We start from the raw sequence: 114445 nt of genomic DNA on the forward strand, positions 1-114445 counted from the left end.
TTGCGGTTGAAATCGCCCTCCAGGCCGTGTCCGACCGCCTCGTGCAGCAACACGCCGGGCCAGCCCGGCCCGAGCACGACGGTCATCGCGCCGGCCGGAGCAGGGCGCGCTTCGAGATTGACGAGCGCGGCATGCACGGCATCGTCGACGTACTTCTGGAGGATCGCGTCGGTGAAATAGCCGTAGTCGAAACGTCCGCCGCCGCCGCCGGTGCCGATTTCGCGCCGGCCGTTCTGCTCGGCGATCACCGTCACGGAGACGCGCACGAGCGGGCGCACATCCGCCGCGAGCGCGCCGTCGCTGCGCGCGACCAGCACGACATCGTATTCGCCGGCCATGCCGGCCATCACTTGCGTAATGCGCGGATCTTTCGCCCGCGCCATTTGCTCGACGCGTTCCAGCAATTTCACCTTGGCGGTGGCGTCGAGCGAATGCAGCGGATCGGCGGCGAGATAAAGATCGCGGCCCGACACGCCCGTAAGCGTGCTCGCCGGCTTGATCTTGTGCTTGCCGCCGCCCGCCTTGGCGATCGCGCGCGTGGCGATCGCGGCCTGACGGATGGATTCGGGCGAGAGGTCATCGGAATACGCGAACGCGGTGCGCTCGCCCGACACGGCGCGCACGCCGACGCCCTGATCGATGCTGAAACTGCCCGATTTGACGATGCCTTCTTCGAGACTCCACGCTTCGCTGCGCGTGGACTGGAAATAGAGATCCGCGTAATCGACGCGATGCGTGAAGATTTCCGCCAGCGTGCGGGTGATCAGGCCTTCGTCGAGGCCGTAGGGCGTGAGCAAAACGTCCTTCGCCGTGACCAGGTTACGAATGCCGGGTTCGATGATATTCATGCGGTGCCTATTGCGTGTTCTGTGACGAGTTCGATGATATTTGCAGACGATTTGCAGCCTATTCTACGTTCCGATTCGCTCACATCATGTGCGGGGAGAAACCCGCGTCTTCAAGTTCGCGCGCGCTTCAACGGAGCACGCGATGCCGGTAAGCCGGCAAACTCTGTCGCACGGCGGCGATGCGCTTCAGATCGATGCCGCCGATCACGACGCCCGGTCCTTCATCCTTCACATCGACGATTTCGCCCCACGGATCGATCAGCATGCTGTGACCCCACGTGCGCCGTCCGTTCTCGTGATTGCCGCCTTGCGCCGCCGCGAGCACATAACACTGATTCTCGACGGCGCGCGCCGTGAGCAGCGTCTGCCAGTGCGCGCGGCCGGTCGTGTAAGTGAACGCGGATGGCACGACCATCAGCGCGCAATCGCCGAGCTTTCGATACAACTCCGGAAAGCGCAGGTCGTAGCACACCGACAATCCCACGCGTCCGAACGGCGCGTCGAATGAGCGTCCTTCGTTCCCCGGAAAGATCGTGCGCGCTTCGTCGAACGATTCCTCGCCCTTTTCGAAATTGAACAGATGAATCTTGTCGTAGCGCGCGACCTGCTGTCCGCGCGGATCGAAGACGAGCGTCGTGTTCATCACGCGATCCGGTTCCGGCGACTGCAACGGCAACGTCCCGCCGATGATCCATACGCCGTGTTCGCGCGCCGCGTCGGAAAGGAACCGCTGGATCGGCCCGTCGCCCGGCGTTTCGCGGATCGCGAGCTTATCGGTGTCCTTGAAGCCCATGTAGCAGAAATATTCGGGCAGGAGCACCAGTTGCGCGCCGCTTCGCGCAGCCTGGGCGATAAGCCGTCCGGCGTCCGCGAGATTCCGGTCGCGATCCGGCGCGCTGACCATCTGCAGCGCGGCGACCTGAAACGGGGCCGCGCTTTCGCTCGATCTTTCGCTCATGTCTTGGGTGCGCTGTCTAAAAAGGGGACGAAAACCGCGCCGCCGAACGCCCGTTTTCAGCGGGCAGCGGCCGGAGCCACGGCGGCGGGGGGTGTTTCGATCTTACCCTGATCGCCAGTGAGCCGCTTAACGACGGGTTTGCTCCACGAGCCGGTGATCGAATAGTCGAGCGCGAACGCTTTCTGAATCGACGCCGACAGCGCGAGATCGGCGGCGAGCGCGCCGAGGCCGAGCAGCGGATTGATGACCGCCGCGCCCAGTGCGACCGCGCCGGCGCCGACGGTCGGAATCACCTTGACGTGGAGGTCTTGCGTCTGCTTCGGCATATCGACGATGCCCTGCATCTGCACGCGCGCCGGCGACGTGACCATCAGGAAGTCGTCCGTGCGGCTGATGCCATCGACGATCGTCGCGTTGCCGGTGATCTTCTCGAACGGCAGGCCCTTGCCGACGACATCCTCGAAATGCAGCGTCAACAGGCTCGCGAGACTGCGCAGGCTGAAGACGCCGAGCCACTTCGCCGAGCCCGGCGCACGCAGAATCTGCCCGTGACGCAGATCGACGGCGACGTTGCCATCGAGCGTGTTCACGTCGACGGCAGTCGGCCCGCCGTTCCACGCCGCGTGACCCGACACGGTTCCGCTGCCCGAACCGACCACGTGCGGCGCGCCGAAACGGTCGATCAACTGGCCGCCGTTCTTCACGTCGAGCTTGAAGTTGAGCGACGTGCGGCGCGGAGTGACGTCATCGGCCTGACTGCGCATCGCGTCCGGTTGCGCGGCGGCCTGCACGACGCCGCCCGGCAGCGTGCGCCACGTCGCGTTCGCGGTGAGCGTCGCGTCGGGGTTCGCGAGTTCGAGTTTGTCGAGCGTCCAGATCGGCTCATCGGCGATGACTTCGTTATGTGCGTCGACTTCGAGCCGGCCGAGGTCGTGGTCGCGCAACACGATCTCGTTCACGATGAGATCGATCGTCGGCATGTTGCGCGGCGGCTTCATCACGAGCTTGCCGGCGGCATCGTGCTCCTTCTTCTCCGGAATCACGATCTTCGCGAAGCGCGCCTGCAACGCGCCCGGGCTTTCCTTCTTCGCGCCGGGCGTCCACGAGACATCGCCCGACATCTGATTCGACGCGATGTTCGCTTGCCATGTGCGACCGGTCTCGCTTTCACTCGCGGCAATCGCGACGTTCTCCCAGCGCCGGTCGAGCAGATTGAGCGTCGTGAAATGGATGGCGGCGCGCGTTGGGATGAATTGCTTCACGTTCTCGCTCATCGGTGCGCGCGGCGCGTTCGCGTCGGCGGGCGAGTCGGCGGGCGAGTCAGGCATCGCGGCGCTGAGTTCGGCGAAAGTCTTGCGCCAGGCATCGGCATCGAATTCGTTCAGATCGGCGGTCGCGCTCACGCCTTCGGCCGGCAAATCCGCCGGCTTGTTCAGGCCGATCGCGCCGCGCACGACCTTCACGCGCGCGCGCATGTTCATCGGCTCGGCGACGTTCTGCGGATCGATCTTGACCTGAGCCTTGCCGATCTGCTGAAACACGTAATGCGCGGCCACCGGGCCGACGTTCAACTGCGCGTCATGCAGATCCGGCGCGCCGCCCGATGATGGCTGGAAGCTGAAGGTGAGCGGCATCGGCGCGCCTTTCGCCTTGCCGAACGGCGCGGGCAGATCGATGCCGAGTCCGGTCAGATCCGAACTCGCCTGCACGACCGGCAGCGCGTTCTTGGCGCCGTGAACGTGCATCTCGTAAGGCGCGGCGCCGTCGATGCGCTTCATGAAAGCCGCGACTTGCGGCGTCATCGGCTTGTTGAGGCGGCCCGCGGCATCCGCGCCGATGCGTCCGTTCACGTCGAACGCATAGCTGCCGTCCGCCTGCACGCCGCCCTTGGCGCGCACATCGCCGCCGAGCAATTGCGCCGAGAGGCCATTGAGCGTGACGGTTTTCGCGGCGAAATCGGCACGGCCGCGCAGATGCGAGAGCGGCGGCAGATTGGCGTACCTGACTTCGTTGTCGGCGAAGGTGAGCGAGCCTTTGTACTCCGGCTTGATCGGCGGCTGCGGCGCGGGCGGCCGATAGCGCGGAATGCCGAGCGTGAGCGCGAGATCCGCGTTGCCTTTTGCGTCGATCTTGCGGGTCGCGTGCTTCGCCATCAGGCCGAGCGAGCTGTCGTCGACGTACTTCAGCATGTCGGCGAGCGGGCCGCGCGCCTTGCCGTCGATCCACAGCTTGGTTTCGCGATTGCCCGTATCGTCGATGCGCCCGACGACCTTCGAGACCTTCACGCCACGATAATGCCCGCGGCCGATATCGAAGCCGAGCTTGTTCTGCGCGAGCGTGAACGTCCCGTCGATACCCTCGAACGCCGGCCAGAAGTTCGGCAGGCCGTTGGCCATCTTGCGCGGCGGGAAGGGCGTGGGATCGAACTTGCCGCCGGTGAACGGCGCCTCGATGCGGAAGATGCCCGCATCGGGAAATTTCGCGTACGGAAAGCGCGTGAGATCGCCGTGCACTTCGATCGTCCCGTTCTTCGCGACGCCCGCCTGCAGCGCATGGCCGAGATAGACGCGCACGCGCTCGTTGAGGCTCGTCGGCAGATAGCGCACGAGACTCGTCACTTTCAGATGCGAGACCTTCGCCTTCAGATCGAGATTGCCGCGCCCGTGGCCCTGATTCCAGTAGTCCGCGGTGGCCTCGCCTTCGGCATCCGCGTTCTTCACGCGCAGCGTCTCCAGATGCAGCGTGAACGCGCGGCGCAGTTCGCCGGGCGCGATCGCATCGGCGACGGTCCAGCGCGCGCGGCCTTGCAGCGAATCGAAGACGAGGCGCGGATCGTCGAACGCGCCGGGAACGGTGACGGCGACGTTCTTCGTGTCGATCGTGATGTGGCCGCCTTTCTCGTTCGCGTCGACGCTGCCCCACAGATTCTCGACGCCCGGAATGCCCGCGCGCGGATGGTTGTTGATCGTGAGCCCGGGCGGCGGCTCCTGCGCCTGCACGCTCAGGCCGTTGAGATCGCCCTTGAACGCGTAGTGCAGAAGCGGCGCGTCGCCTTTCTTGCGCTGCTGCTGCGCTTCTTCCTCGGTCTTCGGCGCGGCGCGCTCGGTGTAGATCGTGTAATCGGACACCTGGCCGCGCGGATTGAAGCGCACGAGCTCGTTGAGGATCTTCGCCGGCAGCGGCAGCGCACGCGCGAATTCCGCGAGGATGCCGATATCGACGCTATCGCCCGTCAGCCGCAGCAATTGCCCCTTGCCGACCGAAGGCAGCCGGTACGTGGCCGTCAGCGCGCGCGACACGAGCAGACGCGCGACCGGCGTGCCGTCGTCGAGCGGCAACTGGCCGAACTCCGCGTGCAGGTCGCGCAGATCGAGCGTGTACGCGTTGTCGCTTTTGTCGATGTTCCAGTTGAAGCTGGCGATCGGAAGATCGAGGCGCGGCTGCGTCGGGCGCGTGCGCAGCGCGACGTTCGCGCCGGTCAGGTCGCCGGTCGCGTTCTGCAATTGGCCGCCCGCGAAGTTCAGCCAGATCTGGTTGTTGATGCGGCCGCTGTACATCTGGAACGGCAGCTTCACGTAGCGCGCGAGCGTCGGCAGATCGACGGGACCGGTCGAAACGTAGAGACGGCCGGTCCAGTTCGCGGGCGCGCCCATCGCCGAGAAGGGTTGATGACGGAAGTCCGCGCGGAAATCGAGCGGGCCGTGCAGCACGTCGCCATCGGCGGGCGCCTTGAGCGCAAGCCGATGACGCGCGCCGTCGTTGACGATCGCGAGGTGCAGGCGCTTGAACGCGATCTCGGGCGCGGCGCGCTGCGCGTCGCGCCAGCGCAGCGTGCCATCGCGCAGAAGAATGCGGTCCTGGCCGAGCAGCCAGGTCGTGAATGCGTTCGAACCGGTGCGATGCGTGGGAATCGGCACGCCCGCGACAGTAACCGCGCCATCGGCGTTGCGCGCGATGATGACATCGGGTCCGTCGACGGTCAGATCGGCGAGCTTGGGCCGCAGATGCAGCAGCGATCCCCACGCGATGCTCGCGCTCGCGTGCGGCACGGCGAGGCCCGGCGAGCCATCGGCGGCGTCGATGCGCAGGTTGTCGATATCGATCGTCGGCGAGAGCCCGGACCATCGCGCGGAAATCCTGCCGATGCGCAACTGGGCGTGAATCTGCGATGAGACGAGTTGCTCGATCCGCGGCCGGAACGAATCGACCTGCGGCATGACGATATAGCGCAGGCCGACATACACGCCCGCCACCGCGAAATACGCGATGGCCGCAATGACGAGAAGGAATTTGAAGACGCGCGCAAGCACGCGCTCGGCGTTGCCGCTGGGCCTGGCTTGTCCAACTTCGGTCGGGTCGACGGATCGTCTGCTGTCGGACATGCTGCTGCTGTTCGGCGATATGGTAGTTTTGCGTGTTTGACGCTGAAATGTAACACGGGCATTGCGGCGACGGCCGCTGCCTGCGCACTCGTGGAGGCTCGCTGAGCCGCGCCCGGCAAGACTTGCGGCGCGGTGTTATACCGCGATGCCTTTCCGGAAGCAATGAGCGAACCTAACCTTTCATGACCGACGCAACTCTTCTCAGTTCCGATTATTCCAACTATGCGGCGCGCGCGTACTCGGCGCGTCCCGAACTGGCGTCGAATGTCGCGCAATGGGCGCAGACGCGCATCACGCGTGGGTGGATCGAAGCGCGGCTGGACGCGCACTGCACGCCTTGCACCGAAAGCGGCGTGCTCGATGAAGCCGCGCTCAAGACCGCGTTGCGCCGCTTGCGGACCGAAGTCTTCTGCACGGTGATGGAGCGCGATCTCGCGGGCACCGCCGATGTCGCCGAAGTCACCGGCGCGATGACCGATCTCGCCGAAGTCACGGTGCAGCGCGCGCTGGCGGTGCTGTCGGCCGATCTCGAAGCGCTCTTCGGCGAGCCGCGCGGACCGGACGGCGAGCGGCTCACGCTCGGCGTCGTCGGCATGGGCAAGCTGGGCGGGCGCGAGCTGAACGCATCGTCGGATATCGATCTGATCTTCGTCTACGAAGAGGACGGCGAAACCTCGGGCGGCACGCGCTCGGCACTCCCGACGCAGGAATTCTTCACACGGCTCGGCCGGCGGCTGATCGGCGCGCTCGCGGAAATGACGCAAGACGGCTACGTCTTTCGCGTCGACATGCGGCTGCGTCCCAACGGCGACTCCGGCCCGCTCGTGTGCAGTCTCGGCATGCTCGAAGAGTATTTCTACGTGCAGGGCCGCGAATGGGAGCGCTACGCGTGGATCAAGGGCCGGCTCATCTCGGAGACGAAGAGCGATTCGGCGAAGCGTCTCGCGAAGCAGCTCGAAGCCATCGCGACGCCCTTCATCTACCGGCGCTATCTCGATTACGGCGTGATCGCCGCGATCCGCTCGCTGCATCAGCAGATTCGGCAGGAAGCGCGGCGGCGCGCGTCGATGCGCCCCGACAAGGCCGACGACATCAAGCTCGGACGCGGCGGCATTCGTGAGATCGAATTCAGCGCGCAAGTATTTCAGTTGATTCGAGGCGGACAGGCAGCGGATTTCCGCATTCGTCCGACGCTCGCGGTGCTCGAACGCGCCGCTGCGCATGGCCTGCTCGCGCCGCAGGTGTGCAAGGCGCTGTCCGACGCTTATCTCTTTTTGCGCACGGTCGAGCACCGGCTGCAATACCGCAACGATGCACAGACGCACGCGATGCCCGTCGCCGACGACGAGCGCGCGTTGCTCGCGAAATCGCTCGGCTTCGCGGACTACGCCGCGCTGATGGAAACACTCGACGCGCATCGCGAGCTCGTCGAGCAGCAGTTCGACGCGATCTTCGCCGACAAGGTGAGCGGGCAGGGCGGCTGCGGCGTCGCGGAGGATTCGGTGGCGTCGTGGATCTGGAGCGGCGCGCTCGCCGACGATTCCGCGCAGGAAGAGCTCGCCGCGCGCCTCATGGAACTCGGCTTCGCGGACCCGGCGCCGGTGCTCGCACGTCTGACGGGCGTGTGGAATTCGGCGCGTTACGCCGGCTTGCCGTCGCAGAGCCGCGAACGCTTCGATATCGTCGCTCAACGCTCGATAGAAGCCGTGCAGTCGATCGATGCGCCGCGCCGCGCCGACACCATCATGCGGCTTTTCGATCTGCTCGAAGCGACGGCCAAGCGCGGCGCGTATCTCGCGCTGCTGACCGAATATCCGGCGGCGCTCGCGCGCGTGCTCTCGGTGCTGTCGGGGTCGCGCTGGGCGGCGGGCTATCTGATCCGCCATCCGCAATTGCTCGATGAATTGCTCGACGACGAAGCCATCGCCAGCCCGTTCGACTGGGCCGCGTTCAAACGCTCGCTGATCGCACGGCTCGATGCCGCCGAGGACGCGGAACATCAAATGGATCTGCTGCGTCACGCGCATCAGGCCGAAGTATTTCGCATTCTGCTGATCGATCTCGCCGGGCATCTGAGCGTCGAGCACGTGAGCGACCGTCTCTCCGAACTCGCCGACGCCGTGCTCGACGTCACCGTGCAGACCGTGTGGAAGCAGTTCCCGAAGCGGCATCGCGAGACGCCGCGCTTTGCGGTCATCGCGTACGGAAAGCTCGGCGGCAAGGAACTGGGCTACGCGTCGGACCTCGACCTCATCTTTCTGTACGACGATCCCGACGACGCGGCCTCCGACATCTACGCGATGTTCACGCGCCGCCTCATTACGTGGCTCACGTCGGCGACGGGCGCGGGCACGCTCTTCGACGTCGACTTGCGTCTGCGGCCGAATGGCGAATCGGGCCTGCTCGTGACCGACCTCGCATCGTTTCGCCGCTATCAGATTCGCGAGGGCGACGCGGCGAACACGGCGTGGGTCTGGGAGCATCAGGCGCTTTCGCGCGCACGCTACAGCGCGGGCGATGCCGAAATCGGCGCGGAGTTCGAGCAGATTCGCGCCGACGTGCTCGTCATGGAACGCGACGCGGCCGCGCTTGCGCGCGAGATCGTGTCGATGCGCCAGCGCGTCGCCGATGGCCATCCGAATCGCAGCGACCTGTTCGATCTGAAGCACGATCGCGGCGGCATGGTCGATATCGAGTTCATCGTTCAGTACTGGGTGTTGCTGCACGCGCGCGAGCATCGCGAGTTTCTGCGCAACGCGGGGAATATCACGCTGTTGAAGATCGCCGCGAAAAGCGGATTGATCGCCGAAGCAGAAGCCGATGCGATCGGCGCGGCGTATCGCCATTACCGCAAGCTGCAGCACACGCTGCGGCTCGACGGTATGGAAAAGGCGCGCGTCGATCCGGCCACGGTTCAGACCGAACGCGACGCGGTGACGGCGCTGTGGGACCGCGTGTTCGCAGTGGCGTCGGCGGGCTGACGCGGATGCTTAAGCCGCCAGCATTTCCTTCGCGTGCTTGCGGGTGGTCGCGGTGATTTCGAGACCGCCGAGCATGCGCGCGACTTCTTCCACGCGTTTTGCGCGATCGAGTTGCTTTACCGTGCTCACCGTGCCGCCCGCATCGTCCGACGATTTCGCGACCTGGAAATGCTGATCGCCACGCGCGGCCACTTGCGGCAAGTGCGTGACGCACAGCACCTGACGGTCGCGGCCGAGCTGATGCAACAGACGCCCGACCACTTCCGCGACGCCGCCGCCGATGCCCGTGTCCACTTCGTCGAAGATGAGCGTGGGCGTCGGACTCGCCGTGCTCGCGATGACGGCGAGCGCAAGACTGATGCGCGCCAGTTCGCCGCCCGACGCGACTTTCGCGAGCGGCCGCAGCGCGACGCCCGCGTGTCCCGCGACGCGGAATTCGATCTGCTCCAGCCCGTTCGCGCCGCCTTCGGCGAGCGGCACGAGCGCGACCTCGAAGCTGCCGCCTGCCATCGACAGCTCCTGCATGCCTTCCGTGACCGCTTTCGACAGATTTTTCGCGGCCTTCGCGCGCGCCTTGGACAGCACCTTGGCTTGCGCGAGATATTCGCTCTTCGCTTTCTCGGCGGCGGCGTTGAGCGCATCGAGATCGGCGGCGGCATCGAGTTCGGCGAGCTGGCGGCGGCGCGCGTCGTGTTCTTCCGGCAGCGTTTCGGGTTGAAGGCGGAACTTGCGCGCGGTCGAGTGCAGTTGCTCCATGCGTCTTTCGACTTGCGCGAGCCGGTCAGGATCGAGCTCCAGCCGCTGCGCATAGTGCGATAGCGAATACGACGCTTCCTGCAACTGGATTTCCGCCGGTTCGAGCGACGCGAGCACGTCGTTCAACGCGGGATCGATATCGGACAGGCCGCGCAGCTTCGAGATGATAGCGCCGAGCTGCGAGATCATCGCTTCGTCGGATTCGGAGAGCGCGCCGAGCGCACCCTGCACGCCGTCGATGAGACTCGCCGAATGCGACAGCCGATGATGCTCCGCGCTCACTTCTTCCCATTCGCCGGGCTGCGGCGCGAGCTTGTCGAACTCGCTCAGTTGCCACGCGAGACGCTCGCGTTCCAGTTGCAGCTCGCGGTCGCGATTCTGGGCGGTCTCGACGGCTTGCTGCGCGTCGCGCATCGCGCGCCAGGCACGATTCACCGCGCCGGCCGTGTCGAGCAACTGCGCGTGCGTGTCGAAGAGTTCGCGTTGCGCGTCCGGTCGCATCAACAATTGATGCGCGTGCTGGCCGTGGATATCGACGAGCATTTCGCCGACTTCGCGCAACTGCGCGAGCGTCGCGGGCGTGCCATTGATGAACGCTCGCGAGCGGCCGCCCGAATCGATCACCCGCCGCAGCATGACCGAATCGGCATCCTGCGTGAGCGCGTGTTCGTCCAGCCAGCGCACGACGAGCGGATGCGTCGAAAATTCGGCGGTGATGTCGGCGCGCGCCTGACCGGCGCGCACGACGCTCGCGTCGCCGCGCGCGCCGAGCGTTAGCGCGAGGGCGTCGATGAGGATCGACTTGCCCGCGCCGGTTTCACCCGAAAAGACCGTGAAGCCTGGATCGAAATCGATATCCAGCGTGGCGACGATGACGAAATCTCGAATGGAAAGATGACGGAGCATGGACGCTTCGGGGAAGGAAGTTCTGGCAGATCAGAGAGCGGACGAATCCTGCGACGGATGCTCGTTCCAGTGCAGCTTCTTGCGCAGCGTGGCGTACGTGCTGTAGCCGACCGGATGCAGCACCGGCACCGTATGCTTCGAGCGCCGCACTTCAATCGCGTCGTTCAGTTCGACGGCGGTGAACGACTGCATGTCGAAGTTCACGTTGACGTCGCGACCGCCGATGATCTGAATGGTCACTTTCGAATCGTCGGGCAGCACGATCGGCCGGTTCGACAGCGAATGCGGCGCGATCGGCACGAGCACGAAGCCCTGCAATTGCGGATGCAGGATCGGCCCCGCCGACGACAGCGCGTAGGCGGTCGAGCCGGTCGGCGTCGCGACGATCAGTCCGTCGGAACGCTGGTTGTACATGAAGTGGCCGTCCACCGACACGCGCAGCTCCGCCATGCCGGAGAAGCCGCTGCGATTCACCACGACGTCGTTGAACGCGAGCGCGTGGTAGATCGGCTTGTCGTTGCGCACGATGCGCGCTTCGAGCAGGCTGCGTTCCTCGCGCTCGAACTGGCCGGCGAGCATTTGCGGGACGATTTCCTGCATCGCCTTGAGCGGAATGTCGGTGATGAAGCCGAGCCGGCCATGATTCACGCCGATGAGCGGTGTTTTATACGGCGCGAGCTGCCGTCCGATGCCGAGCATCGTGCCGTCGCCGCCGAGCACGATTGCAACGTCCGCGCGCGCGCCCATCTCCGCGATGGAGAGCGCCGGGAACTCCGTCACGCCGACGTCCTTCGCGGTGCCCGCCTCGAAGACGACCTCGAAGCCCTGGCTCCTGAGGAGATCGGCGAGCGATCTCAGCGGCGCCTCGATGCCCGGCGTGTTGGTGCGCCCCACGAGGGCGACGGTCTTGAATTGGCCAATTTCCATGCCGGCATTACACCATAGTCAGAGAGCGAAAAGAACCGTGGGCGATGGCCGCCGGGCGCGCCGCGACGAGACCGTGCGGCATGACGCGGGCAGGCTCGCCGTTTGTCGCTAGAATGGAGCGGACGTTGAATGCCGACCACCCGGCGCGGCTCGCCGCTATCCGACACGTTGAGCTAAAATTTCCCCATGCTAGACCCACGTGCACAAACCCTCCTCAAAACGTTGATCGAGCGCTACATCGCCGAAGGTCAGCCGGTCGGTTCGCGCACGTTATCACGTCATTCCGGCCTCGAACTGAGCCCCGCGACCATCCGCAACGTCATGTCGGATCTCGAAGACCTCGGGCTGGTCGCGAGCCCGCATACGTCGGCGGGACGCATTCCCACGCCGCGCGGCTACCGGCTCTTCGTCGACACGATGCTGACTGTAGAAGCACCGCAAGACGAGGCCATGACCACCGCGGTCAAGACTCGCCTGCAAGGCGAGGAGCCGCAGAAGATCGTCGCGGCGGCGGCGAGCGTGCTGTCCAATCTGTCTTCGTTCGCGGGCGTCGTGCTCACGCCGCGCCGGAGCCACATGTTCAAGCAGATCGAGTTCATGCGGCTGTCGGACAAGCGCATTCTGCTCATCATCGTGACGCCCGAAGGCGACGTGCAGAACCGCATGATGGCCACGCAACGCGACTATTCGCCTTCGCAACTCGTAGAAGCCTCCAATTACATCAACGCGCATTTCGCGGGCCTGTCCTTCGACGAAGTACGCCGCCGTTTGCGCGAGGAAATCGACCAGTTGCGCGGCGACATGACCGCGCTCATGCAGGCGGCCGTGGTCGCGAGCACCGCCGAGACGGACCCCACTGACACCGTGCTGATTTCCGGCGAGCGCAACCTGCTCGAAGTGGCGGACCTTTCGTCCGACATGGCGCGGCTGCGCAAGCTTTTCGATTTGTTCGACCAAAAGACGAGCCTCCTGCAATTGCTGGATGTATCGAGTCACGCGCAAGGCGTGCAGATTTTCATCGGCGGAGAAAGCAATCTCGTGCCGATCGAGGAAATGAGCGTCGTGACGGCGCCATACGAGGTCAACGGGAAGATCGTCGGCACGCTCGGCGTGATCGGCCCGACGCGCATGGCGTACAACCGCGTGATTCCGATCGTCGATATCACCGCGCGTTTGCTGTCGATGTCGCTCAGTCATCAGTGACGCCATCTTGGCGCGCCGCGAAAGAGCGCGCCACTAGGCCGTTCGGCCAATGATGCGTCCGGAAACGCGCCGCTATAATGGTCCTCAACTTTTCCGACGACCATCTTCAGGCTCGCTTCCCTTATGCGTTTCGACCTCGAGTTGCCCTCGCAGCCCAGCGCTTCGCATCGCGTCGCGGTGCTGCTGATCAATCTCGGCACGCCGGACGCGCCCACGCCGCGGGCGGTGCGCAAGTATCTGGCGCAATTCCTGTCCGATCCGCGCGTCGTCGAAATTCCGTCATTCGTGTGGCAATTCATTCTGCGCGGCCTGATCCTGCCGTTTCGCGGGCGCGCATCGGCGAAGAAGTACGCGCAAGTGTGGATGCCCGAAGGCTCGCCGCTGCGCGTGCATACGGAAAAGCAGGTCGACGGCTTGCGGCGGCTCTTCGCGGCGAACGACTATCACGTCATCGTCGACTATGCGATGCGCTACGGCACGCCGGGCATCGGCGCGATGCTCAATCAGCTGAAGCTCGAAGGCGCCGACCGCATTCTCCTGTTGCCGATGTATCCGCAATACTCGTCGTCCACGACGGCCACCGCGTTCGACGACGCGTTCGCCGCGCTCAAGCGCGTGCGCAATCAGCCGGAAATCCGCACGATCCGCCATTACGCCGATCATCCGGCGTATATCGCGGCGCTCGCGGAGCAGGTGCGCGACTATTGGCGGCATCACGGCCAGCCGGATTTCGCCGCGGGCGACAAGCTTGTGCTGAGCTTCCACGGCGTGCCGAAGCGCACGATGGATCTCGGCGATCCGTATCACGACCAGTGCCAGCTGACCGGTTCGTTGCTCATGGCCGCGCTCGGGCTTACGCCGGTCGAATGCCGCGTGACGTTCCAGTCGCGCTTTGGGCGGGCGGAGTGGCTTCAGCCGTACACCGCGCCGACGGTCGCGGAGCTCGGCGCGGGCGGCGTTTCTCGTGTGGACGTGTTCTGTCCCGGCTTCACGGCGGATTGTCTCGAGACGATCGAGGAAATCGGCATCGAGGTGCGCGACGAATTTCTGAAGGCGGGCGGCAAGCATTTTCACCGGATTGCCTGCCTGAACTCAGCGCCCGCGTGGATCAAGGCACTGGGCGAGATCGCCGCGCAACATCTTCAGGGATGGCCCGTGCAGACTGTGCAGCCGCTCAGCGCAGTGGCCTGAGCGCGGCTTTTTCAGGCATTCACCCATGAACTACAAGATTTCGACGGAACCTGGCGCGCGTTTGCGCATCGATAAGTGGCTTTGGGCAGCGCGTTTCTTCAAGACGCGTTCGCTCGCGAGCGATGCGGTCGAGAAAGGCCGCGTGAAGATCGGCGGGGCGAATGTGAAGCCGTCTAAGGACGTGCGCGTCGGCGATATCGTCGAGATCGATATCGAACGGCTGGTGTGGCAGGTCGAAGTGCTCGGGATATGCGATGTGCGCGGCCCGGCGCCGGTCGCCCAGACGCTCTATGCCGAAACCGGGGAAGGCCGTGCGAAACGCATGGCCGAGGCCGAGCGCCGCAAGAATTTCCGCGAGCCCGCAGCGGAACTGCAGGGAAGGCCGACGAAGCGCGACCGGCGCACTATCGACAAATTTTCTCGTTCGGATTGAAGTAGCTTTCGATGGTCGCGTGAACGCCGCCGTACTCGGTGGTACGTTCGGTCACGACGCCGGACATGCAGATGGTGGTCGTTCCCGCGACGAGTACCAGGGCGACCACCGCGATAGCAAAGGTCAGTTTCATGGTATCCCCGGGAAGCGGGTTGCCCGGTCAGAAGGCGGCCGGATCAGGAAACGGGCAAGGGCTGAAAGCGGTTTGAAGCAATTCGTAGGATTAGGGTTAACGTGCGTCCTGCGCTGCTTTTTTGAAGTGTAGGCGACTCAGGGCTTTCCCTCAATCCGAAAATCGCGCGCCGCGGCGAAGTCTGTATTACGAGCCATTGCGGCGCCACCTTGCTGTCGAGATTTGTCCGAAAAACCGTTTCGAAGGCTTGAAAAAGCTTTCGGCGCCCTCATTTCGGCCGTTAGTGCGAAAAATGCGTCCGACTTTCGGTCTGGCCGCTTTCGCAGCCGATTCAACTCACTGCAATACATATTCAGCGACATGGAAAACACGCAAGAGAATCCAGCGAGCCAGAACGCAACGCCCGCCGACGATAACGCGCGCCAGTCCGCCGACCCGACCAGCGCGGCGGCTCCCGCGTCCCAAGGCGCACCGGCTGATGCCGCCGCCGCGCCGCAAGCCGCGCCGAATGAGGCCGAAGCTGCGCTCGCCGAAGCGCAGGCCACCATCGCCGCGCTCAAGGAAGACTTCCTGCGCGCGAAGGCCGAAACCGAGAACGTGCGCCGCCGCAGTCAGGAAGATGTCGCGAAGGCGCATAAATTCGCCATCGAAAATTTTGCGGAGAACCTGCTTCCGGTGCTCGACAGCCTGGAAGCCGCGCTCGCCGACCAGTCGACGGATGTCGCCAAGGTTCGCGAAGGCGTCGAACTGACGCTGCGTCAACTGACGGGCGCGTTGGAGAAAGGCCGCGTGATCGCGGTGAACCCGGTCGGCGAAAAATTCGATCCGCATCGCCATCAGGCCATCTCGATGGTTCCGGCGGAACAAGACCCGAATACTGTCGTCACGGTGCTGCAGAAGGGCTACGTCATCGCCGACCGCGTGCTGCGTCCGGCGCTCGTGACCGTCGCCGCGCCGAAGTAATCGGTCTCGCGGCGTACGTGCCGGCCGTGTCGGTCGCCGCACAAAAAAACTTATAGACCGTATCGTTTGCAGGGTCTTGAAATCGAAACTGACGCTCTTATCTTGCGTACAGGTATGAATTTTGGGCGTTCGGCCCGGTAAATCGGCAAAAGCCGGCATCGAAAGGCCGGCCGCAACGCCACTGCGATCAAAGCTAGGAGAGGATAAAAAATGGGCAGAATCATCGGTATCGACCTCGGCACCACGAACTCGTGCGTGGCGCTGATGGAAGGCAATCAGGTCAAGGTCATCGAGAACTCGGAAGGCGCGCGCACCACGCCGTCGATCATCGCGTACATGGATGACAACGAGATCCTCGTCGGCGCGCCTGCGAAGCGCCAGTCGGTCACCAATCCGAAGAACACGCTGTACGCGGTCAAGCGCCTGATCGGCCGCCGCTTCGACGAGAAGGAAGTGCAGAAGGACATCAACCTGATGCCCTACAAGATCGTCAAGCACGACAACGGCGATGCATGGGTCGAAGCGCACGGCAAGAACCTCGCGCCGTCGCAGGTTTCGGCTGAAGTCCTGCGCAAGATGAAGAAGACCGCTGAAGACTACCTCGGCGAGCCGGTGACGGAAGCCGTCATCACGGTTCCGGCGTACTTCAACGACAGCCAGCGTCAGGCAACGAAGGACGCGGGCCGCATCGCCGGTCTGGAAGTGAAGCGCATCATCAACGAGCCGACCGCGGCCGCGCTCGCGTTCGGTCTCGACAAGGCCGAAAAGGGCGACCGCAAGATCGCCGTGTTCGACTTGGGCGGCGGCACGTTCGACATCTCGATCATCGAGATCGCGGACGTGGACGGCGAAATGCAGTTCGAAGTGCTGTCGACGAACGGCGATACGTTCCTCGGCGGTGAAGACTTCGACCAGCGCATCATCGATTACATCATCGGCGAGTTCAAGAAGGAGCAGGGCGTCGACCTGTCCAAGGACGTGCTCGCGCTGCAACGCCTGAAGGAAGCCGCTGAAAAGGCGAAGATCGAACTGTCGTCGACGGCTCAGACCGACATCAACCTGCCGTACATCACGGCGGACGCGTCCGGTCCGAAGCACCTGAACCTCAAGTTCACGCGTGCCAAGCTCGAAGCGCTCGTCGAAGAGCTGATCGAGCGCACGATCGAACCGTGCCGCATCGCGATCAAGGATGCGGGCGTGAAGGTCGGCGACATCGACGACGTGATTCTCGTCGGCGGCATGACGCGTATGCCGAAGGTGCAGGAGAAGGTGAAGGAATTCTTCGGCAAGGATCCGCGCCGTGACGTGAACCCGGACGAAGCCGTCGCCGTGGGCGCCGCGATTCAAGGCCAGGTTCTGTCGGGCGACCGCAAGGACGTGCTGCTGCTCGACGTGACGCCGCTGTCGCTCGGTATCGAGACGCTCGGCGGTGTGATGACGAAGATGATCAACAAGAACACGACCATCCCGACGAAGCACTCGCAAGTGTATTCGACGGCGGACGACAACCAGGGCGCCGTGACGATCAAGGTGTTCCAGGGCGAGCGCGAAATGGCCGTCGGCAACAAGCTGCTCGGCGAGTTCAACCTCGAAGGCATTCCGCCCGCACCGCGCGGCGTGCCGCAGATCGAAGTGACCTTCGACATCGACGCGAACGGCATTCTGCACGTTGGCGCGAAGGACAAGGCGACGGGCAAGGAAAACAAGATCACCATCAAGGCGAACTCGGGTCTGACGGACGCGGAAATCGACAAGATGGTGAAGGACGCCGAAGCCAACGCCGAGGAAGATCACAAGCTGCGTGAGCTGGCCGACGCGCGCAACCAGGGCGATGCGCTGGTTCACAGCACGAAGAAGGCGGTCGCGGAGTACGGTGACAAGGTCGACGCTTCGGAGAAGGAAAAGATCGAAGCGGCGCTGAAGGACCTCGAAGAGGCGCTGAAGAGCAGCTCGAGCGACAAGGCCACGATCGAAGCAAAGGTCGAGGCGCTGGCTCAGGCTTCGCAGAAGCTCGGCGAAAAGATGTACGCCGACATGCAGGCGCAGCAAGGCGCGGCGAGCGCGGCCGCGGGTGCGGCAGGCGCGGGCGCGTCGGCGGATGCGGGCGCGAGCCAGCATCACGATGACGTCGTCGACGCCGACTTCAAGGAAGTGAAGAAGGACTAACGCCGAATCGGGCGCGTGAGTGGCGACATTCACGCGCTTTTCGGTGGTATCACCGGGACGCGTTGGCGTCTGACGTGGAGCGCGCCTGGCGAGCCTTTCGGCTCTCCGGGCACGTTGTTTTTAGAGGCGCGTTGCTTCTGGCGAGGCGCAAAAAGTTTTACGCGCGGGTTGCGAGCGACATCCGCAGCATCTCGCAGCATCTGACAGGAACCGCGGCGCTCAAGCGCGGCGGCATCGAACCGACATGGCGAAACGGGATTACTACGACGTTCTGGGCGTCGCGAAAAATGCGAGCGACGACGAGATCAAGAAGGCGTATCGCAAGCTCGCGATGAAGTATCACCCTGACCGCAACCCGGACAACAAGAAGGCGGAAGAGAATTTCAAGGAGGCGAAGGAAGCCTACGAAATGCTCTCCGACCAGCAGAAGCGGGCCGCCTACGATCAGTACGGCCACGCGGGCGTGGATCCGAACATGGCGGGCGCGGGCGCGCAAGGTTTCGGCGGTTTCGCCGATGCCTTCGGCGATATCTTCGGCGACATCTTCGGACAGACGGCGGGTGGCGCCGGCGCGCGCGGCCGCAGCGGTCCGCAGGTGTATCGCGGCGCGGACTTGCGCTACAGCATGGAAATCACGCTGGAGCAGGCGGCGCACGGCTACGACACGCAGATTCGCGTGCCGAGCTGGGTGAACTGCAACGTCTGCCACGGCTCCGGTGCGAAGCCGGGCACGAAGCCCGAAACCTGCCCGACCTGTCATGGTCAGGGCCAGGTACGCATGTCGCAAGGGTTTTTCAGCATCCAGCAGACGTGCCCGAAGTGTCACGGCAGCGGCAGCTACATCCCCGATCCGTGCGCGAACTGCCACGGCGCGGGCAAGGTGAAGGAAACGAAGACGCTGGAAGTGAAGATTCCGGCGGGCATCGACGACGGAATGCGAATCCGCTCGGCGGGCAATGGCGAGCCGGGCATCAACGGTGGTCCGGCCGGCGACTTGTATGTGGAAATCCACATCAAGCAGCATTCGGTGTTCGAGCGTGACGGCGACGACCTGCATTGCCAGATGCCGATTCCGTTCACGACGGCGGCGCTCGGCGGCGAGATCGAAGTGCCGACGCTCGCGGGCCGCGCGAGCTTCACGGTGCCGGAAGGCACGCAGTCGGGCAAGACGTTCCGTTTGCGCGGCAAGGGCATCAAGGGCTTGCGTTCGAGCATCGCCGGCGATCTGTATGTGCATGTCCAGGTGGAAACGCCGGTCAAGCTCACCGACGCGCAGCGCGATTTGCTCAAGCAGTTCGAGAAGTCGCTCGTCGAGGGTGGCGCGCGGCATAGTCCGCAAAGCAAGAGCTGGTTCGACCGCGTGAAGAGCTTCTTCGATTGATGCGGTCGAGTGCGTCGTACGTCGGGCAGGTATGACGATGAAAACCGAAGAGCGCAGCGCGGTGTTCGCGCTGCTCGACGATTGCGATGCGACCGCCGAAAGGCGGTCGAGTCGTTTGTACACAGACTTCGTGCGCGAACGCGTGTGCGTGAACGCGCGCGATCTCGATGCCGTTTGCGCCGAAATCGAGCGCGATCTGCAGAGCGGCCTGCATGCGCTTGTCGTCGCGGATTACGAGTTCGGACGCAATCTCCAGTTCGGTGAAATCGGGCGTGGTGAAGATCACGCGCTTCGCGTGCTGATGTTTCGCTCGTGCGTGTTTCTGTCGCGTAAGGAAGTGAGCGCCTGGCTCGCCGATGACGACGTTGCAGGCGTCGCGGGCATTGCGCCGAGCGTCACCCGCGACGAGTTCGACAAGGCCATCGCCACGGTTCAGGAGGCGTTGAAGGAAGGCGAGTCGTATCAGATCAACTACACGTATCGGCTGAATTTCGATGTATTCGGCACGCCGCTCGCGCTGTATCGGCGATTGCGCGAGCGGCAAGCCGTGCATTTCGGCGCGTTCATCGCGTTGCCGGACGGCAGGTCGGTCGTGTCGTGCTCGCCGGAATTGTTCGTCGAGAAACATGGCGATCTGTTGCGCGCGCGGCCGATGAAAGGCACCGCGCCGCGGGATGCCGATCCCGAATCGCTGCGCCTCGACCCGAAGAATCGCGCCGAGAACGTGATGATCGTCGACTTGTTGCGCAACGACATGTCGCGCGTGGCGGTCACGGGTTCGGTCAACGTACCCGCGCTGTTCTCGGTCGAGCCGTACGCATCGGTGTGGCAGATGACGTCGACGATCGAAGCGCGCGTCATACCCGGCACGTCGTTCGCGGACATCGTGCGCGCGCTCTTTCCGTGCGGCTCGATTACCGGCGCGCCGAAGTATCGGACGATGCAACTGATCGACGAAATCGAGAGCACGCCGCGCGGGCTTTACACCGGCGCGATCGGCTGGCTCGATGCGAGCGGCGACTTCTGCATGTCGGTGGCGATTCGTACGCTCGTCATCGATGCGGCCGCGCGGCGCGGCGTGCTCGGCATCGGCGCGGGCATCGTGCTCGATAGTGTCGCCGCCGACGAATACGAGGAGTGTCTGTTGAAAGCGCGTTTTCTGACGGGCGCGGATCCCGGCTTCGAACTGTTCGAGACGACATACGCGACACGCGATGAAGGCGTGCGCCATTACGCGCGCCACGTCGCGCGGTTGAAGGCGAGCGCGGCGTATCTCGGTTTCACGTTCGACGAAGCTTCGTTGCACGAGCAGACCGCGCAACATATCGCGGACTTCGAAGGCCAGAAACCGTATCGAATGCGTATCGCGCTGGCCAAGAGCGGGCGCATCACGATGACGAGCGCGCCGCTTGCGCCGTTGCCATCGGATACGGTGAACGTGCTGCTCGCTTCGGAGCGCGGATTCGCGCCGCAAAGCTCGGCCGATCCGCTGCTCAGACACAAGACGACGCGTCGCGCGGATTACGATCGTGCGTGGAAAGCCGCCGAAGCCGAAGGCGCGTTCGACATGTTGTTCGTCAACGAGCGCGGCGAGTTGACCGAGGGCGGCCGCTCGAGCGTGTTCGTGAAGCTCGACGGCGAGTGGTTCACGCCGCCCATCGATGCCGGCGTGCTGCCGGGCGTGATGCGCGCGGTGTTGATGGAAGAACTCGGCGCGCGCGAACGCGCGCTTACGCCGAACGAACTCGACAACGCGCAGAGCCTGCTGATCAGCAACGCCCTGCGCGGCGCGGTCGAAGCGCGCCTCAAGCGTTAGCCAGAATCACCACTCGGCGACGCTGCCATCCGCGTGACGCCACACCGGATTGCGCCAGCGATGGCCGACCTTCGCCATTTCGCGCACTTTCTCCTCGTTCACCTCGATTCCCAAGCCCGGCCCTTGCGGAATCGACACCATCCCGTCTTCGTACTTGAAGACTTCCGGATTCCTGATGTAATCGAGCAGGTCATTGCCCTTGTTGTAGTGAATGCCGAGGCTCTGTTCCTGGATGAACGCGTTATAGCTGACCGCATCGATCTGCAGACAGGTTGCGAGCGCGATCGGACCGAGCGGGCAGTGCAGCGCGAGCGCGACATCGTAGGCTTCGGCCATCGTCGCGATCTTGCGGCATTCGGTGAGACCGCCCGCGTGCGACGCGTCCGGCTGAATGATGTCGACGTAACCGCCCGCCAGAATGTGCTTGAAATCCCAGCGCGAGTAGAGCCGCTCGCCGAGCGCGATCGGCGTGCTTGTCTGGTTGACGATATCGCGCAGCGCCTCGACGTTTTCCGAAAGCACCGGCTCTTCGATGAACATCAGCTTGAACGGATCGAGCTCCTTCGCGAGCACTTTCGCCATCGGCTTGTGCACGCGTCCGTGAAAGTCGACGCCGATGCCCACGTTCGGCCCGACCGCTTCGCGCACCGCTTGCACGTTGTCGATCACGCCCTGAACCTTGTCGAAGGTATCGATGATCTGCAGCTCTTCCGAGCCGTTCATCTTCACGGCCTTGAAGCCGCGCTCGACCACCGCCCGCGCGTTGTTCGCGACGTCGCTCGGACGGTCGCCGCCGATCCACGAATACACCTTGATCTTGTCGCGCACCTGGCCGCCGAGCAGCGCGTGCACCGGCACGCCGTGATGCTTGCCGAGAATGTCCCACAATGCCTGATCGACGCCCGCGATCGCGCTCATGCCGATCGGCCCGCCGCGATAGAAGCCCGCGCGGTACATGACCTGCCACAAGTCTTCGATATGGCGCGGGTCCTTGCCGACGAGATAGTCGGCGAGTTCATCGACGGCTGCGGCGACCGTATGCGCGCGGCCTTCCACAACCGGCTCGCCCCAGCCCGTGATGCCCTCGTCGGTTTCGATCTTGAGGAAGCACCAGCGCGGCGGAACGATGAAGGTCTCGAGTTTCGTGATTTTCATTGAGCGTCTCCTGAAGGGTTTTACATGGTAGCAAAAAGGCGATGTCTGGGCATATTAATAGTATTATTCGCGTAAAGATTAAGACTTACGAAACATCAGTCGAATGCCCGATAATCGTGCTCAAAATATGAAGGGAGACCATCATTTACCGCGATCTGCATGGCCGTGTGACGCATGAACTGGGCATGGCGATCCTGCGCGGCGACTTTGCGCCGGGTTCGCCATTGCCGCGCGAAGCGGAACTGATGGAGCGCTTTGGCGTGAGCCGCACGGTGTTGCGCGAGTCGTTGCGCACGCTGACATCGAAAGGATTGATCGAGTCGCGGCCGAAAGTCGGTACGCGCGTGCGCGCGCAAGACGCGTGGAATCTGCTCGATGCCGACATGCTCGACTGGTACTCGCGCGTCGCGCCGCCGCTGCAATTCGCACTCAAGCTTCAGGAAATGCGCGAGATGATCGAGCCGTACGCCGCCGCGCTCGCCGCCGACAACCACGAAGAACGCACGCGCGAACGACTCACGCGCGCGCATCAGGCGATGGCGGACGCGCAGAACGTCGATGAATGGGTGCGCGCCGATCTCGACTTCCATCTGGGCGTGCTCGCCGCGTGCAGCAACGAATTGCTGATTCCGCTCGGCGCGCTGATCGAGCGCACGCTCGAAGGCCAGTTGCGCCTGAACGCGAAGCGCGCCGACGTCTACAACGCGTCGCTCGCGGAACATACGGCGGTTTTCGAAGCGATCATCGCGCGCGATTCGAACGGCGCGCGCCGCGCGATGGCCGGTCTGCTTGGTGTGACACGCGGCCGGATTGAGGGCTAGAACGCGTTCAGCGGAATCTTCAGATAGGTCGTGCCGTTGCTCGCCGCGTCGGGAAAGTGGCCCGCGCGGATATTGACCTGAATGGCGGGCAAGATGAGCGTCGGCATGCCGAGCGTCGCGTCGCGCGCCTCGCGCATCGCGACGAACTCGTCCTCGGTCTTGCCGCCGCCGACGTGGATGTTCTTCTCACGCTGCTCGCGCACCGTGGCTTGCCATTGCGGAGCGCGCGTCTCCGGCGGATAGTCGTGACACACGAAAAGCCGCGTGTCGGGATCGAGCGCGAGCAGGCGCTGAATCGATCGATACATCGCGCGGGCGTCGCCGCCCGGGAAATCGCAGCGCGCGGTGCCCAGATCCGGCATGAAGAGCGTGTCGCCGACGAACACCGCATCGCCGACGCGATACGCCATGTCGGCGGGCGTATGTCCCGGCACGAAGAGCGCGGTTGCTTCGAGCGCGCCGATCATGAACCGCTCGCCGTCGGCGAACAGATGATCGAACTGCGAGCCGTCGAGCTGGAACTCGGGCTCGAGATCGAAGATCTTCTTGAACACGCCCTGCACCGTGCGTATCGACTCGCCAATTCCGATCTTCCCGCCGAGCGTGCGTTTCAGATACGGCGCCGCCGAGAGATGATCGGCGTGCGCGTGCGTCTCCAGAATCCATTCGACGGAAAGCCGCTGGTCCCGCACGAACGCGACGACCGCATCGGCGGATTTCGTCGATGTGCGGGCGGCTTTGGGATCGTAGTCGAGCACCGGATCGACGATAGCCGCGGCGGAGCCGGGCGCTTCGTAGACGACGTACGTCATCGTGCCGGTGTTGATGTCGAAGAAGGGCTGAATGATCGCTTGCACGTTGATTCCCCCGGTGCGTCACGCGATCCTGTGCTTTTGCGGCCCGGATGGATTGGGCGTGTTTGTCAGGATCGCGATACAGTGTAACCCTTTGCGCCGGGCATCGATGCGCCGGCCGTCGTCTTCGCGAAAGCTCCATCGAGAGGTTTGAATGCCGCACGTCCCGACCGCGCTCGCGTCGTCCTGGGGCGCGTGGGCCGTGTTCGTCAGCGTCCTCGCGACGCAGCTCGGCGTGCCGGTCCCCGCCGCGCCGATGCTCATTCTCGCCGGCACGCTCGTCGCCGCCGGCAACGTGCCGTTCTGGCAAATGCTGGTGGCCGCAGTGCTCGCGGTGCTCATCGCCGATTCCTTGTGGTTCACCGCGGGCCGTCTCTACGGCCGAACCTTTCTCAATTCGCTCGTGCGCTTCTCACTGTCGATCGATACCACGCTGCGCACCGCGCGCCGATGGTTCGAGCGCTTCGGCGTGCCGCTGCTCGCGCTGTCGAAGTTCGTGCCGGGGCTCGGGCTCGTGTCGGCGCCGCTGCTCGGCACCACGCAGATCGAAGTGCGCGTCTTCGTGTTGTGGGATCTGATCGGCGCGACGGCGTGGGCGAGCTTCTGGATGCTCGGCGGCGCGGCGCTCGAGGCGCAGATCGGCCGGCTCATCGAACTGGTGCGCGCGAACGGCACGACGCTGATCGACGTGCTCGTGATCATCGCGCTCGGCTTCGTGCTGTATCGATGGATCCGGCGCGAGCAGTTTCGTCAGTGGCTCGCGAAGTATCACATCACGCCCGATCAGCTCGACGCGATGATGCACTCCGACACGCCACCCGTGATCTACGACGCGCGTCCGGCGGACATTCGCCGTCGCGAGCCGTATCGCATCGCGGGCGCGATCGCGCTCGATCTCGATTCGCCGGATCGCGTCGATCAGTTGTATGCGGAGCACGAGGTCGTCGTGTATTGCGTGTGTCCGAACGAGGCGACGGCGAAGACCATCGCGCGTCAATTGCGGGCGAAGGGCTTCAGACACGTGCGGCCGCTGAAGGGCGGGCTCGATGCGTGGGAAAAGCACGGCTATCCGACCGAGCCGATTCCGCCCGAGCACTTGCGCGCGCCCGCCGATCACGACGACATCGATCACGATATGGTGACGATCCGCGCGACCGCGCCGGAATGAGCCGACCCTAGCTGCGGCGCGCCGGCCGGTTCACGAGCGCGATGCCCGCGAGGACCATCGCGGCGGCGACCATGAAGCGCGCGGTGAAATGCTCGCCGAGCAAGAGCACGCCGAAGGTGACGCCGAAGATCGGCGTGAGAAACGAGAACACGGAAAGCCGCGACGCCATGTAGCGCGTGAGCAGCCAGAACCACGTCAGATAGCTGATGAACGCGACGACGATCGCCTGATACGCGAGACTCGCGATCGCTATGGGCGACACGGCTTCGACGTGCGTCTGCCCGATGCCCGCCGCGAGCACGAGCAGCAGAACCGCCGATACCGCCAGCTGATAGAACAGCGTCTTGCTCGCACTCGCATGGGAGAGCGCGGACGCGCGCACGACGACCGTCGTCGCGGCCCAGAAGATGCCGGCCATGATGCCGAGCGCATCGCCAGCGATGCCTTGCAACGTCGATGCGCTATTCGGATTGCCGTGCAGAAAGCCGTCCGCGAACGCGAGCGCGATGCCGCAGAACGCGAGCACGATGCCGCTCCACTGCGTGCGCGAAAGCCGCTCGCCCGCGACGAACCAGTGCAGCCCGAGCGCGGTGAAACAGGGCGCGGTGTAGAGAAACACGGCCATGCGTGTGGCCGTCGTGAGACTCAGGCCGAAGAAGATGCAGACGAATTCGCCGCCGAACAGCACGCCCGCGAGCAGTCCGGCGGGCAGCGTGTCGTCGCGCTGAAAGAGCGGCACGCCGCGCGTGCGCGTCCAGACCCATACGAGCAATGTCGCGATCAGCGAGCGGATGCCGGCCTGCAGCATCGGCGGAATCGAGGCGTTGGCTTCCTTGATCGCGACTTGCTGGAATCCCCACGCGCCGCAGAGGGCGATCATCACGATGACGGCGGTGGCGTCGGGGGCGCGGCGCAGGGAGAGGGATGGCGAGCTCATCGGCTGTCGGTTAAGCGTGCACTGATCTGGAGCGTCGATTGTGCCAGCGAACCGCTGCGATGAACGAAAGGTCGGGACGAGCCCGTGGAGATTGCGCGCCGCGACGAGCGTGCGGCGCGCGCTTTGAAAGCGTGGATTGAGCGCGGTTCAGGAATGCTTTTCGATCAGTTCGACCTTGTAGCCGTCCGGATCTTCGACGAACGCGATCACCGTCGTGCCGCCCTTCACCGGACCGGCTTCGCGCGTCACCTTGCCGCCCGCCTGACGGATGCGCTCGCACGCATCGGCGGCGTTATCGACTTCGAGCGCGATATGACCGTAAGCCGTGCCGAGATCGTACTTGTCGGTGCCCCAGTTGTAGGTCAGTTCGAGCACGCTGTTCTCGCTTTCCGGGCCGTAGCCGACGAACGCGAGCGTGTACTTGTACTCGGTGTTTTCGCTTTGACGCAGCACATGCATGCCGAGAATGCGCGTGTAGAAATCGATGGAACGCTGCAGGTCGCCGACGCGCAGCATCGTGTGGAGGAGTCGCATGGTGGGATTCCTGTTTGTAGGTTTGCGGGGACAGGAATGAAATTGTACCGTCGGCGCCTTTTACGCGCTGACCGCGCTCACAGTGCCGGCAGCAAGTCCGGCGGATGATGCTTGAGCGTATGCCGCGCCTCGCGGAACTCGGGGAAGATCGATTCCACCGTCTGCCAGAAACGCGGGCTGTGATTCATCTCGCGCAGATGCGCGAGCTCGTGCGCGACGACGTAATCGATGATCGACATCGGAAAATGGATGAGCCGCCAGTTGAGGCGAATCTTGCCGTCGCTGGAGCAACTGCCCCAGCGCGTCGCCGCCGACGACAGCGCATACGCGCGGTACTCGACGCCGAGCTTCGCCGCATAGACCGCGAGCCGCGCACCGAAGATGCGCTTCGCTTCGCTTTGCAGCCAGCCTTGCACGCGATCCTTGATCTGCTGCGCGTCGGCGGATGCTGGCAGCGGAAGCGTGAGCACGCTGGTTTCGTCATCGAACGAAAGCGCGCTCGCAGAGTTGAGCGACACGCTGATCGTCTTGCCGAGAAACGGAAACTGCGCGCCGTCCTTCCATTCGATGCGCGGCAGCGCGCGCTGCTCCACGCGCGTCTGCCATTCGGTGAGCTTCCTGACGATCCAGTTCTGCTTGTCGAGAATCGCGCTTTCGATATCGGCGATCGTCACCCAGCGCGGCGCGGTGATCGCGAGCCCGGTTCCGTCGATGCAAAAGCCGATCGTGCGCCGCGACGAACGACGCAACCGGTATTCGAGCGCGCCCGCTTTGAGCACGATGCGACGCAGGCGCACGCCATCGGGCAGCGGTGCGGTGGGCGCGTTCGGTGCGGCGGGCGTGAGGACGGGAACGGGATCGGCGGGGGGAACATCGCCGCGCAGCGGAGCCGGTCCGTTCGCGGGCGGCGCGCCGGAGTAAGCCGGCGCATGCTCGAACGGCAGATCGAGTTGCAGGGTATCGAGCGCGACGGCGGGGCGCTGTCGCGAAGGGGCTTTCTGCATCGGCTCCGCTTTGCGCTCACGGCGCAGGAATGACGAGAAGAAAGAGTAGGGCACGCCTCGGCTCGAATCGAACGCCGCCGCGTCAGCGGCCCGCGCCCGCAGCGCCGGCTTTGGCCGGCTGCGCGTTCGGCACGGCGTAAGCGTGCGGATCGATGCGGCGCATTTCCGTCTCGATCCAGCTTTCGACGCGCGCGTTCACTTCCTCAGGCGTGAGACCGGCCGTATCGATCGGCTTGCCGACCGACACCGTGACTATACCCGGATATTTGATGAACGAATTGCGTGGCCACACGTGACCGGCGTTGTGCGCGATGGGCACGACCGGCGCGCCGGTTGCAACCGCGAAGCGTGCGCCGCCGGTCTTGTACTTGCCCTGGCTGCCGACGCGTGTGCGCGTGCCTTCGGGGAACATGATGATCCACGCGCCTTCGTCCATGCGCGCGCGGCCTTGCCTGGTGACGGAGACGAAGGCGTCGCGGCCCTGCTTGCGATCGATGTGCACCATCTTCAGGAGTCCGAGCGCCCAGCCGAAGAACGGCACATAGAGCAGCTCGCGCTTGAACACGTAGCAGAGCGGCCGCGGCATCAGCGCGGGAAACGCGAGCGTCTCCCATGCGGACTGATGCTTCGACAGCAGCACGGCCGGACCATTCGGCAGGTTCTCCATGCCTTCGATCGTGTAGCGAATGCCGATCAGATGCCGCAGCACGACGATCGTCGACTTGCACCAGCCGGCGGCCATCCAGTAACGCTTGTCTGCGCGCATGAACGGAAACGCGATGAAGCAGGCGATCGCGTACGGCACCGTGTACACGACGAAGTAAAGCATCAACAGCAACGAACGGATGAAGCGCATGGAATATCTGTTACTGAGCCGCGGCGCGATCCTGATGCCGCGCGAGGAAATCGAGCGCGAATGCGCGCAAGTCCTTGTGAACGAGGGTGCCTTCGGGCAACTGGCCTTCCTTGAGCGTCTTTTCGCCTTTGCCGGTCAGCACGAGATGCGTGGGAAAGCCGAGCGCCGCGCCCGCCTGGAGATCGCGCAAAGAATCGCCGACGACCGGCGTATCTTCCGGATCGATCTCGAAGCGGTCGATGATCTGTTGCAGCATGCCGGGCCGGGGCTTTCTGCAATCGCACTGATCTTCGGCCGTGTGCGGGCAGAAAAACACCGCGTCGATGCGCCCGCCGACGGCCGCGACCGCGCGATTCATCTTCTGATGCATTGCGTTGAGTGCGGCCATGTCGAATAGACCGCGCCCGATGCCCGACTGATTCGACGCGATCGCCACGCGATAGCCCGACTGGTTCAGCCGCGCGATCGCTTCGAGACTGCCGGGAATGGCGACCCATTCGTCCGGCGACTTGATGAAGGCATCCGAATCGACGTTGATGACGCCGTCGCGATCGAGGATGACCAGTTTGCGGTTCATGACCATGGGCGGCGTTTCTTAAGCAGCGAGCTTCGAGATGTCGGCGACGCAGTTCATCTGCTGATGCAGCGCGTTGAGCAGCGCAAGACGATTGTTGCGCAGCGCCGGGTCTTCCGCGTTCACCATCACGTCGTTGAAGAACGTATCGACGGATTCGCGCAACGCGGCGAGCGCGGTGAGCGCCTCCGTATAGTTGCGCGCGGCGAGCTGGCTTTGCACGCGCGGCGTCACTTGCTCGATCTGCGCGTACAGATCCTTCTCGGCCGCTTCGACGAGCAGTTCCTTGTCGACCACCGAAGGCGCGCCTTGCTCCGACTTCTTCAGAATGTTCGAGATGCGCTTGTTGGCCGCCGCGAGCGCCGCGGCTTCCGGCAGCGCCGCGAATTCGCGCACGGCGTCGAGGCGCGCGACGATGTCGTCGAGGCGCGTCGGGTTCAGGCTCAGGACCGCTTCGATATCGTTCGCTTCGAAGCCGCGCTCGCGCAACAGTCCGCGCAGACGATCGAGGAAGAAGGCGTAGACCGCTTCGGTCGAATCGGCGACTTGCGGCATGCCCGCGAACTGACGTTGCGCCGCGCCGACGAGATCGCGCAGATCGACCGGCAGCTTCTTTTCGAGCAGGATGCGCAGCACGCCCAGCGCGTGACGGCGCAGCGCGAACGGATCTTTCTCGCCCGTCGGCGCGAGCCCGATGCCCCAGATGCCGACGATCGTTTCGAGCTTGTCCGCGAGCGCGACCGCGGCACCGACGCCCGTCGACGGCGTTTCGTCGCCCGAAAAGCGCGGCTGATAGTGCTCCGAGCACGCGAGCGCGACTTCTTCCGGCTCGCCGTCGTGACGCGCGTAGTACGTGCCCATCGTGCCTTGCAGCTCGGGGAATTCACCGACCATGTCGGTCAGCAGATCCGCCTTCGCGAGACGCGCGGCGCGGCGCGTCAGCGCGGGATCGACCCCGACCATCGGCGCGATTTCGCCCGCGAGCGCTTCGAGACGCTCGACGCGCTGCAGCGTCGAGCCGAGCTTGTTGTGATAGACGACGTTCGCGAGCAGCGGCACGCGATCTTCGAGGCGCTTCTTCTTGTCCTGCGTAAAGAAGAACTTTGCGTCGGCGAGGCGCGGGCGCACGACGCGCTCGTTGCCTTCGACGATCTCGCCGGGCGTCTTCGTATCGATATTCGACACGATCAGAAAACGCGAGCGCAGCTTGCCGTTCTGGTCCGTGAGCGCGAAGTATTTCTGGTTCGTCTGCATCGTGAGGATCAGGCATTCCTGCGGCACCTGCAGGAATTCCTCGTCGAAGCGGCATTCGTAGACGACCGGCCATTCGACGAGCGCGTTCACTTCGTCGAGCAGCGCTTCGGGCATCACGACGCGATCTTCGCCCGCAAACGCCTGCAGTTGCGTGCGGATCGATTCGCGGCGATCGTCGAAGTTCGCGACGACGCGGCCTTTGTCGAGCAGGGTGTCGGCGTAGTCGTCGGCATGAGCGATCGCGACGAAGCCTTCCGACATGAAGCGATGCCCGATGGTCGTATCGCCCGCATCGACGCCAAGCGCGCTGACCGGCACGACGTCGCGGCCGTGCATCGCGATCAGGCGCTGCACCGGACGCACGAACTGCACGCTGGTGCCGTCCGGACGCTGATACGTCATGACCTTCGGAATGGGCAGCTTGCCGAGGGTTTCGTCGAGCGCGGCTTGCAGGCCGTCGGCGAGCGTCGCGCCGGGCGCGGCGTAGCGCAGGAAGAAGGCTTCGGCCTTGCCGTCCTGCGCGCGTTCGAGTTCGGCGATGGGAAAGTCGGGGAAGCCGAGCGCCGCGAGTTTCTTCGCGAGCGGCGGCGTGGGGTTGCCTTCCTTATCGAGCGCGACCGTTACCGGCAAGACTTTCTCGCGCACCTGCTTTTCCGGCGCGACATCGCGCACATTGCGGATGAGCACGGCGAGGCGGCGCGGCGTCGCGTACTTTTCGAACGAAGGCGCGCCGTCGATGAGATCGCGCGCGGCGAGACGCTCGACGATGCCATCGGCGAAAGCGGTGCCGAGACGCGCAAGCGCTTTCGGCGGCAGTTCTTCGGTGAGCAGCTCGACGAGGAGCGAAGCGTGGTTGGATTGCGTCATTGTTCTAGCGAGCCTCGTCAAGCCTGTTCGTTGTTGCTGGGTTCGCCCGGCGGCGTGCTTTCCACCTTGAGCGGCGGCGCCCATGCCGGACGCTGCGCTTCCTGCTCGTCGCTGACGAGATCGCGATCGCCCTTGACCGGATTGCCGAGCATCGGGAAGCCGAGGGCTTCGCGCGAATCGTAATAAGCCTGCGCCACGAGGCGCGACAACGCACGGATGCGGCCGATATACGCCGCGCGCTCAGTCACGGAAATGGCGCCGCGCGCATCGAGCAGATTGAACGTATGGCCGGCCTTCAGCACGAGCTCATACGCGGGTAGCGCGAGCTTCGCATCGATCATCTTCTTCGCTTCTTCTTCGTAGCTCTTGAAGAACGTGAACAGCAGATCGACGTTCGCGTGCTCGAAGTTGTACGTGGACTGCTCGACCTCGTTCTGGTGATACACGTCGCCGTAGGTGAGGCGGCGCAGTTCGCGGCCGTTCGGGCCGTCTTCTTCCCATTCGGTCCAGATGAGGTCGTACACGTTCTCGACCTTCTGCAGGTACATGGCGAGGCGTTCGAGACCGTAGGTGATTTCGCCGAGCACGGGCTTGCAGTCGATGCCGCCCGCTTGCTGGAAGTACGTGAACTGCGTCACTTCCATGCCGTTGAGCCACACTTCCCAGCCGAGTCCCCAGGCGCCGAGCGTCGGGTTCTCCCAGTCGTCCTCGACGAAGCGCACGTCGTTCTGCTTCAGATCGAAGCCGAGCGCTTCGAGCGAGCCGAGGTACAAATCGAGGATGTTTTCCGGCGCGGGCTTCAGCACGACCTGATACTGATAGTAGTGCTGCAGGCGGTTGGGATTCTCGCCATAGCGGCCGTCCTTCGGGCGGCGCGACGGTTGAACGTAGGCCGCGCGCCACGGCTCCGGGCCGATCGCGCGCAGGAACGTGTGGACGTGCGAGGTGCCTGCGCCGACTTCCATGTCGATCGGCTGGAGGAGCGCGCAGCCCTTTTCGTTCCAGTAGGACTGCAGCGTCAGAATGATTTGCTGGAAAGTGAGCATGATTGCCTTTTGCGGGCGAACGCGGCGCGGCCATCGTCGTGACGACGCGACTCGGAGGCTCGGCCGAAGTACTTAAACGGAGAATTTTAGCCGAACGGACGGGCGGGTGCGGCTTTTTGGGAGAAGGCGGGCCGCGTCGCATCGCGCGACGCGGCTTTGTTTCAGCCGATGTTCAACGCTCGCCCGAACGTTTCCGATTCGGCGCGAATGCAAACGCGAACGCCAGCAGAATCAGCGATACCGCGATCACCGTCATGTTCCCGCTCGTCACATACGGCGTGCTGCCCGACGTGCCTTGCACGCGCGCTTCGAGCACGCCCGTGGCGAACGTCGGCAGCTTCGAGATGACATCGCCGTTGGCCGCGATCGCCGCCGTCATGCCGGTGTTGGTCGCGCGCAGCATCGGCCGGCCGGTTTCCATCGACCGCATCCGTGCGATCTGCAAGTGCTGATCGAGCGCGATGGTATTGCCGAACCACGCGAGATTCGTCGAGTTGATGAGAATGCCCGCGGGCGTTTCCTGCTCGCGGATCGTGCGCGCGATCTCTTCGCCGAAGATGTCCTCGTAGCAGATATCGACGGCGACCGGCTGGTTGTGCACGACGAATGCCTTCTGCGCGATCGGCCCGCGCGCGAGATCGCCGAGCGGAATGCCCATCATGCGCACGAACCAGTGAAAGCCGGGCGGCACGAATTCGCCGAAGGGCACGAGATGATGCTTGTCGTAGCGATACACGCCGTTCACATGCGGCGTGACGCCGAAGAGACTGTTGGTGAAATCGGTTGCGCGGCCATCGGGCAGAATCGTGACGCCGATCGCGCCGAAGAGAATCGACGAGTTCGTGTCGTCGGCGAAATTGCGGATCGCGACGGCGAAATCCTGCGGAATCTGCACCGACAGCACCGGCAGCGCGGTTTCCGGCGTGACGATCAGATCAGCGGGCTTCTCGGTGATGAGGCGCTTGTAGAGCGCGAGCGAGTCATCGACGCCCGACTGCTCGAACTTCATTTCCTGCTTCACGTTGCCTTGCAAGAGACGCACGTCGAGCGGTGCGTTGGCGGGCGTCGTCCATTGGACGAGCGACAGCAGCATGCCCGCGACGATCAGCGCAACCGCGACGACGCCCGGCGCGAACGCGAGCCGCCGCGTCTTGCGCAAGTGATAGACGGCCTGCACGATCAGCGCGGCGACGAGCGCGAGCACCCAGCCGACGCCGTACACGCCGACGATCGCGCTGAAGCCCTTGAGCGGACCGTCGACTTGCGCATAACCGCTCGCGAGCCAGGGAAAGCCGGTGAACACGAGGCCGCGCAGCCATTCGCCGAGCGCCCAGGCGCTCGCGAACGCGAACGCGCCGTGCCATGTCGGCGCATAGCGCGGCGATGCTTCGATGTCGCGTGCGGTGGCGGCGTCTTCATCGCCGAAGCGCGCGCGCCCCGCGACGAACGACCAGACCACGCTCGACAACGCCGGATAGATCGCGAGATACAGCGAGAACAGTGCGACGGCGGCGGCGGCGAGCGGCGCGGCCATGCCGCCGTAGACATGCATGCTGATGTAGAGCCACCACACGCCCGTCACGAAGTTGCCGAAGCCGAATGCCCAGCCTGTCGCGGCGGCGCTTTTCCAGCCGTTCGTGCGCGAGAGCCACGAGAAGAACAACGCGAACACGGCGAGCTCGATCCATCCGCCGTGCGGCGTCGGCGCGAAGGAGAGCGTATTGATCGCGCCGAGCACGGCGGCGACGAGGTAATGCCAGAACGGCAATGCGCGACGCGTATCGGGTGTCACGGAGACGTCGCGTTGACGGGAGAGAAAGCGAAACGATGAATCGGCCATTGATGACGGTCGAGATGAAACGGCAAAAGCGAGTGTAGGACTGACAGCGGGCGCCGTTCGGCTGCGGCGCCCGCGAAGCGCTTAGTCGCGCAGTTCGTCTTCGTCGTCGCCCGCGTGGTGATGTTGCTGCGCGAGATTCGGCACGCGCCGCACGAGAAGAACGTGAATCTGGCGGGCGTCGCCGCGCAGGATCTCGAACACGAAATCGTCGATGCGTACTTTTTCGCCGCGATGCGGCACGCGCCCGAAGCGATGCGTGACGAGTCCGCCGATGGTGTCGACTTCTTCGTCGGAGAAATCGGTGCCGAATTCCTCGTTGAATTGCTCGATGCCGGTGAGCGCGCGCACGCGATACTTGCCGTCGGGCGTCGCGATGATATTGCCGGCTTCCTCGTCGAAGTCGTATTCGTCCTCGATGTCGCCGACGATCTGTTCGAGCACGTCCTCGATCGTGATGAGGCCGGCGACGCCGCCGTATTCATCGACGACGATCGCGATGTGATTGCGGTTCACGCGAAAGTCGTGCAGCAGTACGTTCAGACGCTTCGATTCGGGGATGAAGACGGCGGGGCGCAGCATGCCGCGCACGTCGAATTCTTCTTCGGCGTAGTAGCGCAGCAGGTCTTTCGCGAGCAGCACGCCGATGACGTTGTCGCGATTGCCTTCGTACACCGGATAGCGCGAGTGTGCTTTTTCGAGCACGAAGGGGATGAATTCCGCGGGCGTTTCCGCGATGTTGATGGCGTCCATCTGGGCGCGCGGCACCATGATGTCGCGCGCGCAGAGGTCGGACACCTGAAAGACGCCTTCGATCATCGAGAGCGAGTCGGCGTCGAGCAGGTTGCGCTCGTGCGCGTCCTGAAGCACTTCGAGAAGTTCGTCGCGCGATTCCGGCTCGTGCGAGATGAAATCGGTCAGGCGTTCGAGGAGCGAGCGCTTTTCTTGCGGTTTGTCGGTGTGGCGTCGACTGGGATAGGGATCGTTCATAGCGGAGCGCCCGGGAGTTCCCGGGCGCAGGTTAGCGGAAAGTTAAGCATACACCAAGGCAAAAAGCGGGCTGCGTGGCGCGGCGCGCATGACTTCAGCCATGCTAGCCGATAAATGTGCGAGAAGTATGTCCAGCGGAAAGCGTTGGCCGAATGGACGATATCAGGCGCGAAAATCATATGGAGGCAAAAAGCGCCAACGTCAGCGTCCGCCCTGCGCCTGGCAACGCTTCAACAACGCCTCCAGCGCCCGATCCGGCATGCCGCTCTCGCGCAGCGCCTCCACCGTCCGGCTGACGTAATCCAGCGTCGTCCCATATCGGCCGCTCGCGCAGCCGAGCACCGTTCGCACGACCGGATCGGCGAGCTTGCCGGTATAAGACGCCGCATCGCGCCGCATGACGAACGCGAGCGCATCGACGCGCCGTCCGTCCGCGAGCGTACAGGGCAGCCACGCGGGGCGGTACGAACCCATCGCCATTTCGCGGCGCCACAGCACGTCGAGATGCTCGATCGCACCGACGCCCGCGAGCCGGAACGCCATGCCGGTGCACGAGCCGCCGCGATCGAGTGCAAGCACGAGACCCGGCTGCTGCGGCGTGCCCCGATTCACGCGCGACCACAGATAAAGCCCGCGATGATAGCCATGCACTTTGCCGCGCACCGCTTCGACTGTCGGCAGCCCGGGGTTCCAGATCAGCGAACCGTAGCCGAAGAGCCACACGTCCGACTCGCCGTCCCAATGCGCGAACGCCGCCTCGCGCGATGCCGCAAGTTCGGCATCCGTCCACAATGCGGATTCGCCGAGCGCGGGCGGATAGCCGGCGCACGGCTCGGGCGCGATGTCAGGAAGTGACTCGGGATGCGTGGGTTCGGGCAGCTTGTCGTTCACGGCGCGTTGGGAACATCGGGGACATCGGACCGGCTTCAGGTCGAAGGCACGTAAGGATCGGAAAATCCCAGAGACTGCATGATATCCGTCTCGATGGATTCCATCTCTTGCGCTTCGCTCTCGACTTCATGGTCGTAGCCCTGCGCATGGAGCGTGCCGTGGACGATCAGATGCGCGTAATGCGCGGCGAGCGGCTTGCCCTGTGCGGCCGCCTCGCGCTCGACGACCGGGCAGCACAGAATCAGATCGCCCGCGACCGGATCGTCCTCCGATTCTGCATACGCGAAAGTCAGCACGTTCGTCGCGTAATCCTTCTGCCGATACGTGCGGTTGAGCATCCGGCCTTCTTCTTCGTCGACGAAGCGCACGGTCAGTTCGGCGTCCGCGAACAGCGACGCCTTGATCCAGCGCGCGACCGTCGCGCGCGGCAGGATCGCCTTGTGCGACGGATACGCCTTCGCCGCTGGAAACTGCAGGGTCAACGTGAGGCGCGGCATTATTCGGGCTTCTGCGCTTGCTGTTGCGCAGCGCGCGCGGCCTCGGCGAGCGCGGCGTCTTTCTGCGATTGCGCGTCGTAAGCCTCGACGATGCGCGCGACGAGCGGATGCCGCACCACGTCCGCCGACGTGAAATGCGTGATCGCGATGCCGCGCACTTCCGACAGCACATGCTGCGCCTCGATCAGGCCGCTCTTGTGGCCGCGCGGCAAGTCGACCTGCGTCGTATCGCCGGTGACGACCGCCTTCGAGCCGAAGCCGATCCGCGTCAGGAACATCTTCATCTGCTCGGGCGTGGTGTTCTGCGCTTCGTCGAGGATGATGAACGCGTGATTCAGCGTGCGCCCGCGCATGTACGCGAGCGGCGCGATTTCGATCATCTGGCGCTCGAACATCTTCGCGGTCTTGTCGAAGCCGAGCAGATCGTAAAGCGCGTCGTAAAGCGGACGCAGATACGGATCGACCTTCTGCGCGAGATCGCCCGGCAGAAAACCGAGCCGCTCGCCCGCTTCGACGGCAGGGCGCGTCAGCACGATGCGCTTGACCTGATCGCGCTCGAGCGCATCGACCGCGCACGCGACCGCGAGATACGTCTTGCCCGTGCCCGCCGGCCCGATGCCGAAGGTCACGTCGTGCGCGATGATCTGCTTCAGATACTCGCGCTGCGCGGGCGTGCGTCCGCGCAGATCGGCGCGTCGCGTGTAGAGCTTCGGACCGTGGTCTTCGTCTTCGCCGAGATCGATCGTCGCGCTCGGTTCATCGAACGGATGATCGGGATCGCCACGAAAACGCGGATCGATTTCGCCTTCTTCGCCGTTAGCTTCGCGCGCATCCTTCGCGCGACGCGTCGCATGACGCGCTTCGACGAGCGCGAGCTGAATGTCGTCGACGGAAATCGGATCCCGCGCGCGGTTGTAGAAGTTTTCGAGCGCCGCGAGCGCGACTTTGGCGCCGCGTCCGCGAATCGCGATCTTGTGGCCGCGTCGCGAAAGCGTCACATCGAGCGCCTGCTCGATCTGCCGCAGGTTTTCGTCGAGCGGGCCGCAGAGGTTGGCGAGCCGCGCGTTGTCGTCGCGCGGAGCGGTGAATTCCAGATGCTGCGTGGGAGCGTTCTTCAAAGTGAACTTGAGTTCCTGTCTTTAGTGCGCAAGCTCGGGCGCCATGACCAGTTCGCCGCGCAGCGAGTGCGGATAGGCATGCACGATCTTCACGTCGATCATCTGGCCGATGAGCCGCGCGTGCGATTCTGCCGGCGCCGGGAAATTGACGACGCGATTGTTCTGCGTGCGTCCCGCGAGTTCGTTCGGATCCTTGCGCGCCGGGCGTTCGACCAGAATGCGCTCGACCTTGCCGACCATCGATTCGCTGATGCGCTGCACGTTTTCCTCGATCGTCGCCTGCAAATGCTGCAGACGCTTCAGCTTGACTTCGCGCGGCGTGTCGTCGTGCAGATTCGCTGCCGGCGTGCCGGGGCGCGGGCTGTAGATGAACGAGAAGCTCGTGTCGTAGCTCATCTCGTCGACGAGCGCCATCATCTTGTTGAAATCGTCTTCGGTCTCGCCGGGAAAGCCGACGATGAAATCCGTCGACAGCGACAGATCCGGGCGGATCGCGCGCAACTTGCGGATGACCGACTTGTATTCGAGCACGCTGTAGCCGCGCTTCATCGCCATCAGAATGCGATCCGAGCCGTGCTGCACCGGCAAATGCAGATGCGAGACGAGCTTCGGCACTTTCGCGTAAGTGTCGATCAGGCGCTGCGTGAATTCCTTCGGATGCGACGTCGTATAGCGGATGCGTTCGATGCCCGGAATGTCCGCGACGTATTCGATGAGCGTCGCGAAATCCGCGATCTCGCTCGAACCGAGCGTCAGCGCGCCGCGATAAGCGTTCACGTTCTGGCCGAGCAGCGTGACTTCGCGCACGCCCTGGTCCGCGAGACCGGCGACTTCGGTGAGCACGTCGTCGAGCGGGCGAGACACTTCCTCGCCGCGCGTGTACGGCACGACGCAGTAGCTGCAGTATTTCGAGCAGCCTTCCATGATCGACACGAACGCGCTCGGGCCATCGACGCGCGCCGGCGGCAGATGATCGAACTTCTCGATTTCCGGAAACGTGATGTCGACCTGCGCGCGGCCGGTCGCGCGGCGCTGATCGATCATCGCGGGCAGACGATGCAGCGTCTGCGGACCGAACACGAGATCGACATACGGCGCACGCGCGACGATCGACGCGCCTTCCTGACTCGCGACGCAACCGCCGACGCCGATCAGCAGATTCGGGTTCGCTTCCTTCAGCTCGCGCACACGGCCGAGATCGGAGAACACCTTCTCCTGGGCTTTTTCGCGCACCGAGCACGTATTGAACAGAATGACGTCCGCGTCTTCGGGCGTATCCGTCTTGATGAGTCCTTCCGCCGCGCCGAGCACGTCGACCATCTTGTCGGAGTCGTACTCGTTCATCTGGCAGCCGAAGGTCTTTACATAAACTTTCTTGGTCATGAATCGTCGCCGGTCGCAGTGGTTAACCTGGGGGCGCTGTAAAAGAGATTAAAGAGGGAATTTGCGGCGCAATTACACTGATCTGCACCGCTTTTTACTGTATTTGACCCAATATTATAGCTCTGGCCGCCATTCCCGACGCTTCCCGCGCGCGTCGGGCGGATACGCCAGGTCGCCGAGCAGGTCGTTCGTCGTTTTTTCGAAACGCTCGACGAGAAAGTCCAGCAGCACCCGCACGCGCGGCGCCATGTAGCGATTGGCGTGAAAAAGCGCGTGCACGGCGGCTTCGTGCGTACACCAGTCGGGCAACACCATCTGCAGCGTGCCGGCGCGCACGTCGGCGGCGATATCCCAGATCGATTTATGCGCGATGCCGTGGCCCGCGAGCGCCCATTCGCGCAGCAGCGCGCCGTCGTTGGTTTCCCAGGCGTCGGCGAGCGGAATCGTGTACGCGTAACGCTCGTCGCCGCGCACGAAGACGAGCTCGTTGAGCGGCCCGTTCGCCGTAACGACGACGAGGAAGTCATGCCCGGTCAGATCGGCGGGCGTTTCGGGCACGCCCATGCACGCGAGATACGCGGGCGACGCGCACAGCACGCGGCGATTCGGCGCGAGCGCGCGGGCGGCGAGGCCGCTGTCGGGCGGGGCGCCGAAGCGGATCGCGAGATCGATCTCTTCCAGCAAAAGATTCGACACCGAATCCGATAGTGTGAGCGCGAATTTCACGTCCGGATGCAGCGCGCTGAATTCGTCGAGCCAGCCGTTCAGCATGGAGCGACCGAAATTCGATGTCGCCGAAATGCGAACCTTGCCGCGCACGACGTTCTGGCCGGCCTGCAGCGCGGCTTCGGCATCGTCGATCGCCTGCAGCGCGATCCGGCAATGCTGCAAATACACGCGGCCTTCGTCGGTTACGCGCAATTGGCGCGTCGTGCGCTCGAAGAGCCGCGTGTGCAGCGCTTTTTCCAGCTTGATGAGCCGCGCGCTCGCCGCCGCCGGCGACAGGCCCAGCTTGCGGCCCGCCGCCGACAGGCTTCCCGCCGACGCAGCTTCCACGAACAGGCGCATGTCGCCGAGCCGATCCATCGTCATTTTCAAATCCGGTTTGAGAATAATTCAAAGGGTAGGCCAATTCTCAAATCGCTGCGTGGCTTGCACAATGCGCTACGTGTAAACCCTTCCATCTCATCATGCCTCTTCCACTTCTCGCGCTTGCGATCAGCGCATTCGCCATCGGCACGACGGAGTTCGTCATCATGGGCCTCTTGCCCAACGTCGCGCACGATCTCTCCGTGACGATTCCATCGGCGGGGCTGCTCGTCACGGGCTACGCGCTCGGTGTCGCGGTCGGCGCACCGCTGCTCGCCGTGCTGACGAGCAAGCTGCCGCGCAAGCTCGCGCTGCAGTTGCTGATGCTCGTGTTCATCGTCGGCAACGTGCTGTGCGCGCTCGCGCCGGGCTATGGCCTGCTGATGGTCGCGCGCGTCGTGACGTCGTTCGCGCACGGCTCGTTCTTCGGCATCGGCGCGGTCGTGGCCGCGTCGCTCGTTCCGGCGGAAAAGCGCGCGAGCGCCATCGCGCTGATGTTCACCGGGCTCACGCTCGCGAACGTGCTGGGCGTGCCGTTCGGGACGTTCATCGGGCAGGAGCTCGGCTGGCGCGCGACGTTCTGGATCGTCGCGGGCTTGGGCGTATTGTCCGCGCTCGGCGTGACCGCGCTCGTGCCGAACCGCCACGACGCCGCGCCGAGCACGCTCGGCCGGGAAGTGCGCGTGCTGCGCGACGGCCAGGTCTGGCTCGCGCTCACGATGACGGTGCTCGGTTTCGGCGGCGTGTTCGTCGTGTTCACGTACATCGCGCCGATTCTCGAACAGGTGGGCGGCTTCTCGCCGCGCGCCGTCACGCTGATCCTGGTGCTGTTCGGCGTCGGGCTGACGATCGGCAACACGATCGGCGGCAAGCTCGCGGACCGCGCGCTGATGCCGTCGCTGATGGGCATTCTGTTCGCGCTCGCCGTCGTGATGGCGGTGTTCGCGAAGACGAGCCACAGCCAGACCGGCGCGATCCTGACGATTTTCGTCTGGGGCATCGCGGCGTTCGCGACGGTGCCGCCGTTGCAGACGCGCGTCGTCGAGAAAGCGAAGGACGCGCCGAATCTCGCTTCGACGCTCAATATCGGCGCGTTCAACGTCGGCAATGCGGGCGGCGCGTGGCTCGGCGGCGCGGTGCTGACGCACGGTCACGGTCTCGACGCGCTTCCGTGGGCCGCGGCGGCGGTCGCGCTGGCCGCGCTCGCGGTGACGTGGTTCGCCGCGCGCCTGGATGTCCCGCGCGTTACCTCGGACATAAAAGCAGCCGACGCTTGCTGAGCGCTTATCATGTTGGCTCAACGTAATTCGAGCCAACATGATCGATCATCTCATCTGCGATTGCGACGGCGTGCTCGTCGATAGCGAAGTCATCGCGGATCGCGTGATGCTGGACGTGCTCACCGAGACGTTTCCCGGCATCGACTTCAGACCGGTCGTCAAGACGGCTTTCGGACAGCAGACCTCGCGCTTCCTGACTCATCTGGAGACGAAGTTCGGCATCGTGATGCCGCCCGATTTCGTCGATACGATCGAGGCGCGCGTCTCGGTGGAACTCGCGCGCTCGGTCGGACCGATCGCCGGCGTGCGCGCCGCGCTGGAAGGCTGCGGCCTGCCGGTGGCGGTCGTGTCGAACAGCCGCATGGAGCGCGTGCGCGCGTCGGTGCGGCGGGCGGGGCTTTCCGAGATCGTCGGCGCGCGCGTGTTCAGCGCGCAGCAAGTCGAGCGGCCGAAGCCTTATCCCGACGTGTATCTGCTCGCGGCGCGCACGCTCGATGTCGCGCCCGAGCGCTGCCTCGTCGTCGAGGACAGCGTCGCCGGACTGACGGCGGCGCGCGCGGCGGGCATGAAGACCATCGCGTTCGTCGGCGCGAGTCATATTCCGTCCGGCTACGCGCAAGTGCTGCGCGAAACCGGCATCACGCGAATCATGGAGCACATGGACGAGCTGCCCGCGCTCGTCGCGGCGGGCGTGCGCGGGGATTTCGGCGACGTGCTCTCCTGATCCTTACGCCGCTTCCTCGACGGATTCACGCGCGGCCGCCAGCGCCGCGCGGAATTCCACCAGTTCCGCGATGGTCAGCATCGGCAGGCCGCGCTCCTGCGCGAAACGCTCGACTTGCGCGCCGCGCGTCATGGTGCCGTCGGCGTTCATCAGTTCGCAGAGTACGCCGGCAGGCTTGAGGCCGGCGAGGATCGCCAGGTCGACCGTGCCTTCGGTGTGACCACGCCGCGCGAGCACGCCGCCGGGCATCGCGCGCAGCGGAAAGACGTGGCCGGGCCGCACGATGTCCGCCGGGTTCGCGTTTTCGGCGATCGCCGCGCGGATCGTCGTCACGCGATCCGCCGCCGATACGCCCGTCGTCACGCCTTCCCGCGCTTCGATCGACACGGTGAACGCCGTGCCGTAGCGGCTGCCGTTCGCGGCGGCCATCGGCGGGAGTTCGAGCGCGCGTACTTTGTCGTCGGGCAGACACAGGCACACGATGCCGCTGCATTCGCGGATCAGAAGGGCCATGGTGGCGTCGGTGAGTTTTTCGGCGGCGACGATCAGATCGGCTTCGTTCTCGCGATCGTCGTCGTCCTGAAGCACGACCGGACGGCCTTCGCGCATGGCGTCGAGCGCGGCGGCGATGCGCGGCGGAACGTCGAACGAAGCGAGCTGGGGAAGGTCGGCAGAAGCGTCATCGGCGATGACGGCCGGTGTGGCGAACGACAGGCTGGCAGCTTGGGACTGGGACATGTGAAACGCTCTCGCAGGAAATGTAAGCGAAAAACGTTTCAGGGCATTGCAAACAGACAGAACGGCACCCCACGGCGACGCGCCAAGAGGCGCGGCGGCGTCCGGTTCGGCACGATGCGGAAATCGCCAAGGGGACGGACATGACCATCTGCACATCTTCTCTCATCCGGACTATGACCGTCGGCTCTGGCATCTCACCAGATCTGCTGACCCCGCGCGTGAATCCTGCGCGGGCGCTCGCGGGCTCGTGGTCCGGCCGCGAAGCCTCGCCACATACCGCCGGTGGGGAATTGCACCCCGCCCTGAAGACGTACTCGATGCCGCAAGCCGCAAGGCTCGCGAGCTTTTTTAGGATACCGCACGCCGGCGGTTTTTGCACCGCCGCATGACGCGAAAGGGTGCGATACGCCATGCATAGCCGTTAGCTGTCCGCCCATGCCTTCGCGGCGTTGACCGCGCGGCGCCACCCGGCGAGGCAGGAATCGATCTCCGGTTTCGGCATCGACGGCGTGAAGCGGCGCTCCAGTTGCCATTGCGCCTTGAGTTCGTCGACGTCCTTCCAGTAGCCGACCGCGAGCCCCGCCAGATAAGCCGCGCCGAGCGCCGTCGTCTCGGCGATGCGCGGACGCGCGACATCGACGCCGAGAATGTCGGCCTGGAATTGCATCAGCAGATCGTTCGCGCAGGCGCCGCCATCGACACGCAATTCGCCGATGCGGATGCCCGAGTCCGCTTCCATGGCTTTCAAGACGTCGAGGGACTGATAGGCGATCGAATCGAGCGCCGCCCGCGCGACATGACTCGATGTCGTTCCGCGCGTGACGCCGAAGAGCGTGCCGCGTGCGCGCGCGTTCCAGTGCGGCGCGCCGAGCCCGGCGAACGCAGGCACGAGATAGACGCCGTCGCCGTGCGGCACGCCGCGCGCGAGCGTCTCGATTTCGCTCGCGCGCCGGATGAGGCCGAGGCCGTCGCGCAGCCATTGAACGACCGCGCCCGCGATGAAGATGCTGCCTTCGAGCGCATAGCTGGCGTGATCGCCGATCTGCCAGGCAATCGTGGTGACGAGGTTGTTGCGCGACTCGATGGGCTTGTCGCCCGTGTTCATGACGAGAAAGCAGCCGGTGCCGTAGGTGTTCTTCACCATGCCGGAATCCGTGCACATCTGGCCGAAGAGCGCGGCGTGCTGATCGCCGGCAAGCGCTGCAAGCGGGACATCGGCGTTGAACACGGTGCCTCGCGCCGTGCCATAACGTTCCGACGACGTCCGCACTTCGGGAAGCATGCTGCGGGGAATGTCGAGCGCGTCGAGCAGTTCGTCGTCCCAGCGGCGTTCGTGAATGTTGAAGAGCATCGTGCGCGAGGCGTTCGTGACGTCGGTGACATGCAAGCCGTGACGCGTGAAATTCCACACGAGCCAGCTATCGACGGTGCCGAACGCGAGCCGCCCTTGCTTCGCCTTGTCGCGCGCACCTTCTATGTTATCGAGAATCCAGCGGATTTTCGTCGCCGAAAAGTATGCGTCGATAGGCAAACCGGTTTTCGCGCGAACCATCGCTTCGAGGCCGCGCGACTTGAGCTCGTCACAGAAGCCGGCCGTGCGGCGGTCCTGCCAGACGATCGCGTTATAGATCGGCGCGCCCGTCTCGCGATCCCAGACGATCGTAGTCTCGCGCTGGTTCGCTATGCCGACTGCCGCGATCGAAGCAGCGCTCGCGCCGGCGCGCGTGACGGCTTCCGCGGCGACGCCTGCCTGCGTCGACCAGATTTCGCGCGGATCATGTTCGACCCAGCCCGCCTCGGGATAAATCTGCTGGAATTCCTTCTGCGCCAAGGACACGATGTTGCCGTTCCGGTCGAACAGCATGGCCCGTGAGCTGGTGGTGCCCTGATCGAGCGCGAGAGCGTACTGATCCTGCATGGTCTCCTCCGGTTCGAACGGACATCGACGTTTCGGGCAGCAAAGCCGCTGTCCGTTTGCGCAATCTATCGGAGCGAGGCGACGCGGACAAGCTGGCCGAACGGCATAAGCCGCGCGACATCGACCGCTCGAATGCGGATTTGGCCTATGCCATTCGGCCGAGTGGCGCGGCGTTCGTGTTCGTCCGATACTGGCGGCACGAAACCGATTGAAGGGTGAGTGCGATGCGTATGCTGTTGATTTCCGGCGTGCTGGGCGCGGCGCTTCTGACGGGCTGCGTGGGCACGCCCAGCCTGGACGGCTCATTGGGCGCGCCGTCGTTCAGCGCGCTGCAGGACATGTGCGGGACCTCGCCCGTCGACTACGGCGCGGACGCGCAATCGGTCTATTCAGCCTTCTACGATGCCTATGTGGCCGAACGGCGCGGCGGGTTGCAGAAGGAGCGCTTCTGCGCGTTCCAGGCGGCGATTGCAGAACGGTATCGTGCTTATCGCGCGAATCCCGGCCCCGAAGCGCAAAGCGCGTGGGCGAAGTTCTTCCTGGAGCAGCGCGCGCAGGCGCTGAGCTGGCGCGCGGCAGTGGACCCGACACTGCGGGCCGGCTGACGCGACTTGACGCTAGGTGAAGGGAGAGTGAAGCGGACGCGGCCTTGCACCGCGTCCCGAGTCCTGCCGCGTGCTACGAGTAACGCTTGAAAGCCTTGACTGTGGAGTCGCCGGTGGCGGTGAGGCGCCATTGCTGACGTCCCGATGCGAGATTTTCGAGTTGGACGAGCTGACGTTCGAGCAGGGCGTCGAGCTCTTCGCGTTCCATGTCGACCTGATTAGGCGCTTCCTGAACCAATAGCAGCGTGGCGAATTCGTGCGGACTCAGCATTGTGTTCTCCATGACGACCGAACGGCATAAGCAACCGGCCTTGTAAGCCGGGTCTTTTTGCTTCGAAACGTTGTACGGGAAAACTGAAAAATTGCCGGGCAAACGCGTCGATTTTGTGCTGCGGATGCCGGGAATTGGGATTGTAGGCAAGCGTCTGACAAGTGCCAAATTTGCCGAGAAAATTTTGGCTTTGACTTTTTATCAATGCAGAAGCGGTTCATCGCTCACGCGAATTCGAAGAATCCACTTGAGGTTCGTGCGGCGGCGCACACAAGGATCGGCATGCGAGCACACGCAATCAGCGACGCCTGATCGCCCGGTTAATGCGCAATGCGCATTAATTTATACGATAAATGAATTTGTTTTGGATTAAGCGGACAATGCAATATTCCCCCTTTGCCCGGATCGGCCACAAGGTCGGCCGGCACGTTCTGCCCGCTGGAATTTCGGACTTCATTCAATGACTCGCTTCAACTGGCAAAACCCGTATCCCACCCCGCGCCTTCCGGTGTTCGCCCGCAATATCGTTTCGACATCTCATCCGCTCGCCGCGCAGGCCGGTCTGCGCATGCTATGGAAGGGGGGCAATGCGGTCGATGCAGCCATCGCGGCCGCGGCGGCCATTACCGTGGTGGAACCCGTGTCATGCGGGCTGGGCGGCGACGCTTTCGCGCTCGTCTGGGACGGTCGGAAGCTGCACGGGCTGAATGCTTCGGGCGTATCGCCGGCGGCGTGGAACGTCGATTATTTCCGGCGCAAGTACGGCGAGGAAAACGGTCTCGCGCGCCAGCCCAAGCGCGGCTGGGACGCCGTGACGGTGCCGGGTGTCATCGCCGGGTGGGAAGCGTTGCACGCGAAGTTCGGCACGCTGCCCTTCGCGGATCTGATGGAGCCAGCCATCGAAATCGCCGAGCGCGGTCATGCGGTGGCGAGCATCGTCGCCTACAAGTGGGCGGCGGCGGTGCCGGAGCTCAAGGACATGCCGGGTTTCGCCGATGTATTCATGCCGCACGGCCGCGCGCCTGACGTGAGCGAACTCGTGCGCTTCCCCGGCCACGCAAAAACGCTGCGCCTGCTCGCGCAGCAAGGTCCGCGCGCGTTCTACGAAGGCGAGATCGCCGAGCGCATCGCCGCGTTCGCGCGCGCGGGCGGCGCGGCGTTGACGATGGACGACCTGCGCAACTATCGCGCGGACTGGGTCGAGCCGATCAGCAAGGATTATCGCGGCTACACGGTGCACGAGATTCCGCCGAACGGACAGGGCATCGCGGCGCTCATCGCGCTCGGCATTCTCGACAAGTTCGACGTGAGCGCTTTGAACGTCGATCGCATCGAGTCGCAGCATCTGCAAATCGAGGCGATGAAGCTCGCCTTCGCGGATGTCTATCGCTACGTCGCCGATCCGCGCTCGATGGAAGTCACGCCGGAACACATGCTCGACGACGCCTATCTGACCGAACGCGCGAAGCTCATCGATCCGAAAAAGGCGACGCACTTCGACTTCGGCATGCCCAAGGCGGGCGGCACCATCTATATGTCCGTCGCCGATGAGCGCGGCATGATGGTGAGCTTCATCCAGTCGAATTACATGGGCTTCGGTTCGGGCGTGGTCGTTCCCGACACCGGTATCGCGCTGCAGAACCGCGGTTGCGGCTTTTCGATGGATCCGAAGTCCGCGAACGTCGTGGAAGGCGGCAAGCGTCCGTTCCATACCATCATTCCGGCTTTTCTCACTCAGCAGGTCGATGGCAGGCAGGAAGCCGTCATGAGCTTCGGCGTGATGGGCGGCGACATGCAGCCGCAAGGCCATCTGCAATCCATCGTACGCATGCTCGACTACGGCCAGCAGCCGCAGGCCGCGTGCGACGCGCCGCGCTGGAAGGTGAACCGCGACTTCACGATCGACATCGAAGCCACGCTCGATCTCGAAACCGCGCGCGCGCTCGAGGGTCTCGGCCACACGATCAAGTCCATCGACGATCCCTACATGGACTTCGGCTCCGGCCAGTACATCTGGAAGCTGGATCGCAATGATCCGGAGCGCGGCTATGTCGCGGCGAGCGACAGCCGGCGCGACGGACTCGCCGCAGGCTTCTGAGGCTGCCATCGGAGGCCGCGCCGTCGGCCGGTCTCCGTCGATAAAAAACCACGCATCCGATCGCCGCAATTGTGCAGGCGAGGGGGCCGCGCGCCCGCGCCTCGTGGCCTCGGTCGGACATCACGACATGGAAGCGGGATAGGAGAAATCATGAACGAACGCGTGTATCAAGGCGCTGCTCCGACGCAGGCGCAAACGCCCGCGCCGCACCCGGCGCCATCCAAGGCGATGATCCGCCGCATCGTGTTCTCGTCGTCGATCGGCAACGCGCTCGAGTGGTTCGACTTTCTCGTCTATGGCTATTTCGCGACGGTCATCGCGAAGGCGTTCTTCCCGTCGAATGACGAATGGCTCTCGACGATGCTTGCCATCGGCACGTTCGGCATCTCGTTCCTGATGCGCCCGCTCGGCGCGATCGTGCTCGGCATCTACGGCGACCGCAAAGGGCGCAAGGCCGCGCTCACGCTCGCCATTCTGCTGATGATGGTCGGCACGCTCACCATGGCCGTGATGCCTTCGTATCAGCACATCGGAATCGCCGCGCCGCTTTTGATCTTGCTCGCGCGTCTCGTGCAGGGCTTCGCGGTCGGCGGCGAGTTCGGCAGCGCGACCGCGTTCATGGTCGAGCACAGCGAAGCGCGGCGCGGCTACTACGCGAGCTGGCAGTTCGCGAGCCAAGGGCTTGCCGCGATCATGGCCGCGGCGTTCGGCTCGGTACTCAGCGCCTGGCTGCCGCAGCCGCAACTCGAAAGCTGGGGCTGGCGCATTCCGTTTGTCTTCGGTCTGCTCGTCGGGCCGGTTGGCTATTACATCCGCTCGCATCTGGACGAAACGCCGGAGTTTCTCGCGACGCGCTCCGCGCAGAAGGCGAGCGCGCCAGGCGTGTCGTTCGCGAATCAATGGCTGAATCTTTTGCTGGCCGTGGGCATCGTCGCGCAATCGACGGTCGGCGTGTACGTCCTGCAACTCTATATGCCGCTGTACGCAGTCAAGCAGTTGCACCTGCCGGCGACCGCATCGTTCGCCGTCGTGGTGCTCAATGGCGGACTTCAGTTCATCTTCTCTCCGTTGATGGGCGCGCTCTCCGACCGGCTCGGGCGCATCCACATCATGCTCGGTACATCGATTTTCATGGGCGTCACGATTTATCCGATGTTTGCGTGGCTGCAAGCGCATCCGACAGTCGCGTCGCTGGTCGTTCTCCAATCGGTCGCGGGCATTCTCAAGGCCGCGTATTCCGGTCCAATGCCCGCGCTTATGTCCGAAATCTTCCCGACTCGCGTGCGTTCGACGGGTCTTTCCATCGGCTATGCGCTCGGCGTCACGCTGTTTGGCGGTTTTGCGCCGACCATCGTGGAAGCCTTCATCCATGTCACGGGGGACAAGCTCGCGCCGAGTTACTACGTGTTGCTGGCTGCCGTCTTGTCGGGAATCTCGCTGGCGATCGTCGCCTGGCGCATGCGCGCGGCACGACGCGCAACGTAACGGCGCGCTGCGCGACGGCATCGCGCGAAACAATCGAGGCGGCTTCGGCCGCCTTTTGCATTTCGAACACGACGCAACCATATACAGAGCCAACCGGCATGAATAATGCTGCAGCGCACCGACGACTCGACCGCGCCGGATCGTAAGAATTTGGAACGCATGGAACTGGCGGGCCGCGGGTGAGTCTGTCCCCATGTCTGCAAACTCATTGCAGGGCGGCTAAGATGAAAACAAGCCGCTGACACTTGAAGTCAACAGCGCCGGGGTCGATCCAATCACGGCGTCGCCTGAACCTCGGCCGTTTCTCATCGGCCGATGGCGCGTTCAGTCCAGCCAGGGAGCGCGATATATGCATACGGACAGTACACATGTGATGCCTTGGCGCATCGAAGACATCGATCTCACGCGAATCGATCGTCAGAAGGCGGCATCCAACGAGCACCTTCTCTTGTTGTTGTGCGCCTGCTCGTTCATCGAGAGCGGGACGGACCTCTATACGAGCAATCTCAGCAAGTATTTTCACGACGATCCCGAAATCTCGGCGTGGCTCAACAACGAATGGGAGCCCGAAGAGATGCAGCACGGCAGGGCGCTCAAGACCTACATCAACCACGTTTGGCCCGAGTTCGACTGGGACACTGCGTTCAGGAATTTCTTCGACGAATACTCGCTCACTTGTTCATACGAGGAGTTCGAGAAGAAGCGCGCGCTCGAGATGGTTGCGCGCTGCGTCGTCGAGACGGGAACGGCCACGCTTTATCGCGCGATCAACGATTGTTCGGATGAACCGGTGCTGAAGGAAATCACCGACAACATCCGCACGGACGAAGTGCGGCATTACAAGCACTTTTTCCATTTCTTCAAGAAGTGGAACAAGATCGAGGGCAATGGCCGCATGGCCGTGCTCGGCGCGCTCGTGCGGCGCGTCGTGGAACTGAAAAGCGAGGATTCGGAGATCGCGCTGCGGCACGTCTTCGCGATTCGTTACCCGGAGCGCGCGCAGGATGTCGAGTACAACCGCGAGCTCTCCGCGCGAGTGAATGCGCTCGTGCGGCGCAATCTGTCGGCGGATCAGGCCATCAAGATGCTGCTCAAGCCGCTCGATCTGCCCGCGCGCATTCAACCCGGCGTGCACTATCCGCTGTCGAAGATGACGCAGTTATTCTTCCGCTAACCTTGTTCGACGATGCCGGCGCAAAGCCGGCATCTTTTCATGACCGATCACAACACGCCCCGACCGTCGCTTTCGTCGCAATCCGTTTTCGATGAATGGCCGCCCGAGCTGCGCGCGCGCTTCGACGGCGCGCTCGCTCGCGCCGACGACGGCTTCACCGTTTCGCTATGCGCGGCGGATGAGGCTCATCGCGTGCGAACCGCTTTGTTGAGCGCCGGTGAGCTGTACGCGCCGGATGCGCGCAGACTCGCGTTCGCGTTGTGGCCGTCGTCGCGGACGGCGCAGGCTGTCACCGCGAGCGGACGCGCGACACTCGCCTTCGTATCCGATGAGGCGTTTTATCAAGTGCATCTGGACGTGCGTCGCGTGCCGCTCGACGATGTGCCGCTCGCGTGCTTCGTCGGCACGATCGAGAGCGGTGAGGTTCAACGGGTGGGATATGCGCGACTCACGAACGGAATTGCCTTCGAACTGACCGAAGCGCAATCGGCGCTCGCGCGCTGGCGCGAGCAACTCGACTGGCTGAAGCGGGCGGCGAGCGTCGCCGCCTGAATCACGACAGATGCATCAACGGCTGCGATCGCCCGATCGCAATGCGTCGCGCCGTCCGCCGAGCAATGCGCCGGGATTGCCGCCAGGCTTGCGCGAGTTCGCGACCTGACCGGCCTGAACCGGCTCCTGACGACGCGGCGCGGAACCCGCGTTCACGTTCGGCTTGCTGTGAGTGCGCGCATCGCGCGAAGGCTGCGCGCCGCCGTTGTTCGGCTTCGCCGGACGCGCGCCGCGTGCATCGCCGTTCGGACGGCCGCCTTCGCGGCGTGCTTCGCCACTCGAACGTCCCTCGCCGTTACGCGGATTCTGGCGTCCCTGACCTTGACCTTGTCCCTGGCCGCGTCCTTGACTGCGGCGCTGGATCGGCTCCGGCTTCGCGTTCGGATCCGGCTCGAAGCCGGGAATCACTTCGCGCGGAATCGGCCGCTTGATGAGGCGCTCGATGTCCTTCAGCAGTTGATGCTCGTCCACGCACACCAGCGACACCGCTTCGCCTTCCGCGCCCGCGCGACCCGTGCGGCCGATGCGATGCACATAGTCTTCCGGCACGTTCGGCAAATCGAAGTTGACGACGTGAGGCAACTGATCGATGTCGATGCCGCGCGCCGCGATATCGGTGGCGACGAGCACCTGCAGCGTCTCGGCCTTGAATTCGCTGAGCGCGCGCGTGCGGGCCGACTGGCTCTTGTTGCCGTGAATCGCGAGCGCGCTGATGCCGTCTTTCGTGAGCTGCTCGGCGAGCCGGTTCGCGCCGTGCTTCGTGCGCGTGAACACGAGCACCTGGAACCAGTTGTTGCCGCGGATCAGATGCGTGAGCAACTCGCGCTTGCGATCGCGATCGACCGGATGGATCTTCTGATCGACGGTCTCAGCCGTCGTATTGCGGCGCGCGACTTCGATCAGCGCGGGCGAATCGAGCAGGCTGTCGGCGAGCGCCTTGATCTCGTCGGAGAAAGTCGCCGAGAACAGCAGGTTCTGGCGCTTCGCCGGCAGGCGCGCGAGCACGCGCTTGATGTCGTGGATGAAGCCCATGTCGAGCATGCGGTCGGCTTCATCGAGCACGAGAATTTCGAGCTGCGAAACGTCGATCGTCTTTTGCTGCATGTGATCGAGCAGACGTCCCGGCGTCGCCACGACGATATCGACGCCGCGCTTCAACGCGTCGATCTGCGGATTGATGCCGACGCCGCCGAACATCACCGTCGACTTGAGCTTCAGATATTTGCCGTACGCGCGCACGCTTTCTTCGACCTGCGCGGCGAGTTCGCGCGTGGGCGTGAGGATGAGCGCGCGCACCGGACGCTTGGCGCCACCCGTGACGGGCGCGAGTTGCGACAGGCGCTGCAGGATAGGCAGCGTGAAGCCGGCGGTCTTGCCGGTGCCGGTCTGCGCGCCCGCGAGCAGATCGCCGCCTTTCAGAACGGCAGGAATCGCCTGAAGCTGGATCGGAGTGGGACTGGAATAGCCGAGTTCGTTGACGGCGCGAAGCAGAGGTTCGGACAGGCCGAGTGAATCAAAGGACATAAATTGGATGCTTATTCGTTGTGTCGAACGGCGCGCATGCGAATGGGCCACGGCGAAAAGTTTCGGCCGGCAGAGCGCATGTGCATCGCTCGAAGGAAAATCGGGCGGCGGGCCAGTTGGCGATCAGCGATCGCCGGGCGTTGCCGCGAGGTTCGACGTGCTATCAAGACACGTCATCTGGCGCTTAGTTGCATCGATGGACACTTCGACGCTGCGGCACCCGTTCCAGCCGGCGCTCACGCGACATAGCGCGCGACGCTCACGAACTGGCACAGGCTGCCTGCGAGCACGAACAGATGCCAGATGCCATGTCCGTGCCGGATGCGCTCGTCGTTGATGAAAAACCAGATGCCCGCGGTGTACACGACGCCGCCCGCCACCAGCCACGCGGTTCCCGCGGGCGGCAGCGCCGTCACGAGCGGATGAATGGCTACGAGCGCGAGCCATCCCATCAACACGTACAGCACCATCGAAACGCTGCGGGTTCGCCGCCCGAGCGTGAGTTCCTGCACGATCCCGAGCGCGGCGAGCCCCCAGCTCACGCCGAAGAGCGACCAGCCCCAGGGACCGCGCAAGGTCACTAGTGTATACGGCGTGTAGCTGCCGGCTATCAACAAGTAGATGGCCGAGTGATCGCACTTCTGCAGTATCGCTTTCATGCGCGGCGAGCGCGCGCAGTGATACAGCGTGGAGATCACGTAGAGCGCGCAGAGCATCGCGCCGTACACCGCGAAGCTCACGACCTTGTACGCGTCACCGTCGAGCGCGCCCATCGTGACGAGCGCAGCCAGACCCGCAACCGACAGCAGCGCGCCGATCAAATGGCTGATGCTGTTGAAACGCTCGCCGACATGCATATCGAATTCACCAAAAGACAAGGGGCGCGGCCACGAAGGCTGCGCCCCATATGCGTATTGTACGCTGTCCCGGCGAAGGACCTATGAAGCCATCAGTCGAGCGGCGCCGAACGCAGGTTGCTCACCTGCTGCGGCGACACCGGCGTGCCGTGGTTGCCCCACGACATACGGATGTACGTCACGACTGCGGCGACTTCCGTATCCGACAGCGACTGTGCGAACGGCGGCATACCGTGCGGCATCGGGTTGCCTTCCGTACTCGGCGGATAACCGCCGTTCAGCGTCATACGGATCGGGTTGACGGCCGATTGCATCTGGATCGACTGGTTGTTCGCGAGCGGCGGGTATGCAGGCGGCTTGCCGAGACCGTTCTCCGCGTGGCACTTCGCGCAGTTTTCGGTGTAGACCTTCTTGCCGAGCGTGAGCAGTTCGCCGCCGAACTTCTCGGACGTCTCCAGCTGCATGACTTCCGGCGCTTCCTTCTTTTGCGGAATCGACTTGAGATACGTCGAGATCGCGTTGATGTCCGCGTCGGTCATGTACTGCAGGCTGTTGTGAACCACTTCCGCCATCGGGCCGAACACCGCGCCGCGCTGCGACACGCCGGTCTTCAGCAGATCGTTGATGTCCTTCAGGTCCCAGTCGCCCAGACCGGCTTCCTTGTTCGACGTCAGCGACGGCGCGTACCAGTTCTGCAGCGGGATGAGGCCGCCGGCGAAGGCCGCCGAGCTGACCGGGCCGCCCATCGCGTTGATCGACGTGTGGCACATGCCGCAGTGACCGAGGCCTTCGACGAGATACGCGCCGCGGTTCCATTCGACCGACTTGGTCGGATCCGGCTTGTACTCGCCTTCCGAGAAGAACAGCGTGCGCCAGCCGATCAGCAGGTTGCGGTTGTTGAACGGGAAGCGCAGTTCATGCGGACGGCTCGGTTCGGAAACCGGCGGCACCGAGCGCAGATACGCGTAGATCGCGTCCGAGTCCGCGCGCGTGACCTTCGTGTAGCTCGTGAACGGGAAGCCCGGATAGAGCAGCGAACCGTCTTTCGAGCGGCCCGTGTGCATCGCGCGATAGAAGTCGTCGGAGGTCCACTTGCCGATGCCGTATTGATCGTCCGGCGTGATGTTCGGCGTGAACATCGTGCCGAACGGCGTGGCCATCGGCAGGCCGCCGCCGAATTCCTTGCCGCCGCGAACCGTGTGGCACGCGATACAGTCGCCGGCGCGGGCGAGGTACTCACCTTGTTTGATGAGCGCGGCTTTGTCGGCAGGCGTCGCCGCGATGGCGCCGCCCGAATGCAGGTTGTCGCCGCCCGACCAGAGGACGGCGCCGGCTGCGACGGCTGCCACCACGACAGCCGAGGAAAGTGCGAACAGGGACTTGCGTTTCATTGTGTTGTCGCTCCAGACGCCTTATTGCGGTTCGCTGCCGCACTTGAGCGGCATCTTCAACGAGCCAGCGGGCGCGGGCACCGGGTTGGCGGGTGCGGTTTGCGTAGAGAGCCATGCGGCGACGGCGGTCACGTCGTCGTCCGTCAGGCGCGAGGCGATCTGCTGCATGCAATCGGGCGCCTTCGCGTGACGCGTGCCCGACTTCCATGCGCCGACTTGCGCGCTGATGTAGTCCGAATGCAGGCCGACGAGACCCGGGATGGCCGGCTGCATGCCGGTCAGACCCTTGCCGTGGCAGGCCGCGCACGCGGGAATGTTCTTCGATGCATCGCCGTTCAGCACGAGCTGCTGGCCGCGCGCGAGCGTCGTGGCCGACACGTTCGACTTCACGGGCGTCGGATACGGCGGGCGCTGGTTCGAGAAGTACGTCGCGATCTGATGAAGGTAATCGTCCGAGAGATACGTGACGAGGTAGTTCATCGGCGGGTACTTGCGCCGCCCTTCGCGGAAATTCTGGAGCTGGTTGTACAGATAGTCGGCAGGCTTGCCGGCAAGACGCGGGAAGTAATCGTTGTCCGTGCCTTCACCGTGAACGCCGTGGCACGCGGTACAGCCTTGCACGCGCGCGGCCATCGTGTCCGGTGCGATCGGCTGGTTCTGCGCCTGCGCGGCGGAGCTGAAAACGCCAGCGCTGCCTACCAGAGCCGAGGCAAAAGCCATAGCGAGCAGCGGACGAAAAATGCGTCTTGAAAACACGCGACACTCCATGAAATTCGGGGACCTGCCGAGCTTCGTGCGGCTCGGTGCGAAGGTGGCGAACCACGGCCACGCAGGGGGCGGTGGGTGGCGGACCACGGCCACAGCGGCTCGACGAGCCTCTGATGCGACGCGGCATTCTATCATCGATGCATGATGATGACTATTTGACACAATCTCGCTCTAAGTCCCGCTGCAGCGCATTCGCGACAATATGCCGCGCGGCTATTGACCACCCGCGACGAACTTCATAGGCGCGTGTGGTTCATTGCCTCTCGACAAATATTCGACTCGATGCGAGACGCCCGATCGACGTGCTTCATGCAGTTTCGGAAGCGTCCGGCAAAAATTCAAGGCGTTTCGCTCGTGTTCGATGCTGTGCTGCACCGTGGACCTTCATTCAGACTCCGCAAAATTCCTTCGATGACCTTCCCTTTAGCAATGCGCGTTCACGCCGCGCCGGGTTCCGCATGATGAACGACGATCCTCTCTCGCTCGCGCAGACGGCCTTCGCCGCGCTCGCCGATCTGGCCTTCGCCTGCGTACTCGGCGCGCTGCTGCTGAACGTGTGGCTGTCGCGCGAACAGGCGTTCGCGACCGTATCGCCCGCGCGGCGCGGCTGGCTGCGGGCGGCGCGCGGCGGTCCGATCGCAGCCATCGCGCTCGTTCTGTGCAACTTCGCTTCGTTGTGGCTGCAGGCGGCGGCGATGAGCGGCGCGCCGATCGTGCAGGCGGGCGGCGCGTTGTGGCTCGTCGCGACGGGCACGCACGCGGGCATCGGCTGGTCGGTGGCACTGGCGGGCAGCGTGCTGTTGCTGCTCGCGTCGGCGGGCGGCGGCGCGCTTTCCGGTACGCGGATCGGCATGGCGCTCGTTGCCGCGCTGATCGTCGCGGCGGGCAAATCGGCGATCGGCCATGCCGCCGATGCCGGCGCGTTCTCGCTCGCCGAAGCGGTTCAGACGCTGCATCTGCTCGCGACGGCGGCGTGGGGCGGCATTGTGATCGCGGGTGCGTTCGTGTTGCCGGCGCTCGATACATCGCTTGCGCGCGCATATCTGATCCGCACGGTCGCGCGCATGTCGCGAGCGGCGTCGGTCGCGGTCGCGTTCGTCGTGCTGACGGGCGTGTTCAACGCGTGGCGCGGCATCGGCGGATCGGCCGCGGTGCTGACCGCGAGCGCGTGGGGTCATGCGTTGATCGTGAAGATGCTGCTGGTTGCGGCGGCGCTCGCGTTCGGCGCGCTCAACCGCTGGTCGGCGTTGCCGCGCCTGTCGCGCTCGGCATCGACGATGGACGCGCATACGGTCATCAACGTGATGCGCGTCGAAGCGCTGATGATGGCGGGTGTCTTCGTGGCGGCGGCGGTGCTGTCGCACAGCGTGCCGGGTTCGTCGCTCGCGGGATGAAAACGGCGACGCGCGGCGTTACTCGTAGCCGAGCCTGTGACTGACGATCGGCGCGCAAAACAGCGCGACCGCGCAGCCGATGATCTTGCCCTGCAACTCGACGAACGCCGTATGCGAACCGCCGACGAAGATCACTTCGACCAGTTGCGGCAGGCAGAACACGACCGCCGCACCGATGAACCAGCGCGTCACGGCCGCGATGCGCCAGCCGCGCTGCGCCCCGATTCCCGCGGCCACCACGCGCGCCACGCCCAGCGCGACGAGCGAGCCGACCGCGAGCTGGGCACGGACGTATTCATCGGGAAGGACCTGCCACATGATTGTTCTCGCTTTTTTGGTGACTATCGGCAGCGTATGCGCAAGAAGCTCGCCAGTATGTACGAGAAAACGCAGATCGTGAAGCGCGGCCCGCGCGGGGCCGCATTCGCTCAGAACGTGTGCTCCGGCCCGGGAAAACTGCCGTCCTTCACCGCGCGCACATAGGCTTCGACGGCGGCGAAAATGTTCGGCTGACCCTGCATGAAATCCTTGACGAAGCGCGGCCGCTTGCCGTGAAAGATGCCGAGCATGTCGTGCAGCACGAGCACTTGTCCGGAACAGTCGACGCCCGCGCCGATGCCGATCGTCGGAATCGCGAGCGCTGCGGTCACTTCGCGCGCGAGCAACGTCGGCACGGCTTCGATCACGAGCAGTTGCGCGCCGGCTTCCTGCAGCGCGATGGCGTCGCGCTTCATCTGCTCGGCCGCCGCTTCGGACTTGCCCTGCACCTTGAAGCCGCCGAATGCGTGCACCGATTGCGGCGTGAGACCGACGTGCCCGCACACCGGAATCGAGCGCTCGACGAGAAAGCGCACGGTATCCGCGAGCCATTCGCCGCCTTCGATCTTCACCATCTGCGCGCCCGCGCGCATCAGTTGCACGGCGTTCGCATAGGCGTCTTCCTTCGAGCCGATGGTGCCGAACGGCATGTCCGCGACGATCAGCGCGCTGCGATTGCCGCGCGCGACCGACGCCGTGTGATACGCGATGTCCGCGAGCGTCACTGGCAGTGTCGTGTTGTGGCCTTGCAGCACATTGCCGAGCGAGTCGCCGATCAGCATGACATCGACGCCCGCGCGTTCGAGCAGCGCGCTGAAGCTCGCGTCGTAACACGTGAGCATCGCGATGCGCTCGCCGTTTTCGCGCATGGTCTGGAGCTTGGGGACGGTGATCGTCGCGCGATTCGTTTCCTGCAGATACGTCATGGTCGTTTCACTGAAGAGAGCGTGGCCGGGCTGCGAATTCAGACCGATACGCCTTTGACAAAGAATTCCTTGCGCCCGCGCATGGCGCCGATGCGCTCGATCAGAAGCGCGAGGTCGTCATCCGAGGCGAGCGGGTTCAGGTGCTCCGCGTTCACCGTGAGCAACGGCGTCGCGTCGTAGTGATAGAAGAAGTCGTTATAAGCATCGCAGAGCGCGCGCAGATACGAATCGGAAATTTGCAGCTCCATCGGCAGCGCGCGCTTCTGGATGCGCGAAAAAAGCACTTCCGGACTCGCCTGCAGATAGACGACGAGATCGGGTGCGGGCGCGCTCGCATGAATACGCGAGGCGATGTCCTTGTAGAGCTGGAACTCGTCGTCGGGCAGGGTGAGGCGCGCGAAGAGCTCGCTCTTCTGCGCGAGAAAGTCGGTCATCAGCGCGGCGCCGCTCGTGACGATATCGGCGGCTTCCTGCGTCTGCGATGCGCGCTGCAACGCGAAGCTCAACTGCGTGGCGAGCGCGTGCCGCGTGGTGTCGCGATAGAAGCGCTCGAGAAACGGATTGTCCTGCGGGCGCTCGAACAGCGTGCGCATCGACCACCGTTCGGCGAGCAGCGTCGCGAGCGTGGTCTTGCCGACGCCGATCGGCCCTTCGATCGCGATGTAACGATGCGGCGGCCGCAGTTGAGGCGCGGTGACGGTGAGTGGCGGAACGCTCATCGGCAGTCTGTCTTCGTGGAAGGGGAGTCGGTTGCGTTGGAGCCGCGCGGTTGCGTCGCGACCATGCACTGACACGTCGCGACTTTCTCGATGCGCTGATCGGCGACGCCGTCGATGAACGCATCGGCGCGACCGCGTTGAGGAAGGATGAGATCCGGCTCGAGCTCGACGAGCGGCACGAGCACGAAGGCGCGCTCGGTCATGCGCGGATGCGGCACGACGAGATCGGCTTCGTCGATGCTCGATGCGCCGTACAGCAGGATGTCGAGATCGAGCGTGCGCGGCGCATTGCGATACGGCCGCTCGCGCCCGAACTGCAACTCGATGTGATGACACAGGCGCAGCAGCGATCGCGCGGGCAGGCTCGTTTCGAGCTTGACGACGCAATTGAAGTAATCGTCGCCCGATGAATCGATCGGCGCGGTGCGATAGACGCTCGATTTCGCGAGCACGGTGATCGTGTGCTGCTGGGCGAGACACACGACTGCGTCTTTCAGGGTCTGGCGCGCATCGCCGAGATTCGCCCCCAGGCCCAGATAAGCAATCGTCATGGCAGAAGTCCTACGCGTGGGTCACAGCGGAAAGCGGGAGAACAGGATCGCTCTTCGCTACTGTAACCAAATCCGGCGTTACTCGTCGTCGGCGGCTTCGCGCCTGTTCGCCGCACTCGATACCGCGTCGTCATTGCCTGCCTGCGCGGCTTGCTCGTCCTGCGCGCCGGGTTCGCCCGAGCGACGCTTCGCGTTGCTGCGGCGCCGGCGCTTCTTCGGTGCGTTGCGATCCTTGCCGCCTTGCGACAGGAGTGCTTCGCGCTCGGCGTGATCGCCGTCGATGAAGTCGCTCCACCATTGGCCGATGGCCGCATCGAGCTCGCCCGATTCGCAACGCAACAGCAGGAAATCATACCCCGCTCTGAATCTTTGGTGTTCCAGCAGCTTCAGCGCGCTGCGGCCGCGTTTTTCCAGCCGATGCTGAAGACCCCAGATCTCGCGCATGTCGGACGAGTAGCGCTTGTGGATCGCGAGTTTCTCCGTCTGCATATCGAGGACATCGTCCATCGCGCGATGCAATGCGGGCACCGGATAGTCGCCGTTCGCGGTGTATTGCTGCCAGCGCGTCTGCACGTCGTGCCACAGGAGCGTCGCGAAGAGAAAGCCCGGCGACACGCCCTTGCCGGCGCGCACGCGCTCGTCGGTGCTGGTGAGCGCGAGCGTGACGAACTTCTCGCCGTGCGGCTGTTCGAGCACGACATCGAGCAGAGGCAACACGCCGTGATGCAGCCCTTCCTGACGCAGCCGCGTGAGACACGCGAGCGCATGGCCGGACAAGAGCAGCTTCAGCATCTCGTCGAAGAGACGCGCGGCCGGCACGTTGTTCATCAGGTCGGCGAGATCCTTGATCGGCGCGCGCGTGGCTTCGTCGATCTCGAAGCCGAGCTTCGCCGCGAAACGCACGACGCGCAGCATGCGTACCGGATCTTCGCGATAACGCGTGGCCGGATCGCCGATCATGCGCAACAGGCGCGCGCGGATGTCGGCCATGCCGTCGTGATAATCCAGCACCGTTTGCGTGGCCGGATCGTAGTACATCGCGTTGATGGTGAAGTCGCGGCGCGTGGCGTCTTCGTGCTGCTCGCCCCAGACGTTGTCGCGCAGCACGCGGCCGCTCGCATCGACGGCGTGCGTGCGCGCATCGAGCTCGCCGCGCTTGAGGCGTCGCGGCGGTTCGGCGGAAGGCTCCGGCGGCGCGTCCATGAGCGCGCGGAACGTCGATGTCTCGATGATCTCCTGCCCGAACTGCACATGCACGATCTGGAAGCGCCGGCCGATGATGCGCGCGCGGCGAAAGAGCTTCTGCACCTGATCGGGCGTGGCGTCGGTGGCGACGTCGAAGTCTTTCGGCGCGACGCCGAGCAGCAGGTCGCGCACCGCGCCGCCGACGATGAACGCGCGATGCCCGGCCTGCTGCAGGCCGTCGGTCACGCGTATCGCGTTCTTCGAGATCAGCGAAGGATCGATGCCGTGAATCTCCGACGACAGGATGACCGGCACGTTCGGATCGCGCTTCACGGGCGCGGCGGCTTTCTTGCGCGTGCTCTTGCGAGCGGGTTTCGGCGCGGCTTCGGAAGCAGCGGCGGGGATGTCGTGGCCTTCGTCGGCAGAGGCGGTTTCTTGCCCGAACAGCTTGCGGATGAGTTTTTTAATCACGAGTGTCGAACAGGTTCAGGATGCGCCAGCCTTTGGCTTGCGCGTGCGCGCGCAGGGTGTCGTCGGGATTGGTCGCGACCGGATCCGTGACGCGCTCGAGCAGCGGGATGTCGTTGTGCGAGTCGCTGTAGAAATAGCTGTGCTTGAAGTCGTCGAGCGTCTTGCCGAGCGTCGCGAGCCATTGCTCGACGCGCACGATCTTGCCTTCGCGATAACTCGGCGTGCCCATCGGCCGGCCGGTGAGCGCGCCGAGCGGATGATCGTCGACCGTTTCGACTTCGCAGGCGATCAGCGTTTCGATGCCGAAGGCTTCGGCGATCGGCGCGGTGATGAACGCGTTCGTCGCGGTGACGAGGCAGCAGAGATCGCCTTCGTCCTGATGCTCGCGCACGAGCGTGACGGCGGCCGGCACGATGCGCGGGTTGATCACTTCGCGCATGAATTGCGCGTGCCAGTCGGTGAGCTGTTCGCGCGAGTATTTTGCGAGCGGGGCCAGCATCGCGTGCAGATACGCGTTGATGTCGAGCACGCCCGCCTTGTAATCGGCGTAGAAGGCGTCGTTCTGACGCGCGAAGGATTCCGCCTCGACGATGCCGAGCTTCACCATGAAGCGGCCCCATTCGTGGTCGCTGTCGGTGGGAATGAGCGTGTGATCGAGATCAAAGAGGGCAAGGTTCATGGGAGCGCATTCTACTTGAAGCGGGTCGGATCGTTGTCCGGCGCGGCGGGGCCGGATTCGGGGCCGTTCGGATCGGCGGGCGTTTCTTCCGGCGCCGATACGGGAACGAGGGGCGCGGCCCGGCCGGTTTGCTGGAGCATCGTGCGCAGCAGCGCTCGCGTCACCGCGCGCTTTTGTTCCAGGGAGAAGCGGTCGAGTTCGTCGAGCAGGGCCATGAGGCTCGGCATGTCGCGGCGAAAGTGCGTGAGCAGATAGGCGGGCACGTCGTCGGCGAGCACGATGCCGCGTTCGCGCGCCGCGTGCTTCAGCACCGATGCCTTCGCTTCGTCGGAAAGCGGCTGAAGATGGAACACGAGGCCCCAGCCGAGCCGCGTGCGCAGGTCTTCGCGGACCGTGAGCGCGAGCGGCGCGTCGTTGCCGGTGGCCACGAGCGCGCTCGCCGGATATGCGCGCACTTCGTTGAAGAGATTGAAAAGGGCGATCTGCTGCGCGGGGGAAAGGCGGTCGCAATCGTCGACGGCGTAAAGCGTCACGCGCGGATCGAACCCGAATGCGTTGAGCGCGCTCTGCGGGCCGAGATAGCGCGCATGGCCGTTCGCCTCGTGCGTGAGCGCCTGCAGCAGGTGGCTGCGGCCGCTGCCCGGCTCGCCCCACACGTAGAACGTGCGGTCGGCGACCGGCCCGGCCGCGAGCGCGCCTTCGAGTTCGCGCAGCCGCGCGATCAGTTCGTGATTGCCGGCGGCGAAAAAGTTATCGAAGGTGGCGGGCGGCGGCGTGCCCAGATCGAGCGTCAGTTGGCGTTGCACGGGAGATCGGTATCGTCGGGCCTTGAGTCGGGCGAATCTTGAAAACTGCCGGATGAGCTGCGGGTATACGCGCAAAGCCGCGGCGGACGGCCTTGCGCGCCAATGGCTCGGGCGCTTCTGAGATTGTCTGCGATCTCGAAAAAAGCGCCTTCGCGGATTCTGGCGTGCGCGGGAAAATCCGGCTGGCCGACCGTCGACGGGTCATCATCGGGTAAAATCGCATTTTACCGACCTTCTTGCTCCTCCCTCCATGAATCAACCGAAATCCGCACCGGACGCCCAAGGTTTGTCGTATCGCGACGCGGGCGTGGACATCGACGCGGGCGACGCGCTCGTCGACCGGATCAAGCCGTTTGCCAAGAAAACGTTGCGCGACGGCGTGCTGGGCGGCATCGGCGGATTCGGCGCGCTCTTCGAGGTGCCGAAGAAGTACAAGGAGCCGGTGCTCGTATCGGGCACGGACGGCGTCGGCACGAAGCTGCGCCTCGCGTTCACGCTGAACCGGCATGACACGGTCGGCCAGGATCTCGTCGCGATGAGCGTCAACGACATTCTCGTGCAGGGCGCCGAGCCGCTCTTCTTCCTCGATTACTTCGCGTGCGGCAAGCTGGATGTCGACACCGCGGCGGACGTCGTGAAGGGCATCGCCACGGGCTGCGAGCTGGCGGGCTGCGCGCTGATCGGCGGCGAGACGGCGGAAATGCCGGGCATGTATCCGGACGGCGAATACGACCTCGCGGGCTTCGCGGTCGGCGCGGTGGAAAAGAGCAAGATCATCGACGGCAGCACGATCAAGCCGGGCGATGTCGTGCTGGGCCTGGCATCGAGCGGCATCCACTCGAACGGTTATTCGCTGGTGCGCAAGATCATCGAGCGCGCGAATCCGGATCTCAACGCCGATTTCGACGGCCGAACGCTTGCCGACGCGCTGATGGCGCCCACGCGCATCTACGTGAAGCCGCTCTTGTCGGCGATGCAAAGCGTCACGGTGAAGGGCATGGCGCATATCACAGGCGGCGGTCTCGTCGAGAATATTCCGCGCGTGCTGCGCGATGGGCTGACGGCGGAGCTGGATCATCGCGCGTGGCCGCTGCCGCCGCTGTTCGCGTGGCTGCAGAAGCACGGCGGCGTCGCGGATGCGGAGATGCATCGCGTGTTCAACTGCGGTATCGGCATGGCGGTGATCGTTGCGGCGGAAGATGCCGATGCGGCAACCGGCCTGTTGTCGGGCGCGGGCGAGCAGGTGTGGAAGATCGGCGTCGTGCGCGAGAGCAAGGAAGGTGAGGCGCAGACGGTGGTGGTTTGATAGTGCCGTTGTCGCGCTGATAAGAAAGACCCTCGCGGAGTGCGAGGGTTTTTTGTTTGGGGATTACATCGGCCGCATGTAAGGCGACCGAATTTGCTGCGGATTCGGCCCCAGTTGCGTGAGGAGGAAGTCCATAGCTGTCTTGTTATAGGCCGGTCTTGGATCGACGTGCGAAACGCCGTTGGGCAGGTAAGGCGGGCGCAATCCGGGTGTAAGCAACTCGCCCTTGTACAACGCGCCGTTGTATTCGACGATCCAGTTCGCGCTCTCCGTGAGCAGCCCGATAGAGGTCCCCTGCACCCACATGTAGCGATGGCCGCCAAACGATTGGATTTTTCGCTTGTACCACACGCTCAATTGATCGAGCGTGCGTGGGTCGCTGTATTTTTCGGATAGATCGACCCGAAGGAACGTCGTAAGCGCCTCGTAGCGCGGCACGTACATCTTCGAGCCAGGTGGCATCAACGCTGTATCGCCGGACGGAAACGACGGCCGCGGCATCAGGAGCGTTAAAGTGTCCTTCCTGCCTTGGAAGCTTTCGGTCGCGGCCGTGACTGTCTGACATTGGCAAGCCCGTGGCGCAGTGGCGCCGCTCAGCGAAGCCTTTTGATACTGAGCTTATAGAACGATCGTGTGCAAAATTTCAGTATGACTTTTCAGACTTTCGAAGTTTTCCTAATCGCTGCTACCGCCCGCTCCGTCGCGTCCCCCGCGCAGCACTCCACCACGACTCGCTCCGGCATCGCGCGCAGCCACGTCAACTGCCGCTTGCACAACTGCCGCGTCGCGAAAACGCCCTTGTCGCGCATCTCGTCGTAACCCGTCGCGCCGTCGAGATAGTCCCACGCTTGCCGATAGCCGACACAGCGCATCGACGGCATCGAAAGATCCAGATCGCCGCGCGCACGCAACGCGCGCACTTCGTCGATGAAGCCGTGCGCGAGCATCGCATCGAAACGTGCGGCGATGCGCGCATGCAGCACCGCGCGATCCGACGGCTCCAGCGCGACCGGCACGAAGCGATACGGCGCATCCGCATCCTGAACGCGCGGCGCGGCGAGCAGCGCGGACATCGGCTGGCCGGACAGCATGAAGATTTCGAGCGCGCGCTGGATGCGCTGGGAGTCGTTCGGCGCAAGCCGCGCGGCGGTTTGCGGATCGACCGCCGCGAGCCGCGCATGCAGCGCGGGCCAGCCATCGCGGGCGGCGTCGGCGTCGAGGGCGGCGCGCACGTCGGCATCGGCGGTCGGCAGATCGTTCAGACCTTGCGTCAGCGCCTTGTAGTACAGCATCGTCCCGCCGACCAGCAACGGCACGTTGCCGCGCGCGACGATCTCGCCGACGAGCCGCAGCGCATCCGCACGAAACTGCGCGGCGGAATACGTTTCGGCGGGATCGATGATATCGATCAGATGATGCGGCGCCGCCGCGCGCTCCTCGGCGTTCGGCTTGGCCGTGCCGATATCCATCTCGCGATAGACGAGCGCCGAATCCACGCTGACGATTTCCACCGGATGCAGCGCCGCGAACGCCAGCGCGGCCGCGGTCTTTCCCGACGCCGTCGGCCCGAGAAGACACGCAACAGGCAAGGCGGAAGCGCTCATTGTCCGCGCATGAAGAGTCGGTCGAGATCGGCGAGCGTGAGCTGATACCACGTCGGACGGCCGTGATTGCACTGATCGGCGCGCTCGGTCGCTTCCATCTGGCGCAGGAGCGCGTTCATCTCGTCGAGCGTGAGCCGGCGATTCGCGCGCACCGCGTTATGACACGCGAGCGTGCCGAGCAATTCGTGCTGACGTTCGGTGAGCACGCGCGAGCCGCCATACGCGTGCAGATCGGCGAGCACGGCGCGCGCGAGCGATTGCAGGTCGGCGTCCTTCAGCAACGCGGGCACGGCGCGGATCGCGATCGACGTCGGCGACAACACCGCGAGATCGAAGCCGAGCGCATCGAGCGTCGCGCGCTCTTCCTCGACGATGCCGATCTCGACCGGCTCCGCTGTCATCGACACGGGAATCAGCAGGGGCTGCACCGCGATCGCGCGATCGGCGAGCGCGTGCTTGAATTGCTCGTAAAGAATGCGCTCGTGCGCGGCATGCATGTCGACGATCACGAGGCCGCGCGCGTTCTGCGCCAAAACATAGATGCCGTGAATCTGGCCGACGGCGAAACCGAGCGGCTGTTCATCGGCGTGATCGAGCGCACTGTCCGCACTGTCACTGGCGATCAGCGGCGCGGGAGGGCGCTCGTTCATCGTCGGATACGGCGTGTCGATGGTCGTCGTCGCGCCTGACGTACCCGCGCCGATGTCCTTGCGACCGAACAGCGCGTCGTAAAGCGCGAGCGGCTGCGCGACGGGCAGCGTGCCCTGCGTCATGCGCGACTGGCGCATCCAGTTCGTGCCGTTCTCGCTTTTCAGCGTGAGCGAATCCGGCGTGCCGGCGAAAGGCTTTGCGCTGAACGAAGCCGGGCCGGTCGGCTGCAATTGCGCCGCGTGTCCGCCCGCCGTCGTTTCCGGCGACGCGCCCGCATGCCGCGCCAGCGCGCGCTGCACGGCGTGAAAGACGTATTGATGAATCGAGCGCGAATCGCGAAAGCGCACTTCGATCTTCGACGGATGCACGTTCACATCGACGGATTCGGGCGGCAAATCGAGAAACAGCACGTACGCCGGATAGCGATTGCCGTGCAGCACATCTTCATACGCGGCGCGCACGGCGTGCGTGAGCAGCTTGTCGCGCACGAAGCGGCCGTTCACGAAGAAATATTGCTGATCGGCGCGCCCGCGGCTCGCGGTCGGCAAACCGGCGCAGCCGTAGACCGCAAGCGGCCCGGCGCGTTCGTCGAGCGGCAGATGCGCGGTTTCGAACACCTCGCCGAGAATCTTCGCGACGCGCGTCTGCGGATCGCTCGCGTTCCAGTGCTCGACGGCTTTGCCGTTGTGCATCACTGAAATCGCGACGTCGGGCCGTGCGAGCGCCGTGCGGCGAATCACGTCGAGGCAATGCCCGAGCTCGGTCTGCTCGCTCTTCAGGAATTTGCGGCGCGCGGGCGTGTTGAAATACAGCTCGCGCACTTCCATTGTCGTGCCGACGGTGCCCGCGGCGGGCGAGATGGCGCCGGTTTGCGCGTCGATGCGCGTCGCGTGCGGGCAGCTTTCGGTGCGGCTCGTGATGAACAGTTCCGCAACCGACGCGATCGACGCAATCGCCTCGCCGCGAAACCCGAGCGTCGCGACGGCTTCGAGTTCCGCGAGCGAGCGGATCTTGCTGGTCGCGTGGCGCATCAGCGCGAGCGGAAGCTCGTTCGGCGGAATGCCGCAGCCGTCGTCGGCGATCACGATGCGTTTCACGCCGCCTTCGTCGAGCGTGATGCGCAGTGTCGTCGCGCCGGCGTCGAGTGCGTTTTCCAGCAGTTCCTTGACGACCGACGCAGGCCGCTCCACCACTTCGCCAGCGGCAATCTGGCTGATGAGCTGATCGGGCAGCGGGGCGATGGCGCGCGGACGGCGCCCGGCATCGGCTGTCGAAGCGCCAGCGGAGGTTTCGTTTAGGTCGGACATGGCGAAATTATAACGATTCGCAACGTTCGGGCTTCGGGTGGCCGGCTGCATCGGTCCGGGCGCGCACGTATCCAAGAGCGCGGGCCAGAGCGGGACTTTCTTGCGCCGCAATTTATTTGCATTACTGAGTTTTTTTCGGGTCCACGCGTACAATGCATTACGCCGCCGCAAGAGAGTTCTGCCGGGCCGCGCGCAATCAATCCGTCGATCTCACTCACGCAATATTTCGCTCGCACCGCCAATTTGTTTGCCATCGAGGCGGCGATTCCTGCTGAGTATGAATTCGTTTGTGTTTCGAATGCCGCGTTCGCGAGCGTTGAATCGGGTAATCGTCACGGCCTAATGATCATTTCGGGCATTAATTGTTTAAGAGTTTTCGTATGGCCGCGACGATTTTGATCATGCCGGTTATCCGCAAATGCGGAGCGATTCAGCCACGGGATTCCGCCGGAGGCCAAATGTATTGGGTAATGTTTTCGAAACTTCAGAAAAAGGATAATTCATGTCCCGTATCGCTTCAGAAAAAAAGAAACCGACTGGAAATCATGCCGTGACCGAAGCGCCGCCGACGAAAGGCCAGCAGGCAGGCGCGCATTCCAGTCATAAGAACGCGGAAGCAAAAACTCAGAAAAGTCGTGTGGCGGCAAACGGTAAAAGCGGAAACAACTTTCCGAATGTGCTCGTGCATGGGTTTTGCGGTTGGGGTCGCGAAACGCTGACGAGCAAGATTTATCACTATTTCGGCGGCACAGGCGATATTCAGGAATATCTCAATAATAGGGGTTACCAGACTTTCACCGCTGCGGTCGGACCGTTATCCAGTAACTGGGACCGGGCCTGCGAGCTTTATTATTTCTTGAAGGGCGGCGTGGTGGATTACGGCGCGGTGCATTCGGCGCGTTACGGCCACGAACGTTATGGACGTTCGTACCCCGGCGTATTTCCCGAATGGAGCGAACAACACAAGGTTCATCTGATCGGACACAGCATGGGCGGTCCGACCATCCGCACTCTCGTGCAATTGCTGGAACATGGCGATCCGGATGAAATTGCCTTCGCGCCGAGTTCGCGAGAAGCCGGCACCTCCGAACTCTTCAAGGGCGGCAAGCAATGGGTACATAGCATCACGTCCATCGCTGGCGTCAACAACGGCACCCCGGTCGCAGACGATCTCGGCGAGCCGATGTCCGACCTGCTATTGAGCCTGGCGAGCCTGTGCGGCGCCGATAACCGCGATCTGCTTTTCGACTTCGACTTGAAGCAGTGGGGCATCCACCGCGAGAAGGGCGAGGATCTGGTCGAATACGCCAAAAAGATCATGCTCAGCAAGGCCTGGAAGACGACTGACAGCGCAATCTACGATCTTTCCTTCGCCGCGGCCCGACTGCAGAATATCTGGGTAAAGACGTCGCCGCACACTTATTACGCTTCGTATTGCGCCGATGGAACGGTGCCCGGCCTCGCCGACACGCGTGTTCCGATGTCGAACATGAACCCGTTGCTCCTCGGCGGCGGCGCGGCGCTCGGCCTCAATGAAAGGGATCTTGCGGGCGGATTCCTGAACTGGCGTCCCAATGACGGTTGCGTCCCAGTTCCGTCGGCGCAGTACCCGATCGGGCACGCGCACGAGTTCGTCGGGGACAACCCCGCTCATCCGCCGAAGAAGGGCGTCTGGTACGTTCATCCTCCGATCGCCGGCGTGGATCATATCGGCATCGTGCAGCCGGTCGGCAGCACGACGCTCGAGTGGCTGGAGGAATTTTTTGGGAAAATCGCGGCCTATAACAAGGCGCTGCCAATTTAGCGACCCGGCCGGAGCCTGATCTTTCCTGTGGGGCTTTCGGGCGCCGGGTTGCGCGCGCTTCCGGGTGAACATTCGTGTGAGCGAGCCCGGCGCCGCGCCACTTCGGTATCATGGCGCGACTCCCGCATTTGTTGCCGATGCGCCGCTTTTCCGGCGCCGGCTTACTTTTTGAGGAAAGATTTTTGGACACGTTGCTGCAATTCCTGGGACTCATCCTTCACATCGACAAGTCGCTCGGTGTCTTCATCCAGAATTACGGCGCCTGGGTGTACGCGGTGTTGTTCCTGATCGTGTTCTGCGAAACCGGGCTCGTCGTGTTTCCGTTCCTGCCGGGCGATTCGCTGCTGTTCATCGGCGGCGCGTTCGCCGCGTCGCACGAAATGGATCTCTTCGCGCTGATCGCGCTCCTGCTCATCGCGGCCGTGACCGGCAACACGGTGAATTACTGGATCGGCCGCGCCATCGGGCCGAAAGTTTTCGATACGAACATTCCCGTGCTCGAGCGCTTTCTGGACCGCGCCGCGCTGCAGAAAACCCACAACTTCTACGAGAAGCACGGCGGCAAGACGATCGTGATCGCGCGTTTCGTGCCGGTGGTGCGGACGTTCGCGCCGTTCGTCGCGGGCGTGTCGTCGATGAGTCACGGGCGCTTCCAGCTCTTCAATATTCTGGGCGCGCTCATCTGGGTGCTGTTGCTCGTGTTGCTCGGCTATTTCTTCGGCAATATTCCGTTCATCAAGCAGTATCTGAACGTGATCGTGCTGGTGGGGATCGGCGCGGCCATCGTGCCGGTGGCGATCGGCGCGCTATGGAAGATGAGCCGTCGCAATTCGAAGGCTTGAGGAAGAGCGGGATGCGCGAGGCCGTCGGATGCCGGCCTCGCTCACGCCGCGAAACCGCTTAACGGCGCCGGAACAGGCGGATCACGAAAAGCAGCACGACCGCGCCGATCACCGCGGTGATCAGCGTGCCGAGGATGCCGCCGCCGAATGAGATGCCGAGCGTGCTGAAGAGCCATCCGCCGATCACGCCGCCGACGATGCCGACGAGAATGTCGACGATCACGCCGAAGCCGCTGCCGTTCATGATGAGGCCGGCGAGCCAGCCCGCCACGCCGCCGATGATGAGGCTGAGGATGATTCCGTGTTGCATGATTTGCATGCGTTGAGACTCCAGTCGAATTGAGAGATGCGGGACGCAGGCGGGACCTGCAATCGGGCGCGGGCAATGTAGCGGAAATGACCGTGGCGGGGGATTGTCAACTGTCAAGGATTGTCGATGCAGCGTCGGCAAACAGCGCGGACGACAGATGACACATGGCCGGGGCAAAATACGTCAAAAATTTGGATTGCCAAAAGGTTCGGTCGGCGCTTGGGCGAAGTGTGTCGTTTAGGTCACTGAGGCGAATTTGTATCTGTAATGTTTTATGCTGGCGGAATTGGTTGAAAAAGTTCAAGACGACAAGCATGAGAAAGCTGGTGGTGATGCACAAGGAAGGTTTCGGATCGGGCCCGCGCGGGGCGATCGCGGGCGTGGCGCTCGCAGCGGGGTTGGCTGCCGGATTGACGGGATGTTCATCGACGCCGCGCGAGCCCGCGCCGATCGTCGAAAGTTCCGCGCTGAGCGCGCCGCCGGTGGTGCAGAGCGGGTCGCCGATCGTGACGCCCGCGCCAGTCGTGCCGCTCGGGCCGACGACACCCGCGCCCGTCGAACCGGGCTTTTATCGCGTTAAGCCGGGCGACACGCTTTACGGCATTTCGCGCACCTTCAAGCAGAAGCCCGCTGATCTGGCCAAGTGGAACACGTTGCCGGAAAGCAGGCAGGTGAACGTCGGGCAGGTGTTGCGCGTGATGCCGCCGGGTGCGTCGTCAACGACGGTGAGTTCGGCGACCGCCGGATCGAAGATGGCGCAGCCGCCGCTTCTGCCGACGCCGGAGAAATCTGTGGCGCAGAAGCCAGCGGCGGAAAAGCCCGCCGCTGCGGCCAGCGAAGAACATCCATCCGCAGTCACCGCGACTGCATCCAAGGGCACCTTCGTCTGGCCCGCGCACGGCGACGTCGTGCGCAAGTTCGGCGCGAGCGGCAACAAGGGCATCGACATCGAAGGCAAGGTCGGGCAGCCAGTCAAGGCAGCGGCGTCGGGCAAGGTCGTGTATGCGGGAAGCGGCTTGCGTTCCTACGGGCGCATGATCATCGTCAAGCACGGCAACGATTATCTGACCGCCTACGCGTACAACGAGAAGCTGCTCGTGAAGGAAGGCGATTCCGTCAAGCAGGGCGCGACCATCGCCGACATGGGCACCGGCCCGGGCGGCACGCCCGCGCTGCATTTCGAAGTGAGAAAGTCGGGCACCGCGGTCGATCCGATGCCGTTGCTCGGCGCGGCCGGCGGCTGATTCCTGGCCGGGCGGGAAGGGAGCCGAAAGGTGAAGAAGATCATGATCGCCGCGCTGACCGCGGCGTCGCTGACGTCGCTGCTTTCCGGCTGCGAGCAGCAGCAGAGCGAGGAAGCGTTGAACAAGCTCAAGGCATTTTTCAATGCAGTGAAGCCGGACAACTTGCTGCTCAAGAACCTGCAGCCCGGCGTGACGACCGAGGCGCAGATCCGCGACCAAATGGGCGAACCCGAGACGGAGCGCACGTTCACCGACGGAAGCAAGCGCCTCGAATATCCGCGCGGCCCGGCGGGCACGAACACCTACATGGTCGATCTCGACCCCCGCGGGCATTTCGTTTCCGTGACGCAGATGCTGACCGCCGAGAACTTCGCGAAAGTGCGCCTCGGCATGACGATGGACGAAGTGCGCAGACTGCTCGGCAAGCCGACCGAAATCGCAGAGTATCGGCTGAAGAAGGAGCGCGTCTGGAGCTGGCACTGGCTCGAAGACGGCGTGAATCAGGACGCCATGTTCAACGTGCACTTCGGACCGGATGGCACCGTGGTGACGACGTCGCGTTCCGAAGCGATCCGCGGCGGTCAACGCTGATTCCGGGCATGACGACGATGAGTGATTCGGTGACATACGACACGCGCCTTCGCCTGATGGACGAAGCGTCGCGCTATCGCGATCAGGCGTCGCGCCAGGCCGGCGCAAAGCAGCTTGTGCTCTGGGATTGCGGGCGCGGGCATCGCTGGGACAAGACGCTCGACATCGCGCAGAACGTGCGCTGCATGAATTGCGCGACCGAGCGGCGCGAATTGGAGACGAAGCGTCTGCAGGACATCGCGCAAGCGCGCGGCGGCGCGCTGCTTTCGCACCGCTATGTCGATGCCGCGACGCCCTTGAGCTGGCGATGCGCGTACGGTCACGTTTGGGATGCGACTCCCGATGCGGTGTCGCGCCATTGGTGCAGCGAGTGCGCGCGCACCGTGTTCGCGGCCGTCCGCTGACCGATCCAACGGCATCAAAGAAAAAGCCGGCGAATGCCGGCTTTTGAGCTTCTTTGTCGGGGCGCTGGCCTCTTTCGCCTGCGACTCGTCGCGCCGTTGGCAAAAACTCGCGCTTTGCTTTTTTATTCTTGCGCTTTGCTTTTACCCACGACCTGATCGAGTGCCGCCCATCCTGTTTGTCGGTCTCTCAGCGCGTTTTGCTGCTGCCCCCCGTGCGCTGGAAAAAGTATTGCAAATGGCCATTCCTAAGAATGTACGCTCGCAAACACATTCGCAAATTGATAAGCATCTGCGGGGAAGTCCCGATCCGCGAAGCGATCTTCAGTCGGCCGACGACACCGTTTCCACACGCCCGATACCCGAACGCATGTTCGCCGCGACGAGCGATTGCGTGACCATGCGCGCTTCCGCCTGCGCGATGTGCTCGAGCGTCGCTTCTTCCAGTTGCGCCGCGAAAACGGCGAGCGCCGTGCACAGACGTGCGTGCTGACCGGCATCGAGCGTCCAGACGCCTTCGTCCGAATGACGCGCGTCCAGTTCGACGAGCGCTTCGTGCGCGAGCGTGATGTCGTGGTCGCATTCCGCCGCGTGGCCCAACTGGCACAACTCTTCCGCGACCAACATGTGACGGCATAGCGTCATGAAGAGCGGCTGCGATCCGTGTCCGCGATGAAACGCGTCGAGCGCCACATAGCAGCGCAGCAGCATCGCGTCGATCATCGGTTCGCGGGCGGCGCGGCTGTAGGTCAGCGCGCGCAGAAGCGGCGACATCGCGGGACGGGCGGATTTCATGTTCGTCGATTTCTTCTTCACGGCAGAGCTCCCGAAAAAGGTGTTCGCTTAACGCCGGTGCTGTCTGTCGCGCCGGGACGCGGAATGCGTTGGATGCGTTTGACGTTGGAAGCATCATCGCACCGGAAAATTAGCTGTGTCTTAAGGCGCGTAACCGCCGGATGCCTGCCAGCTATAACGCCGCGCGACGACGGCGGTGGACGCATGTGCTGTGACATTTGTAAGTAAAAGTCGCAAGAGGCCGCCGTGCGATGTGGCCTAGGGTGAATACATATGTTGCGTTAATTTTGTCGATGGCAACATATGTATCATTCCACTCTCAAAGAGGACGTCATGAAATTTGCGTCGTTGCTCACATCGACTGTCGCGTTATCTCTGGTTGCGGGCGCAAGCTACGGCCAATCCACGATTGCCAAGGTCCAGAGCGCCAATCTCATCGCGATCGGGCATCGCGAGACGTCGGTGCCGTTTTCGTACGTCGATGCGAACAACGACGTCATCGGCTTTTCGCAGGACTTGTGCAACAAGGTGATCGATGCGGTCAAGGCGAAAACGAAGCATCCGGATCTACGCGTGCGCTTCATTCCGGTGACATCGCAGAATCGGATTTCGCTCGTGCAGAACGGCACGGTCGATCTCGAATGCGGCGTGACGACGAATCTCACGTCGCGGCAGAATCAGGTTGCGTTTTCGGACACGTTCTTCGTCGCGACGACGCGTCTGCTGACGAAAAAGGATTCCGGCATCAAGGACTTTCCCGATCTCGCGGGCAAGACCGTCGTGACGAATCAGGGCACGACGTCCGAGCGCATTCTTCGCAAGATGAACGAAGAGAAGAAGATGAACATGAGCATCATCAGCGCGAAGGATTACGGCGAAGGGCGCGCGACGCTCGAAACCGGCCGCGCGGTGGCCTACATGATGGACGACGTGCTGCTCGCCGGCACGCGCTCGCTGACGGCGAAGCCGTCGGACTGGGTGCTCGTCGGCACGCCGCAGTCGTCGGAGGCGTACGGCTTCATGATGCGTCGCGACGATCCCGAGTTCAAAAAGCTCGTCGACGACGCCATGAGTCAGGTGATGAAAAGCCCCGAGATCAAGACGATGTACGACAAGTGGTTCATGAAGCCGGTGCCGCCGAAGAACATCAACTTCGATTTTCCGATGAGCGAAGCGATGCAGAAGCTCTACGCCGAACCGAACGACAAGGCGTTCGAATAGCGCGACGGCGCGCGCGTCATTCCGCGAAGGGCAGATCCGTCTGCCCTTCGGCGCGCATCGCGAACGTGTTGAGGGTCATCGCGACGAGCGCGTAATAGCCCAGCAAGCCGACGAGATTCACGACGACCGTGTGCCCGAAGCGCGCGACGGCGGCGTCGTAGGTCGCATCGCTCACGCGCTTCGTGTCGTAGAGTTCGCTGGCGAAATCGAAGATGAGCTTGTCGTCGGCATCGGCGAATGTCGGCGTCTTTCCCGTGCGCAGCGCTTCGGCGAGATCGGCGGGCAGGCCGGCATCGAGCGCGATCGGATGATGAATGTGCCATTCCGCCTGCGAGCGCCAGCGCGCCGCGGTGACGAGAATCGCAAGCTCGGAAAGGCGCAGCGGCAGGCCGGTCTCGTAGCGGCAGAACGCGCCGAGTTTTTGCGCGTGCTGCGCGAGTTCCGGGCTGAAGATCCAACCGAGAAACGGCCCGTTGAGATTGCCGCGCGGTCCGCTCAGGATGTCCTGCAACACGGCTTTTTGCGCATCGGAAGCGTGCGCGATGTCGAAATCGGGAAGTCGCTTCTTCATGTTTGTTCTCACTGGATGACGGAAAGCGCGCCATCGATTGCATCGGAGAGCCGCTCGACGATCGTCTCGATTTGCGCGCTTGTCGTGATGAACGGCGGCGCGATGAGTACGTGATCGCCGATGCGGCCGTCGACGGTGCCGCCCATCGGATACACCATGAGGCCGCGCTTCATCGCCTCGCTCTTGATGACCGCGTGCAGCCTGTGCTTCGGATCGAACGGCATCTTGCCCGCGCGATCCTGAACCAGTTCGACGCCGGTGAACAGGCCGCGGCCGCGCACATCGCCGATGAACGGATGATCCGCATGCCGCTCGCGCAGCAACGCGCGCAGTTGTTCGCCGCGCGCCCTCACGTTGTCGAGCAGTTTCTCTTCGGCGATGACTTTCTGCACTTCGAGCGCCGCGGCGCACGCCGTCGCGTGACCGATATACGTGTGGCCGTGCTGAAAGAAGCCCGAGCCGCCGACGATCGTATCGAAGATCGCGTTGCTGACGAGCGTCGCGCCGATCGGCTGATAGCCCGCGCCGAGACCCTTCGCGATCGCGAGAATATCGGGCGACACGCCGTCTTCCTCGCACGCGAACAGATGACCGGTGCGGCCCATGCCCGACATCACTTCGTCGAGGATCAGCAGCACGCCGTATTTGTCGCAGACCGCGCGGATCTTGCGGAAGTATTCGCGCACAGGCGGCACCGCGCCCGCCGTCGCGCCGACGACCGTTTCCGCGACGAACGCCGCCACCGATTCGGCTCCGAGTTCGAGAATCTTCGCTTCGAGTTCATCGGCGAGACGTTGCGCGAAGGCTTCGTCGGTTTCGCCCGCCCGCTGTTCGCGATACGCGAAGCAGGGCGTGACGTGATGCGCTTCGATCAGCATCGGCAGGAAGGGCTCGCGCCGCCACGCGTTGCCGCCGATCGCGAGCGCGCCGAGCGTGTTGCCGTGATAGCTCTGCCGGCGCGCGACGAAATGCCGGCGCGCGGGTTCGCCTTTCTCGACGAAATACTGGCGCGCGAGCTTGAGCGCGGCTTCCATCGCTTCGGAGCCGCCGGACACGAAGTAGACGTGGCCGAGATTTTTCGGCGCGGCATCGATGAGCCGGTCGGCGAGTTCTTCGGCGGGCTCGGTCGTGAAGAACGACGTGTGCGCGTACGGCAACTGCTGCACTTGCCGCTGGATGGCTTCGATCACGCGCGGATGGCTGTGTCCGAGACACGAGACGGCTGCGCCGCCGCATGCGTCGATGTAGCGTTTGCCGGTCGAATCGACGATCTCGATGCCGTCGCCGCGGACGGCGACCGGAAGCGTGGCGCGCGGCGCGCGATGAAATACCGTGGTCATGGTGCCTGCCTTTCGAATGCGGAATGCGCGTGCAACACGCGATGTGGCATTCTAGCGTGATAACAACATATGTTGTCAATATCGCGTGTGACGCAACGCTCGGCCGATTAGCTCGCCGCGTAGGCGCCGTGCGCGTGCAGCGCGGCTTCGGCCTGTTCGAGATGGGCGACGGCGTCCTTGCCTTCGAGCGCGAGCAGATGCGCGACGAGCATCTCCGCCAGCGCCGACGCCGCGACGAGCGACGGAAAGAACGACGGCGATTCGTGCGCGAAGATCAGCGTGTGATCGGCGTTCAGCGCGATGGGCGACACGGCGCTGTCAGTGAGCGCGATGAGTTTCGCGCCGCGCTCGATCGCCGCCTGCGCGACGCGCACGGCTTCGACGGAATACGGCGCAAAGCTGACGACGACCACCGCGTGCTTTTTCTCGATGCCGCGCAGTTGCATTTCGAGCGTGCCCGCTTCGCCGCTGATCAAACTCACCGACGGCCGAAACAGGCGATATCCATAAAGCAGGCCGAACGCGACGGGATAGCACGACCGAAAGCCCGCGACGTGCACATGCGGCGCTTTCTTGAGCGTCTTCGCCGTATCGACGACGCTCTGCGCGTTTTGCGCGAGCGTGAGTTCGAGATTGTGCGATTGCGCGTGTGCGAGATCGCGGCTCAGGTGATTGTCGGCGCCGCCTTTGACGAGCGAACGGGCGCGCGTCGTCAGCGGCTCGGGGCGCGTGCGTACGCGGCTCACGAAGATTTCGCGCAACTCGTTCCAGCCGGGGAAGCCGAGTTGCTGGGAGAGACGGACCATCGCGGCGGGCTGGACCTTGGCGCGCTCGGCGACCTTGCGCATCGAGAGGACGGCGACTTCGTCGGGATAGTCGAGAAGGAAGGCGGCGCCGGCCTGGAATTGCGGGCTCAGATCGGGGAAGCGGTCGCGGATCGTCGCCGCGAGTTGGTCGAAGGTGGGCACGTTCTGGATGCTTGAGGAAGCGGACGCGCTATTTAAGCATGAGCGCGACGTGGAGAGCGGTCGCGCGCAGAAAACAAAAAAGCCGCTGTCCTTGTGGAACAGCGGCTTTTTCTTGAAGCTGGTGGCGAATCAGGGACTCGAACCCCGGACCTGCGGATTATGATTCCGTCGCTCTAACCGACTGAGCTAATTCGCCGAAAGAAGACGAGATTATGGCGAGCGTCGAAGCGGGTGTCAACCCCTTCTGCGCGATTTATTTAACAAATCGCGCAGAAGCCCGTCGATTAATCCTCGTGATACACATTCGACTTGCGCGTGTCCTTCACGAACAGCATGCCGATCACGAAGGTGATCAACGCGATCACGATCGGATACCACAAGCCCGAGTAGATATCGCCCTTCGCGGCGACGATCGCGAACGCGGTCGCCGGCAGGAAGCCGCCGAACCAGCCATTGCCGATGTGATACGGCAGCGACATCGACGTATAGCGGATGCGCGCCGGGAACATCTCGACCAGCATCGCCGCGATCGGGCCGTAGACCATCGTCACGAAGATCACGAGGATCGTCAGCACCACGATCGCCATCGGCCAGTTGATCAGCGCCGGATCGGCCTTTGCCGGATAACCCGCGCTCTTCAGCGTGCCGGCGAGCGTCTTGTCGAACGCCGCGCCTTGCGTCTTCGCGTCGGCGGCCTTGCCGTCGTACGTGTTCACCACCGTTTCGCCGACCTTGATCTGCGCCTGCGTGCCCGCCGGCGCCGCCACGTTCTCATAGTTGAGACCGGCCTTCGACAGCGCGCTCTTCGCGATATCGCACGAGCTCGTGAACTTCGCCGTGCCCACCGGATTGAACTGGAACGAGCACTCGCCCGGATCGGCGATGACGACGATCGGCGACTTCTGCGTCGCGGCTTCGAGCGTCGGATTCGTGTAGTGCGCGAGCGCCTTGAAGAGCGGGAAGAAGGAGAGCGCGGCAATCAGGCAGCCCGCCATGATGATCGGCTTGCGGCCGATACGATCCGACAGCGACCCGAAGAACACGAAGAATGGCGTACCGATCAGCAGCGCCACCGCGACCATGATGTTCGCGCTGGTGCCATCGACCTTGAGCGTCTGCGTGAGGAAGAAGAGCGAGTAGAACTGGCCCGTGTACCACACGACCGCCTGTCCCGCCGTCAGACCGAAGAGCGCGAGCAGCACGATCTTCAGGTTCTTCCACTCGCCGAACGCTTCCTTGAGCGGCGCCTTCGAGGTCTTGCCTTCCGCCTTGATGCGCTCGAACACCGGCGATTCATGCAGTTTCATCCGAATCCACACCGAGATCGCGAGCAGCAGGATCGATACGAGGAACGGAATGCGCCAGCCCCAAGCGCCGAACTGCTCTTCGCCCATGATCGTGCGGACCGCGAGAATCACGATCAGCGAGATGAAGAGGCCGAGCGTCGCCGTGGTCTGGATCCACGCCGTCCACGCGCCGCGCTTGTTCGACGGCGCATGTTCCGCGACATACGTCGCCGCGCCGCCGTATTCGCCGCCGAGCGCGAGGCCTTGCAACAACCGCATTGCGATGAAGATGATCGGCGCCGCGATGCCTATGGTCGCGTATCCCGGCAGGAAGCCGATCAGGAACGTCGACAGACCCATGATGACGATCGTCACGAGGAACGTGTACTTGCGCCCGACCATGTCGCCGAGCCGCCCGAACACGATCGCGCCGAACGGACGCACCGCGAAGCCCGCCGCGAAGCCCAGCAAGGTGAAGATGAAGCCGGCCGTCGGATTGACGCCCGAGAAGAACGTCTTGCTGATATAGACGGCGAGCGAGCCCGCCAGATAGAAGTCATACCATTCGAACACCGTGCCGAGCGACGAAGCGAAGATGACCTTCTTCTCCTCCGCCGTCATCGGTGCGTGTGACACGCGCCCTTCGACCGTAGCCATGCATCGTCTCCTGTTCTGATTTTCGATTACATCGGTCCGCGATAAGGCGGCTCCGGTGCAAAGGATTATTGGAACGAAAACTTACGGCGTTCTGACGCCGCGTGTCCGGACGCGAGCGACGTCCGAAACGACGATTTACGCCTAAGCCGCGCATATGTGATGCGAACGACCGTCTAAATTCGTCTATGCTCGTGCTTCGTGCGCGCGAAATGCGAATCTGCCGCGCTCGCGCTCAGGGTTTGTCCCGGGCAGGAAAAACCCGCTGAAGACTGACGCGGACAAGCGTTCCGGCGAGTCGCGGGCTGTCCTGATACACGTGATCCTCGATGGCGAGCGCGCCGCCGTGCATCGCCGCGATCTCCTTGACGATGGCAAGACCGAGTCCGCTGCCGTCGCCGTCGCGCCCGAGAATGCGATAGAAGCGCTCGACCACGCGCTCGCGTTCCGCCGCCGGAATGCCGAGTCCCGTGTCTTCCACTTCCAGATGCACGAGATCGAGATCGTCGTCGTCGGTCCGCACGCGTACGGTGATGCGCCCGCCCGCCGGCGTGTAGCGGATCGCGTTGTCGATCAGGTTCGACAGCATCTCGCGCAGCATCACGACATTGCCTTCCACTTCGACCGCAAACGGCGGCTCCTCATAACCGAGATCCATGCGTTTCGCGAGTGCCGCCTGAACCCAGTCGCGCACCGCGAGCCGCGCGAGATCGGTCAGGACGATGCGCGTGAATATCTGCCCCGTCGCGCGATTCTCGGCGCGCGCGAGCGCGAGCAATTGCGTGACGAGACGCGCGGCATGCTCGGAACTCATCGCGATCTGTTCTAGCGAGCGCTGCACTTCCGTCGAGACGTCCTGGCGCATCGCGAGTTCCGCCTGCATGCGCAGGCCCGCGAGCGGCGTTTTCATCTGATGCGCGGCATCGGCGATGAAGCGCTTCTGGAACTCCATGTTCTGTTCGAGGCGCGTGAGCAGGTCGTTGAACGACGCGACGAGCGGCGCGATCTCCGGCGGCGCGCTGCCGGCCTGCAGCGGCGAGAGATCGTCGGGGCGGCGCGCGCGGATGTTCGACTGCAGCGCGTGCAGCGGCGCGAGCCCGCGCGAAAGCCCGAACCATACGAGGATGATCGCGAGCGGCAGGATCACGAACTGCGGCAGGATCACGCCCTTGATGATGTCGTTGGCGAGCTGGCTGCGCTTGTCGAGCGTCTCCGCAACCTGCACGAGCACCGGCTGCGCGCTGTGCGGATCGCGCCCGGGCGCGAGGCCGGGCAGATCGACCGTCGTGTATGCGACGCGGATATCGTTGCCGCGCAGCACATCGTCGCGAAACTCGACGATGCCCGGCTGCGGACGATCGTCGTCGTGCGGCAAGGGCATGTCGCGATCGCCGCCGACGAGTTCGCCGCGCGTGCCGAGCACCTGGAAAAACACGCTGTCGACGTTATCGGCGCGCAGGAAATCGCGCGTCGCGTCGGGCAGGCGGAGTTCCGCGACGCCGTTTACCGGCTGAATCTGGCGCGCAAGCACGTAGGCGTCGGCTTCGAGCGCGCGGTCGAACGGCCCGTTCGCGATCGATTTCGCGACCAGATACGTCACCGCGATGCTCATCGGCCAGAGCAGCAGCAGCGGCGCGAGCATCCAGTCGAGAATCTCGCCGAAGAGCGAGCGTGGATGCGTTTCGGCGTTGGGCTCGAGCTCGTCGGGCGGCGCGAACGGATTCGCGTAGCGCGCGTCGCGCAGCGCGTCGGAGTCGTCGTTCGCTTGTGCGTTTCGCTGAGTTTCGTGGGAAACGGGCGACGCCATGCGGCCTACTTATAGTGATGGCTGGCGGACTCGCCGGCGTGCGGCCCGCCCGCGCCGTTCGTCGTGGCGGCCGCTTTCTCCAGCGTGTAACCGAGACCGCGTACCGTGATGATCTTCGCGCCGCTCGGCTCGATCTTCTTCCGCAGCCGATGCACGTAGACCTCGATCGCGTTATTGCTGACTTCCTCGCCCCACTCGCACAGGTGATTGACGAGCTGCTCCTTCGATACGAGCCGGCCGGTTCGCTGCAGCAGCACTTCGAGCACGCCGAGTTCGCGCGCGGACAGATCGATGACCTGATCGCCGATCGTCGCAATGCGCCCGATCTGATCGAAGGCGAGCGAGCCGTGCCGGACGACGGTCGGACCGCCGCCCGCGCCGCGGCGCGTGAGCGCACGGACGCGCGCTTCGAGTTCGTTGAGCGCGAAGGGCTTCGCCATGTAATCGTCCGCGCCGAGATCGAGACCTTTCACGCGCTCGTCGACGGAATCGGCGGCGGTGAGGATCAGCACGGGCATCTGCGAATTGCGCGCGCGCAGGCGGCGCAGCACCTCGAGACCGGGCATCAGCGGCAGGCCGAGATCGAGGATCAGCAGGTCGAAAGTTTGCAGGGAAAGGGCGGTGTCCGCTTCGACGCCATGCTTCACATGGTCGACGGCGTATCCCGATTGGCGGAGTGATCGGACGAGCCCGTCCGCGAGTATGCTGTCGTCTTCGGCAATGAGGATTCGCATCGTCGTGTGCGCCTTTGTACGCCATGCATGCGCGATCAAGCGCATCGGCATTGCCGGCACCGTGTGTCGCCCGGCGCGGCGGTCTCCAGGTGTTCGTGGTTCTTGCGTGCTTGGGCGACGTGGAAAAAAAGCTGCGCCACGCCGCGACAGGCTTGCAAAAACTACTGTTTTTTTATACAGTGTCTGCGTGAGTGGGAAGGGCGGTTTCGTATGCTCGATCGAGCGGCGAAAAACCCCGTGAACACTGCCTCAGACGCCGTTCATCATAGCAAAGGACGATTCATGGAAGAAAGCAAGAAAGGCCCGGCTGGCATGACTGCGGAGAAGAGCAAGGCCCTGGCCGCCGCGCTCTCGCAGATCGAAAAGCAATTCGGCAAAGGGTCGATCATGCGGCTCGGCGCAGGTGAGGCGGTCGAAGACATTCAAGTGGTTTCCACCGGTTCGCTCGGGCTGGACATCGCGCTCGGCGTCGGCGGCTTGCCGCGCGGTCGTGTCGTGGAAATCTACGGTCCGGAGTCGTCGGGTAAAACCACGCTCACGCTGCAGGTGATCGCGGAGATGCAGAAGCTCGGCGGCACGGCGGCGTTCATCGACGCGGAACACGCGCTCGACGTGCAGTACGCCGGCAAGCTCGGCGTGAACGTGCCCGAACTGCTGATCTCGCAGCCGGACACGGGCGAGCAGGCGCTCGAAATCGCGGACGCGCTGGTGCGCTCCGGCTCCATCGACATGATCGTGATCGACTCGGTCGCGGCGCTCGTGCCGAAGGCGGAAATCGAAGGCGAAATGGGCGACTCGCTGCCGGGTCTGCAAGCGCGTCTGATGTCGCAGGCGCTGCGCAAGCTCACCGGCACGATCAAGCGCACGAATTGTCTTGTCATCTTCATCAACCAGATCCGCATGAAGATCGGCGTGATGTTCGGCAACCCGGAAACCACCACGGGCGGCAACGCGCTCAAGTTCTACTCGTCGGTGCGTCTGGATATCCGCCGTATCGGTTCGATCAAGAAGAACGACGAAGTCATCGGCAACGAGACGCGCGTGAAGGTTGTGAAGAACAAGGTCTCGCCGCCGTTCCGCGAAGCCATCTTCGACATTCTTTATGGCGAAGGCATTTCGCGTCAGGGTGAAATCATCGATCTGGGCGTGCAGGCGAAGCTGGTCGACAAGGCGGGGGCCTGGTACAGCTACAACGGCGATCGCATCGGTCAGGGCAAGGACAACGCGCGGGAATTCCTGCGCGAAAATCCGGACATCGCGCGCGAGATCGAGAACAAGATCCGCGAATCGCTGGGCGTCGCTGCATTGGGCGAAGCTGTCGTCGCAAGCGCCGCAGCGGCCGACGACGAGTAAGCATCGAGCCTGAAGGAAGATGCAGACGCGCCGGCTCGGATCCAAGGCAGACCCGGCGGATAACGGAACCGGCGACGATTCCGATTCCGTCGATCGCTACGAGCGAAGCAGCGAGCGGCGCGGTGCATCGTCGAAGTCAGGCGGCTTCAGGCGCAGCAACAAGGAACGCGCCGGCGCGAAGTCATTCGCGTCGGCGCGTCGCGTTTTCGAGCCTGTTAAAAGGGATGAAAGCAGCGTAGATGCGAATGATCGCGCGGCCCGCCTGGAACAAGCTCGCGCCTTACTGAAGCAGGCGACAGCGCAGCCGAAGGCGCCCCCCGCCGATCGCAGCCCGCCGTCCGCTAACCCCCCGGACCCATTCGAAGACGCCGATCCATTCGAGCCCTTCGAACAATGCGTGCCTTCCGAGCCATCGCCAGCCGTTTCCGGCGAAACGGTTTATAGCCGCTCCAGCCAGCGCACCCGCAAGACATCGGCAAACGAAGTCAACAATCCCAAACGTCCGCAACGCTCGTTGAAGGGCCGCGCGCTCGCGTTCCTGTCGCGTCGCGAGTACAGCCGCGCGGAGTTGTCGCGCAAGCTGCGTCCGTACGTCGAAGAAGCCGCTCCGCTCGAATCCCTGTTGGACAGTCTCGAGCGCGATGGCTGGCTGTCGAACGAGCGCTTCGTCGAGAGCGTCGTGCATCGGCGGGCGTCGCGCATGGGCGGCAGCAGGATCATCAGCGAGCTGAAGCGGCATGCCGTCGGCGAAACGCTCATCAGCGAAACCGCCGACAAGCTCGCACAGTCCGAAACCGCGCGCGCCAGGGCGGTGTGGGAAAAGAAATACGGCGTGCCGCCGGAGACGCCCGCCGAGCGCGCCAAGCAGGCGCGCTTTCTGGCTGCGCGCGGTTTTTCGAGCGGTACGATCGGCAAGATATTGAAGGGCGGTGACGAAGATTGGAGCGAGGAAATCGTCGACGACTGAGCGCCCGTTCGGCTTGATCCGCACGCGCGTTCCATTCGTCAGGCACATGCCCGGCTCGAAATACCCGATATGCTAAAATTCCACGGTTTTCCCCGTACCGGCTCACTCCAGCATGCCTCTCTCGCCTCCCGCTCCCCGACAATTGCGTCATAGCCGCGCGATTCGAGTGGAAGCGTTCGAACGCGACGACGGCCTGTGGGATATCGAAGCCTGTCTAACCGATGAGAAGCCGCGCGACTTCCAGCTCGCGACGGGCGTCCGGCCGCACGGCCTGCCGATCCATGAACTCTGGCTGCGCATCACCATCGATCGCACACTCAGCATCGTCGACGTCGAAGCGTCGTCCGACTGGGCGCCGTATGGCGGTTTGTGCGCCGAGTCCAATGCGGTCTATCGCAAGCTCATCGGGCTCAATCTCCTCCAGAATTTTCGCCGCGAAGCCAACACGCTGCTGCGCGGCACTGCCGGCTGCACGCATCTCACCGAGTTGTGCGGGGTCTTGCCGACCGCAGCCATTCAGGCATTCGCGGGCGACGTCTGGAAGATCGAGGACGGCAATCCATTCAAGCAAGCCGACGCCAACGCGCAGCGCGACGAGCCGCCGTTTCAGCTCGGCCGATGCCACGCGCTGCGTTTCGACGGACCCGCGGTCAGGGAACACTACCCGCGCTGGTTCGGCCACGCGCCCGGCGAACCATCCAGATCCGGAACAACGGTGCAAGACAGGCCGGAGACAAAGTCCGCCTCGTAGCGCGCAAGCAGCGCTCGCGCTCACGCACGGAATTCAAACAAGAAAAGAATCAGCGGTTCAAGCAAACAGAAGTTCACTCCAACTCTCAGACTGAAGGAATCACGCATGAAGATTCACGAGTACCAGGGTAAGGAAATCCTGCGGAAATTCGGCGTCGCGGTCCCGCGCGGCAAACCCGTGTTCTCGGTGGATGATGCGGTCAAGGCCGCGGAAGAGCTGGGCGGCCCGGTTTGGGTCGTCAAGGCGCAGATTCACGCCGGCGGCCGCGGTAAGGGCGGCGGCGTGAAGGTCGCGAAGTCGATCGAACAGGTCCGCGAATACGCGAACCAGATCCTCGGCATGCAGCTCGTCACGCACCAGACCGGCCCCGAAGGCCAGAAGGTCAATCGCCTGCTGATCGAAGAAGGCGCGGACATCAAGAAGGAACTGTACGTCGGCCTCGTGCTCGACCGCGTTTCGCAGAAGATCGTCGTGATGGCGTCGAGCGAAGGCGGCATGGACATCGAAGAAGTCGCGGAAAAGACGCCGGAACTGCTGCACAAGTTCGCCGTCGAGCCGTCGACCGGTCTGCAAGACGCGGACGCCGATGATCTCGCACGCAAGATCGGCATTCCCGATGCATCGATCCCGCAAGCGCGCGCGATCCTGCAAGGCCTGTACAAGGCGTTCTTCGAAACCGACGCATCGCTCGCGGAAATCAACCCGCTGATCGTGACCGGCGAAGGCAAGGTCATCGCGCTCGACGCCAAGTTCAACTTCGATTCGAACGCGCTGTTCCGTCATCCGGAAATCGTCGCGTACCGCGATCTGGACGAAGAAGATCCGGCTGAAGTCGAAGCGTCGAAGTTCGACCTCGCATACATCTCGCTCGACGGCAACATCGGCTGTCTCGTGAACGGCGCAGGCCTCGCGATGGCCACGATGGACACCATCAAGCTGTTCGGCGGCGAGCCGGCGAACTTCCTCGACGTCGGCGGCGGTGCGACGACCGAGAAAGTGACCGAAGCGTTCAAGCTGATGCTGAAGAACCCGAACCTGAAGGCGATCCTCGTGAACATCTTCGGCGGCATCATGCGTTGCGACGTGATCGCCGAAGGCGTGATCGCTGCGTCGAAGGCCGTGGACCTGAAGGTGCCGCTCGTCGTGCGCATGAAGGGCACGAACGAAGACCTCGGCAAGAAGATGCTGGCCGACTCGGGCCTGCCGATCATCTCGGCGGACAGCATGGAAGAAGCCGCGCAGAAGGTCGTCGCGGCGGCCGAAGGCAAGTAAGCGCGTTCGCTTGTTGCCTTAAGAGAGCGTTCCACCAGATACGAATGGCGGCGCCTGGCTTTTTGCATGGCGACGCCAAACGAACAGAGGTCACTACATGTCGATTCTGATCAACAAAGACACGAAGGTCATCACGCAGGGCATCACCGGCAAGACCGGCCAGTTCCACACGCGCGCCTGCCGCGAATACGCGAACGGCCGCGAAGCGTACGTCGCGGGCGTGAACCCGAAGAAGGCCGGCGAAGACTTCGAAGGCATTCCCATCTACGCGTCCGTGAAGGAAGCGAAGGCCGAAACCGGCGCGACCGTTTCGGTCATCTACGTGCCGCCCGCGGGCGCTGCCGCCGCGATCTGGGAAGCCGTCGAGGCCGATCTCGATCTCGCGATCTGCATCACGGAAGGCATTCCGGTTCGCGACATGCTCGAAATCAAGGACCGCATGCGCCGCGAAAATCGCAAGACGCTGCTGCTCGGACCGAACTGCCCCGGCACGATCACGCCGGACGAGCTGAAGATCGGCATCATGCCGGGTCACATCCACAAGAAGGGCCGCATCGGCGTCGTGTCGCGTTCGGGCACGCTGACGTATGAAGCGGTCGGCCAGTTGACGGCGCTGGGCCTCGGCCAGTCGTCGGCGGTCGGTATCGGCGGCGATCCGATCAACGGTCTGAAGCACATCGACGTGATGAAGATGTTCAACGACGATCCGGAAACGGACGCCGTCATCATGATCGGCGAGATCGGCGGTCCGGACGAAGCGAACGCCGCTTACTGGATCAAGGACAACATGAAGAAGCCGGTCGTCGGCTTCATCGCGGGCGTGACGGCGCCTCCGGGCAAGCGCATGGGCCACGCAGGCGCGCTGATCTCGGGCGGTGCGGACACGGCTGACGCCAAGCTCGAAATCATGGACGCGTGCGGCATCAAGGTCACGAAGAATCCGTCGGAGATGGCACGTCTGCTGAAGTCGGTTCTCTGATCGAAGCAGGCAAATTACGCGAGGGTTTGGTACTCTTACTGATTCCTTTCGTAAAAGCCATTGAAAAGCGAGGGAGCGCTGCTTCCTCGCTTTTTTCATTTCAGCCTCATGCTTGAATTCTTTTCGACGCTCCATTGGGGCGCGGTCGTTCAGATCATCGTGATCGACATTCTGCTCGGCGGCGACAACGCCGTCGTGATCGCGCTCGCCTGCCGCAATTTGCCGGATCGGCAGCGCACGCGCGGCATCGTGTTCGGCACGCTCGGCGCAATCATCCTGCGCGTCGTGCTCATCGCGTTCGCGGTCTTTCTTCTCGACATTCCGTTTCTCAAGTTTCTCGGTGGCTTGCTGCTGCTGTGGATCGGCGTAAAGCTGATGCAGCCGGACCACGACGATCATCAGATCGACGCATCCGACCGGCTGTGGGCGGCGGTGAAGACGATCATCGTCGCCGATGCCGTCATGAGCCTCGACAACGTCATCGCGATCGCGGGCGCGGCCGAAGCCGCCGATCCGCGTCATAGGCTCACGCTGGTGATCTTCGGCCTGGTCGTGAGCATTCCGCTCATCGTCTGGGGCAGCACGCTGGTGCTGAAGCTGCTCGACCGCTTGCCCGCCGTCGTGCTGCTCGGCGCGGGTCTGCTCGGCTGGATCGCGGGCGGCCTCATCATCGACGATCCATTCATCGACCGATGGCCCGCGCTCAATACCGAACTCGTCGGATATGCGGCGCGTCTGGCGGGCGCGTTGCTTGTCGTCGCGTTGGGCTGGCTGCTCAAGCGGCGCGCGCTCGCCGACGGCAATCGCGCGGCGGGTTGATTTCTCCTAGGCCGTTCGGCTGACTGCCGCCGGAGCGGCTCCCTGAATACGATCGAAGCGTCCTGACCGCATTGCGCGGAAGGGCGCTTTTCTGTTTTTCAGGGAGTAGCAATGACGACGAAGGCTTCGGTTTTGGACGTGCCGCGCGAACGGCGCGCATGGTGGTTCGGGCGCACGAAAGATGCGCTGACACGCGGCTTCACACTGATCGAACTGATGATCGTGCTTGCGATCGTCGGCGTGGTCGCGGCGTATGCGATACCGGCGTATCAGGATTATCTTGCCCGAAGCCGCGTGGGCGAGGGCATGACGCTCGCGGCGGCCGCGCGCCTCGCAGTGGCGGAGAACGCGGCGAGCGGCGCGGATCTGGCGGGCGGATTCGCGTCGCCGCCGGGCACGCGCAACGTCGAGTCGATTCACGTCGACAGCGACAACGGGCAGATCACGATCGCCTATACGACGCGCGTCGCGCCGGCGGGTTCGAACACGCTCGTGCTCGTGCCTTCGACACCCGACAACGCCGATACACCTACGGCGCGCGTGTCGCTCAGCCGCGGTTCCGTGCAATCGGGGTCGGTGACGTGGGAATGCTTCGCGGGCAAGAAGACCGAGTCGTCGCTGCCCGCGCCGGGCGCCGGTCCGACGCCTGCGCAGGCACCGACATTGCCAGGCAATCTCGCACCGCCGGAGTGCCGCGCGTAAGCACTGAGGCGAAGCGCGGCGGGAGGATTTACGTCGCCGCCGCGCCGTCGCGCCGTCGTTTTTGCGCGAAAGTTGGCGATTTGGTAGCAAAACCGGCCGTTCGACGGACAGCGGGGGCAAAGTTTTGTATAGTGCGCCGGTCGCCGACGTTCCCAGTTCCTCATGCCTTCCCAATACGCGCGCTTTCTCTGCTTCGCCGTTCTGTGCCTTGCGTTGACGTTTCCCTTCGCGGTCGTCAACCACACGTATCCGATTCCGACCTTCTACGCCGAATACAGCGCGCTCGCGCTTTATCTGGCGCTCGGTGCGACGGTTGCGCTCCTCGTGCGCGTCTCCGAGCCGAAGGTGCCGTTCGCATCGCCGGTCGTCGCATTGATGCCGCTTGCGTTCGGCCTGTTGCTCGTCGCGCAGACGGTGCTGTTGCCGATCGCGCAGCCATCGATGAACTGGCTCGGCGGCGCGTATCTGCTCGCTTCGTTTCTCGCGGTGCATACGGGCTTCGGTCTCGTGCGGGCGGGGCTCGGCGAGAAGACGCTGCGTATCGGCGCGGCTGCGCTGATGGTCGGCGGACTGTTCGCGGTCTTCTGCCAGATCGTGCAGTTGCTGCATCTCGAAGTGAAATTCACGCCGTTCGTGGTCGCGTACAACGTGATGATCGAACGGCGCCCGTTCGGCAACATGGCGCAGGCGAATCACCTCGCGACCGTGATCGCGTTCGCGCTGGCGGGCGCGCTTTATTTCGTGCAGGCGCGTCGGCTGCCGCTCGTTCTGTGGCTGATCTTGTCGGCGATCTACTCGCTCGGGCTCGCGTTGACCGTATCGCGCGGGCCGTGGCTGCAGACGGCGGTGATAATCGTCGCCGGCTTCTGGATGGCGTTCGTGCTCGGGCGGCCGGTCGCGTCGGAAGGCTTCGACGGCCCCGGCCGCCGCGATGCGCGCGCGTGGATCGTCCCGATTCTGCTCGCGATCGTCTTTTTCGCGGTGAACGCGGCCGTGCGCTGGGCGAACGTGCACTTCGATTTCGGGCTCGCGCAATCGGCGGCGGAGCGCATGCAGGAAGCGAGTCAGATCGCGCCGCGCCTCGCGCTCTGGAAGTACGGCTGGACGATGTTCAAGACGCATCCGCTGCTGGGCGTCGGATGGGGCGAGTTTCCGCGCTATCAGTTCGACCTCGTGCGCGATCTGGGCGGCGTCGAGATCGCGAACAACGCGCACGACATCTTCATCGATCTGCTCGCAAAAACGGGTGCGCTCGGCGTCGCGATTCTGGTCGCGAGCGTCGTCTTCTGGCTGATTCGCGTGCTGCGCGCGCCGCAGACGCCGGCGCGCATTTTCGGATTGTCGCTGCTCGGCGTCCTGATGATGCATGCGCTCGTCGAGTATCCGCAGCAGTACATGTTCTTTCTGATGCCGGCGATGCTCGTCATCGGCCTACTGGAGACGCGTCCCTTGCGGCTGGTTCCGCGTCCGCTCTCTTATGGCGTATATGTCGTGCTGGTGCTCGGCGGGCTCGCGGCGTTGTATCCGACCTTACGCGACTACAACCGCGCGGAAGTGCTGTACTACGGCTCGCGCCCGGCCGAGCAGTATCGTGAAAATCCGTCTTTCCTGTTCACGGCGTGGGGCGAATACGGTGCGGCGACCTTGCTGCCGATCAACGCGCAGAACGTCGAGGAGAAACTCGCGGCGCATCGGAAGGCGATTGCGCTGTTGCCGGGCGAGACCGTGCTGCGCCGCTACGCGGTGTTGCAGGCGCTCGCCGGGCAGAAGGCCGAGGCGCTCGACACGATGGCGCGCCTGAAGATCTTCGCGACGCAGTTGCACGACTGGCCGAAGCAGCTTTTGGCCGTCTACGATCTGGCGGACGAAGCGGGCAAGCCGCTGGCGTCGTTCAAGGCGGATCTGGTGAAGCTGTATGGTGTGCCGCTGCCGAATCAGGAGCCTTCGGAGGATGAGGAAGAAGAGTGAGCGGTCAGGGCGCGGGCGACGGCTGGTCGTCCGCCACCCAATCCCCCGACTTCCCACCGTGCTTTTCCATCACTTTCACATTGGTGATGGTCATCCCCCGATCCACCGCCTTGCACATGTCGTAGATCGTGAGCAATCCGACCTGCACGGCGGTCAGCGCTTCCATTTCCACGCCCGTGCGCCCGACCGTCTCCACGCGCACTTCACAGTGCACGCCGGGTAGCGCTTCATCGATCGTGAAATCCACCGCGACGCGCGTCAGCGCCAGCGGATGACACAGCGGAATCAGATCGGCCGTGCGCTTCGCACCCTGAATCGCGGCGATGCGCGCGACGCCCAGCACATCGCCTTTTTTCGCTCGGCCTTCGCGGATCAGCGCGAGCGTGGGCGCGAGCATCGCGATCGAGCCGCGTGCAACGGCCACGCGGCGCGTTTCGTTTTTCGCGCCGACATCGACCATATGCGCCTCGCCGGCGGCATCGAAATGGGTGAGTCCGGACATAGCGTCTCCTTCGAATGGGCGCCTATCATACCAGCGTGAATCCGCGCGATTTTCCGCAGAACGCCACGGTCCGGCGCGACGCACCGCCGACCTGAGACGCGCCGCGCGCAACACTTGATACGATAAGCCCGTTTCGATTCTCGAGCCGACTATCGGCGCTTCGCGCCATGCATTTCACACGTCCGAGCCGCGCGCTCGCCTCCCTCCTTTGCGTCGCCCTCGCCATGCCGCCCGCGGCGCTGGCGCAATCGAACTCGCCTTCCGCGGGCTCGACCGGCACGCTCGCGGCCGCGCAACTGCGCGCGTCGCAGGAAAGCGCCAGCGGCGACGTGCCGGGCAACATCGCGGAAGGCGTGTTCGGCGTCTACGGCGGCGCGGAAAGCCGTTTCGCGAACCGCCCCGGGACGATGTCCGGTTTGCGCGCGCCGCTGTCGTCGGTGCAGCTTCCGGATCTCGGCGACGGCTCCGGCGGCTCCCTCACGCCGCAGGCCGAGCGCAAGGTCGGCGAGAAGATGATGCGCGAAGTGCGCGCCGATCCCGATTATCTCGACGACTGGCTGCTGCGCGACTATCTCGACTCGATCTCGTCGAAGCTTTCAGCGGCGGCGGCGACGCAGTATCTCGGCGGCTATCGGCCGGATTTCGATCTCTTCGCCGTGCGCGACGCGCAGATCAACGCGTTTTCGATGCCGGGCGGCTTTATCGGCGTGAACACGGGGCTGATTGCCGCGACGCAAACGGAATCGGAGCTGGCGTCGGTCATCGGCCATGAAATGGGGCACGTCCTTCAGCGGCACATCGCGCGGATGCTCAGCACGCAGGAAAAGAGTTCCTACGCCGCACTCGCCGGGATGCTCGCCGGCCTGCTCGCGGGCCTGCTCGCCCATAGCGGCGATCTCGGCATGGGCATCGCGATGGGCGGCCAGGCGTTCGCCGTCGACAATCAGTTGCGCTTCTCGCGCGCGGCCGAGCACGAGGCCGACCGCGTCGGTTTCCAGATGCTCGCGGCCGCCGGCTACGATCCTTACGCGATGGCAGCGTTCTTCGAGCGTCTCGATCGCGCGTCGATGGCCGATAACGGCGTGCCGCCGTACGTGCGCACGCACCCGCTCACGATCGACCGCATCGCCGACATGGAAGGCCGCGCGCGGCGCGTGCCGTACCGGCAGCCGCGTCAGTCGGCCGAATATGCGTTCGTGCGCGCCCGGGCGCGCGTGCTGCAGGTGAATTACGCGAGTGATTATCGCGAGGTCGCGAGCCGGCTCAAATCGGAAATCGAGGATCAGACGGCGCTCAATCCCGCGTCCAACTGGTACGGCATCGCGCTCGCGCAATCGCTGCTGGGCAATCACGACGCGGCCAGCGACGCGCTCGCGAAGGCGCGCGCGCTATTCGAGGGCGAGGAGGCGAGCGCGGCGGCGGCATCGGCGCAAGTGCAAAAGGAGGATCGCGCGGTTGGTCAAACGCAGCCGGCTCCGCGCAAGAAGAGCGGCGAGCCGTCGCTGCGCAACGCGGATGCGTCGACGATCGCGACGCCGCTCGACAACGCGCGCACGCCGCTCAATCTCGGAGACTCCGGCAACGGCAATGCATTGCGCGCGAAGAGCGACATCGTGCTTCCACCGGTTCGCGTCGAAGCCCGATCGGCTCCGCCGGCGAAACCTCAATCCGCACCGCCGGCGCTGCGCAGCACGCCGAGCCTCGACGTGCTCGCCGCCGACATCGCGCGCCGCGCCGGTCGCAACGACGATGCGATCCGCCTCGCGGACCTCGCGCAAAAGCGCTGGCCGGCGTCGCACGCCGCCATCGACGTGCATCTGCAGACGCTGCTTTCCGCGCGCCGCTTCGCCGACGCCCAGATGCTCGCGCGCCGCGAAACACGCGCCGAGCCGACGCGCCCCGACTGGTGGTTCTATCTCGCGCAGGCAAGCGCGGGTCTCAACGATCCGCTGCAACAGCATCAGGCGATGGCGGAAAAGTTCGCGCTCGATGGCGCGTGGGCATCCGCGATCCGGCAACTGAAGGAAGCGCGCGACGTCAAGACCGCGAGTTTCTACGATCTTTCGACGATTTCCGCCCGGCTGCGCGATTTCGAGACGCGCTACAAGGAAGAGCGCGAGATGGAGAAGAACGGCTAGCTAGCTCAGTCTTTCTTCGCGGCGGCGCGTTCGGCCGGACTCGCGACGAAGCCAAAGCGCGCGGCGACATCGGCGCGGGCGATCGGCTGCACGGTCAGATCGACGCCGTCGCGCCAGTGGAACACGCCGCGTGTGCCGGCATCGTCGAGCGACGCGTGGTCCGCGAACAGTTCGAGATCGTGATCGTGAAGGGCGGCGATGCGTGCGGGCGAGGCGTCATCGGAAAGGAGAATGCCGCCTGCGTCGTCGATCCAGACATGCGCCGGCTCGAACGGCGCGCCGCCCTGATCGATCAGCCGCAATGCGCCGTCCGCCGCATGCAGACGCACGATCCACGGCGTGTACACGAGCTCAACATACACGCGCTGCGGGCCGTTCTGAAAGAACCACTGGCCGTCGGCATCGCTTTCGTAGTTGCGGTTGATGAAGCCCAGCAGCGCCTCATGCCGGATCGGCGTGCCGAGTTCGCCGGCGGCTTGCGCGGCGTCGTCGCGCATACGCCACTGACCGCGCCGGTCGAGCAGCAGCCAGCCCGTGCAGTGCGGAACGTTGGGCCATTTGGCGAGCGCCTGCTTGACGATGTCATCCATGACGGTTCACGAAACGAAGTTCTCCAGATAACCGAACACGCGCTGCGACAGCCAGTCGATCCGGCCCGGAAACGGTCCCGTCATGAAGCCGACGTGCCCGCCGTGGTTCGGCTGATCGAGCGTCACGCGCGCCGATACTTCCGCCGTCGACGGCAACGCGAACTCGGGCAGGAACGGATCGTTGCGCGCGTTCAGCAGCAGCGCGGGCACTTCGATGTGCTTCAGATGCGCGCGGATCGTCGCCGTCGACCAGTAGTGATTGGTGTCGCGAAAGCCGTGCAGCGGCGCGGTGACGACGTTGTCGAACTCGTACAGCGTGCGCGCGGCGAGCACGGCGTTGCGGTCGTAGAGACCGGGATACTGCCCGAGCTTCGCGAGCGCCTTCTTTTTGAGCGACTTCAGGAAGCTGCGCGTATAGACCATGCCGAAGCCTTGCGAGATCGCGAGGCCGCCCGCGTGGACGTCGAGCGGCGCGGAAATGGCCGCCGCCGCGCTGATGATCGACGCGTCCGTGCCGCGCTGGCACAGCCAGTGCAGCAGCACGTTGCCGCCGAGCGACACGCCCGCCGCGACGATCGGCCCGCGATGCACTTGCGCGAGCCGCCGCAGAATCCAGTCGACTTCGGCGCTGTCCGCGAGATGGTAGAAGCGCGGCAGCAGATTGAGCGGGCCGCTGCAACTGCGGAAATGCGGCACGACGCCGTGCCAGCCGCGCGCCCGGGCGGCGGCCATCATCGTGCGAGCGTAGTGCGAATCGGAACTGCCTTCGAGGCCGTGGAAGAGCACGAAGAGCGGGGCGTTCGCGGCGGGTTGATCGGCGGGATCGGCGGGATCGTGCGCGAGAAAGTCGAGATCGATGAAATCGCCGTCGGGCGTATTCCAGCGCTCGCGCCGGTAACGCACGTCGGGCTTGCGGCCGAAGAGCGCCGGGACGATGGTTTGCGCATGGCTCGTGGGCAGCCAGCGCGGCGCGCTGTAGAGCCATTCGGCGGCGCCCGGCGAAAGCAGGCGCGCGGTTTCCTTCAGTGCCACGGCGGGCGCTTTGTCCACGAACGACGAATCGTGCTTCAACAACGGATCGCGCTTCATGGCCCCTCCCGACAGACGTCTTCTTCGAATTTCTTAGTGCAGCGGTCCCTGACCGTGACGCAGCTTCGCGGCGAACTGGCCCGCGGTTTCGATCGGCATCTCGCTTGCGTGAATATGCGCGATGCGCCACTCGCCGCGTTCGTGAACCATCACATACGTCGTGTAGATCATGCGCGGCGCGCTGGCTGGCTCGGCCGGCTGATGCGCTTCGGCGATCGCATAGACGACCGTGCCCAGGCTGTCGTACACGCGAATATCGAGCGGCTCGACGGTCACGGGCTGCGTCTCGAACTGCTTCGCGAGACCCGCGCGGATGCTTTCCAGCCCGTGCAGATGCGTGCCGTCCGCGCACACGCAGGTGGCGAACTCCTCGTCGATCCACAACGACATCACCGTGTCGATGCTGTTGTCCGCGACTGCCTGATAGTAAGCGTTGAGGGTATCGGCGGCGGCTTCGAAGAGGCGGGCGAAACGTGGCATGGCTCGTGGGTCTCTGGCATTCGATGCTTCACGCCAACGAAACGGCGCGCTGCAACGGTCATTGGTCAAAGCATGCCCCCGTTCGGAGACATTCGCGTGTCCGCACCCGCACACACGGCCGGAAACCGCCGGTACGAACACGCGTTTCGACGCGTGAGCGCAACATCAACGATGCGCGAGCAGCATGCCGCGCACATCGGCGAAGACCTGTTCGGCCGAGAGTTCGCGAAGGCAGTTCAGATGGCCGAGCGGACACTCGCGGGCAAAGCACGGACTGCATTCAAGATGCAGCCATTGTACCTTTGCGAGATCGGACAAGGGCGGCGTGTGGCGCGGATCGGTCGAGCCGTAGACCGCGACGAGCGGCCGGCGCGAGGCGGCCGCGACGTGCATCAGCCCCGAATCGTTCGTGACGACGGCGCTCGCCCGCGAAATCAGCGCGCACGCCTCACCGAGCGAAGTCTGGCCGCACAGGTTGCGCACCATCGGCGCGCGCTCCGCGATGGCCTGCGCGATCGGCGCATCCTTCTTCGAACCGAGCGCGATCATGCGCGCATACGGAAACGACTGCGCGATGAACTGGGCGAGCGAAGCGAAATGCTCCGGCGGCCAGCGCTTGGCCGGACCGTATTCCGCGCCGGGGCAGAACACGACGAGCGGCGCGCGCGTGTCGAGGTTGAAGCGCGTCGAGACGCGCGCGGCTTCGTTCGGATCGGCTTCGAGGCGCGGCACGGGCAGCGTCTGCGCGTCGGGAAGCGCGGCGGCTTCCGGCTGCGCGAACCGGTCGACGAACGGCAGCTTCGCGCCCGGCGCATAGGCGAGCGCCGCGTAATGCGCGGTCATCGGCGGACGGTCGGTCTTCGGCGGATTCGCGTGGCGCACGTTCAAGAGCCCGTAGCGGCTCTCGCCCTTGTAGCCGATGCGCAGGTTGATGCCCGCCATCCACGGAATCAGCGCGGATTTGACGGAGTTGGGCAGCACATAGGCGGCGTCGTAACCGACATCGCGCAAATCACTCGCGAGCTGCCAGCGGCGCAGCAGTTGCAGCTTGCCGTGGGCGAGGTCGGTCGCGTAGACATCGCGGATTTCCGGCATGCGCTCGAGCACGGGTGCGACCCAGGTGGGCGCGACGGCGTCGATCGCGATACGCGGATGAAGCTTGCGCAAGAGCGTGAAGAGCGGCTGCGCCATCAATGCGTCACCGATCCAGTTCGGTGCTATAACCAGCGCGCGGCGCATCTGTTGTTATCCGATCTCAAAATGAACGCGGCCCGCCGCCTTGGGGCGAGCCGTCGATTGTCGTGGGTATGTTTCGCGCCGCGTACGGCGCGCGTGAGCCAGGGCGCGGCCAGCGCCCCGCGGGCTTCAGTGACCGCCCTTGAGCACTTCGCCGTCTTTCAGCTTGTAGCGCGTGCCGCAATACGGGCAGCGCGCCTCGCCGTGCGTCACGTCGATGAACACGCGCGGATGCGTGCTCCAGCGCTGCATCTTCGGGTTCGGGCAGAAGGCGGGCAGATCCTTCGCCGACAATTCCACCAGCGGCATTTCCTTCAGGTCGCTCATTGCTATCTCTTTTCGTGATGTACGTCGCGCGGCGAGCGAACGGCCCGCCGCGTCGCATGAGATTGTTTAAACCTTCGCGAGCCAGCTCGCGTACTTCTCGTTCTTGCCGCCGACGACGTCGAAGAACGCGCTTTGCAGCTTTTCCGTGATCGGACCGCGCGCGCCCGAACCGATGGTGCGGTTGTCCAGCTCGCGGATCGGCGTGACTTCGGCGGCGGTGCCGGTGAAGAACGCTTCGTCGCAGGTGTAGACCTCGTCGCGGGTGATGCGCTTTTCGATCACCGGGATGCCGAAATCGCGCGCCAGCGTGACGACTGTGTCGCGCGTGATGCCGTCGAGGCACGAAGCCAGATCCGGCGTGTAGATCTTGCCGTTGTTCACGAGGAAGAAGTTTTCGCCGGAGCCTTCCGACACGTAGCCGTCGACGTCGAGCAGCAGCGCTTCGTCGTAGCCGTCGGCGACGGCTTCCTGGTTGGCGAGAATCGAGTTCACGTACCAGCCGGACGCCTTCGCGCGGACCATCGACACGTTCACATGATGGCGCGTGAACGACGACGTCTTCACGCGGATGCCCTTGGCGAGCCCGTCTTCACCGAGATACGCGCCCCACGGCCACGCGGCGATCGCAACATGGATGGTGTTGCCCTTCGCCGACACGCCGAGCTTTTCCGAGCCGACCCAGATGATCGGGCGGATGTAGCACGACTCGAGCGCGTTCGCCTTCACGACTTCGAGTTGCGCGGCTTCGAGCGTCGCGGCATCGAACGGGACGTCCATCTGGAAGATCTTCGCCGAGTTGAGCAGGCGCTTCGTGTGTTCCTTCAGGCGGAAAATGGCCGTGCCCTGCGCGGTCTTGTACGCGCGCACGCCTTCGAAGACACCCATGCCGTAGTGCAACGTGTGGGTCAGAACGTGGATCTTGGCATCACGCCAGTCGATCAGCTTGCCATCCATCCAGATCTTGCCGTCGCGGTCGGCCATTGACATACGGTTCTCCTAGCTGTCTCGTTCAAGTGAGTTCGGGGCAGGCCGCCAAAGACTTCCGGGCGGCGGCGCTCGCGCATCTCGCGCCGCGTTCGTGCATCGGCGATTGCCGGCGAACGCGCGCATCGGAGGCGCAAAGGCTGTGAAAGACCGTCATTTTAGCGTCTTTTCGCGACGAAACCGATCTTGGAGCGCCTTTCACGACGCTATAATTTGCCTTTCGCCGTCCGCTGAAAACAGCGGGACGAAACGGCGAAGCCCGCCATTCCCGATTTTCCCGGTTTTTCCCGATCCATCGCGCAATCGCTCGAGGCCGCGCATTGGCATCACGGGTGGTCTTCATCGCCTCGCATTCGCTCATGCTTGACCGGCTGTCCGACACCAATCGCCGCGCGTTTTTCGAGGGCGTGCGTACCTTTTCTCCCGCCGTCCTGGCGACGTTTTCCTGGGGTCTCGTGACCGGCGTCGCGATGACGAAGTCCGTGCTCACCGTGCCGCAGGCGCTCGGCATGTCGTTCGCGGTGTACGCGGGCTCGTCGCAGCTCGCGGTGCTGCCGCTCTTCGCCGCGAAGCTGCCGCTCTGGACGATTCTCCTGACCGCCGCGATGGTCAATCTGCGCTTCGTGATCTTCAGCGCGGGGCTCGCGCCGCATTTCTCGTGGCTGCCGCTGAAGCGGCGTCTGCTGCTCGGCTATTTCAACGGCGACATCATCTATCTGATGTTCTCGAAGCGGAATTTTCCTGCCGGCTGGCAGCCCGGCAAGGAGGCGTTCTTCTGGGGACTGGCGGTATCGAGCTGGTTGTCATGGCAAACATCGTCGGTGCTCGGCATCTTGCTCGCGAGCCTGATTCCCGATGACTGGGGCCTCGAACTCGCCGGCACGCTCGCGCTGATCCCGCTCATCGTTTCCGCTATCGCGACGCGTTCGACGCTCGCGGCGGTCGCGGTGGCGAGCGTCGTCGCGTTGCTGGCATTCGATCTGCCGTATCGTTTCGGCTTGCCGCTCGCGGTGTTCGCGGCGCTTATCGCGGGCACGCTCGCGGATGTCGTCGCCGAGCGGGCCGCGCCCAAATCCGCATCCGATGCCACGAGGTCCAGCCGATGAGCGCGCTGCAAGTCTGGCTCGCGATCATCGGCATGGGCGTGGTCACGGCGGTGACGCGCGCGCTCTTTCTGATCGGCGGCGAGCGCATGGTGCTGCCGCCGCGCGTGCAGCGTGTGCTGCGGTATGCGCCGGCCGCCGCGCTCGCGGGCGTCGTCGTGCCGGATCTGCTCGAAACGCCCGCGGGCATTTCGCTGTGGCTGTCGAACCATGCGTTGTGGGCATCGGCGGCGGGACTCGCGTATTACCTGTGGCGGCGCGGCATGATGGGCACGATCGCCGTCGGCATGGTGGTGTTCACGCTGCTGCGGCTCGTGGCCTGACCGCGGCGTGGAGATGGCTACGCGCCGCGTCAAATACGCGTCATCAACGATTGCCCGCTAAAAGCGGCCGGGTTGATCGGTTAAAATGAGGGTCTTTCCCGAGTGAGCGAGGTCGAAAGTGTGTCCGGCAGTCACCGCGCTACGGTTTTGCAATTCATTTTGCAACACGCCGCTCCCGGCTCCATCGCCGCGCCCGGGCAGGGCTTGCGCGCCTCTCCGGATTCATCTGTCTCATCCCTTTCTCCCGCATCCCGCGCGCGCGTTCGGCTTAAGCGCGCGTCCTTCGCCCCCAGCTTGAACCGCGCGCGAGCCGTCCTGCCCGGCGGCCTGCGCGCGGCGACTCCACGAACCGGCCCGCCCCGACGGCCGTTCCCGCCCGAACCGCTTCTTTATCTACGTTGACTCCCATGACGAAAGTACTGCGTTTCACCGATCTGATCGCCGAAGGCAAAGTCTCCGGCAAGCGTGTGTTCATCCGCGCGGATCTCAACGTGCCGCAAGACGATAACGGCAACATCACCGAAGATACGCGCGTGCGCGCCTCGGTCCCGGCGATCAAGGCCGCTCTCGACGCGGGCGCGGCCGTGATGGTCACGTCGCACCTCGGCCGTCCGACCGAAGGCCAGTTCAAGCCGGAAGACTCGCTCGCGCCGGTCGCGAAGCGTCTGTCGGAGCTGCTCGGCCGCGACGTGCCGCTCGTCGCCGACTGGGTCGACGGCGTTCAGGTCCAGCCGGGCAACGTCGTGCTGTTGGAAAACTGCCGCTGCAACAAGGGCGAGAAGAAGAACGACGACGGCCTCGCGCAGAAGATGGCGAAGCTCTGCGACGTCTACGTCAACGATGCGTTCGGCACCGCGCACCGCGCCGAAGCCACGACGCACGGCATCGCGAAGTACGCACCTGTCGCGTGCGCGGGACCGCTCTTGGCCGCTGAACTCGATGCGCTCGGCAAGGCGCTCGGCAACCCGAAGCGTCCGCTCGTCGCGATCGTCGCGGGCTCGAAGGTGTCGACCAAGCTCACCATTCTCAAGTCGCTCGCCGAGAAGGTCGATCAGCTGATCGTCGGCGGCGGCATCGCCAACACGTTCATGCTCGCGTCGGGCCTGAAGATCGGCAAGTCGCTCGCCGAAGCCGATCTCGTCGGCGAGGCGAAGGAAATCATCGAACAGGCGCGCACGCGCGGCGCATCGGTGCCGATTCCGAGCGATGTCGTCACCGCGAAGGAATTCGCCGCGACTGCGAAGGCGGAAACGAAGCCCGTCGCCGACGTCGCCGACGACGACCTCATCCTCGATATCGGCCCGGACACCGCGAAGGCGCTCGCCGCGCAACTCGAAACGGCCGGCACGATCGTCTGGAACGGGCCCGTCGGCGTGTTCGAATTCGACCAGTTCGGCAACGGCACCAAGACGCTCGCGCAGGCCATCGCGAATTCGTCGGCGTTCTCCATCGCCGGCGGCGGCGACACGCTCGCGGCCATCGCGAAGTACGACATCGCCGACAAGGTGAGCTACATCTCGACCGGCGGCGGCGCGTTCCTGGAATTCCTCGAAGGCAAGAAGCTGCCCGCGGTCGAAGTGCTCGAATCCCGCGCCGGGGCTTGAGGCGTTGGCCGCCCGAAACAATCCGGCGAAAGCAGGAAAGAAGGGCGCGCCAGCCGGCGGCGCGCAAACCGAAGAAATGGGAAGCGGCGCCGCGCTCGACGCGGCCGCCGAAGCAGCGCGGGTGATCGCGGAAGCGGCTCAACCCGATCAGACGGCGCCCGAAGACGAATCGGTGATTCCGGAAACGCCTCCGGTCATCATCGGCGGCGTGCCCGCCCATGCCCTGAATGAAATCGACAAAGCGACGCCGGCACGAACCGGCGCGCGCGCGCAACCGGTGAGCAACACCTCACTGCAAGCGCAACGTGCTCGCGGCCTCAACACGGGCGTTCCTACAGAGACGAGGAAAGACATGCATCGCGCTACCAAGATTGTTGCCACCATCGGCCCGGCTTCAACGAGCCCGGACGTCCTGCTGCAAATGCTGCAGGCGGGCCTCGACGTCGTTCGCTTCAACTTCTCGCACGGCACCGCCGACGATCACCGCCAGCGCGCCGAAATCGTCCGCGAGGCGGCGCGTCAGGTGGGCCGGGAAGTCGCGATCATGGCGGACCTGCAGGGCCCGAAGATCCGCGTCGGCAAGTTCGAGAACAACAAGACGATGCTCGTCGCGGGCAATCCGTTCATCCTCGATGCGAACTGCACGCTCGGCAACAACGAGCGCGTCGGGCTCGACTACAAGGATCTGCCGCGCGACCTGCGCGCGGGCGACGTGCTCCTGCTCAACGACGGCCTCATCGTGCTCGACGTGGTGCGCGTCATCGGCGAAGAGATTCACACGACGGTGAAGGTCGGCGGCGAGCTCTCGAACAACAAGGGCATCAACCGTCAGGGCGGCGGTCTCACCGCGCCCGCGCTGACCGAGAAAGACATGGAGGACATCAAGACGGCGATGTCGCTCGGCGCGGATTTCGTCGCGGTGTCGTTCCCGAAGAACGCGACCGACATGGAAATGGCGCGTCAGCTCGCGAACATCGCGGGCGCGCCGTACGGCATCAAGCCGAAGATGATCGCGAAGATCGAGCGCGCCGAAGCCATTCCGGCGCTGCAAGGCATTCTCGACGCATCGGACGGCATCATGGTCGCGCGCGGCGATCTCGCGGTCGAAGTCGGCAACGCGGCGGTTCCGGCGCTGCAAAAGCGCATGATCCGCATGGCGCGCGAGTCGAACAAGCTCGTGATCACCGCCACGCAGATGATGGAATCGATGATCCACGCGCCCGTGCCGACGCGCGCCGAAGTCTCCGACGTGGCGAACGCCGTGCTCGACGGCACCGACGCCGTGATGCTTTCCGCCGAAACCGCGGCCGGCAAGTATCCGGTGACGACGATCGAAACGATGGCCGCCATCTGTATCGAAGCGGAGAAGTCGGAAGAATCGCAGCTCGATCGCGATTTCCTCGACCGCACGTTCACGCGCATCGACCAGTCGATCGCGATGGGCGCGCTCTTCACGGCGTTCCATCTCGGCGCGAAGGCCGTCGTCGCGTTGACGGAATCCGGTTCGACCGCGCTGTGGATGTCGCGTCACTGGACGCACGTGCCGATCTTCGCGCTGACGCCGCGCGTGTCGAGCGAACGGACGATGTCCCTGTACCGCAACGTGACGCCGCTGCACGTCGACACCAACATGGACCGCGACACGGCGCTGAATCAGGCGCTGGAAGTGGTCGTGTCGAAGGGTTACGCGGCGCGCGGCGATATGGTCGTGCTGACGGTCGGCGAACCGATGGGCCAGGCAGGCGGCACGAACACGCTCAAGATCGTGCGCGTGGGCGATCACTTCTAAGCGTTTTTGAGAACGCTGCGCGGTCAAACGCCGCGCGATTTGTCGCAAGTCCGGAGCGAGCGCGGTCCCAGCACCCGCGCTCGTTTCGTCAAGCGCGCAGGACGATGAAGCCGAAAACCGCCCGAGAGCGAGTTCGCGCGCTGAAGAATTCGTTTCACTTATGGAGTCTCACCACAATGCCTCTCGTATCAATGCGTCAACTGCTGGATCACGCTGCGGAAAACGGTTACGGTCTCCCGGCGTTCAACGTCAACAATCTGGAACAAGTGCAGGCGATCATGTCGGCGGCGAACGAAGTCAACGCGCCCGTCATCATGCAGGCGTCCGCTGGCGCGCGTAAGTACGCGGGCGAAGCGTTCCTGCGTCATCTGATCGAAGCGGCGGTCGAGTCGTATCCGCATATTCCGGTCGTGATGCATCAGGATCACGGTCAGTCGCCCGCGGTGTGCATGGCCGCGATCCGCTCGGGCTTCACCAGCGTCATGATGGACGGCTCGCTCGAAGCCGACGGCAAGACGGTCGCTTCCTACGAGTACAACGTCGCGGTGTCGAAGCAGGTCGTGGAGTTCTCGCATTCGATCGGCGTAACGGTCGAAGCCGAACTGGGCGTGCTCGGCTCGCTCGAAACGATGAAGGGCGACAAGGAAGACGGCCACGGCGCCGAAGGCACGATGACGCGCGAGCAGCTTCTGACCGACGTCGAGCAGGCCGCCGATTTCGTCAAGCAGACGCAATGCGATGCTTTGGCGATCGCGATCGGTACGTCGCACGGCGCGTACAAGTTCTCGAAGAAGCCGACGGGCGATATCCTCGCCATCGACCGCATCCGCGAAATTCACCAGCGCATTCCGAACACGCACCTCGTGATGCACGGTTCGTCGTCGGTACCGCAGGAATTGCTGGCCGAAATCCGCGAATTCGGCGGCGACATGAAGGAAACCTATGGCGTGCCGGTCGAGGAGATTCAGGAAGGCATCAAGCACGGCGTTCGCAAGGTGAACATCGACACCGATCTGCGCCTCGCGATCACCGGCGCGATCCGCCGCTATCTGTTCGAAAATCCGTCGAAGTTCGATCCGCGCGATTATCTGAAGCCCGCGCGCGAAGCGGCGAAGGAAATCTGCCGCCAGCGCTATATGCAGTTCGGCTGCGAGGGCATGGCCGGCAAGATCAAGCCGGTTTCGCTCGACAAGATCGCCGAAAAGTACAAGTCCGGCGCGCTGGCTCAGATCGTGAAATGAGACTGATCTGAATCAGCCGGGTTTTGTAAAGTAAAATCAACGGGTTCCGGGTTCGGAACCCGTTCGTCTTTCTCCTCGCCGCTTCCCACGTCGAAGCGGCGAATCACTTTTTTCCGGTACATGACGATGTCCACGCTATACGAATCCACGATCAAATCGCTGCCGCTGCTCGGCCGCGGCAAGGTCCGCGACAACTACGCCGTCGGCGACGACAAGCTCCTTATCGTGACGACCGACCGGCTTTCCGCATTCGACGTCGTCATGGGCGAGCCGATTCCGAACAAGGGCCGCGTGCTCAACACGATGGCCGATTTCTGGTTCGAGAAGCTCGGCCACATCGTGCCGAACCACAACACGGGCATCGATCCGGCGACGGTCGTCGCAGCGGACGAAGCCGAGCAGGTGAAGGGCCGCGCGGTCGTCGTGAAGCGCCTGGAGCCGATTCTCGTCGAAGCCGTGGTGCGCGGTTATCTCGCGGGCAGCGGCTGGAAGGACTATCAGGCGACGGGCGCGGTGTGCGGCGTCGAACTGCCGCCGGGCCTTCAGAACGCGCAGAAGCTGCCCGAGCCGATTTTCACGCCTGCGGCCAAGGCCGAAATGGGCCATCACGACGAAAACATCACCTACGATGAGATGGAACGCCGCATCGGCACGGAGCTTTCCGCGACGATCAAGCGCATTTCCATCCAGTTGTACAAGGAAGCGGCCGAGTACGCGGCGACGCGCGGCATCATCATCGCGGATACGAAGTTCGAGTTCGGCCTCGACAACAAGGGCGATCTCTATCTGATGGACGAAGTGCTGACCGCCGATTCGTCGCGCTTCTGGCCCGCCGATGGCTATCAGGTGGGCACGAATCCGCCGTCGTTCGACAAGCAGTTCGTGCGCGACTGGCTCGAAACGCAGCCGTGGAAGAAGGAACCGCCCGCGCCCAAGCTGCCCGACGACGTGATCGCGAAGACGTCGGAGAAGTATCAGGAAGCGCTCCAGCGTTTGACCGGCAAGACGCTCGACTGAGTAAGAAAGATGACGAACGAAGTACACAAGAACGAAGCGCCGCTCGTCGGCGTGTTGATGGGCTCCAGTTCCGACTGGGACGTGATGAAGCATGCCGTCGCGATGCTGCAGGAATTCGGCGTGCCGTACGAGGCACAGGTCGTCTCGGCGCACCGGATGCCGGACGAGATGTTCGCCTACGCGGAAAGCGCGCGCGAGCGCGGCCTGCGCGCGATCATCGCGGGCGCGGGCGGCGCGGCGCATCTGCCGGGCATGCTGGCCGCGAAAACCACGGTGCCGGTGCTCGGCGTGCCGGTGGCGAGCAAGTATCTGAAGGGCGTCGATTCGCTGCATTCGATCGTGCAGATGCCCAAGGGCGTGCCGGTCGCGACGTTCGCCATCGGCGAGGCGGGCGCGGCGAACGCGGCGCTCTTCGCGGTATCGATATTGAGCGTCACCGATGCGAAATTCGCCGATGCGCTCGCCGCTTTTCGCGTGAAGCAGAATCAGGCGGCGCGGGACATGACGCTGCCGCCGCTGTGATCCCACTTCGCAATCTGGCCCAACGATGAATCCACAAAACTCCCCGATCTCTCCCATCCTGCCGGGCGCATGGCTCGGCATGGTCGGCGGCGGCCAGCTCGGCCGCATGTTCTGCTTCGCCGCGCAATCGATGGGCTATCGCGTCGCCGTTCTCGATCCGGATGAGACGAGCCCCGCTGGCGCCGTCGCGGATCGCCATATCCGCGCCGCCTACGACGACCGCGCCGCGCTCACGGAACTCGGCCGACTGTGCGCGGCAGTATCGACGGAATTCGAGAACGTGCCGTCCGCCAGCCTCGAATTTCTCGCGTCGTGCACGTTCGTGAGCCCGGCGGCGAGTTGCGTGGCGATCGCGCAGGATCGCGTCGCGGAGAAACGCTTCATCGCGGAATCGGGCGTGCCGGTCGCGCCGCATGTCGTGATCGAATCGACGGAAGCGCTCGCCGCGCTGCCCGACGAGAAGATCGCGGCCGTGCTGCCGGGCATTCTCAAGACCGCGCGTCTCGGCTATGACGGCAAGGGGCAGGTCAGCGTGCGCAACGTCGCGGAATTGCGCAACGCGCATGCGTCGCTGTCGGGCGTGCCGTGCGTGCTGGAAAAGCGCATGCCGCTGAAGTACGAAGTGTCCGTGCTGATCGCGCGCGGCGGCGACGGCAAATCGGCCGTGTTTCCGCTCGCGCAGAACGTGCATGTGAACGGCATTCTCGCGAGGACGGTCGTGCCCGCCCCCGATGCGCCCGATGCGCTCGTCGCGCAGGCGCAGGACGCCGCGCTGACGATCGCCGCGAAGCTCGGTTACGTCGGCGTGCTGTGCGTCGAATTCTTCGTGCTGGAAGACGGCTCGCTCATCGCCAACGAAATGGCGCCGCGCCCGCACAATTCCGGCCACTACACCGTCGATGCCTGCGCCACGAGTCAATTCGAGCAGCAGGTGCGCGCGATGACCGGCATGCCGCTCGGCGACACGCGCCAGCATTCGCCGGCCGCGATGCTGAATCTGCTCGGCGATATCTGGTTCGATGGCGACAAGGCGCGTTCGCCCGCGTGGGCGGAAGTCGCCGCGATGCCGGCGGCGCGGCTGCATCTGTACGGCAAGGAAGAGGCGCGCCGGGGCCGCAAGATGGGCCACATCAACTTCACGGCGGCGACGCTCGAGGAAGCGCGCACGGCGGCGCGTGACTGCGCGCGCATGCTGCATATCCCGCTCGATTGAGTTTTTTCGTAGTAGAAGCAATGACCATCATCTATCCGAGCGCCGCGCAGATCGACGAAGCCGCGGCCCTGCTCGATGCCGGCGAACTCGTCGCGTTTCCGACCGAGACGGTCTACGGGCTTGGCGGCGACGCCGAGAATCCCGAGGCCATCGCGCGCATCTATGCGGCGAAAGGGCGGCCGGCGAATCATCCGGTGATCGTGCATCTCGCGCCCGAGGCTGATCCGGGCTATTGGGTGCGCGAGTTGCCCGCCGATGCGCAGAAGCTCATCGATGCGTTCTGGCCCGGTCCTTTGACGCTGATTCTCAAGCGCGCCGCGCATATTCCGGCGGCGGTCAGCGGCGGACAGGATTCGGTGGGCGTGCGGTGCCCGTCGCATCCGGTGGCGCAGCAATTGTTGTCGGCGTTTCATCGGCGGCGAATGGGGACGGGCAAGCAGGGCGGCGTCGCGGGGCCGTCGGCGAATCGTTTCGGGCATGTGAGCCCGACGACCGCGCAGCACGTTCGCGACGAGTTCGGCGATGCCGTGCATGTGCTCGATGGCGGCGCGGCGGATGTCGGCATCGAATCGACGATTCTGGATTTGTCGCGGGGCTTTCCGGCGCTGCTGCGGCCGGGGCATGTGAGTCCGCGGCAGATCGCGGATGTCATCGGGATCGCGCCGAAGCTGCCGGATGGATCGGATGCGACCGCGCCGCGTGCTTCCGGGACGCTGAAGGCGCATTACGCGCCGCGCACGCCGCTTTTGCTGCTGCCGTTCGCGTCGATCGAGCCGTTGCTTCGTAATCGTGACGGGAAGATTGCGCTGGTGGCGCGGGCGTCGAGCGCGGGGGAATGGGCGCGGGCTGCCGATGTTCACTTCGTGGCGGCGCCTGAGGATCCGCAGACTTACGCGCGCGATCTTTATGGCTTGCTGCGGGCGCTGGATCGGGCCAATGTCGAGCGGATTCTGATCGAGAAGCTGCCGGAGACGGTGGAGTGGATTGCTGTCAACGATCGGCTTGGCAGGGCGGCGGCGGCGTTCGAGGCGGAAGAGTGATTACTGGACTTTGCGCCTGTTTGTGAAAGATGGGTTTGGGGGATTTTGCTTTCCGGTCAGGAAGTTATGATGCAGGGGTTCCTCCGCGTGCGCGGAGATAGACCCGAACAAAAATGCAGAAGAGCGAGTGGAGGAAAGGTTCCTCCGCGTGCGCGGAGATAGACCGTGCGCCCGAGCCGGGAATCGGCTCATCAAAGAGGTTCCTCCGCGTGCGCGGAGATAGACCCGCGACGAAGGACCGGTCTGTACGCATGGCGTGGGTTCCTCCGCGTGCGCGGAGATAGACCCGTGCAGCGCTCCCATGTCGTCGAGATACCACCGGTTCCTCCGCGTGCGCGGAGATAGACCCATCAGACTCTTGGCAATCTCGCCCGCGTTCTCGATTCCTCCGCGTGCGCGGAGATAGACCCTCAAGATCGCGGCTGAAGTGGCCGGTTCGGGGGATTCCTCCGCGTGCGCGGAGATAGACCGTACTAGAACGTCAAACTGGACCGTATCGACGAGTTCCTCCGCCCCGCGGAGCCTTTCTCACCGCAACAAAAAAAACCGCTCGGGCGATCCCTCGCCCGAGCGGTTTTTCCATCCTAAAACCCCAACCCTTACTTCCCCAACCCCGTCGCCGCAATCGTCTGCTCGGCGGCCTGCGCGTACAGCGCATGCAGATGCGTCGTCGGATGCACGGTATCGGCGTACATGTACGTCTGATCCGCGCCCGCGACCGTCAACGTTTCCGGCGAGCAGAACAGCGACGTCGCGAAATCCTGCGGATTCGGCTCGCCGTACTTCTGCGCGGCCGCGGCCATCGCCTTCAGGTTGCACGCGGTGCCCGTATTCGACACCGTGAAGCCTAACTGCTGATAGTTCGCGGTGATCTGCGCCAGCTTCGGCGGCGTATCGAGGTAGATGACCTTCGACTTGATGTTGAGCGCCTGCAACGTCTGATCGAGCGCAGTATTGAACCCGATCGAAGCGCTCGAAAGACCGGCGCGCGTGACCGCGTCGCTCATCGTGCCCTGCGGCGTCGTGCCGATATCCGGCACGTTCGATACCAGCACATGCGTCGCGCCGTGCTGCAGGATCGTCGCGACGATTCCGCCGAGTTGCTTGGCCGCCGTGATGATCGCAGTGGATGCATCGGCCTGCGAGATCGCGCCGGCCTTAACCAACTGCAAGTTGTAAAGGACGTCGTTCGCGCCGCCATTCACGATGACGAGCTGATTCGCGTTGAAACTGCCGTGCGCCGCAAGGTAGTTCTGCACTTGCGTCGCGACCGGCACGGTCAACGCGCCCGCGTAGCTGTTCGGATCCGTAGCGTGACCGATGCCCATGGGATTCGTCACGCGCGCGCCGCCTTGCGCATAGCCGAGTCCCGACTGATTCGTCGGCGCAACCCCAAACCCCCCCGTCATCGCCGGCGTCAACGTATCGCCGTAATACTGCGCGACGTTCTGCACCCACACCTGACCCGGATTCGTCGTGAACCGTCCGCCGCCGAAGTTCGCGGCCGCGACCGGCGCATACGTGCCGACATCGGAAAGGCTGTCGCCGAACGACACCACTTGCAGCTTCACGCCGCCCGCGGGCGTCGAATTGTTGTCATCGCCGCCGCCGCCGCACGCGGCGATCAGGGCGAAGGCCGCGCTGGCCGTCGCGACTTGGGCAAAGCGCACCAGTGCGGCGCGCGTCGAGCGTTGCTTCTTCATGACCTCGTCTCCCTTCTTACCTGTTTTCTAGTTCGATTACGGCGTCAGACCGTGTCGCGGTCTTCATGCCGCTAGCTGCGAGTTTAAGCGATGCCGCGCGCCATCCTGGCGCGCGCGCAGCTTACGGCCGAGCGCCGTGCCCGACAGCGTACACGCGGCGCGCGTCTTTCCGAACGCGACTTCGTAGAAGAAATCTTCGGTGTTTGCAGACGCCCGTGCCCGCTCAATCCGCCACGCCCGGCCGACGCGCGCCTTCGTAGACCCATTCGAGCAGCGCATCGTGCGCGGCGCGCGCGGCCTCGGCGCGCGGATCGTTGATGAAACTCACGACCACATAGCTCTCGCCGTTCGCCGCGCCGACATAGCCCGCGATCGCGCGCACGTCGCGCAGCGTGCCGGTCTTGATGTGCGCATTGCCGAGCGCGCCCGCGTTCGTTAGACGGTTGCGCATGGTGCCGTCGACGCCCGCGATCGGCAGCGATTCGACGAACACCTGCGCGACCGGACTCGCGTTCGCGGCCATCAGCAGATCGGCGAGCGAGATCGCGGAAATATGCTCGTCGCGCGAAAGGCCGGAGCCGTTGTCGAGCACGAGACCGTTCATCGGCAGGGCGCTGCGTTTCAGGAACGCCTGGATCGCCGTCGCCGATTTCGCCGTCGTCGCGGGGGGCTTCAGTTGCGCCGCGCCGATCGTCAGGAACAGGTTGCGCGCCATCACGTTGTTGCTGAACTTGTTGATGTCGCGCACGACATCCGACAGCACCGGACTGCGATGCGTGCCGACGAGGCGCGCATTCGACGGCGTCGGGCCTTCGCGCGTCGTGCCTGCGAACGTGCCGCCCGCCTGCTTCCAGAGCGCGAGGAAACCGCCCGCGAAGAAGGTCGAATGATCGAGCGCCGCGACGTTGATCGTGCGCGAGCCGCAACGCAGCGGATAGTCGCCGACGAACGACGCCTGCACGAAGCCGCCCTGCGTCTGCGCGACGCTCGGCGACGCCGCCGAAAGCGAGCCGACGCACGCGCCGCGCGTCACGCGCAGTTCGTTGTCGATCTGAAGTTGCGCGAGTTGCGGCAATACGTCGATGGATACTTGTCCGTCGGCGTTGGGCGTCAGCGTGAAGGACAGCGATTTGAACGCGTAAAGCAGCGGATCGGGGCCGACGTTGTAGGGCGCGCTGTCGTCGTTGTCGAACGCGGGCAGATCGCGCGTCGACGCGTCGAAGTAGCGCTTGTCGAGCACGAGCGCGCCGTCGATGCCCGTGATGCCGTTCTTGCGAATCTGATCGACGAGATCGATCAGCTCTTCCGGCACGAGCTTCGGATCGCCCGTACCCTGAATGTACAGATTGCCGTGCAGCACGCCTTGCGCATCGAGCTGGCCGTCGGCGTACGCGGTCGTCTTCCAGCGATAGTCCGGGCCGAGCATCGAAAGGCCCGAGAAGGTCGTGACGAGCTTCATCGTCGATGCGGGCAGCATCGGCTCGTTCGCGTTCACCGAGACGAGCGGCAGCGGCGCGCCGACACGCTGCACGACGACGCTCATCGACGACAGCGGCACATGCGCGTGCGCGAGCGCCGTCATCACCGATGCGGGCAGCGGGCCGGCCGGCACGACCGCTTTCGCCGCGCGCTCGGCTTTCGCGCGCTTCGACTTCGCCCCGCCGATGGCCGCGCGCTGCGGCGCGTGACCTTGCGCATCGGCCTTCGAGCCGCCGCCGCGCGCATCGGCATCCGGCATATGGCCGAGGGCCGCGCAGGCGAACGCTGCGGCGAGAGCGTACGAAGACAGTCGGCGAGAGAAGGAACGGAAAACGGGCGGCATGGACGAGCGTTGTTCTTGGCTGGATGACGAGCGGCGGCGCGTGGCCGGGCGGGGTCGCGCCGCGAGGAAGCGGCTATTGTAGACAAGCTGGCTTGCGGAAATCGTACGGGTAAAAAATCATTGCACGACGCGCTTCGGGTGCGGCATGCGGTTGTCCTCCGATGCTGGACGATCGGCGCCGTTAAGTCCCGTTTAAGCCCCGCGCGGATACAATGACTCGCGGCCCCCGGCTGCGCCACGTAACCATCAACAGACATGTGCCATGCGAATCCTGCTTGTCGAAGATGACCGGATGATCGCCGAAGGCGTGCGCCGTGCGCTGCGCGCGGACGGCTTCGCAGTCGACTGGGTCCAGGACGGCGAGGCCGCGCTCACGGCGGTCGCGGGCGAGTCCTACGATCTGATGCTGCTCGATCTCGGCCTGCCCAAGCGCGACGGCCTCGACGTATTGAAGACCCTGCGCGCGCGTTCGAACTCGCTGCCGGTGCTGATCGTGACGGCGCGCGACGCCATCGCGGATCGCGTCAAAGGACTCGACGCCGGCGCGGACGATTACCTCGTCAAACCTTTCGATCTCGACGAACTCGGCGCGCGCATGCGTGCGCTGATCCGCCGTCATGCGGGGCGCGGCGAATCGCTCGTTCGGCACGGTGAACTGACGCTCGATCCGGTCGGTCATCAGGTGACGCTCGCGGGCAATCCCGTGTCGCTGTCGGCACGCGAATTCGCGCTGCTCGAAGCGCTGATGGCGCGGCCCGGCGCAGTGCTGTCGAAGAGCCAGCTCGAAGAAAAGATCTACGGCTGGGGCGAGGAAATCGGCAGCAATACGGTCGAGGTCTACATCCATTCGCTGCGCAAGAAGCTCGGCGCCGATCTCATCCGCAACGTGCGCGGCCTCGGCTACATGGTCGCGAAGGACGCCTGATGCGGTCGATCCGCCGGCAATTGCTGATCTGGCTGCTTGCGCTCGTGATCGTCGGCGTGGGCTTCGCGGGCTGGCTCATTTACCGGCAGGCGCTCGCCGAAGCCAACGAACTCTTCGACTATCAGCTTCAGCAGATCGCGGCCGCGCTGCCGTCCGAGCCGTTTTCTTCGGTGCTCAGTTCGCGCAGCGAAAGCGACGAAGGCGTCGTCATCCAGATCTGGAATCGCAACGGCGCGCTGATGTACTTCTCGCATCCGCGCGTGCCGCTCGCGCCGCATGCCGAACTCGGCTTCTCCACGGAGATGACGCCGCGCGGCGAATGGCGCGTGTATAGCGCGATTGTCGGCGATAACGTCGTGCAGCTCGCGCAGCCGCTGTCGATCAGAAATCGCGTCGCGGCGGGCGTCGCGTGGCGCACGCTGTGGCCGCTCGTGCTGCTGCTGCCGCTGCTCGGGCTCGCGATCTGGGTGATCGTCGGGCTCGGGCTCGCGCCTTTGCAACGCGTCACGCGCGCGCTCGACACGCGTCATCCGGAAGCGCTCGATCCGCTGCCGGATCGGCCGCTGCCGCAGGAAGTGCGGCCGGTCGTGCGTGCGCTGAATGCGCTGCTGTCGCGCTTGTCGGCGGCGCTCGACACGCAAAAGGCCTTCGTCGCCGATGCCGCGCACGAGCTTCGGACGCCGCTCGCCGCAGTGCAGATTCAGGCGCAGCTCGTCGCGCGCGCGCAGGATGACGAAACGCGTCGCGAGGCGCTCAGGGATCTGCACGAAGGCATCGCGCGCGCGACGCGGCTTGCGGAGCAACTGCTGGCGCTCGCCCGCTCGGAACCGGATGGCAAGGCGGCGTTCGCATCGGTCGATCTCGCCGCGCTGCTCGAATCATGCGTGCGCGGCTCGGTGCTGGTGGCGCAGCAACGCGGCGTCGATCTCGGCATCGAGGAGAGCGAACCGGCGACCGTGAACGGCGATCCCGATTCGCTGCGCGTGATGTTCAACAATCTCATCGACAACGCGACGAAGTACACGCCTCGCGGCGGCCGCGTGGACGTGTGCGTTCGTCTCGCCGATGGCCGTCCCGTCGTCGAAATCTCCGATACCGGGCCGGGCATTCCTCAAGAAGAGCGAGAAAGGGTGTTCGACCGGTTCTATCGCGTGGGCGAAGGGGCGAATCGCGCGCGCACGGATGTGTCCGGCAGCGGCCTCGGGCTCGCGATCGTGAAGCGGATCGCGCAGCAGCATGGCGCGACGGTGACGCTGGCGGAGTCGAGCGCGGGCGGTCTCAAGGTGGCCGTAACGTTCTGATGCGCGTGGCCGCCGCGCCGAAGCAAGCCGCTCTTCCTCCTCTTTTAAGAGCGGTTTAAGCGACGCCCCGTAACCTTGCTCCATCGATAAAGCGCGCTCCGTGAGAGCGCATCCCTCGTCAGGAGCACACACGATGAAAGCGAAGATTCTTACCCGCAGCGCCGTCGCGGCTGCCGTTGCCGTCGCCTTGTCGGCGGGTTACGTGGCGGGTCATAACAACGTTCCTGCACCGCAAGTCATCGCGCCCGCGCAAGCCGCCGCGATGATGCCCGCCGAAGCCGCGGCCAAGACGGGCATCCCCGATTTCTCCGGTCTCGTGGAAACGTATGGCCCGGCCGTCGTCAACATCAGCGCGAAGCACGTCGTCAAGCAGACGTCCGCGCGCAGCGGCCAGAATCAGTTGCCGATGGACCCCGACGATCCCTTCTATCAGTTCTTCAAGCGCTTCGGCGGCATGCCCGGCTTCGGCGGCGGCGATGGCGGCCCGCGCGCGGATCGTCCGAGCGAAGGCCTCGGCTCCGGCTTCATCGTCAGCAGCGACGGCTACATCCTCACCAACGCGCACGTCGTCGATAACGCGAACGTCGTCACCGTGAAGCTCACGGACAAGCGCGAATACCGCGCGAAGGTCATCGGCGCGGACAAGCAGTCGGACGTCGCCGTGCTGAAGATCGACGCGAAGAGCCTGCCGACGGTGAAGATCGGCGATCCGAACGGCAGCAAGGTCGGCCAGTGGGTCGTCGCGATCGGCTCGCCGTACGGGTTCGACAACACGGTGACGTCGGGCATCATCAGCGCGAAGTCGCGCGCGCTGCCCAACGAGAACTACACGCCGTTCATCCAGACCGACGTGCCGGTGAATCCGGGCAACTCCGGCGGGCCGCTTTTCAATCTGC

General features: G+C 64.3%; 103 protein-coding genes, 1 tRNA gene, 1 CRISPR repeat array and 1 riboswitch (2 of these 106 running past the window's edge). Of the genes, 46 read left to right on the forward strand and 58 right to left on the reverse strand.

The genetic code is table 11. From position 1 onward, the window contains the following. The 3 genes from tldD to NCS00_RS02460 all read right to left on the reverse strand — a co-directional run. A protein-coding gene (gene tldD, locus NCS00_RS02450; protein WP_008351481.1) for a metalloprotease TldD crosses the window boundary here: on the reverse strand, nucleotides 1–848 show its 5' portion. 619 nt of this gene lie to the left of the window's left edge; 848 of the gene's 1467 nt are visible here — the first part of the coding sequence; the start codon lies at nucleotides 846–848; its stop codon lies off the left edge, out of view. Between the two features lie 127 nt (nucleotides 849–975). After that, nucleotides 976–1806, reverse strand: coding sequence for a carbon-nitrogen hydrolase family protein (locus NCS00_RS02455; protein ID WP_250438993.1), 831 nt, complete (start codon nucleotides 1804–1806; stop codon nucleotides 976–978). A 56-nt stretch (nucleotides 1807–1862) separates the two neighbouring features. Then, nucleotides 1863–6188, reverse strand: coding sequence for a YhdP family phospholipid transporter (locus tag NCS00_RS02460; protein WP_250438995.1), 4326 nt, complete (start codon nucleotides 6186–6188; stop codon nucleotides 1863–1865). Nucleotides 6189–6370: 182 nt separating this feature from the next. Here NCS00_RS02460 and glnE point away from each other — a divergent pair, with 182 nt between their 5' ends. Next, the gene (gene glnE / locus NCS00_RS02465) at nucleotides 6371–9169 is read left to right on the forward strand and encodes a bifunctional [glutamate--ammonia ligase]-adenylyl-L-tyrosine phosphorylase/[glutamate--ammonia-ligase] adenylyltransferase (RefSeq protein WP_034470659.1); all 2799 of its coding nucleotides are present in this window, start codon (nucleotides 6371–6373) and stop codon (nucleotides 9167–9169) included. Nucleotides 9170–9178: 9 nt separating this feature from the next. Here glnE and recN read toward each other — a convergent pair whose 3' ends face one another. Next, complete coding sequence (recN, locus tag NCS00_RS02470) at nucleotides 9179–10831, reverse strand: DNA repair protein RecN (RefSeq protein ID WP_034470661.1); 1653 nt, start codon at nucleotides 10829–10831, stop codon at nucleotides 9179–9181. A gap of 30 nt (nucleotides 10832–10861) precedes the next feature. Beyond that, entirely contained in the window at nucleotides 10862–11758 is an 897-nt protein-coding gene (locus tag NCS00_RS02475; RefSeq protein WP_008351476.1) for an NAD kinase, read from the reverse strand. 186 nt (nucleotides 11759–11944) lie between these two features. Between NCS00_RS02475 and hrcA the strand changes: the two genes are divergently transcribed. The 3 genes from hrcA (at nucleotide 11945) to NCS00_RS02490 (ending at nucleotide 14585) form a co-directional block, all read left to right on the forward strand. Next, nucleotides 11945–12961: a heat-inducible transcriptional repressor HrcA gene (gene hrcA / locus NCS00_RS02480; protein WP_008351475.1), complete on the forward strand. Its 1017-nt coding sequence runs from the start codon at nucleotides 11945–11947 to the stop codon at nucleotides 12959–12961. Between the two features lie 123 nt (nucleotides 12962–13084). After that, the gene (hemH, locus tag NCS00_RS02485; protein WP_008351474.1) at nucleotides 13085–14152 is read left to right on the forward strand and encodes a ferrochelatase; all 1068 of its coding nucleotides are present in this window, start codon (nucleotides 13085–13087) and stop codon (nucleotides 14150–14152) included. Nucleotides 14153–14177: 25 nt separating this feature from the next. Next, entirely contained in the window at nucleotides 14178–14585 is a 408-nt protein-coding gene (locus NCS00_RS02490; RefSeq protein ID WP_008351473.1) for an RNA-binding S4 domain-containing protein, read from the forward strand. Here NCS00_RS02490 and NCS00_RS02495 read toward each other — a convergent pair. Beyond that, nucleotides 14557–14718, reverse strand: a complete 162-nt coding sequence (locus NCS00_RS02495) for a hypothetical protein (protein WP_008351472.1) — start codon at nucleotides 14716–14718, stop codon at nucleotides 14557–14559. The genes NCS00_RS02490 and NCS00_RS02495 overlap by 29 nt on opposite strands. A gap of 360 nt (nucleotides 14719–15078) precedes the next feature. Between NCS00_RS02495 and grpE the strand changes: the two genes are divergently transcribed. The 4 genes from grpE to pabB all read left to right on the forward strand — a co-directional run bounded on the left by grpE (nucleotide 15079) and on the right by pabB (nucleotide 21044). Then, nucleotides 15079–15681: a nucleotide exchange factor GrpE gene (gene grpE / locus NCS00_RS02500; protein WP_008351471.1), complete on the forward strand. Its 603-nt coding sequence runs from the start codon at nucleotides 15079–15081 to the stop codon at nucleotides 15679–15681. A gap of 210 nt (nucleotides 15682–15891) precedes the next feature. Further along, complete coding sequence (gene dnaK, locus NCS00_RS02505; protein WP_008351469.1) at nucleotides 15892–17847, forward strand: molecular chaperone DnaK; 1956 nt, start codon at nucleotides 15892–15894, stop codon at nucleotides 17845–17847. A 244-nt stretch (nucleotides 17848–18091) separates the two neighbouring features. Continuing rightward, a complete protein-coding gene (gene dnaJ, locus NCS00_RS02510; protein WP_008351467.1) occupies nucleotides 18092–19228 on the forward strand; it encodes a molecular chaperone DnaJ in 1137 nt (378 codons plus the stop codon). Nucleotides 19229–19265: 37 nt separating this feature from the next. Beyond that, nucleotides 19266–21044 (forward strand): aminodeoxychorismate synthase component I, encoded by a 1779-nt coding sequence (gene pabB / locus NCS00_RS02515; RefSeq protein WP_034470802.1) that lies wholly within the window; start codon nucleotides 19266–19268, stop codon nucleotides 21042–21044. Between the two features lie 6 nt (nucleotides 21045–21050). Here the strand turns inward: pabB and dgoD are convergent, their stop codons facing one another. Continuing rightward, nucleotides 21051–22199 carry a galactonate dehydratase gene (dgoD, locus tag NCS00_RS02520; RefSeq protein WP_008351463.1) on the reverse strand — a complete coding sequence of 383 codons (1149 nt, stop codon included), beginning with the start codon at nucleotides 22197–22199 and terminating at the stop codon, nucleotides 21051–21053. A gap of 140 nt (nucleotides 22200–22339) precedes the next feature. On the opposite strand from dgoD, the gene NCS00_RS02525 reads away from it, so the two are divergent. After that, a complete protein-coding gene (locus tag NCS00_RS02525) occupies nucleotides 22340–23020 on the forward strand; it encodes a FadR/GntR family transcriptional regulator (RefSeq protein WP_033536533.1) in 681 nt (226 codons plus the stop codon). On the opposite strand, the gene NCS00_RS02530 is transcribed toward NCS00_RS02525, so the two are convergent. Further along, a complete protein-coding gene (locus tag NCS00_RS02530) occupies nucleotides 23017–23877 on the reverse strand; it encodes an MBL fold metallo-hydrolase (RefSeq protein ID WP_034470664.1) in 861 nt (286 codons plus the stop codon). The genes NCS00_RS02525 and NCS00_RS02530 overlap by 4 nt on opposite strands. Nucleotides 23878–24028: 151 nt before the next feature. On the opposite strand from NCS00_RS02530, the gene NCS00_RS02535 reads away from it, so the two are divergent. Beyond that, entirely contained in the window at nucleotides 24029–25042 is a 1014-nt protein-coding gene (locus tag NCS00_RS02535; RefSeq protein ID WP_008351458.1) for a DedA family protein/thiosulfate sulfurtransferase GlpE, read from the forward strand. A 7-nt stretch (nucleotides 25043–25049) separates the two neighbouring features. On the opposite strand, the gene NCS00_RS02540 is transcribed toward NCS00_RS02535, so the two are convergent. The 14 genes from NCS00_RS02540 to NCS00_RS02605 form a co-directional block, all read right to left on the reverse strand. Beyond that, nucleotides 25050–25979: a DMT family transporter gene (locus NCS00_RS02540; RefSeq protein WP_008351457.1), complete on the reverse strand. Its 930-nt coding sequence runs from the start codon at nucleotides 25977–25979 to the stop codon at nucleotides 25050–25052. Nucleotides 25980–26126: 147 nt separating this feature from the next. Further along, the gene (gloA, locus tag NCS00_RS02545) at nucleotides 26127–26513 is read right to left on the reverse strand and encodes a lactoylglutathione lyase (RefSeq protein ID WP_008351454.1); all 387 of its coding nucleotides are present in this window, start codon (nucleotides 26511–26513) and stop codon (nucleotides 26127–26129) included. A 77-nt stretch (nucleotides 26514–26590) separates the two neighbouring features. Beyond that, on the reverse strand, nucleotides 26591–27517 hold the full coding sequence (locus NCS00_RS02550; RefSeq protein WP_034470804.1) for a M48 family metallopeptidase: 927 nt from the start codon (nucleotides 27515–27517) through the stop codon (nucleotides 26591–26593). An 82-nt stretch (nucleotides 27518–27599) separates the two neighbouring features. Further along, nucleotides 27600–28373 carry a lysophospholipid acyltransferase family protein gene (locus NCS00_RS02555; protein ID WP_008351449.1) on the reverse strand — a complete coding sequence of 258 codons (774 nt, stop codon included), beginning with the start codon at nucleotides 28371–28373 and terminating at the stop codon, nucleotides 27600–27602. Between the two features lie 10 nt (nucleotides 28374–28383). Beyond that, entirely contained in the window at nucleotides 28384–28956 is a 573-nt protein-coding gene (gene gmhB / locus NCS00_RS02560; RefSeq protein WP_008351447.1) for a D-glycero-beta-D-manno-heptose 1,7-bisphosphate 7-phosphatase, read from the reverse strand. Nucleotides 28957–28968: 12 nt separating this feature from the next. Continuing rightward, nucleotides 28969–31068, reverse strand: a complete 2100-nt coding sequence (glyS, locus tag NCS00_RS02565) for a glycine--tRNA ligase subunit beta (RefSeq protein ID WP_034470666.1) — start codon at nucleotides 31066–31068, stop codon at nucleotides 28969–28971. A 17-nt stretch (nucleotides 31069–31085) separates the two neighbouring features. Next, a complete protein-coding gene (glyQ, locus tag NCS00_RS02570; RefSeq protein WP_075583488.1) occupies nucleotides 31086–32114 on the reverse strand; it encodes a glycine--tRNA ligase subunit alpha in 1029 nt (342 codons plus the stop codon). 172 nt (nucleotides 32115–32286) lie between these two features. Beyond that, on the reverse strand, nucleotides 32287–33954 hold the full coding sequence (gene lnt / locus NCS00_RS02575; RefSeq protein ID WP_008351439.1) for an apolipoprotein N-acyltransferase: 1668 nt from the start codon (nucleotides 33952–33954) through the stop codon (nucleotides 32287–32289). Nucleotides 33955–34035: 81 nt separating this feature from the next. Continuing rightward, a complete protein-coding gene (locus tag NCS00_RS02580) occupies nucleotides 34036–34941 on the reverse strand; it encodes a CorC family transporter (protein ID WP_008351437.1) in 906 nt (301 codons plus the stop codon). A 201-nt stretch (nucleotides 34942–35142) separates the two neighbouring features. Continuing rightward, nucleotides 35143–35832, reverse strand: a complete 690-nt coding sequence (locus NCS00_RS02585) for a gamma-glutamylcyclotransferase (protein WP_034470668.1) — start codon at nucleotides 35830–35832, stop codon at nucleotides 35143–35145. Between the two features lie 35 nt (nucleotides 35833–35867). Beyond that, a complete protein-coding gene (gene ybeY, locus NCS00_RS02590; RefSeq protein WP_034470671.1) occupies nucleotides 35868–36329 on the reverse strand; it encodes an rRNA maturation RNase YbeY in 462 nt (153 codons plus the stop codon). Then, entirely contained in the window at nucleotides 36329–37447 is a 1119-nt protein-coding gene (locus tag NCS00_RS02595; protein ID WP_008351431.1) for a PhoH family protein, read from the reverse strand. Before NCS00_RS02595 ends, ybeY begins: the two co-directional genes overlap by 1 nt. 21 nt (nucleotides 37448–37468) lie before the next feature. Beyond that, nucleotides 37469–38830 carry a tRNA (N6-isopentenyl adenosine(37)-C2)-methylthiotransferase MiaB gene (miaB, locus tag NCS00_RS02600; RefSeq protein ID WP_008351429.1) on the reverse strand — a complete coding sequence of 454 codons (1362 nt, stop codon included), beginning with the start codon at nucleotides 38828–38830 and terminating at the stop codon, nucleotides 37469–37471. A 114-nt stretch (nucleotides 38831–38944) separates the two neighbouring features. Beyond that, nucleotides 38945–39916 carry a LysR family transcriptional regulator gene (locus NCS00_RS02605; protein WP_206540324.1) on the reverse strand — a complete coding sequence of 324 codons (972 nt, stop codon included), beginning with the start codon at nucleotides 39914–39916 and terminating at the stop codon, nucleotides 38945–38947. A gap of 104 nt (nucleotides 39917–40020) precedes the next feature. Between NCS00_RS02605 and NCS00_RS02610 the strand changes: the two genes are divergently transcribed. Then, a complete protein-coding gene (locus NCS00_RS02610; RefSeq protein ID WP_034470678.1) occupies nucleotides 40021–41199 on the forward strand; it encodes an MFS transporter in 1179 nt (392 codons plus the stop codon). Between the two features lie 37 nt (nucleotides 41200–41236). Then, on the forward strand, nucleotides 41237–41923 hold the full coding sequence (locus tag NCS00_RS02615; protein ID WP_008351424.1) for an HAD family hydrolase: 687 nt from the start codon (nucleotides 41237–41239) through the stop codon (nucleotides 41921–41923). A 3-nt stretch (nucleotides 41924–41926) separates the two neighbouring features. Here the strand turns inward: NCS00_RS02615 and ribB are convergent, their stop codons facing one another. Then, complete coding sequence (gene ribB / locus NCS00_RS02620; protein WP_034470809.1) at nucleotides 41927–42637, reverse strand: 3,4-dihydroxy-2-butanone-4-phosphate synthase; 711 nt, start codon at nucleotides 42635–42637, stop codon at nucleotides 41927–41929. A 174-nt stretch (nucleotides 42638–42811) separates the two neighbouring features. Further along, nucleotides 42812–42975, reverse strand: a riboswitch (FMN riboswitch). A 107-nt stretch (nucleotides 42976–43082) separates the two neighbouring features. Continuing rightward, complete coding sequence (gene glpK / locus NCS00_RS02625; protein WP_250439006.1) at nucleotides 43083–44579, reverse strand: glycerol kinase GlpK; 1497 nt, start codon at nucleotides 44577–44579, stop codon at nucleotides 43083–43085. Nucleotides 44580–44803: 224 nt separating this feature from the next. Between glpK and NCS00_RS02630 the strand changes: the two genes are divergently transcribed. Continuing rightward, nucleotides 44804–45184 (forward strand): hypothetical protein, encoded by a 381-nt coding sequence (locus tag NCS00_RS02630; protein WP_034470682.1) that lies wholly within the window; start codon nucleotides 44804–44806, stop codon nucleotides 45182–45184. Nucleotides 45185–45257: 73 nt separating this feature from the next. On the opposite strand, the gene NCS00_RS02635 is transcribed toward NCS00_RS02630, so the two are convergent. After that, nucleotides 45258–45455, reverse strand: coding sequence for a hypothetical protein (locus NCS00_RS02635; RefSeq protein ID WP_008351420.1), 198 nt, complete (start codon nucleotides 45453–45455; stop codon nucleotides 45258–45260). Between the two features lie 460 nt (nucleotides 45456–45915). Between NCS00_RS02635 and ggt the strand changes: the two genes are divergently transcribed. From ggt to NCS00_RS02655, 4 genes are all read left to right on the forward strand, one after another. Continuing rightward, on the forward strand, nucleotides 45916–47553 hold the full coding sequence (gene ggt, locus NCS00_RS02640; RefSeq protein ID WP_034470684.1) for a gamma-glutamyltransferase: 1638 nt from the start codon (nucleotides 45916–45918) through the stop codon (nucleotides 47551–47553). Between the two features lie 150 nt (nucleotides 47554–47703). Further along, on the forward strand, nucleotides 47704–49038 hold the full coding sequence (locus NCS00_RS02645; RefSeq protein WP_034470686.1) for an MFS transporter: 1335 nt from the start codon (nucleotides 47704–47706) through the stop codon (nucleotides 49036–49038). Nucleotides 49039–49387: 349 nt separating this feature from the next. Further along, on the forward strand, nucleotides 49388–50212 hold the full coding sequence (locus NCS00_RS02650; RefSeq protein ID WP_008351417.1) for a ferritin-like domain-containing protein: 825 nt from the start codon (nucleotides 49388–49390) through the stop codon (nucleotides 50210–50212). 39 nt (nucleotides 50213–50251) lie between these two features. Beyond that, a complete protein-coding gene (locus NCS00_RS02655; RefSeq protein ID WP_033536572.1) occupies nucleotides 50252–50764 on the forward strand; it encodes a PNPOx family protein in 513 nt (170 codons plus the stop codon). A gap of 15 nt (nucleotides 50765–50779) precedes the next feature. Here NCS00_RS02655 and NCS00_RS02660 read toward each other — a convergent pair whose 3' ends face one another. From NCS00_RS02660 to NCS00_RS02675, 4 genes are all read right to left on the reverse strand, one after another. Further along, entirely contained in the window at nucleotides 50780–52288 is a 1509-nt protein-coding gene (locus NCS00_RS02660; RefSeq protein WP_008351412.1) for a DEAD/DEAH box helicase, read from the reverse strand. Nucleotides 52289–52524: 236 nt separating this feature from the next. Continuing rightward, on the reverse strand, nucleotides 52525–53145 hold the full coding sequence (trhA, locus tag NCS00_RS02665) for a PAQR family membrane homeostasis protein TrhA (RefSeq protein ID WP_008351409.1): 621 nt from the start codon (nucleotides 53143–53145) through the stop codon (nucleotides 52525–52527). Nucleotides 53146–53237: 92 nt separating this feature from the next. Then, complete coding sequence (locus tag NCS00_RS02670; protein ID WP_008351407.1) at nucleotides 53238–54536, reverse strand: c-type cytochrome; 1299 nt, start codon at nucleotides 54534–54536, stop codon at nucleotides 53238–53240. Nucleotides 54537–54557: 21 nt separating this feature from the next. Next, the gene (locus NCS00_RS02675; protein ID WP_008351405.1) at nucleotides 54558–55304 is read right to left on the reverse strand and encodes a c-type cytochrome; all 747 of its coding nucleotides are present in this window, start codon (nucleotides 55302–55304) and stop codon (nucleotides 54558–54560) included. Nucleotides 55305–55765: 461 nt separating this feature from the next. On the opposite strand from NCS00_RS02675, the gene NCS00_RS02680 reads away from it, so the two are divergent. Next, nucleotides 55766–56698 (forward strand): CopD family protein, encoded by a 933-nt coding sequence (locus NCS00_RS02680; RefSeq protein WP_033536571.1) that lies wholly within the window; start codon nucleotides 55766–55768, stop codon nucleotides 56696–56698. Between the two features lie 18 nt (nucleotides 56699–56716). On the opposite strand, the gene NCS00_RS02685 is transcribed toward NCS00_RS02680, so the two are convergent. The 7 genes from NCS00_RS02685 to hda form a co-directional block, all read right to left on the reverse strand. Further along, nucleotides 56717–57016 carry a hypothetical protein gene (locus tag NCS00_RS02685; protein WP_008351402.1) on the reverse strand — a complete coding sequence of 100 codons (300 nt, stop codon included), beginning with the start codon at nucleotides 57014–57016 and terminating at the stop codon, nucleotides 56717–56719. 110 nt (nucleotides 57017–57126) lie between these two features. Beyond that, on the reverse strand, nucleotides 57127–57942 hold the full coding sequence (gene panB, locus NCS00_RS02690; protein ID WP_034470688.1) for a 3-methyl-2-oxobutanoate hydroxymethyltransferase: 816 nt from the start codon (nucleotides 57940–57942) through the stop codon (nucleotides 57127–57129). Nucleotides 57943–57980: 38 nt separating this feature from the next. Beyond that, on the reverse strand, nucleotides 57981–58661 hold the full coding sequence (locus NCS00_RS02695; RefSeq protein WP_034470691.1) for a deoxynucleoside kinase: 681 nt from the start codon (nucleotides 58659–58661) through the stop codon (nucleotides 57981–57983). Next, entirely contained in the window at nucleotides 58658–59212 is a 555-nt protein-coding gene (gene folK / locus NCS00_RS02700; protein ID WP_008351396.1) for a 2-amino-4-hydroxy-6-hydroxymethyldihydropteridine diphosphokinase, read from the reverse strand. Before folK ends, NCS00_RS02695 begins: the two co-directional genes overlap by 4 nt. A gap of 78 nt (nucleotides 59213–59290) precedes the next feature. Then, nucleotides 59291–60868 carry a polynucleotide adenylyltransferase PcnB gene (gene pcnB / locus NCS00_RS02705; protein ID WP_034470693.1) on the reverse strand — a complete coding sequence of 526 codons (1578 nt, stop codon included), beginning with the start codon at nucleotides 60866–60868 and terminating at the stop codon, nucleotides 59291–59293. Beyond that, complete coding sequence (locus NCS00_RS02710) at nucleotides 60861–61547, reverse strand: histidinol-phosphatase (protein ID WP_034470695.1); 687 nt, start codon at nucleotides 61545–61547, stop codon at nucleotides 60861–60863. The genes pcnB and NCS00_RS02710 overlap by 8 nt, the downstream gene beginning before the upstream one ends. Before the next feature lie 11 nt (nucleotides 61548–61558). Continuing rightward, nucleotides 61559–62353, reverse strand: coding sequence for a DnaA regulatory inactivator Hda (gene hda / locus NCS00_RS02715; RefSeq protein WP_008351391.1), 795 nt, complete (start codon nucleotides 62351–62353; stop codon nucleotides 61559–61561). A gap of 250 nt (nucleotides 62354–62603) precedes the next feature. Here hda and purM point away from each other — a divergent pair, with 250 nt between their 5' ends. Further along, nucleotides 62604–63659, forward strand: coding sequence for a phosphoribosylformylglycinamidine cyclo-ligase (gene purM / locus NCS00_RS02720; RefSeq protein ID WP_008351388.1), 1056 nt, complete (start codon nucleotides 62604–62606; stop codon nucleotides 63657–63659). Between the two features lie 63 nt (nucleotides 63660–63722). Here the strand turns inward: purM and NCS00_RS02725 are convergent, their stop codons facing one another. The 3 genes from NCS00_RS02725 to mutL all read right to left on the reverse strand — a co-directional run bounded on the left by NCS00_RS02725 (nucleotide 63723) and on the right by mutL (nucleotide 67221). Further along, the gene (locus tag NCS00_RS02725) at nucleotides 63723–64097 is read right to left on the reverse strand and encodes a hypothetical protein (RefSeq protein ID WP_152563178.1); all 375 of its coding nucleotides are present in this window, start codon (nucleotides 64095–64097) and stop codon (nucleotides 63723–63725) included. A gap of 218 nt (nucleotides 64098–64315) precedes the next feature. Next, nucleotides 64316–65263, reverse strand: coding sequence for a tRNA (adenosine(37)-N6)-dimethylallyltransferase MiaA (gene miaA, locus NCS00_RS02730; RefSeq protein ID WP_034470700.1), 948 nt, complete (start codon nucleotides 65261–65263; stop codon nucleotides 64316–64318). Then, nucleotides 65260–67221, reverse strand: a complete 1962-nt coding sequence (gene mutL, locus NCS00_RS02735; RefSeq protein WP_034470703.1) for a DNA mismatch repair endonuclease MutL — start codon at nucleotides 67219–67221, stop codon at nucleotides 65260–65262. Before mutL ends, miaA begins: the two co-directional genes overlap by 4 nt. A 502-nt stretch (nucleotides 67222–67723) precedes the next feature. Between mutL and NCS00_RS02740 the strand changes: the two genes are divergently transcribed. Both NCS00_RS02740 and NCS00_RS02745 read left to right on the forward strand, forming a co-directional pair. Continuing rightward, nucleotides 67724–69025, forward strand: coding sequence for an esterase/lipase family protein (locus NCS00_RS02740; RefSeq protein WP_152563179.1), 1302 nt, complete (start codon nucleotides 67724–67726; stop codon nucleotides 69023–69025). A 182-nt stretch (nucleotides 69026–69207) separates the two neighbouring features. Beyond that, the gene (locus NCS00_RS02745) at nucleotides 69208–69867 is read left to right on the forward strand and encodes a DedA family protein (RefSeq protein WP_008351380.1); all 660 of its coding nucleotides are present in this window, start codon (nucleotides 69208–69210) and stop codon (nucleotides 69865–69867) included. 58 nt (nucleotides 69868–69925) lie between these two features. On the opposite strand, the gene NCS00_RS02750 is transcribed toward NCS00_RS02745, so the two are convergent. Further along, the gene (locus tag NCS00_RS02750; RefSeq protein ID WP_008351379.1) at nucleotides 69926–70177 is read right to left on the reverse strand and encodes a GlsB/YeaQ/YmgE family stress response membrane protein; all 252 of its coding nucleotides are present in this window, start codon (nucleotides 70175–70177) and stop codon (nucleotides 69926–69928) included. Between the two features lie 314 nt (nucleotides 70178–70491). Here NCS00_RS02750 and NCS00_RS02755 point away from each other — a divergent pair, with 314 nt between their 5' ends. Genes NCS00_RS02755 through NCS00_RS02765 form a run of 3 tightly spaced genes read left to right on the forward strand, consistent with a single transcriptional unit; the run spans nucleotide 70492 to nucleotide 72416 of the window. After that, a complete protein-coding gene (locus NCS00_RS02755) occupies nucleotides 70492–71421 on the forward strand; it encodes a peptidoglycan DD-metalloendopeptidase family protein (protein WP_034470705.1) in 930 nt (309 codons plus the stop codon). Between the two features lie 42 nt (nucleotides 71422–71463). Then, nucleotides 71464–72012 (forward strand): lipoprotein, encoded by a 549-nt coding sequence (locus NCS00_RS02760; RefSeq protein WP_034470814.1) that lies wholly within the window; start codon nucleotides 71464–71466, stop codon nucleotides 72010–72012. Between the two features lie 8 nt (nucleotides 72013–72020). After that, nucleotides 72021–72416, forward strand: coding sequence for a hypothetical protein (locus tag NCS00_RS02765; RefSeq protein WP_008351376.1), 396 nt, complete (start codon nucleotides 72021–72023; stop codon nucleotides 72414–72416). A 321-nt stretch (nucleotides 72417–72737) separates the two neighbouring features. Here NCS00_RS02765 and NCS00_RS02770 read toward each other — a convergent pair whose 3' ends face one another. Further along, complete coding sequence (locus NCS00_RS02770; RefSeq protein WP_008351375.1) at nucleotides 72738–73229, reverse strand: hypothetical protein; 492 nt, start codon at nucleotides 73227–73229, stop codon at nucleotides 72738–72740. A 312-nt stretch (nucleotides 73230–73541) separates the two neighbouring features. Here NCS00_RS02770 and NCS00_RS02775 point away from each other — a divergent pair, with 312 nt between their 5' ends. Continuing rightward, nucleotides 73542–74429: a glutamate/aspartate ABC transporter substrate-binding protein gene (locus tag NCS00_RS02775; RefSeq protein WP_034470816.1), complete on the forward strand. Its 888-nt coding sequence runs from the start codon at nucleotides 73542–73544 to the stop codon at nucleotides 74427–74429. A gap of 16 nt (nucleotides 74430–74445) precedes the next feature. On the opposite strand, the gene NCS00_RS02780 is transcribed toward NCS00_RS02775, so the two are convergent. The 7 genes from NCS00_RS02780 to NCS00_RS02810 all read right to left on the reverse strand — a co-directional run bounded on the left by NCS00_RS02780 (nucleotide 74446) and on the right by NCS00_RS02810 (nucleotide 81789). Then, nucleotides 74446–75000 carry a carboxymuconolactone decarboxylase family protein gene (locus NCS00_RS02780; protein WP_034470707.1) on the reverse strand — a complete coding sequence of 185 codons (555 nt, stop codon included), beginning with the start codon at nucleotides 74998–75000 and terminating at the stop codon, nucleotides 74446–74448. A gap of 8 nt (nucleotides 75001–75008) precedes the next feature. Beyond that, nucleotides 75009–76340: an aspartate aminotransferase family protein gene (locus NCS00_RS02785; protein ID WP_034470709.1), complete on the reverse strand. Its 1332-nt coding sequence runs from the start codon at nucleotides 76338–76340 to the stop codon at nucleotides 75009–75011. A 107-nt stretch (nucleotides 76341–76447) separates the two neighbouring features. Next, nucleotides 76448–77308, reverse strand: a complete 861-nt coding sequence (locus NCS00_RS02790) for a MurR/RpiR family transcriptional regulator (RefSeq protein WP_008351367.1) — start codon at nucleotides 77306–77308, stop codon at nucleotides 76448–76450. Nucleotides 77309–77427: 119 nt separating this feature from the next. Continuing rightward, nucleotides 77428–77504: transfer RNA gene (locus NCS00_RS02795), tRNA-Met, on the reverse strand. 88 nt (nucleotides 77505–77592) lie between these two features. Next, a complete protein-coding gene (locus NCS00_RS02800) occupies nucleotides 77593–79251 on the reverse strand; it encodes an MFS transporter (RefSeq protein ID WP_008351365.1) in 1659 nt (552 codons plus the stop codon). A 232-nt stretch (nucleotides 79252–79483) separates the two neighbouring features. After that, a complete protein-coding gene (locus NCS00_RS02805; protein WP_034470710.1) occupies nucleotides 79484–81055 on the reverse strand; it encodes a sensor histidine kinase in 1572 nt (523 codons plus the stop codon). Between the two features lie 5 nt (nucleotides 81056–81060). Next, nucleotides 81061–81789 carry a response regulator transcription factor gene (locus NCS00_RS02810; RefSeq protein WP_034470819.1) on the reverse strand — a complete coding sequence of 243 codons (729 nt, stop codon included), beginning with the start codon at nucleotides 81787–81789 and terminating at the stop codon, nucleotides 81061–81063. Nucleotides 81790–82071: 282 nt separating this feature from the next. Between NCS00_RS02810 and recA the strand changes: the two genes are divergently transcribed. The 8 genes from recA (at nucleotide 82072) to NCS00_RS02850 (ending at nucleotide 90600) form a co-directional block, all read left to right on the forward strand. Continuing rightward, a complete protein-coding gene (gene recA / locus NCS00_RS02815; RefSeq protein WP_008351360.1) occupies nucleotides 82072–83142 on the forward strand; it encodes a recombinase RecA in 1071 nt (356 codons plus the stop codon). Nucleotides 83143–83161: 19 nt separating this feature from the next. Beyond that, nucleotides 83162–84109 (forward strand): recombination regulator RecX, encoded by a 948-nt coding sequence (gene recX / locus NCS00_RS02820; protein ID WP_008351358.1) that lies wholly within the window; start codon nucleotides 83162–83164, stop codon nucleotides 84107–84109. Between the two features lie 112 nt (nucleotides 84110–84221). After that, on the forward strand, nucleotides 84222–84860 hold the full coding sequence (locus tag NCS00_RS02825) for a DUF2889 domain-containing protein (RefSeq protein WP_034470713.1): 639 nt from the start codon (nucleotides 84222–84224) through the stop codon (nucleotides 84858–84860). A 105-nt stretch (nucleotides 84861–84965) separates the two neighbouring features. Then, nucleotides 84966–86132 (forward strand): ADP-forming succinate--CoA ligase subunit beta, encoded by a 1167-nt coding sequence (gene sucC, locus NCS00_RS02830; RefSeq protein ID WP_008351353.1) that lies wholly within the window; start codon nucleotides 84966–84968, stop codon nucleotides 86130–86132. A 97-nt stretch (nucleotides 86133–86229) separates the two neighbouring features. Next, nucleotides 86230–87111 carry a succinate--CoA ligase subunit alpha gene (gene sucD, locus NCS00_RS02835; protein WP_008351350.1) on the forward strand — a complete coding sequence of 294 codons (882 nt, stop codon included), beginning with the start codon at nucleotides 86230–86232 and terminating at the stop codon, nucleotides 87109–87111. Between the two features lie 108 nt (nucleotides 87112–87219). After that, nucleotides 87220–87930, forward strand: coding sequence for a TerC family protein (locus NCS00_RS02840; RefSeq protein WP_008351349.1), 711 nt, complete (start codon nucleotides 87220–87222; stop codon nucleotides 87928–87930). A gap of 111 nt (nucleotides 87931–88041) precedes the next feature. Further along, entirely contained in the window at nucleotides 88042–88632 is a 591-nt protein-coding gene (locus NCS00_RS02845) for a pilin (protein WP_008351347.1), read from the forward strand. A gap of 162 nt (nucleotides 88633–88794) precedes the next feature. Continuing rightward, on the forward strand, nucleotides 88795–90600 hold the full coding sequence (locus NCS00_RS02850; protein WP_034470715.1) for a PglL family O-oligosaccharyltransferase: 1806 nt from the start codon (nucleotides 88795–88797) through the stop codon (nucleotides 90598–90600). 4 nt (nucleotides 90601–90604) lie between these two features. Here the strand turns inward: NCS00_RS02850 and moaC are convergent, their stop codons facing one another. Continuing rightward, nucleotides 90605–91102 (reverse strand): cyclic pyranopterin monophosphate synthase MoaC, encoded by a 498-nt coding sequence (gene moaC / locus NCS00_RS02855; RefSeq protein ID WP_008351343.1) that lies wholly within the window; start codon nucleotides 91100–91102, stop codon nucleotides 90605–90607. A 167-nt stretch (nucleotides 91103–91269) separates the two neighbouring features. On the opposite strand from moaC, the gene NCS00_RS02860 reads away from it, so the two are divergent. Further along, nucleotides 91270–93240, forward strand: coding sequence for a M48 family metalloprotease (locus NCS00_RS02860; RefSeq protein WP_034470717.1), 1971 nt, complete (start codon nucleotides 91270–91272; stop codon nucleotides 93238–93240). A gap of 5 nt (nucleotides 93241–93245) precedes the next feature. Here NCS00_RS02860 and NCS00_RS02865 read toward each other — a convergent pair whose 3' ends face one another. The 6 genes from NCS00_RS02865 to NCS00_RS02890 all read right to left on the reverse strand — a co-directional run bounded on the left by NCS00_RS02865 (nucleotide 93246) and on the right by NCS00_RS02890 (nucleotide 97949). Beyond that, complete coding sequence (locus tag NCS00_RS02865) at nucleotides 93246–93830, reverse strand: DUF2946 family protein (protein ID WP_008351340.1); 585 nt, start codon at nucleotides 93828–93830, stop codon at nucleotides 93246–93248. Nucleotides 93831–93836: 6 nt separating this feature from the next. Next, on the reverse strand, nucleotides 93837–94919 hold the full coding sequence (locus NCS00_RS02870) for a YheT family hydrolase (protein ID WP_034470719.1): 1083 nt from the start codon (nucleotides 94917–94919) through the stop codon (nucleotides 93837–93839). A gap of 33 nt (nucleotides 94920–94952) precedes the next feature. Continuing rightward, the gene (locus tag NCS00_RS02875; RefSeq protein ID WP_008351336.1) at nucleotides 94953–95399 is read right to left on the reverse strand and encodes a nuclear transport factor 2 family protein; all 447 of its coding nucleotides are present in this window, start codon (nucleotides 95397–95399) and stop codon (nucleotides 94953–94955) included. Between the two features lie 165 nt (nucleotides 95400–95564). Further along, nucleotides 95565–96638, reverse strand: a complete 1074-nt coding sequence (waaF, locus tag NCS00_RS02880; RefSeq protein WP_008351335.1) for a lipopolysaccharide heptosyltransferase II — start codon at nucleotides 96636–96638, stop codon at nucleotides 95565–95567. Between the two features lie 126 nt (nucleotides 96639–96764). Then, complete coding sequence (locus NCS00_RS02885) at nucleotides 96765–96962, reverse strand: zinc-finger domain-containing protein (protein ID WP_008351333.1); 198 nt, start codon at nucleotides 96960–96962, stop codon at nucleotides 96765–96767. A 66-nt stretch (nucleotides 96963–97028) separates the two neighbouring features. Further along, complete coding sequence (locus tag NCS00_RS02890) at nucleotides 97029–97949, reverse strand: branched-chain amino acid transaminase (protein WP_250439008.1); 921 nt, start codon at nucleotides 97947–97949, stop codon at nucleotides 97029–97031. 356 nt (nucleotides 97950–98305) lie between these two features. Here NCS00_RS02890 and NCS00_RS02895 point away from each other — a divergent pair, with 356 nt between their 5' ends. The 5 genes from NCS00_RS02895 (at nucleotide 98306) to fba (ending at nucleotide 104006) form a co-directional block, all read left to right on the forward strand. Then, complete coding sequence (locus NCS00_RS02895) at nucleotides 98306–99052, forward strand: AzlC family ABC transporter permease (protein ID WP_034470821.1); 747 nt, start codon at nucleotides 98306–98308, stop codon at nucleotides 99050–99052. Then, entirely contained in the window at nucleotides 99049–99372 is a 324-nt protein-coding gene (locus NCS00_RS02900; RefSeq protein ID WP_008351327.1) for an AzlD domain-containing protein, read from the forward strand. The genes NCS00_RS02895 and NCS00_RS02900 overlap by 4 nt, the downstream gene beginning before the upstream one ends. A 407-nt stretch (nucleotides 99373–99779) precedes the next feature. Further along, complete coding sequence (locus tag NCS00_RS02905; protein ID WP_008351325.1) at nucleotides 99780–100976, forward strand: phosphoglycerate kinase; 1197 nt, start codon at nucleotides 99780–99782, stop codon at nucleotides 100974–100976. A 352-nt stretch (nucleotides 100977–101328) separates the two neighbouring features. Beyond that, entirely contained in the window at nucleotides 101329–102765 is a 1437-nt protein-coding gene (gene pyk, locus NCS00_RS02910) for a pyruvate kinase (RefSeq protein WP_008351324.1), read from the forward strand. Between the two features lie 176 nt (nucleotides 102766–102941). Next, nucleotides 102942–104006: a class II fructose-bisphosphate aldolase gene (gene fba, locus NCS00_RS02915; protein WP_008351323.1), complete on the forward strand. Its 1065-nt coding sequence runs from the start codon at nucleotides 102942–102944 to the stop codon at nucleotides 104004–104006. On the opposite strand, the gene NCS00_RS02920 is transcribed toward fba, so the two are convergent. Further along, a complete protein-coding gene (locus NCS00_RS02920; protein ID WP_160172878.1) occupies nucleotides 103991–104140 on the reverse strand; it encodes a hypothetical protein in 150 nt (49 codons plus the stop codon). The two genes, fba and NCS00_RS02920, sit on opposite strands and share 16 nt — an antisense overlap. Here NCS00_RS02920 and NCS00_RS02925 point away from each other — a divergent pair. From NCS00_RS02925 to NCS00_RS02940, 4 genes are read left to right on the forward strand one after another with little or no spacing between them, the layout of a single operon-like run. Continuing rightward, nucleotides 104133–105023: a phosphoribosylaminoimidazolesuccinocarboxamide synthase gene (locus NCS00_RS02925; protein WP_034470824.1), complete on the forward strand. Its 891-nt coding sequence runs from the start codon at nucleotides 104133–104135 to the stop codon at nucleotides 105021–105023. The two genes, NCS00_RS02920 and NCS00_RS02925, sit on opposite strands and share 8 nt — an antisense overlap. A gap of 9 nt (nucleotides 105024–105032) precedes the next feature. Beyond that, entirely contained in the window at nucleotides 105033–105545 is a 513-nt protein-coding gene (purE, locus tag NCS00_RS02930; protein WP_008351321.1) for a 5-(carboxyamino)imidazole ribonucleotide mutase, read from the forward strand. Between the two features lie 25 nt (nucleotides 105546–105570). After that, complete coding sequence (locus tag NCS00_RS02935) at nucleotides 105571–106758, forward strand: 5-(carboxyamino)imidazole ribonucleotide synthase (protein WP_008351320.1); 1188 nt, start codon at nucleotides 105571–105573, stop codon at nucleotides 106756–106758. 20 nt (nucleotides 106759–106778) lie between these two features. Beyond that, entirely contained in the window at nucleotides 106779–107798 is a 1020-nt protein-coding gene (locus NCS00_RS02940) for an L-threonylcarbamoyladenylate synthase (RefSeq protein ID WP_034470722.1), read from the forward strand. Nucleotides 107799–107874: 76 nt separating this feature from the next. Next, nucleotides 107875–108268: direct repeats of the CRISPR family, unit length 28 nt; unit sequence GGTTCCTCCGCGTGCGCGGAGATAGACC. Nucleotides 108269–108397: 129 nt separating this feature from the next. Here the strand turns inward: NCS00_RS02940 and NCS00_RS02945 are convergent. Together NCS00_RS02945 and dacB are read right to left on the reverse strand one after the other, a co-directional pair. After that, nucleotides 108398–109501, reverse strand: a complete 1104-nt coding sequence (locus NCS00_RS02945) for an SGNH/GDSL hydrolase family protein (protein WP_008351318.1) — start codon at nucleotides 109499–109501, stop codon at nucleotides 108398–108400. A gap of 223 nt (nucleotides 109502–109724) precedes the next feature. Continuing rightward, nucleotides 109725–111323 (reverse strand): D-alanyl-D-alanine carboxypeptidase/D-alanyl-D-alanine endopeptidase, encoded by a 1599-nt coding sequence (dacB, locus tag NCS00_RS02950; RefSeq protein WP_033536528.1) that lies wholly within the window; start codon nucleotides 111321–111323, stop codon nucleotides 109725–109727. A gap of 262 nt (nucleotides 111324–111585) precedes the next feature. Here dacB and NCS00_RS02955 point away from each other — a divergent pair, with 262 nt between their 5' ends. From NCS00_RS02955 to NCS00_RS02965, 3 genes are all read left to right on the forward strand, one after another. Then, nucleotides 111586–112248 carry a response regulator gene (locus NCS00_RS02955; RefSeq protein ID WP_008351316.1) on the forward strand — a complete coding sequence of 221 codons (663 nt, stop codon included), beginning with the start codon at nucleotides 111586–111588 and terminating at the stop codon, nucleotides 112246–112248. Beyond that, nucleotides 112248–113549: an ATP-binding protein gene (locus NCS00_RS02960; RefSeq protein WP_250439016.1), complete on the forward strand. Its 1302-nt coding sequence runs from the start codon at nucleotides 112248–112250 to the stop codon at nucleotides 113547–113549. Before NCS00_RS02955 ends, NCS00_RS02960 begins: the two co-directional genes overlap by 1 nt. Before the next feature lie 133 nt (nucleotides 113550–113682). Further along, nucleotides 113683–114445, forward strand: the 5' portion of a protein-coding gene (locus NCS00_RS02965; RefSeq protein WP_008351314.1) for a DegQ family serine endoprotease. It continues 743 nt past the right edge of the window; the window shows 763 of its 1506 coding nt (coding positions 1–763); it begins with the start codon at nucleotides 113683–113685; the stop codon falls past the right edge of the window.

It is taken from the genome of Caballeronia sp. AZ1_KS37 (assembly GCF_023631165.1).
GTDB lineage: Bacteria > Pseudomonadota > Gammaproteobacteria > Burkholderiales > Burkholderiaceae > Caballeronia > Caballeronia zhejiangensis.

Bases quoted from the DNA above. Each gene is read 5' to 3' on its own strand.
- NCS00_RS02455 (WP_250438993.1), bottom strand. From the start codon at position 1,806: ATGAGCGAAAGATCGAGCGAAAGCGCGGCCCCGTTTCAGGTCGCCGCG.
- NCS00_RS02460 (WP_250438995.1), bottom strand. From the start codon at position 6,188: ATGTCCGACAGCAGACGATCCGTCGACCCGACCGAAGTTGGACAAGCC.
- glnE (WP_034470659.1), top strand. From the start codon at position 6,371: ATGACCGACGCAACTCTTCTCAGTTCCGATTATTCCAACTATGCGGCG.
- recN (WP_034470661.1), bottom strand. From the start codon at position 10,831: ATGCTCCGTCATCTTTCCATTCGAGATTTCGTCATCGTCGCCACGCTG.
- NCS00_RS02475 (WP_008351476.1), bottom strand. From the start codon at position 11,758: ATGGAAATTGGCCAATTCAAGACCGTCGCCCTCGTGGGGCGCACCAAC.
- hrcA (WP_008351475.1), top strand. From the start codon at position 11,945: ATGCTAGACCCACGTGCACAAACCCTCCTCAAAACGTTGATCGAGCGC.
- hemH (WP_008351474.1), top strand. From the start codon at position 13,085: ATGCGTTTCGACCTCGAGTTGCCCTCGCAGCCCAGCGCTTCGCATCGC.
- NCS00_RS02490 (WP_008351473.1), top strand. From the start codon at position 14,178: ATGAACTACAAGATTTCGACGGAACCTGGCGCGCGTTTGCGCATCGAT.
- NCS00_RS02495 (WP_008351472.1), bottom strand. From the start codon at position 14,718: ATGAAACTGACCTTTGCTATCGCGGTGGTCGCCCTGGTACTCGTCGCG.
- grpE (WP_008351471.1), top strand. From the start codon at position 15,079: ATGGAAAACACGCAAGAGAATCCAGCGAGCCAGAACGCAACGCCCGCC.
- dnaK (WP_008351469.1), top strand. From the start codon at position 15,892: ATGGGCAGAATCATCGGTATCGACCTCGGCACCACGAACTCGTGCGTG.
- dnaJ (WP_008351467.1), top strand. From the start codon at position 18,092: ATGGCGAAACGGGATTACTACGACGTTCTGGGCGTCGCGAAAAATGCG.
- pabB (WP_034470802.1), top strand. From the start codon at position 19,266: ATGAAAACCGAAGAGCGCAGCGCGGTGTTCGCGCTGCTCGACGATTGC.
- dgoD (WP_008351463.1), bottom strand. From the start codon at position 22,199: ATGAAAATCACGAAACTCGAGACCTTCATCGTTCCGCCGCGCTGGTGC.
- NCS00_RS02535 (WP_008351458.1), top strand. From the start codon at position 24,029: ATGCCGCACGTCCCGACCGCGCTCGCGTCGTCCTGGGGCGCGTGGGCC.
- NCS00_RS02540 (WP_008351457.1), bottom strand. From the start codon at position 25,979: ATGAGCTCGCCATCCCTCTCCCTGCGCCGCGCCCCCGACGCCACCGCC.
- gloA (WP_008351454.1), bottom strand. From the start codon at position 26,513: ATGCGACTCCTCCACACGATGCTGCGCGTCGGCGACCTGCAGCGTTCC.
- NCS00_RS02550 (WP_034470804.1), bottom strand. From the start codon at position 27,517: ATGCAGAAAGCCCCTTCGCGACAGCGCCCCGCCGTCGCGCTCGATACC.
- NCS00_RS02555 (WP_008351449.1), bottom strand. From the start codon at position 28,373: ATGCGCTTCATCCGTTCGTTGCTGTTGATGCTTTACTTCGTCGTGTAC.
- gmhB (WP_008351447.1), bottom strand. From the start codon at position 28,956: ATGGTCATGAACCGCAAACTGGTCATCCTCGATCGCGACGGCGTCATC.
- glyS (WP_034470666.1), bottom strand. From the start codon at position 31,068: ATGACGCAATCCAACCACGCTTCGCTCCTCGTCGAGCTGCTCACCGAA.
- glyQ (WP_075583488.1), bottom strand. From the start codon at position 32,114: ATGCTCACTTTCCAGCAAATCATTCTGACGCTGCAGTCCTACTGGAAC.
- lnt (WP_008351439.1), bottom strand. From the start codon at position 33,954: ATGGCCGATTCATCGTTTCGCTTTCTCTCCCGTCAACGCGACGTCTCC.
- NCS00_RS02580 (WP_008351437.1), bottom strand. From the start codon at position 34,941: ATGAACGATCCCTATCCCAGTCGACGCCACACCGACAAACCGCAAGAA.
- ybeY (WP_034470671.1), bottom strand. From the start codon at position 36,329: ATGCCGCGCCTCACGTTGACCCTGCAGTTTCCAGCGGCGAAGGCGTAT.
- miaB (WP_008351429.1), bottom strand. From the start codon at position 38,830: ATGACCAAGAAAGTTTATGTAAAGACCTTCGGCTGCCAGATGAACGAG.
- NCS00_RS02605 (WP_206540324.1), bottom strand. From the start codon at position 39,916: ATGGATCGGCTCGGCGACATGCGCCTGTTCGTGGAAGCTGCGTCGGCG.
- NCS00_RS02610 (WP_034470678.1), top strand. From the start codon at position 40,021: ATGCCTCTTCCACTTCTCGCGCTTGCGATCAGCGCATTCGCCATCGGC.
- NCS00_RS02615 (WP_008351424.1), top strand. From the start codon at position 41,237: ATGATCGATCATCTCATCTGCGATTGCGACGGCGTGCTCGTCGATAGC.
- glpK (WP_250439006.1), bottom strand. From the start codon at position 44,579: ATGCAGGATCAGTACGCTCTCGCGCTCGATCAGGGCACCACCAGCTCA.
- NCS00_RS02630 (WP_034470682.1), top strand. From the start codon at position 44,804: ATGCGTATGCTGTTGATTTCCGGCGTGCTGGGCGCGGCGCTTCTGACG.
- NCS00_RS02635 (WP_008351420.1), bottom strand. From the start codon at position 45,455: ATGCTGAGTCCGCACGAATTCGCCACGCTGCTATTGGTTCAGGAAGCG.
- ggt (WP_034470684.1), top strand. From the start codon at position 45,916: ATGACTCGCTTCAACTGGCAAAACCCGTATCCCACCCCGCGCCTTCCG.
- NCS00_RS02645 (WP_034470686.1), top strand. From the start codon at position 47,704: ATGAACGAACGCGTGTATCAAGGCGCTGCTCCGACGCAGGCGCAAACG.
- NCS00_RS02650 (WP_008351417.1), top strand. From the start codon at position 49,388: ATGCATACGGACAGTACACATGTGATGCCTTGGCGCATCGAAGACATC.
- NCS00_RS02655 (WP_033536572.1), top strand. From the start codon at position 50,252: ATGACCGATCACAACACGCCCCGACCGTCGCTTTCGTCGCAATCCGTT.
- NCS00_RS02660 (WP_008351412.1), bottom strand. From the start codon at position 52,288: ATGTCCTTTGATTCACTCGGCCTGTCCGAACCTCTGCTTCGCGCCGTC.
- trhA (WP_008351409.1), bottom strand. From the start codon at position 53,145: ATGCATGTCGGCGAGCGTTTCAACAGCATCAGCCATTTGATCGGCGCG.
- NCS00_RS02670 (WP_008351407.1), bottom strand. From the start codon at position 54,536: ATGAAACGCAAGTCCCTGTTCGCACTTTCCTCGGCTGTCGTGGTGGCA.
- NCS00_RS02675 (WP_008351405.1), bottom strand. From the start codon at position 55,304: ATGGAGTGTCGCGTGTTTTCAAGACGCATTTTTCGTCCGCTGCTCGCT.
- NCS00_RS02680 (WP_033536571.1), top strand. From the start codon at position 55,766: ATGAACGACGATCCTCTCTCGCTCGCGCAGACGGCCTTCGCCGCGCTC.
- NCS00_RS02685 (WP_008351402.1), bottom strand. From the start codon at position 57,016: ATGTGGCAGGTCCTTCCCGATGAATACGTCCGTGCCCAGCTCGCGGTC.
- panB (WP_034470688.1), bottom strand. From the start codon at position 57,942: ATGACGTATCTGCAGGAAACGAATCGCGCGACGATCACCGTCCCCAAG.
- NCS00_RS02695 (WP_034470691.1), bottom strand. From the start codon at position 58,661: ATGAGCGTTCCGCCACTCACCGTCACCGCGCCTCAACTGCGGCCGCCG.
- folK (WP_008351396.1), bottom strand. From the start codon at position 59,212: ATGACGATTGCTTATCTGGGCCTGGGGGCGAATCTCGGCGATGCGCGC.
- NCS00_RS02710 (WP_034470695.1), bottom strand. From the start codon at position 61,547: ATGAACCTTGCCCTCTTTGATCTCGATCACACGCTCATTCCCACCGAC.
- purM (WP_008351388.1), top strand. From the start codon at position 62,604: ATGAATCAACCGAAATCCGCACCGGACGCCCAAGGTTTGTCGTATCGC.
- miaA (WP_034470700.1), bottom strand. From the start codon at position 65,263: ATGAGCGCTTCCGCCTTGCCTGTTGCGTGTCTTCTCGGGCCGACGGCG.
- mutL (WP_034470703.1), bottom strand. From the start codon at position 67,221: ATGTCCGACCTAAACGAAACCTCCGCTGGCGCTTCGACAGCCGATGCC.
- NCS00_RS02740 (WP_152563179.1), top strand. From the start codon at position 67,724: ATGTCCCGTATCGCTTCAGAAAAAAAGAAACCGACTGGAAATCATGCC.
- NCS00_RS02750 (WP_008351379.1), bottom strand. From the start codon at position 70,177: ATGCAACACGGAATCATCCTCAGCCTCATCATCGGCGGCGTGGCGGGC.
- NCS00_RS02755 (WP_034470705.1), top strand. From the start codon at position 70,492: ATGAGAAAGCTGGTGGTGATGCACAAGGAAGGTTTCGGATCGGGCCCG.
- NCS00_RS02760 (WP_034470814.1), top strand. From the start codon at position 71,464: ATGATCGCCGCGCTGACCGCGGCGTCGCTGACGTCGCTGCTTTCCGGC.
- NCS00_RS02765 (WP_008351376.1), top strand. From the start codon at position 72,021: ATGACGACGATGAGTGATTCGGTGACATACGACACGCGCCTTCGCCTG.
- NCS00_RS02775 (WP_034470816.1), top strand. From the start codon at position 73,542: ATGAAATTTGCGTCGTTGCTCACATCGACTGTCGCGTTATCTCTGGTT.
- NCS00_RS02780 (WP_034470707.1), bottom strand. From the start codon at position 75,000: ATGAAGAAGCGACTTCCCGATTTCGACATCGCGCACGCTTCCGATGCG.
- NCS00_RS02785 (WP_034470709.1), bottom strand. From the start codon at position 76,340: ATGACCACGGTATTTCATCGCGCGCCGCGCGCCACGCTTCCGGTCGCC.
- NCS00_RS02800 (WP_008351365.1), bottom strand. From the start codon at position 79,251: ATGGCTACGGTCGAAGGGCGCGTGTCACACGCACCGATGACGGCGGAG.
- NCS00_RS02805 (WP_034470710.1), bottom strand. From the start codon at position 81,055: ATGGCGTCGCCCGTTTCCCACGAAACTCAGCGAAACGCACAAGCGAAC.
- NCS00_RS02810 (WP_034470819.1), bottom strand. From the start codon at position 81,789: ATGCGAATCCTCATTGCCGAAGACGACAGCATACTCGCGGACGGGCTC.
- recA (WP_008351360.1), top strand. From the start codon at position 82,072: ATGGAAGAAAGCAAGAAAGGCCCGGCTGGCATGACTGCGGAGAAGAGC.
- recX (WP_008351358.1), top strand. From the start codon at position 83,162: ATGCAGACGCGCCGGCTCGGATCCAAGGCAGACCCGGCGGATAACGGA.
- NCS00_RS02825 (WP_034470713.1), top strand. From the start codon at position 84,222: ATGCCTCTCTCGCCTCCCGCTCCCCGACAATTGCGTCATAGCCGCGCG.
- sucC (WP_008351353.1), top strand. From the start codon at position 84,966: ATGAAGATTCACGAGTACCAGGGTAAGGAAATCCTGCGGAAATTCGGC.
- sucD (WP_008351350.1), top strand. From the start codon at position 86,230: ATGTCGATTCTGATCAACAAAGACACGAAGGTCATCACGCAGGGCATC.
- NCS00_RS02840 (WP_008351349.1), top strand. From the start codon at position 87,220: ATGCTTGAATTCTTTTCGACGCTCCATTGGGGCGCGGTCGTTCAGATC.
- NCS00_RS02845 (WP_008351347.1), top strand. From the start codon at position 88,042: ATGACGACGAAGGCTTCGGTTTTGGACGTGCCGCGCGAACGGCGCGCA.
- NCS00_RS02850 (WP_034470715.1), top strand. From the start codon at position 88,795: ATGCCTTCCCAATACGCGCGCTTTCTCTGCTTCGCCGTTCTGTGCCTT.
- moaC (WP_008351343.1), bottom strand. From the start codon at position 91,102: ATGTCCGGACTCACCCATTTCGATGCCGCCGGCGAGGCGCATATGGTC.
- NCS00_RS02860 (WP_034470717.1), top strand. From the start codon at position 91,270: ATGCATTTCACACGTCCGAGCCGCGCGCTCGCCTCCCTCCTTTGCGTC.
- NCS00_RS02865 (WP_008351340.1), bottom strand. From the start codon at position 93,830: ATGGATGACATCGTCAAGCAGGCGCTCGCCAAATGGCCCAACGTTCCG.
- NCS00_RS02870 (WP_034470719.1), bottom strand. From the start codon at position 94,919: ATGAAGCGCGATCCGTTGTTGAAGCACGATTCGTCGTTCGTGGACAAA.
- NCS00_RS02875 (WP_008351336.1), bottom strand. From the start codon at position 95,399: ATGCCACGTTTCGCCCGCCTCTTCGAAGCCGCCGCCGATACCCTCAAC.
- waaF (WP_008351335.1), bottom strand. From the start codon at position 96,638: ATGCGCCGCGCGCTGGTTATAGCACCGAACTGGATCGGTGACGCATTG.
- NCS00_RS02885 (WP_008351333.1), bottom strand. From the start codon at position 96,962: ATGAGCGACCTGAAGGAAATGCCGCTGGTGGAATTGTCGGCGAAGGAT.
- NCS00_RS02890 (WP_250439008.1), bottom strand. From the start codon at position 97,949: ATGTCAATGGCCGACCGCGACGGCAAGATCTGGATGGATGGCAAGCTG.
- NCS00_RS02895 (WP_034470821.1), top strand. From the start codon at position 98,306: ATGCTTGACCGGCTGTCCGACACCAATCGCCGCGCGTTTTTCGAGGGC.
- NCS00_RS02900 (WP_008351327.1), top strand. From the start codon at position 99,049: ATGAGCGCGCTGCAAGTCTGGCTCGCGATCATCGGCATGGGCGTGGTC.
- NCS00_RS02905 (WP_008351325.1), top strand. From the start codon at position 99,780: ATGACGAAAGTACTGCGTTTCACCGATCTGATCGCCGAAGGCAAAGTC.
- pyk (WP_008351324.1), top strand. From the start codon at position 101,329: ATGCATCGCGCTACCAAGATTGTTGCCACCATCGGCCCGGCTTCAACG.
- fba (WP_008351323.1), top strand. From the start codon at position 102,942: ATGCCTCTCGTATCAATGCGTCAACTGCTGGATCACGCTGCGGAAAAC.
- NCS00_RS02925 (WP_034470824.1), top strand. From the start codon at position 104,133: ATGTCCACGCTATACGAATCCACGATCAAATCGCTGCCGCTGCTCGGC.
- purE (WP_008351321.1), top strand. From the start codon at position 105,033: ATGACGAACGAAGTACACAAGAACGAAGCGCCGCTCGTCGGCGTGTTG.
- NCS00_RS02935 (WP_008351320.1), top strand. From the start codon at position 105,571: ATGAATCCACAAAACTCCCCGATCTCTCCCATCCTGCCGGGCGCATGG.
- NCS00_RS02940 (WP_034470722.1), top strand. From the start codon at position 106,779: ATGACCATCATCTATCCGAGCGCCGCGCAGATCGACGAAGCCGCGGCC.
- NCS00_RS02945 (WP_008351318.1), bottom strand. From the start codon at position 109,501: ATGAAGAAGCAACGCTCGACGCGCGCCGCACTGGTGCGCTTTGCCCAA.
- dacB (WP_033536528.1), bottom strand. From the start codon at position 111,323: ATGCCGCCCGTTTTCCGTTCCTTCTCTCGCCGACTGTCTTCGTACGCT.
- NCS00_RS02955 (WP_008351316.1), top strand. From the start codon at position 111,586: ATGCGAATCCTGCTTGTCGAAGATGACCGGATGATCGCCGAAGGCGTG.
- NCS00_RS02960 (WP_250439016.1), top strand. From the start codon at position 112,248: ATGCGGTCGATCCGCCGGCAATTGCTGATCTGGCTGCTTGCGCTCGTG.